The organism is Mycoplana sp. 10N416, from assembly GCF_056394765.1.
Window position 1 is genome coordinate 1 of sequence record NZ_JBFTIM010000002.1, and the last position, 112,093, is coordinate 112,093.

105 protein-coding genes, 2 tRNA genes and 4 pseudogenes (1 of these 111 cut by a window edge) are annotated in these 112,093 nt (G+C 62.3%); 57 read left to right on the top strand and 54 right to left on the bottom strand.

What is annotated here, in order from left to right:
- Positions 1-102: 102 nt before the first annotated feature.
- Both istB and AC1DDS_RS04290 read right to left on the bottom strand, forming a co-directional pair.
- Positions 103-798: pseudogene (gene istB / locus AC1DDS_RS04285) on the bottom strand (IS21-like element helper ATPase IstB); the annotation flags it as partial.
- 7 nt (positions 799-805) lie between these two features.
- Positions 806-916: pseudogene (locus AC1DDS_RS04290) on the bottom strand (winged helix-turn-helix transcriptional regulator); the annotation flags it as partial.
- A 387-nt stretch (positions 917-1,303) separates the two neighbouring features.
- Here AC1DDS_RS04290 and AC1DDS_RS04295 point away from each other — a divergent pair.
- Together AC1DDS_RS04295 and AC1DDS_RS04300 are read left to right on the top strand one after the other, a co-directional pair.
- Positions 1,304-1,617 (top strand): annotated as a pseudogene (locus AC1DDS_RS04295) (SOS response-associated peptidase family protein); the annotation flags it as partial.
- Positions 1,618-1,784: 167 nt separating this feature from the next.
- Entirely contained in the window at positions 1,785-2,246 is a 462-nt protein-coding gene (locus AC1DDS_RS04300; RefSeq protein WP_477477766.1) for a DUF1579 domain-containing protein, read from the top strand.
- 795 nt (positions 2,247-3,041) lie between these two features.
- Here the strand turns inward: AC1DDS_RS04300 and AC1DDS_RS04305 are convergent.
- From AC1DDS_RS04305 to AC1DDS_RS04325, 5 genes are all read right to left on the bottom strand, one after another.
- Positions 3,042-3,335, bottom strand: coding sequence for an HdeA/HdeB family chaperone (locus AC1DDS_RS04305; RefSeq protein ID WP_477477767.1), 294 nt, complete (start codon positions 3,333-3,335; stop codon positions 3,042-3,044).
- 591 nt (positions 3,336-3,926) lie between these two features.
- A complete protein-coding gene (locus AC1DDS_RS04310; protein ID WP_477477768.1) occupies positions 3,927-4,139 on the bottom strand; it encodes a hypothetical protein in 213 nt (70 codons plus the stop codon).
- Positions 4,136-5,239, bottom strand: a complete 1,104-nt coding sequence (locus AC1DDS_RS04315; protein WP_477477769.1) for a DUF2092 domain-containing protein — start codon at positions 5,237-5,239, stop codon at positions 4,136-4,138. The genes AC1DDS_RS04310 and AC1DDS_RS04315 overlap by 4 nt, the downstream gene beginning before the upstream one ends.
- Positions 5,240-5,839: 600 nt before the next feature.
- Positions 5,840-6,187 carry a hypothetical protein gene (locus AC1DDS_RS04320; RefSeq protein ID WP_477477770.1) on the bottom strand — a complete coding sequence of 116 codons (348 nt, stop codon included), beginning with the start codon at positions 6,185-6,187 and terminating at the stop codon, positions 5,840-5,842.
- Between the two features lie 201 nt (positions 6,188-6,388).
- Positions 6,389-6,991: a hypothetical protein gene (locus tag AC1DDS_RS04325; protein WP_477477771.1), complete on the bottom strand. Its 603-nt coding sequence runs from the start codon at positions 6,989-6,991 to the stop codon at positions 6,389-6,391.
- Between the two features lie 345 nt (positions 6,992-7,336).
- On the opposite strand from AC1DDS_RS04325, the gene AC1DDS_RS04330 reads away from it, so the two are divergent.
- Positions 7,337-8,103 (top strand): IS5 family transposase gene (locus tag AC1DDS_RS04330; RefSeq protein WP_477477772.1). Its coding sequence is split into 2 segments (ribosomal slippage): positions 7,337-7,661 and positions 7,661-8,103, totalling 768 coding nucleotides; the frame shifts between segments, so codons are not numbered across the junction.
- A 743-nt stretch (positions 8,104-8,846) separates the two neighbouring features.
- Here the strand turns inward: AC1DDS_RS04330 and AC1DDS_RS04335 are convergent.
- Positions 8,847-10,691, bottom strand: coding sequence for a B12-binding domain-containing radical SAM protein (locus AC1DDS_RS04335; protein ID WP_477477773.1), 1,845 nt, complete (start codon positions 10,689-10,691; stop codon positions 8,847-8,849).
- Positions 10,692-11,553: 862 nt separating this feature from the next.
- On the opposite strand from AC1DDS_RS04335, the gene AC1DDS_RS04340 reads away from it, so the two are divergent.
- From AC1DDS_RS04340 to AC1DDS_RS04360, 5 genes are all read left to right on the top strand, one after another.
- Positions 11,554-13,686, top strand: a complete 2,133-nt coding sequence (locus AC1DDS_RS04340; protein WP_477477774.1) for an adenylate/guanylate cyclase domain-containing protein — start codon at positions 11,554-11,556, stop codon at positions 13,684-13,686.
- 318 nt (positions 13,687-14,004) lie between these two features.
- Entirely contained in the window at positions 14,005-14,640 is a 636-nt protein-coding gene (locus AC1DDS_RS04345) for a hypothetical protein (RefSeq protein ID WP_477477775.1), read from the top strand.
- Between the two features lie 266 nt (positions 14,641-14,906).
- Positions 14,907-15,455, top strand: a complete 549-nt coding sequence (locus tag AC1DDS_RS04350) for a recombinase family protein (RefSeq protein ID WP_477477776.1) — start codon at positions 14,907-14,909, stop codon at positions 15,453-15,455.
- Between the two features lie 453 nt (positions 15,456-15,908).
- Positions 15,909-16,871 carry a hypothetical protein gene (locus AC1DDS_RS04355; protein ID WP_477477777.1) on the top strand — a complete coding sequence of 321 codons (963 nt, stop codon included), beginning with the start codon at positions 15,909-15,911 and terminating at the stop codon, positions 16,869-16,871.
- A 520-nt stretch (positions 16,872-17,391) separates the two neighbouring features.
- On the top strand, positions 17,392-17,964 hold the full coding sequence (locus AC1DDS_RS04360; RefSeq protein ID WP_477477778.1) for a hypothetical protein: 573 nt from the start codon (positions 17,392-17,394) through the stop codon (positions 17,962-17,964).
- Between the two features lie 67 nt (positions 17,965-18,031).
- Here the strand turns inward: AC1DDS_RS04360 and AC1DDS_RS04365 are convergent, their stop codons facing one another.
- From AC1DDS_RS04365 to AC1DDS_RS04380, 4 genes are all read right to left on the bottom strand, one after another.
- A complete protein-coding gene (locus AC1DDS_RS04365; RefSeq protein WP_477477779.1) occupies positions 18,032-18,796 on the bottom strand; it encodes a hypothetical protein in 765 nt (254 codons plus the stop codon).
- A 161-nt stretch (positions 18,797-18,957) separates the two neighbouring features.
- Complete coding sequence (locus AC1DDS_RS04370) at positions 18,958-20,619, bottom strand: hypothetical protein (protein WP_477477780.1); 1,662 nt, start codon at positions 20,617-20,619, stop codon at positions 18,958-18,960.
- Positions 20,616-20,954, bottom strand: a complete 339-nt coding sequence (locus AC1DDS_RS04375) for a hypothetical protein (protein ID WP_477477781.1) — start codon at positions 20,952-20,954, stop codon at positions 20,616-20,618. Before AC1DDS_RS04375 ends, AC1DDS_RS04370 begins: the two co-directional genes overlap by 4 nt.
- Before the next feature lie 92 nt (positions 20,955-21,046).
- The gene (locus AC1DDS_RS04380; protein ID WP_477477782.1) at positions 21,047-21,565 is read right to left on the bottom strand and encodes a DUF805 domain-containing protein; all 519 of its coding nucleotides are present in this window, start codon (positions 21,563-21,565) and stop codon (positions 21,047-21,049) included.
- 90 nt (positions 21,566-21,655) lie between these two features.
- On the opposite strand from AC1DDS_RS04380, the gene AC1DDS_RS04385 reads away from it, so the two are divergent.
- On the top strand, positions 21,656-21,925 hold the full coding sequence (locus tag AC1DDS_RS04385) for a helix-turn-helix domain-containing protein (RefSeq protein WP_477477783.1): 270 nt from the start codon (positions 21,656-21,658) through the stop codon (positions 21,923-21,925).
- A 56-nt stretch (positions 21,926-21,981) separates the two neighbouring features.
- On the opposite strand, the gene AC1DDS_RS04390 is transcribed toward AC1DDS_RS04385, so the two are convergent.
- Positions 21,982-22,359 carry a DUF3768 domain-containing protein gene (locus tag AC1DDS_RS04390; protein ID WP_477477784.1) on the bottom strand — a complete coding sequence of 126 codons (378 nt, stop codon included), beginning with the start codon at positions 22,357-22,359 and terminating at the stop codon, positions 21,982-21,984.
- Between the two features lie 13 nt (positions 22,360-22,372).
- Positions 22,373-23,110, bottom strand: coding sequence for a hypothetical protein (locus AC1DDS_RS04395; protein ID WP_477477785.1), 738 nt, complete (start codon positions 23,108-23,110; stop codon positions 22,373-22,375).
- A 621-nt stretch (positions 23,111-23,731) separates the two neighbouring features.
- Between AC1DDS_RS04395 and AC1DDS_RS04400 the strand changes: the two genes are divergently transcribed.
- Positions 23,732-24,265, top strand: coding sequence for a hypothetical protein (locus AC1DDS_RS04400; RefSeq protein WP_477477786.1), 534 nt, complete (start codon positions 23,732-23,734; stop codon positions 24,263-24,265).
- Between the two features lie 79 nt (positions 24,266-24,344).
- Here the strand turns inward: AC1DDS_RS04400 and AC1DDS_RS04405 are convergent, their stop codons facing one another.
- The 4 genes from AC1DDS_RS04405 to AC1DDS_RS04420 form a co-directional block, all read right to left on the bottom strand.
- Positions 24,345-25,073, bottom strand: coding sequence for a hypothetical protein (locus AC1DDS_RS04405; protein WP_477477787.1), 729 nt, complete (start codon positions 25,071-25,073; stop codon positions 24,345-24,347).
- An 83-nt stretch (positions 25,074-25,156) separates the two neighbouring features.
- Positions 25,157-25,378, bottom strand: coding sequence for a helix-turn-helix transcriptional regulator (locus AC1DDS_RS04410; RefSeq protein WP_477477788.1), 222 nt, complete (start codon positions 25,376-25,378; stop codon positions 25,157-25,159).
- Positions 25,379-25,489: 111 nt separating this feature from the next.
- The gene (locus tag AC1DDS_RS04415; protein WP_477477789.1) at positions 25,490-26,224 is read right to left on the bottom strand and encodes a hypothetical protein; all 735 of its coding nucleotides are present in this window, start codon (positions 26,222-26,224) and stop codon (positions 25,490-25,492) included.
- A gap of 165 nt (positions 26,225-26,389) precedes the next feature.
- A tRNA-Leu gene (locus tag AC1DDS_RS04420) sits at positions 26,390-26,474 on the bottom strand.
- A gap of 159 nt (positions 26,475-26,633) precedes the next feature.
- On the opposite strand from AC1DDS_RS04420, the gene AC1DDS_RS04425 reads away from it, so the two are divergent.
- Positions 26,634-27,221, top strand: a complete 588-nt coding sequence (locus tag AC1DDS_RS04425) for a YqaA family protein (protein ID WP_477477790.1) — start codon at positions 26,634-26,636, stop codon at positions 27,219-27,221.
- Between the two features lie 16 nt (positions 27,222-27,237).
- A complete protein-coding gene (locus tag AC1DDS_RS04430) occupies positions 27,238-27,753 on the top strand; it encodes a disulfide bond formation protein B (protein ID WP_477477791.1) in 516 nt (171 codons plus the stop codon).
- 48 nt (positions 27,754-27,801) lie between these two features.
- Here the strand turns inward: AC1DDS_RS04430 and AC1DDS_RS04435 are convergent, their stop codons facing one another.
- Both AC1DDS_RS04435 and AC1DDS_RS04440 read right to left on the bottom strand, forming a co-directional pair.
- The gene (locus AC1DDS_RS04435) at positions 27,802-28,359 is read right to left on the bottom strand and encodes an HNH endonuclease (RefSeq protein ID WP_192251134.1); all 558 of its coding nucleotides are present in this window, start codon (positions 28,357-28,359) and stop codon (positions 27,802-27,804) included.
- A gap of 123 nt (positions 28,360-28,482) precedes the next feature.
- Positions 28,483-29,127 carry a DNA-3-methyladenine glycosylase family protein gene (locus AC1DDS_RS04440; protein ID WP_477478239.1) on the bottom strand — a complete coding sequence of 215 codons (645 nt, stop codon included), beginning with the start codon at positions 29,125-29,127 and terminating at the stop codon, positions 28,483-28,485.
- Positions 29,128-29,213: 86 nt separating this feature from the next.
- Here AC1DDS_RS04440 and gluQRS point away from each other — a divergent pair, with 86 nt between their 5' ends.
- The gene (gene gluQRS, locus AC1DDS_RS04445; protein ID WP_477477792.1) at positions 29,214-30,137 is read left to right on the top strand and encodes a tRNA glutamyl-Q(34) synthetase GluQRS; all 924 of its coding nucleotides are present in this window, start codon (positions 29,214-29,216) and stop codon (positions 30,135-30,137) included.
- Here gluQRS and AC1DDS_RS04450 read toward each other — a convergent pair.
- Complete coding sequence (locus AC1DDS_RS04450) at positions 30,081-31,025, bottom strand: YihY/virulence factor BrkB family protein (RefSeq protein ID WP_477477793.1); 945 nt, start codon at positions 31,023-31,025, stop codon at positions 30,081-30,083. The two genes, gluQRS and AC1DDS_RS04450, sit on opposite strands and share 57 nt — an antisense overlap.
- A gap of 110 nt (positions 31,026-31,135) precedes the next feature.
- Between AC1DDS_RS04450 and AC1DDS_RS04455 the strand changes: the two genes are divergently transcribed.
- The 12 genes from AC1DDS_RS04455 to AC1DDS_RS04510 all read left to right on the top strand — a co-directional run bounded on the left by AC1DDS_RS04455 (position 31,136) and on the right by AC1DDS_RS04510 (position 42,143).
- The gene (locus AC1DDS_RS04455) at positions 31,136-31,981 is read left to right on the top strand and encodes an SDR family oxidoreductase (protein ID WP_477477794.1); all 846 of its coding nucleotides are present in this window, start codon (positions 31,136-31,138) and stop codon (positions 31,979-31,981) included.
- A gap of 172 nt (positions 31,982-32,153) precedes the next feature.
- Complete coding sequence (locus AC1DDS_RS04460; protein WP_310412792.1) at positions 32,154-32,357, top strand: twin transmembrane helix small protein; 204 nt, start codon at positions 32,154-32,156, stop codon at positions 32,355-32,357.
- Positions 32,358-32,370: 13 nt separating this feature from the next.
- Positions 32,371-32,949, top strand: a complete 579-nt coding sequence (locus tag AC1DDS_RS04465; RefSeq protein WP_477477795.1) for a cob(I)yrinic acid a,c-diamide adenosyltransferase — start codon at positions 32,371-32,373, stop codon at positions 32,947-32,949.
- Positions 32,950-32,977: 28 nt separating this feature from the next.
- Positions 32,978-33,763 (top strand): rhomboid family intramembrane serine protease, encoded by a 786-nt coding sequence (locus AC1DDS_RS04470; protein WP_477478240.1) that lies wholly within the window; start codon positions 32,978-32,980, stop codon positions 33,761-33,763.
- Positions 33,764-33,938: 175 nt separating this feature from the next.
- The gene (locus AC1DDS_RS04475) at positions 33,939-34,688 is read left to right on the top strand and encodes an electron transfer flavoprotein subunit beta/FixA family protein (protein WP_477477796.1); all 750 of its coding nucleotides are present in this window, start codon (positions 33,939-33,941) and stop codon (positions 34,686-34,688) included.
- A gap of 24 nt (positions 34,689-34,712) precedes the next feature.
- Positions 34,713-35,642, top strand: coding sequence for an electron transfer flavoprotein subunit alpha/FixB family protein (locus AC1DDS_RS04480; RefSeq protein ID WP_477477797.1), 930 nt, complete (start codon positions 34,713-34,715; stop codon positions 35,640-35,642).
- A gap of 153 nt (positions 35,643-35,795) precedes the next feature.
- Complete coding sequence (locus tag AC1DDS_RS04485) at positions 35,796-36,674, top strand: 3-hydroxybutyryl-CoA dehydrogenase (RefSeq protein WP_477477798.1); 879 nt, start codon at positions 35,796-35,798, stop codon at positions 36,672-36,674.
- 83 nt (positions 36,675-36,757) lie between these two features.
- Positions 36,758-38,236: a sulfatase-like hydrolase/transferase gene (locus AC1DDS_RS04490; protein WP_477477799.1), complete on the top strand. Its 1,479-nt coding sequence runs from the start codon at positions 36,758-36,760 to the stop codon at positions 38,234-38,236.
- A gap of 106 nt (positions 38,237-38,342) precedes the next feature.
- A complete protein-coding gene (gene cysP / locus AC1DDS_RS04495; RefSeq protein WP_477477800.1) occupies positions 38,343-39,326 on the top strand; it encodes a thiosulfate ABC transporter substrate-binding protein CysP in 984 nt (327 codons plus the stop codon).
- Between the two features lie 75 nt (positions 39,327-39,401).
- A complete protein-coding gene (gene cysT / locus AC1DDS_RS04500) occupies positions 39,402-40,223 on the top strand; it encodes a sulfate ABC transporter permease subunit CysT (protein ID WP_477477801.1) in 822 nt (273 codons plus the stop codon).
- Between the two features lie 4 nt (positions 40,224-40,227).
- On the top strand, positions 40,228-41,124 hold the full coding sequence (cysW, locus tag AC1DDS_RS04505; protein ID WP_477477802.1) for a sulfate ABC transporter permease subunit CysW: 897 nt from the start codon (positions 40,228-40,230) through the stop codon (positions 41,122-41,124).
- A complete protein-coding gene (locus tag AC1DDS_RS04510) occupies positions 41,121-42,143 on the top strand; it encodes a sulfate/molybdate ABC transporter ATP-binding protein (protein WP_477477803.1) in 1,023 nt (340 codons plus the stop codon). Before cysW ends, AC1DDS_RS04510 begins: the two co-directional genes overlap by 4 nt.
- Positions 42,144-42,387: 244 nt before the next feature.
- On the opposite strand, the gene tlpA is transcribed toward AC1DDS_RS04510, so the two are convergent.
- The gene (gene tlpA / locus AC1DDS_RS04515) at positions 42,388-43,068 is read right to left on the bottom strand and encodes a thiol:disulfide interchange protein TlpA (protein WP_477477804.1); all 681 of its coding nucleotides are present in this window, start codon (positions 43,066-43,068) and stop codon (positions 42,388-42,390) included.
- 25 nt (positions 43,069-43,093) lie between these two features.
- Between tlpA and argH the strand changes: the two genes are divergently transcribed.
- The 4 genes from argH to AC1DDS_RS04535 all read left to right on the top strand — a co-directional run bounded on the left by argH (position 43,094) and on the right by AC1DDS_RS04535 (position 48,844).
- Positions 43,094-44,497: an argininosuccinate lyase gene (gene argH / locus AC1DDS_RS04520; RefSeq protein ID WP_477477805.1), complete on the top strand. Its 1,404-nt coding sequence runs from the start codon at positions 43,094-43,096 to the stop codon at positions 44,495-44,497.
- A 116-nt stretch (positions 44,498-44,613) separates the two neighbouring features.
- Positions 44,614-44,802: an LPS translocon maturation chaperone LptM gene (lptM, locus tag AC1DDS_RS04525; RefSeq protein WP_310412827.1), complete on the top strand. Its 189-nt coding sequence runs from the start codon at positions 44,614-44,616 to the stop codon at positions 44,800-44,802.
- A gap of 13 nt (positions 44,803-44,815) precedes the next feature.
- On the top strand, positions 44,816-46,084 hold the full coding sequence (gene lysA, locus AC1DDS_RS04530; protein WP_477477806.1) for a diaminopimelate decarboxylase: 1,269 nt from the start codon (positions 44,816-44,818) through the stop codon (positions 46,082-46,084).
- A 144-nt stretch (positions 46,085-46,228) separates the two neighbouring features.
- Positions 46,229-48,844, top strand: coding sequence for a TIGR02302 family protein (locus tag AC1DDS_RS04535; RefSeq protein WP_477478241.1), 2,616 nt, complete (start codon positions 46,229-46,231; stop codon positions 48,842-48,844).
- 79 nt (positions 48,845-48,923) lie between these two features.
- Here AC1DDS_RS04535 and AC1DDS_RS04540 read toward each other — a convergent pair whose 3' ends face one another.
- The 3 genes from AC1DDS_RS04540 to AC1DDS_RS04550 all read right to left on the bottom strand — a co-directional run bounded on the left by AC1DDS_RS04540 (position 48,924) and on the right by AC1DDS_RS04550 (position 50,820).
- Positions 48,924-49,283 carry a response regulator gene (locus AC1DDS_RS04540; protein ID WP_310412836.1) on the bottom strand — a complete coding sequence of 120 codons (360 nt, stop codon included), beginning with the start codon at positions 49,281-49,283 and terminating at the stop codon, positions 48,924-48,926.
- 135 nt (positions 49,284-49,418) lie between these two features.
- Complete coding sequence (gene hpt / locus AC1DDS_RS04545) at positions 49,419-49,964, bottom strand: hypoxanthine phosphoribosyltransferase (RefSeq protein ID WP_477477807.1); 546 nt, start codon at positions 49,962-49,964, stop codon at positions 49,419-49,421.
- A gap of 166 nt (positions 49,965-50,130) precedes the next feature.
- Positions 50,131-50,820 (bottom strand): hypothetical protein, encoded by a 690-nt coding sequence (locus tag AC1DDS_RS04550; protein ID WP_477477808.1) that lies wholly within the window; start codon positions 50,818-50,820, stop codon positions 50,131-50,133.
- Between the two features lie 187 nt (positions 50,821-51,007).
- Between AC1DDS_RS04550 and ftsE the strand changes: the two genes are divergently transcribed.
- The 3 genes from ftsE to AC1DDS_RS04565 all read left to right on the top strand — a co-directional run bounded on the left by ftsE (position 51,008) and on the right by AC1DDS_RS04565 (position 53,554).
- The gene (gene ftsE / locus AC1DDS_RS04555; protein WP_310412844.1) at positions 51,008-51,667 is read left to right on the top strand and encodes a cell division ATP-binding protein FtsE; all 660 of its coding nucleotides are present in this window, start codon (positions 51,008-51,010) and stop codon (positions 51,665-51,667) included.
- Complete coding sequence (locus AC1DDS_RS04560; RefSeq protein WP_477477809.1) at positions 51,660-52,667, top strand: cell division protein FtsX; 1,008 nt, start codon at positions 51,660-51,662, stop codon at positions 52,665-52,667. The genes ftsE and AC1DDS_RS04560 overlap by 8 nt, the downstream gene beginning before the upstream one ends.
- Positions 52,668-52,849: 182 nt before the next feature.
- On the top strand, positions 52,850-53,554 hold the full coding sequence (locus AC1DDS_RS04565) for a YdcF family protein (protein WP_477478242.1): 705 nt from the start codon (positions 52,850-52,852) through the stop codon (positions 53,552-53,554).
- 67 nt (positions 53,555-53,621) lie between these two features.
- On the opposite strand, the gene AC1DDS_RS04570 is transcribed toward AC1DDS_RS04565, so the two are convergent.
- Positions 53,622-54,653 carry an Ldh family oxidoreductase gene (locus AC1DDS_RS04570; protein WP_477477810.1) on the bottom strand — a complete coding sequence of 344 codons (1,032 nt, stop codon included), beginning with the start codon at positions 54,651-54,653 and terminating at the stop codon, positions 53,622-53,624.
- 350 nt (positions 54,654-55,003) lie between these two features.
- Here AC1DDS_RS04570 and AC1DDS_RS04575 point away from each other — a divergent pair, with 350 nt between their 5' ends.
- Positions 55,004-55,795, top strand: a complete 792-nt coding sequence (locus AC1DDS_RS04575; RefSeq protein WP_310412856.1) for a lysophospholipid acyltransferase family protein — start codon at positions 55,004-55,006, stop codon at positions 55,793-55,795.
- A gap of 9 nt (positions 55,796-55,804) precedes the next feature.
- Here the strand turns inward: AC1DDS_RS04575 and AC1DDS_RS04580 are convergent, their stop codons facing one another.
- Complete coding sequence (locus AC1DDS_RS04580; protein WP_477478243.1) at positions 55,805-56,302, bottom strand: gamma-glutamylcyclotransferase; 498 nt, start codon at positions 56,300-56,302, stop codon at positions 55,805-55,807.
- A gap of 147 nt (positions 56,303-56,449) precedes the next feature.
- Here AC1DDS_RS04580 and AC1DDS_RS04585 point away from each other — a divergent pair, with 147 nt between their 5' ends.
- Positions 56,450-57,445, top strand: a complete 996-nt coding sequence (locus AC1DDS_RS04585; RefSeq protein ID WP_477477811.1) for a DUF2125 domain-containing protein — start codon at positions 56,450-56,452, stop codon at positions 57,443-57,445.
- A 21-nt stretch (positions 57,446-57,466) separates the two neighbouring features.
- Here the strand turns inward: AC1DDS_RS04585 and AC1DDS_RS04590 are convergent, their stop codons facing one another.
- Entirely contained in the window at positions 57,467-58,396 is a 930-nt protein-coding gene (locus tag AC1DDS_RS04590; protein WP_310412865.1) for a prephenate/arogenate dehydrogenase family protein, read from the bottom strand.
- A gap of 87 nt (positions 58,397-58,483) precedes the next feature.
- Positions 58,484-59,263: a class I SAM-dependent methyltransferase gene (locus AC1DDS_RS04595; RefSeq protein ID WP_477477812.1), complete on the bottom strand. Its 780-nt coding sequence runs from the start codon at positions 59,261-59,263 to the stop codon at positions 58,484-58,486.
- A gap of 91 nt (positions 59,264-59,354) precedes the next feature.
- Between AC1DDS_RS04595 and gloB the strand changes: the two genes are divergently transcribed.
- Together gloB and AC1DDS_RS04605 are read left to right on the top strand one after the other, a co-directional pair.
- Complete coding sequence (gene gloB / locus AC1DDS_RS04600; protein WP_477477813.1) at positions 59,355-60,125, top strand: hydroxyacylglutathione hydrolase; 771 nt, start codon at positions 59,355-59,357, stop codon at positions 60,123-60,125.
- Positions 60,125-60,577, top strand: a complete 453-nt coding sequence (locus tag AC1DDS_RS04605; RefSeq protein WP_477477814.1) for a cupin domain-containing protein — start codon at positions 60,125-60,127, stop codon at positions 60,575-60,577. The genes gloB and AC1DDS_RS04605 overlap by 1 nt, the downstream gene beginning before the upstream one ends.
- Here AC1DDS_RS04605 and yddG read toward each other — a convergent pair.
- Together yddG and AC1DDS_RS04615 are read right to left on the bottom strand one after the other, a co-directional pair.
- Entirely contained in the window at positions 60,574-61,470 is an 897-nt protein-coding gene (gene yddG, locus AC1DDS_RS04610; RefSeq protein WP_477477815.1) for an aromatic amino acid exporter YddG, read from the bottom strand. The two genes, AC1DDS_RS04605 and yddG, sit on opposite strands and share 4 nt — an antisense overlap.
- Positions 61,471-61,494: 24 nt before the next feature.
- Positions 61,495-62,274 carry a DUF3108 domain-containing protein gene (locus tag AC1DDS_RS04615; protein ID WP_477477816.1) on the bottom strand — a complete coding sequence of 260 codons (780 nt, stop codon included), beginning with the start codon at positions 62,272-62,274 and terminating at the stop codon, positions 61,495-61,497.
- Positions 62,275-62,553: 279 nt separating this feature from the next.
- Between AC1DDS_RS04615 and rpmB the strand changes: the two genes are divergently transcribed.
- From rpmB to AC1DDS_RS04630, 3 genes are all read left to right on the top strand, one after another.
- The gene (rpmB, locus tag AC1DDS_RS04620) at positions 62,554-62,838 is read left to right on the top strand and encodes a 50S ribosomal protein L28 (protein ID WP_310412884.1); all 285 of its coding nucleotides are present in this window, start codon (positions 62,554-62,556) and stop codon (positions 62,836-62,838) included.
- Between the two features lie 104 nt (positions 62,839-62,942).
- The gene (locus tag AC1DDS_RS04625; RefSeq protein WP_477477817.1) at positions 62,943-63,584 is read left to right on the top strand and encodes a queuosine precursor transporter; all 642 of its coding nucleotides are present in this window, start codon (positions 62,943-62,945) and stop codon (positions 63,582-63,584) included.
- Between the two features lie 185 nt (positions 63,585-63,769).
- The gene (locus AC1DDS_RS04630) at positions 63,770-65,443 is read left to right on the top strand and encodes a Na/Pi cotransporter family protein (protein WP_477477818.1); all 1,674 of its coding nucleotides are present in this window, start codon (positions 63,770-63,772) and stop codon (positions 65,441-65,443) included.
- Positions 65,444-65,601: 158 nt separating this feature from the next.
- Here AC1DDS_RS04630 and AC1DDS_RS04635 read toward each other — a convergent pair whose 3' ends face one another.
- The 6 genes from AC1DDS_RS04635 to AC1DDS_RS04660 all read right to left on the bottom strand — a co-directional run bounded on the left by AC1DDS_RS04635 (position 65,602) and on the right by AC1DDS_RS04660 (position 71,326).
- Positions 65,602-66,039: a c-type cytochrome gene (locus AC1DDS_RS04635; RefSeq protein ID WP_477477819.1), complete on the bottom strand. Its 438-nt coding sequence runs from the start codon at positions 66,037-66,039 to the stop codon at positions 65,602-65,604.
- A 145-nt stretch (positions 66,040-66,184) separates the two neighbouring features.
- Positions 66,185-66,487 (bottom strand): adenylate cyclase, encoded by a 303-nt coding sequence (locus AC1DDS_RS04640; RefSeq protein WP_477477820.1) that lies wholly within the window; start codon positions 66,485-66,487, stop codon positions 66,185-66,187.
- 173 nt (positions 66,488-66,660) lie between these two features.
- On the bottom strand, positions 66,661-67,674 hold the full coding sequence (locus tag AC1DDS_RS04645) for an esterase-like activity of phytase family protein (RefSeq protein ID WP_477477821.1): 1,014 nt from the start codon (positions 67,672-67,674) through the stop codon (positions 66,661-66,663).
- A gap of 48 nt (positions 67,675-67,722) precedes the next feature.
- Positions 67,723-69,624 (bottom strand): cobaltochelatase subunit CobT, encoded by a 1,902-nt coding sequence (gene cobT, locus AC1DDS_RS04650; protein WP_477477822.1) that lies wholly within the window; start codon positions 69,622-69,624, stop codon positions 67,723-67,725.
- Positions 69,625-69,642: 18 nt separating this feature from the next.
- Complete coding sequence (gene cobS, locus AC1DDS_RS04655) at positions 69,643-70,641, bottom strand: cobaltochelatase subunit CobS (protein ID WP_477477823.1); 999 nt, start codon at positions 70,639-70,641, stop codon at positions 69,643-69,645.
- A 61-nt stretch (positions 70,642-70,702) separates the two neighbouring features.
- A complete protein-coding gene (locus tag AC1DDS_RS04660) occupies positions 70,703-71,326 on the bottom strand; it encodes a J domain-containing protein (protein WP_477477824.1) in 624 nt (207 codons plus the stop codon).
- Between the two features lie 121 nt (positions 71,327-71,447).
- Here AC1DDS_RS04660 and AC1DDS_RS04665 point away from each other — a divergent pair, with 121 nt between their 5' ends.
- A complete protein-coding gene (locus AC1DDS_RS04665) occupies positions 71,448-71,729 on the top strand; it encodes a BolA family protein (RefSeq protein ID WP_477477825.1) in 282 nt (93 codons plus the stop codon).
- A 1-nt stretch (position 71,730) separates the two neighbouring features.
- Here AC1DDS_RS04665 and AC1DDS_RS04670 read toward each other — a convergent pair.
- The 3 genes and pseudogenes from AC1DDS_RS04670 to AC1DDS_RS04680 form a co-directional block, all read right to left on the bottom strand.
- Positions 71,731-72,570, bottom strand: a pseudogene (locus AC1DDS_RS04670) (transporter associated domain-containing protein); the annotation flags it as partial.
- A gap of 8 nt (positions 72,571-72,578) precedes the next feature.
- Positions 72,579-73,709, bottom strand: a complete 1,131-nt coding sequence (gene aroB / locus AC1DDS_RS04675) for a 3-dehydroquinate synthase (RefSeq protein ID WP_477477826.1) — start codon at positions 73,707-73,709, stop codon at positions 72,579-72,581.
- 5 nt (positions 73,710-73,714) lie between these two features.
- The gene (locus AC1DDS_RS04680; protein ID WP_310412913.1) at positions 73,715-74,296 is read right to left on the bottom strand and encodes a shikimate kinase; all 582 of its coding nucleotides are present in this window, start codon (positions 74,294-74,296) and stop codon (positions 73,715-73,717) included.
- Between the two features lie 131 nt (positions 74,297-74,427).
- On the opposite strand from AC1DDS_RS04680, the gene AC1DDS_RS04685 reads away from it, so the two are divergent.
- From AC1DDS_RS04685 to AC1DDS_RS04710, 6 genes are all read left to right on the top strand, one after another.
- On the top strand, positions 74,428-74,577 hold the full coding sequence (locus tag AC1DDS_RS04685) for a hypothetical protein (RefSeq protein WP_310412916.1): 150 nt from the start codon (positions 74,428-74,430) through the stop codon (positions 74,575-74,577).
- Entirely contained in the window at positions 74,574-75,527 is a 954-nt protein-coding gene (gene xerD, locus AC1DDS_RS04690; protein WP_477477827.1) for a site-specific tyrosine recombinase XerD, read from the top strand. The genes AC1DDS_RS04685 and xerD overlap by 4 nt, the downstream gene beginning before the upstream one ends.
- A gap of 75 nt (positions 75,528-75,602) precedes the next feature.
- Positions 75,603-76,556 carry an acetyl-CoA carboxylase carboxyltransferase subunit alpha gene (locus AC1DDS_RS04695; RefSeq protein WP_310412921.1) on the top strand — a complete coding sequence of 318 codons (954 nt, stop codon included), beginning with the start codon at positions 75,603-75,605 and terminating at the stop codon, positions 76,554-76,556.
- Positions 76,557-76,756: 200 nt separating this feature from the next.
- Positions 76,757-78,286: a L,D-transpeptidase family protein gene (locus tag AC1DDS_RS04700; protein WP_477477828.1), complete on the top strand. Its 1,530-nt coding sequence runs from the start codon at positions 76,757-76,759 to the stop codon at positions 78,284-78,286.
- Entirely contained in the window at positions 78,283-78,528 is a 246-nt protein-coding gene (locus AC1DDS_RS04705) for a sulfurtransferase TusA family protein (protein WP_477477829.1), read from the top strand. The genes AC1DDS_RS04700 and AC1DDS_RS04705 overlap by 4 nt, the downstream gene beginning before the upstream one ends.
- A gap of 171 nt (positions 78,529-78,699) precedes the next feature.
- Positions 78,700-79,152 carry a GNAT family N-acetyltransferase gene (locus AC1DDS_RS04710; protein ID WP_477477830.1) on the top strand — a complete coding sequence of 151 codons (453 nt, stop codon included), beginning with the start codon at positions 78,700-78,702 and terminating at the stop codon, positions 79,150-79,152.
- A 55-nt stretch (positions 79,153-79,207) separates the two neighbouring features.
- Here the strand turns inward: AC1DDS_RS04710 and AC1DDS_RS04715 are convergent, their stop codons facing one another.
- Together AC1DDS_RS04715 and AC1DDS_RS04720 are read right to left on the bottom strand one after the other, a co-directional pair.
- A complete protein-coding gene (locus tag AC1DDS_RS04715) occupies positions 79,208-80,371 on the bottom strand; it encodes a CobW family GTP-binding protein (protein ID WP_477477831.1) in 1,164 nt (387 codons plus the stop codon).
- 13 nt (positions 80,372-80,384) lie between these two features.
- A complete protein-coding gene (locus AC1DDS_RS04720) occupies positions 80,385-81,476 on the bottom strand; it encodes a D-alanyl-D-alanine carboxypeptidase family protein (protein WP_477478244.1) in 1,092 nt (363 codons plus the stop codon).
- A 150-nt stretch (positions 81,477-81,626) separates the two neighbouring features.
- Between AC1DDS_RS04720 and AC1DDS_RS04725 the strand changes: the two genes are divergently transcribed.
- The 3 genes from AC1DDS_RS04725 (at position 81,627) to AC1DDS_RS04735 (ending at position 84,816) form a co-directional block, all read left to right on the top strand.
- Positions 81,627-82,787, top strand: coding sequence for a M20 aminoacylase family protein (locus AC1DDS_RS04725; RefSeq protein WP_477477832.1), 1,161 nt, complete (start codon positions 81,627-81,629; stop codon positions 82,785-82,787).
- A gap of 130 nt (positions 82,788-82,917) precedes the next feature.
- Positions 82,918-82,994 (top strand) — tRNA-Arg (locus tag AC1DDS_RS04730).
- 199 nt (positions 82,995-83,193) lie between these two features.
- On the top strand, positions 83,194-84,816 hold the full coding sequence (locus AC1DDS_RS04735) for a DUF4435 domain-containing protein (protein WP_477477833.1): 1,623 nt from the start codon (positions 83,194-83,196) through the stop codon (positions 84,814-84,816).
- A gap of 116 nt (positions 84,817-84,932) precedes the next feature.
- On the opposite strand, the gene AC1DDS_RS04740 is transcribed toward AC1DDS_RS04735, so the two are convergent.
- On the bottom strand, positions 84,933-85,313 hold the full coding sequence (locus tag AC1DDS_RS04740; RefSeq protein ID WP_477477834.1) for a CAP-Gly domain protein: 381 nt from the start codon (positions 85,311-85,313) through the stop codon (positions 84,933-84,935).
- 55 nt (positions 85,314-85,368) lie between these two features.
- Positions 85,369-86,085 carry an META domain-containing protein gene (locus AC1DDS_RS04745; protein ID WP_310412946.1) on the bottom strand — a complete coding sequence of 239 codons (717 nt, stop codon included), beginning with the start codon at positions 86,083-86,085 and terminating at the stop codon, positions 85,369-85,371.
- 185 nt (positions 86,086-86,270) lie between these two features.
- Here AC1DDS_RS04745 and dxr point away from each other — a divergent pair, with 185 nt between their 5' ends.
- Positions 86,271-87,464: a 1-deoxy-D-xylulose-5-phosphate reductoisomerase gene (gene dxr / locus AC1DDS_RS04750; protein ID WP_477477835.1), complete on the top strand. Its 1,194-nt coding sequence runs from the start codon at positions 86,271-86,273 to the stop codon at positions 87,462-87,464.
- 40 nt (positions 87,465-87,504) lie between these two features.
- Here the strand turns inward: dxr and hemA are convergent, their stop codons facing one another.
- The 4 genes from hemA to AC1DDS_RS04770 form a co-directional block, all read right to left on the bottom strand.
- Complete coding sequence (gene hemA, locus AC1DDS_RS04755; protein ID WP_477477836.1) at positions 87,505-88,719, bottom strand: 5-aminolevulinate synthase; 1,215 nt, start codon at positions 88,717-88,719, stop codon at positions 87,505-87,507.
- 246 nt (positions 88,720-88,965) lie between these two features.
- The gene (locus tag AC1DDS_RS04760) at positions 88,966-89,760 is read right to left on the bottom strand and encodes an FAD binding domain-containing protein (protein WP_477477837.1); all 795 of its coding nucleotides are present in this window, start codon (positions 89,758-89,760) and stop codon (positions 88,966-88,968) included.
- A gap of 14 nt (positions 89,761-89,774) precedes the next feature.
- Positions 89,775-92,126 carry a xanthine dehydrogenase family protein molybdopterin-binding subunit gene (locus AC1DDS_RS04765; RefSeq protein ID WP_477477838.1) on the bottom strand — a complete coding sequence of 784 codons (2,352 nt, stop codon included), beginning with the start codon at positions 92,124-92,126 and terminating at the stop codon, positions 89,775-89,777.
- Between the two features lie 132 nt (positions 92,127-92,258).
- Positions 92,259-92,747, bottom strand: coding sequence for a (2Fe-2S)-binding protein (locus AC1DDS_RS04770; RefSeq protein ID WP_310412960.1), 489 nt, complete (start codon positions 92,745-92,747; stop codon positions 92,259-92,261).
- 432 nt (positions 92,748-93,179) lie between these two features.
- On the opposite strand from AC1DDS_RS04770, the gene AC1DDS_RS04775 reads away from it, so the two are divergent.
- The 3 genes from AC1DDS_RS04775 (at position 93,180) to AC1DDS_RS04785 (ending at position 101,464) form a co-directional block, all read left to right on the top strand.
- Positions 93,180-93,431: a glycine zipper domain-containing protein gene (locus AC1DDS_RS04775; protein WP_477477839.1), complete on the top strand. Its 252-nt coding sequence runs from the start codon at positions 93,180-93,182 to the stop codon at positions 93,429-93,431.
- 279 nt (positions 93,432-93,710) lie between these two features.
- The gene (locus tag AC1DDS_RS04780; protein ID WP_477477840.1) at positions 93,711-95,630 is read left to right on the top strand and encodes an autotransporter assembly complex protein TamA; all 1,920 of its coding nucleotides are present in this window, start codon (positions 93,711-93,713) and stop codon (positions 95,628-95,630) included.
- Between the two features lie 83 nt (positions 95,631-95,713).
- A complete protein-coding gene (locus AC1DDS_RS04785; protein ID WP_477477841.1) occupies positions 95,714-101,464 on the top strand; it encodes a translocation/assembly module TamB domain-containing protein in 5,751 nt (1,916 codons plus the stop codon).
- Between the two features lie 48 nt (positions 101,465-101,512).
- On the opposite strand, the gene AC1DDS_RS04790 is transcribed toward AC1DDS_RS04785, so the two are convergent.
- The gene (locus AC1DDS_RS04790; RefSeq protein WP_477477842.1) at positions 101,513-101,953 is read right to left on the bottom strand and encodes an Lrp/AsnC family transcriptional regulator; all 441 of its coding nucleotides are present in this window, start codon (positions 101,951-101,953) and stop codon (positions 101,513-101,515) included.
- A gap of 147 nt (positions 101,954-102,100) precedes the next feature.
- Here AC1DDS_RS04790 and rocF point away from each other — a divergent pair, with 147 nt between their 5' ends.
- The 3 genes from rocF (at position 102,101) to AC1DDS_RS04805 (ending at position 104,886) form a co-directional block, all read left to right on the top strand.
- Entirely contained in the window at positions 102,101-103,033 is a 933-nt protein-coding gene (rocF, locus tag AC1DDS_RS04795) for an arginase (RefSeq protein WP_477477843.1), read from the top strand.
- A gap of 16 nt (positions 103,034-103,049) precedes the next feature.
- Entirely contained in the window at positions 103,050-104,255 is a 1,206-nt protein-coding gene (rocD, locus tag AC1DDS_RS04800) for an ornithine--oxo-acid transaminase (RefSeq protein ID WP_477477844.1), read from the top strand.
- A gap of 154 nt (positions 104,256-104,409) precedes the next feature.
- Positions 104,410-104,886, top strand: coding sequence for a chemotaxis protein CheW (locus AC1DDS_RS04805; protein WP_310412979.1), 477 nt, complete (start codon positions 104,410-104,412; stop codon positions 104,884-104,886).
- A 142-nt stretch (positions 104,887-105,028) separates the two neighbouring features.
- Here AC1DDS_RS04805 and AC1DDS_RS04810 read toward each other — a convergent pair whose 3' ends face one another.
- The gene (locus tag AC1DDS_RS04810; protein ID WP_477477845.1) at positions 105,029-105,907 is read right to left on the bottom strand and encodes an alpha/beta fold hydrolase; all 879 of its coding nucleotides are present in this window, start codon (positions 105,905-105,907) and stop codon (positions 105,029-105,031) included.
- Between the two features lie 225 nt (positions 105,908-106,132).
- Here AC1DDS_RS04810 and AC1DDS_RS04815 point away from each other — a divergent pair, with 225 nt between their 5' ends.
- Positions 106,133-106,687: a methyltransferase family protein gene (locus tag AC1DDS_RS04815; RefSeq protein ID WP_310412984.1), complete on the top strand. Its 555-nt coding sequence runs from the start codon at positions 106,133-106,135 to the stop codon at positions 106,685-106,687.
- A gap of 17 nt (positions 106,688-106,704) precedes the next feature.
- Here AC1DDS_RS04815 and AC1DDS_RS04820 read toward each other — a convergent pair whose 3' ends face one another.
- The 4 genes in view from AC1DDS_RS04820 to AC1DDS_RS04835 are tightly spaced (at most 16 nt apart) and all read right to left on the bottom strand, a layout consistent with a single transcriptional unit that may run on beyond the window.
- Positions 106,705-106,959 (bottom strand): formate dehydrogenase subunit delta, encoded by a 255-nt coding sequence (locus tag AC1DDS_RS04820; RefSeq protein ID WP_477477846.1) that lies wholly within the window; start codon positions 106,957-106,959, stop codon positions 106,705-106,707.
- Positions 106,960-106,969: 10 nt separating this feature from the next.
- Positions 106,970-107,812 (bottom strand): formate dehydrogenase accessory sulfurtransferase FdhD, encoded by an 843-nt coding sequence (gene fdhD, locus AC1DDS_RS04825; protein ID WP_477477847.1) that lies wholly within the window; start codon positions 107,810-107,812, stop codon positions 106,970-106,972.
- Positions 107,813-107,827: 15 nt separating this feature from the next.
- Complete coding sequence (fdhF, locus tag AC1DDS_RS04830; RefSeq protein ID WP_477477848.1) at positions 107,828-110,707, bottom strand: formate dehydrogenase subunit alpha; 2,880 nt, start codon at positions 110,705-110,707, stop codon at positions 107,828-107,830.
- 16 nt (positions 110,708-110,723) lie between these two features.
- Positions 110,724-112,093, bottom strand: partial view of a formate dehydrogenase beta subunit gene (locus AC1DDS_RS04835; protein WP_477477849.1) — the 3' portion only. The gene runs 187 nt beyond the window's last position; 1,370 of the gene's 1,557 nt are visible here — the last part of the coding sequence; its start codon lies off the right edge, out of view; the stop codon is at positions 110,724-110,726.

Consider the following 112,093-nt stretch of genomic DNA (forward strand, 5'->3'; position numbering starts at 1 on the left):
CCGGAGCCGCGAATAAAGCGGCACAAAATTGCGTCGAATTAAAAACGGGCGCAAGCCAGCCGTGGTTTCGAAACGCAAAGGGGAGCGAAATGTCCAGATGCATTAGTCTCGCTTTCGCTGGCGCAACGGGTCTTGCCGCGATCCTAATGCCGGTGCCCGACGCCAGCTGTTCTTGAAGCGGAAGCTGTCGTTTCCGGTTTCGAGGATGTGGCAATGATGGGTAAGCCGGTCGAGCAACGCGGTGGTCATCTTGGCATCGCCGAAGACGCTGGCCCATTCGCTGAAGCTCAGGTTGGTGGTGATGATAACGCTGGTGCGCTCATACAGCTTACTGAGCATATTGAAGAGCAACGCACCGCCTGAAGCGCTGAACGGCAGGTATCCCAGCTCGTCGAGAATGACGAGATCGGAATGAACGAGCCGGTTGGCAATCTGCCCGGATCGTCCCTGTGCTTTCTCCTGCTCAAGAGCATTGACCAGTTCGACGGTGGAGAAGAAGCGGACGCGCTTGTGGTGATGCTCGATGGCCTGGACGCCTAGTGCAGTCGCGATATGCGTCTTGCCCGTGCCGGGGCCGCCGACCAGAACTATATTGTTGGCCTCATCGAGGAACTCGCAGCGATGAAGCTGCTGCACGAGCGCCTCGTTGATCTCGCTGCTGGTGAAGTCGAAGCCGTTCAGATCACGATAGGCGGGAAAGCGTGCGGTTTTGAGCTGATAGGCTGTCGATCTGACTTCCCGTTCGGCCGTCTCCGCTTTGAGAAGCTGTGACAGGATAGGGATTGCCGCCTCGAAGGCCGTTCAGGCGCAGATATTTGCGGATGGTATTCCGGGACAAGCCAGTTCTGCGGCAAATCTCTCGGATCGATAGATGCTCTCGAAAATGCCAGCGCCGGATCACGCTCAGTAACGCCATGTCGATCACTCCAGAGCCCCCGCTGAAAACATGCGAGGGACGGTTGAAACATGGGTCAATTTCTCAATGGAAATATCTGGCTGCGCCGGGTCAGCTCTCAGTGGAAATCAACACCTGCCGCCTTCGTCACGACGAACGTAACGCTTGTCCGTTCAGGTATCGATGAGTTCTCGCTTTGACATCACAGCCTCCATTTTTATGGTTGCCGGCACAAACGCGCAGAAAGGCGGAGAGTTACGAACTTCCGCCGACGTATCGACAGCAGTCTTCTTTTTCGAAGCGCTTCCCTATGAGAATGCCTCTTGGCCCTGCGGCAGAAGCAGTCCTCCGACGACGGCCTATCCGAGGATCATTTAAATCGCCTCGTGCCGCTCTATAGTCCTGACTATGTGTAACGACTACGAACAGCACATCTTGTACGCCGAATACTGCCAGATGATGCAAAAGCTTGCGCTCGAGATCCCGCCGCACCAAAGCGAACTCGATCTTCCCCGAGCCGACGATATCAAGGTTGGAGACACCGGGCCCGTGATGCGGGCAGCGTCGCCGGGAGTTGTCGAGCTGTCGCCAATGCGGTTCGGCTTTCCGCCGCCCACAGAAGAAAAGGCGGGCCTGTCTTCAATTTTCGCTCCGATGGACGGCACTTCGGAGACAGCAAGCGTTGTTTGATACCCGCAAGTGCATTTTTCGAATTCACCGGCAAGTGCGCAGATAACTTCTCAACTCCTTGCTATCCCGCCTCAGCAGACGTCGCGAGTTTCTTTCGGAGAAAGTCTCGAATCATGGCATCTTAAGAAATTGCGTGGCCGAATCCCGAAGTGGACAACCCCCCCCTCCAGGAAGGCTCTCTGGTTCAAAAGGAATTACTATGTCCGGCGCGAGCGACTTCGACTTTCTTCACCGCAATTGGAATGTTCAGCATCGTAAGCTGTCAACCAGGCTCGAGGGGGCAGATGATTGGATTGAGTTCGGCGGCACGAGTTCTACCAGACCGATAATGTCGGGGCATGGCAACATCGAGGATAATGTGATCAATGACCCTGGTGGCGCTTACCGCGCTGCGGCTTTGCGTGCCTTCGATGGTGCCAGCGGACTTTGGCGCATTTGGTGGCTCGATCTGCGCTCCCCCTCGACACTAGGCGTTCCTGTCGTAGGCAGGTTCGAGGGAGGCAAGGGTGAATTCATCGCCGACGACACCTGGATGGGGCGCCCGATAAAGGTTCGGTTTGTTTGGCTGAAGGATGCCGGCATTGGCCCGCGATGGGAGCAATCATTCTCGCCCGACGACGGGCAAACCTGGGAACTAAACTGGTCTATGCAGTTCAGCTAAGCCAACCTGACGGGTCATATCCAAGCCGAAGTCAAAGCGCTATCGACCCGGATACTCCCGCTTCTGATCCGCATCGCCGCGATCGCAACCGAACGACGTCGAACGGGAGCTTCGAGGCAGGACTGCGAACTATGCACGGAGTTTAAACGGTCTGGGGCAGCCCCCCAATCTGGCGATTGCCATCCTTGATCTCGGAAGGTTTTCCGCACCGTGAAACCTTTGGCGAGCTGCCCTCCAGGTCCTCATCTGACGAAGCGAACCAGAAATTTGCGACGGCCGCTTCGGGGGCCGATGGCCGACCGTCCGCTGGTAGTGAGCTCGCGCGGAGCAAAAATGCAAAGAACTCCTCGACGCTTATGCGGAGGAGCTTTCTGTAGAATGGCCCGGCTGGCAGATTTGCAAGTGCTTTGGTTGCGGCCGCCCCAAATTTTGACGTCGACTGTTACCCACAACCACCCCCAAGGACCGACCCTGGCATCGTGTCGTTACTGGCAGCGGGTGGTCGGGAAGGTCGGGGAAACTCGGCCTTTTTTGCCTAAAGGGCGTCTTCAAGATGTACAAAGGCCCCAATCCTTTGGTCCGGCGGACTCGCCGGGCTGGGGCCGCCCCTCATAAGTCCATCACACCCATCCTAGACGGTCATGCAAAAGGCGCCCGTTGCCGAGCGCCTTAAGGTTGCCTAGCAGCCGTGCCAAGTGGCAGGCGCCACATTCACTCTTACTGGTTTTTTTGCGTGCGCTAAGCTAAGTGAAGCCCAATCCACTGATATTAGCGTCACAGCCCCGTTGTCCATCTCTAAGACTTGGAGGCCGCCTCTATCGCGTCTGCCAATGTTGTACCGGGGTTGCTTTTGCAATACTCGACGACCTTCTCTGCATTGGCATGCGCCTTCTCCCCGTCAATCATGGGGTTGCCGGCCTTGCCGTGAACATAACCGTTCACCCACATGGCCACGCCAATCGTCCTGGCGGCAGGCATATCGCCGACCTCCTTGCACGAGAGTTTCGACATGTCCACTTCCGCGGCCAGTCCCTGGCCACACAGACCGATACCTGCAACTGCGAGTGCGATTGATAAAAGGCGCTTCATAGTCATCCTCCTCAAAAGAACTCGCCCCCGGTTGGAGCAAGTGGTTGCGCTGATTGGGATATGCTTTGAGATACACTCAAAGCTGATGTGACACGCCGCTCTTGCAGCAAGTCATTCAGTCTTGAGGCGAATAGTAATAACACGACAGTGGTGGATACGCTTATAAAAACTCGCGCGTTACAACAGATGTGAAGCGCCATGCTGCCGCCAACCCCTCATCCGTAACTTCCCAGAGGGACCTGCAGACGCGTGTAGGGCGGTGGCGAGTGTCCCGGGCGGCGGTCATGACCTTGCCTTTGGTGAGGGCCTGGGCAGAATTGCCATGCCGGGCTCTTTGCGGACTGGCATGGATCAACCTTGAGGGCACAGAAATGTGGCTTGAACTTCACGACAGCAGCGGAGCCCTACACGTCAACATGGACAATGTGGTCAACTTTCGGCGATACGATGGGGGGTGAATTCACTCAGGTTGCTACGCTCGCCGCATCTCGCGATGGCCTCACTACCTATCACGTGGATCGAGGCACCCCAGGAGATTGAGAACATGATCCTTGGCCTGACCGTTACTCCAAGGACCGACCCTGGCATCGCCTAGCAATTGTAGACACCGGCGGCACAACGCCGTGTCGTCCGTCGGGCGACACCGGCCACGCTGACCGGCGTCAGCGGTCGGCCGACTGCAGCAGCGGCAGGAGAGACGAAGCTGGGGATCGATATCCTTGGCGCGTCGCTCGCCAGCTCGCCGATGCAGAATACAGCCGCCAAAGCGAGCCAGATGATTCCCGTGCGTTTCCGGAAGGTCATTTTTCATCTCCCATTACGAAATTCCCCGGCAATTCACTCAGTTTCTGCCTGAGGTCGTTCCCATCGACCTTTTCGGCATTTGTCGCGTTGTTGAAGGCGAAATCACCCGGCATGACTGTGTCGCCGGACTTCCAGTCCCTGATCTGGACGGTGTACTCCGGAGAACCCTTGACCTCACTGGAAGTAATGGCCAAGCGGCAAGGGAATGGTTGGTCGCCGTGAGCGATCCAGATCTGGAAATCCACATCGTCCTTGCGGAAGGCAAGAGAATCGCACTCGTGACCGTTGATGACGCCGCTTCCCAGGTCCTTCGAATCGTAGACACCCTGCATCAGTTCGTCATATGCGTTGGTCATTAGCAAATCGGCGGCCGGCAAGGGCAAGCTATACTTGTCTTTCAACTCGTCTATCAGTTGATCGACCGTGCCGGGGATTTCGACTTGTGTATACTTGTTGAGGTTCTTTCCCAGAAGCGTGAGCGTCTTTCCGTCAAACAGGGCTTCGGATTCGACAAACCCGCCCGAACGTGTCGTGTGCACCTTGTCGGGCCGGCTGAGGATCACGGTGCCTGAACTTGCCAGCCCCAGCTTTTGTTCAGCCTTGGTGACGACCTGGAGATTGGCATCATAACTGAACGACAAAGCCTTCTGGGCTGCCAGATAGTCGGACATGGCCTTGAGCAGCTTCTTGGCTTCCGGCGAGTCGGTGACCCGCACGAGCTCGACGCGACGGTTGAGAGCCTTTCCTTCCTCTGTCTCATTGCTGGCGATTGGCCGGTTCTGCCCAGCGCCCGCTGCCATCAACTTGTCGGCGTCGATCCCTCGTTCAACCAGCGCCGCCTTGATCGTCTCGGCACGCTCGAGTGAAAGACGTTCGTTGGCTTCCGCACTGCCGCTGGCGTCCGTGTGGCCGACAATTCTCAGGCCCCAATCAGGGAAGTTTTTGAGCGTGGTCGCCATGTCATCGAGAAGCGGTTCTGCGCCCGGCTGCAATGTTGCCTTGCCGGTGTCGAAGTGCAGGCCATGGACATCATACTGCTCCCTGGTCTGCAGCGCCTGCTGCATGTCCTCCTTGCTGTATTGCGTGCTCGGGTCGTCCATGCCCTGGGCCCACGAGGGGGTACTTGCGACGGCAGAAAGGACAACCGCCGCGAATACTTCTCGAACGAGACGTCTACGAATTGATCTGTTTCTAGAAACCCTCCCGACGCTTATGACTTTTCCGTGCTCAGGCATGTTCATCAGTGCGCTTAACATCGCAACAATCCTTCTCAGTTTACTGAGGATCAAATTACAATGCAATTTCAATGCTACAATCAGCGCAAATATTACAATATAAAAATAGCACGCATGAAGACAAACGGCACTTTAATTTCGCGTTCATTTGGTATGGCCCGTACGGTTTCTGCCGTGTCGAGGAGCCGATCCTCCGCTTCGGATTGGCTGCCGAGCAGCCTACATGGAGGGATTCGCCGAGAGTGATGAATCCTGCTTGCTCGCCCCGGCGGCAGGAACGTGAAGATCTTTCCCGGTCTGAAGAACGTGAAAGCCCGCAGGCACCTCCCGGACTGCCGAGACTCCGAATGCTAGCGCCGGCGCAGCGACTTGTATCCCTGACAGGCGCAAGAATGCTTCAGGCTTCACCTGATATGGAGAGATGAATTGCCACTTGCTGGCTCCGACAAGTCGGGAAGCAGCAGGCTATGGTCGCGGCGGCGGCGTGGTTCCGGGAGCGCCGCCGCCCGTAGGCATCGCAGAACGAGCCTTTTCCAGCAGCGACGTGGTCAGGTCCACACAGTCTTTCATCGATTCCCGCGGGTCGCAACGGACTGCTACCGTCGCGTCGCCGCTGCGGAGCAGGAAGGCGGCGCCCCGCCGCGGGCCACCGCTCCCGCCGGAAACCTCGTCGGTGATGCTACGCAGCAGGTCTTCAATTTCGCGATCCTGCATCGAGCCCCGGTCGCGAGAGCCGGAGTCGGGCGCGCTCTGGCTCAGGGCGGGGAGCGGCATCAGCAGGAGGCCTGCCGTCATGAGAAGAAACTTGTTCATTTCACCTTCTCCTGGCTTCGTGCGCGGTTGGCGCGCAGGAATTCCCAAACCCGGCGTGGTGCATCCCGCCTGCGAGCAGGCACTGGAGCGCACAAACCCTTTCACTTGCGGGCGCCTTCGCCGGCGGGAACTGCTTCGTTACCCATCGCGAGTTTCGGAAAAAATCATGCGGTCATACGCATATCGAAACGGCACCATGGCCTAGTCCCGGCACACCCGCCTGCGAACGAAGGCCAGCCAGTCGCCGTTCTCGGCCCGCAAGCTGCGGGTAATAAAGACGCAGTTTTCGTCATTTCCACCGGCAAGACGCTCCAACAGGCGTTGCCGCAGGAGACCGCGGCCTCCACCCTGATCGTCGCGGTCTCCGATCAGATCCATGAGCTCATCCCGGCGGTCCCGCCGCGCGGAGATCAGGTCCATGAGCCGCTCGCGCCGGTCGCCGCGGTCGCCAATCAGTTCCATCAGGTCATCACGGCGGTCCCGCCGCGCGGCAAGGAGGTCCCGAAGCCGCTCGAGCCGGTCGCCGCGGTCTCCCATCGGATCGCCGCCGTCTCCGAGAAGATCCGAGAGCTCGTCACGACGGTCCTGTCGCTCGGCGACAAGGTCCCGGAGCAGATCGCGCCGATCGCTGCGGGCGCGAAGGGCATCCCGCAGGAAGTCGCGCACGTCGCTGGCGCTGATGTCGCCGCCGTCGTCCCCCGCACTCAACGATTGTGCGGAGGCCGGGGTTGTCGTTACACAGATCAAGGGGAACGAAGAGGCAAGCGCAAGCGCTGCCGCTGCCATGAGAGGTAGCCGTGCCATGGGATTCTCCCGTCAGCTTGTAAAAGACCCGATTGTCCGACTTATTTCGACGCGTGAAGGCACGCGGTCGCCGCTGGCTTCCGCCATCACGGCAGCTAGGCGACAGCCATCGATCGGAGAAGAACTCCGGCCGCCCTAAGCGTTACTCAACAGGAAGGAATAGCATCTATCCAATACTGCCGAAATACTGGTCTCTCTTTGGGGCGAATATATGGCGACCTCGCCATCGGGCAGCGGGGCAGCCTCAGTGCATAGTGAGCGGCGGTTTGCCCCTAGGGGCTGTACTCATAAACGGGATTCCCTTTGAGGGTCGTTCATGATTCAAACTCCGCAGGAGGAGTTTGAATGGCACGGTTCGACCTTAGTGAACAGGAATGGGCGCTGATTGCGCCGCTCCTTCCCAACAAGCCACGCGGCGTGGCCCGGGCGGATGATCGGCGCGTCCTGAACGCGATCTTCTACATCTTGCGAACTGGCTCGCCGTGGCGCGACCTCCCGGAGCGCTACGGCCCTTACACGACGGCCTACAACCGCTACAACCGGTGGGCCAAGGCGGGCGTGTGGCTACGGGTTTTCGAGGCGCTCGCCGCCGCTTCGTCCCAGTCGATGCAGTTGATAGATTCCTCTATTGTCCGCGCCCACCAGCACGCCGCCGGCGGTAAAAAGGGGGCCCGGATCACGCCATCGGCCGGTCTCGTGGAGGACTGACCAGCAAGATACATGTCGTGGTCGACGAACGGGGCTTGCCGGTTCGGCTCGCGCTCACGCCAGGGCAGGCGTCCGACAAGGCCGCAGCGCCCGGCCTGCTCGCGGGGCTTCCGTCAGCGTCTGTCGTCGTCGCCGACCGTGGCTACGACTGGCAGCACCTGATCGACTTGGTTCGACAGCGCGGCGGCGAAGCGCACATCCCGACCCAACGCGATCGCAAGGTCCAGAGATCAGTCGATCCAAGCCTCTACCGCCAGCGCAACCTCGTCGAGCGCTTCTTCTGCAAGCTCAAACATTTCAGGAGGGTTGCTACCCGCTACGACAAGCTGGCCACCAACTTCCTCGCTGCCGTCGCGCTCGCCTCCGCCAGACTGTGGATGCGGGCTTATGAGTCCACTACCTAGGGGAAGCGCGCGCAACAATTTTCTCTAGCGTGTCCGTGTCTCGCACGCCCTGACTATAGTAGATCAGGATTGAACGAGCGAGGGTTGGCTCCGTCGCTGCCTCGCGCCAACCCGTGTGCTCGTCGCAGAGTTTTTGAAAAATCCGCTGAATTTCCCCATATCCTCAGGAGGAAACACACCCGTTTCTTCGCGGCTGAGTACGCTTTTCATCGCCGCCATCTCCGCCCGATGCGATGCTGAACAGCCCGTTGCCGCAGCCGAACAGCACGGCGAACGCCACGGCTCCGAACGTGGACAGTGCTGTCGCTAATAGGACCACTGCGATCATCCTCGACAAGTGAGCACTGATCTAAGCGCATATTTCGGCCTCTTTGCGGCCGCATTCCAGGCGGCAACTGTCATCCCGGCCCAGTCGGAGACTGCTCTCGTCCTGCAGTTGACCTCAAGTATCCTGTCGTTCTGCTGATCGTTGTTGCCCGGGGGGATTGGTTTCTCGGGATGCTAATGATCTAGATTGGAGGCTATCCATTAGACCAGATATTATCGCTAACCGCCATTTCGAAAGCCGCAACTTTCGACGTCTGACTGACAATCGGTCAGGGACAGTTTCGGAGTCACTTCATGCATTGGTCAAAGGCCGGAACGCCCTTCGCCAACAGTTCGGCGATCAGCTCGCCCGCCCTGTCGCTCGACAGCATATTCGCCTTGGCGGACGTGCCGTAGCACCATTTTCGAGTTCGGCGTCACCGAGAGCCATCAGCAAGCCCCCGGGACCATGCCCGTGTTCGAGTGCCCGCCCGCGCCGTTTCCCGCCCAGGATTGGCGTGGGTGAGCGCCGCGACCTTCTTTACGTGCGCCACCGCTGCCGCACCGCCGGCAGTCTTGGTGAACAGATCGCGCGTTTCCTCGTCGTCGGCCGCGACCGGCATCAGCGCCTGGTCCATGTAGACTTTTGAAGCCGGATCACGGGAGATCCGGTAAGCGGTAGCGGTCAATCGGATGATGGTGCCCGCGAGCGCCACATGCTTGCGTAGCGTCTCCCATGCAAACTGCGGCCAAAAGATCAGCGGATGTACCTGCTCCAGGCCTGGCCGCCGCTCAGACGGCTGCTTCAGGCGCAGAAGTCCGCTCTGCAGTGGATGCACGTTTTCGAGCGGCACCATCGTTGCGAAGTAAACGAGCAGCTTAACGAGGCTTCCGATCGGCACGCCTGTCGCGGCCGCGCGGCGCAGCAGCGTCTGCATGTGCTCGGGCGAGTAATAGAGCTGCCATGCCTCGCGGTATATGCTCTCCCACGCTTCCCGGCTCATCTTCGGATGCGCCGTGCACACATGCTCGACATCATACACGTTGAGATCGGACCGCATCTCTACGCCGTTTTTCCAAAGCTTCTGGTGATCCTCCGAACCCGGCAATGGTGTGAGGGTGAAAAATTCGACGATGTCGATCGGCAGTTCGCGTTGAATGATAGCGATGTCGCGCCGGATGGTCTCGGGCGTATCGGCCGGAAATCCGAGGATATAGCCTGCAAGCGTAATGATGCCCTGCGCCTTCCAGGCAAGCAGCATCTTCCTATATTCGGTGATCTTGTTCTGGTTTTTCTTGGCCGAGGTGAGGTTGTCGGGGTTGACGTTTTCGAGGCCGATGAAAACGCGGGTCACGCCGGCACGCTTTGCCTTTTCGATGAAGTTAGGGATCTTGTGGCAGAGCGTATCGACCTGGATCATCAGGCCGAGCGGAATATCGTCCTGCTCTCGCAGGTCGATCAGCCGGTCAAAGATTGCCTCCCATTCCTTGTTGCGGGCGAAATTATCGTCGGTGATGAAGAATTTGTGGACGCCCTGCGCCCAATTCATCCGCACGAGCTTCTCGACGTCATCGGCCGAGCGGAAGCGAGACTTGCGCCCCTGCACGTTGATGATCGTGCAGAAGGAACACTGATAGGGACAGCCGCGCCCGGCATCGAAGCTCGTGCTCAGGCCAAGCGTGCGAGCGACATTTTCCTTCGGCAGGAACGGGACGGGCATTCCGCCAATGCCGGGCAGATCATCCATGAAGTTGTAGACCGGCTCCAACCTACCGCTGGCCGCATCGCGCAGCACCGTGTCAAGGCGACCCTCCGCCTCGCCCGCGAACATGGCAATGCCCATCTTCCGGCAGGCGTCGAGGTCCACCGCCGTGCCGTCAAGCATGGCAATGCAGCCCGACACGTGAAAGCCCCCCATGGCAACTGGGATGCCAGCCTCACGGAACGGCCGCGCAATATCGAGGGCACGCGGATACTGATTGGATTGGACGCCCACAAGCGCCACCAGGCCAAAATTGTCGTGTCCGCCAAGCCGGCGCAGAAGGGCCGGGAAATCGATGTGGGTATTCGTCTCGTCGATCGCCGTGATATCGATGGAAACGTCGGGGCCGAGCACCTTGCGCTCGGCGCAGTCAGCGGCAAGGCCATAGAGGGCGGCGAGTGAATTCGAAGGGATCATCGGCCGCCACCAGCGGATCACGTAGCCATCGTCATCATAGTGCGAGGGCTTGATCAGAATGAGTTGGAAGCGTCTCTCCTTGGCTTGCGAAACATGTGCCATGCTATCACTTTCGCGTTAGAGACGATGTCCGAGTTTAGCAGAGCCCCGTGGGCGTATCCAGACGTGCATTAGGCCGGAAACTGCCATGCCGTGGCTTACATTTTCAAGACCCGGCCTCTACCCTTGTCTTTCGTCGTCCTTCATCCCATCGTCGGGTCTTGCTGCACGTTGCGGCCTCAGCGCTGGCGTTTCGATATGTGCAGCAGCAGCGATGATAAGGCGACAGCGGCGAAGGGCGTCCGCTTTTGGGCGCTTAGCGGAAATGATTTCCGCTATGCGCTGCTGGCTGCCACTGAGGAGCCGTGGGCCGGCACTGGAGGCAAAGCAGACGTAGCAGGCGAGCGGACCTCGAGTGCTTCTTTGCACCCGCAGGGAAGTCAGGTTTTCAGCGTCGATCGACTGCAAGCTAAAACGCCATAGCGGTGCTGAGGTAGAGGGAGACAATGCGTCAGGCGCTGATCTCACCAGCGATGATAAGTTGTTCGAGTGCGCCGGCGGTGCATACGATGTCTGCTTTCGGGCAACGGCAAAGCTTGCTCCAACGACTGACTTAAGAGCGTTGCAGACGGAATGGGGCCGTCAGCGGCCCGGCGGCTTCTGGCATCGAACGAGCGATAGGCGACATTCCATTTGCGAGGCCCGCCGGATTGGTCGCTGCTGAGCAGTTGACCGATTTCTGCCTCGGACTGGCCGGAACTACCGTCTCGATGAATTGCGCTGCCCATCGGGCAGCTATCACAGTATCATCAATCGTCTCCGTTCCGGATTGAACGGTCTTCAACAGCAGCGGCTGGTCGTTATTCAGATCATTACCATCGGCGATATCTGCCCGGCACCCTGCATTACTGGTAAGAGTTTGCCCATGCCTTCTAGCGATGTGCCCGGCTCCTCTGAACCCGCGCGCTGGGGCTTAGCCGCAAAGCTGTTCACAACCCTCGTCCTGCTTGGCGCGATCGCGGTCCTGGTGACCGGCGTGCTCGGCTACTTCCGCGCCAGCGACGCCCTCGAAGAGGCAGTGTACGACCAGCTCACCGCCGCCCGTCAATCCAAGACGCGCCAGATCGAAGCCTACTTTCGCACGATCCAGGCCGAGCTGCGCCTGCTTGCCACCTCCAAGATGGTGGTCGATGCAACACGCGAGTTCCGGATCGCAGTCGACCAGCTCGACGGGGCAGGCGCGCCGCCTGAGCTGCAGCAGAAGGTCAGCGATTGGTACGCCGCGAACGTCATCCCCCAGATGACGCGCATCCTGGGCAGGAAACCAGCTCTGTCGGACTATCTGCCGGTCGGTGGCGGCCCCTACTATCTGCAGTATCGCTACATTGTGGAAAATCCGCACCCGGCGGAGCGGCGCAAGCTTCTCGATGACGCCGGCGACGGAAGCGACTACAGCAAGCTTCACGCCGTGTATCATCCCCTGATGCGCGCTGCGGCCACCACGGTCGGCTTTTTCGATTTCATGATTGCCGATCCCAAATCCGGCCGCCTGATCTACACTGTCCAGAAGGAGGTCGACTTCACCACGTCCCTCCAATTGGGTCCCTACCGCCGCTCCAACGTCGCCTCCGCCGTCGCCCGCTGCACGGAGACCGCCGACCGATCGGCCATCTGTCTCGAGGATTTCGCTGCTTATGCACCGTCGGGCGGCGCACCGATCGCCTTCATGGGAGCTCCGATCATTGACCATGGCGTGGTCATCGGCGTGCTGATTGCGCAATTGTCGAACGAGGAGATCGACAACGTCGTCACCGGTGGTCGCCGTTGGCGGCAGGAAGGGTTTGGCGGCACGGGCGAGGCCTATCTCGTAGGCCCCGATCATCTGGTGCGCTCCGCCCCACGGGCATTCTACGAAAACCAGGAGGTCTATTTCGCCGAACTCAAGTCCGTGGGCGCATCGGACGAGGAGATCAGCGACATTCAACGGTATGGCACTCCAGTTCTTCACCAGCGCATCGACACTCAGGCTACTCGGGCTGCGCTCGCCGGTGTCGAGGGTACGGGCGAGATCATTGGATACCGTGGCGTTCCGACACTCGCTTCGTGGGGACCGCTCGCGATTCCCGGCGTCAAGTGGGCCCTCGTCGCTAAAATCGACAGTGCCGAGGCCTTCGCTCCTGTCGCCCAGCTCCGCAGGGATCTGCTGGTCGTCGGGGGACTGGCGCTGCTGGTGGTAGCCGCCACCGCGGCCTGGCTGTCGCGCGCGCTGCTCGGACCGCTGCGCGAACTCACCGCAGGCGTGAAACGCTTCGCTGCCGGCGACTATCTCGTCAGCGTACCGGTCCGCACGCGCGACGAGATTGGCCAGCTCTGCTTGGCCTTCAACGGCATGGTCGAGGATCTGCACGAAAAGAATGTCGTGATCGAGAACAAGAACCGCGAGAACGAGGAACTGCTGCTCAACGTCCTGCCCGCACCGATCGCCAACCGGCTACGCGGCGGTGAGGAGGGGATCGCTGACGGCTTCGCGGAGGTCACCGTTGCCTTTGCCGACCTGGTCGGCTTCACGGCGCTGACATCGGAGATGCCGCCGCACGAAGTGGTGACGTTTCTCAACGGGCTGTTCACGCGATTCGATGTCGCTGCCAACGATCTCGGAATCGAGAAGATCAAGACGGTGGGCGACGCCTATATGGCGGTGTGCGGCTTGCCCGAGCCAATGGCCAACCACGCCGAGCGCATGGTGCGCATGGCCATCCGCATGGTCCACATCACCCGCGAACATGCCATGGAGCACAATGTTTCGATGAAGCTCAGGGTTGGCGTCAACAGCGGGCCGGTGGTGGCCGGCGTCATCGGCAAGAACAAGTACATCTATGACCTGTGGGGCGACACGGTGAACCTCGCGAGCCGGATGGAATCAGGCAGCATACCCGACGCAGTTCAGGTGACGCGCCCAGTCTACGAGCAGCTCAAGGGCCTGTTCGTCTTTGAGCCGCGCGGCGCCATTGAAGTCAAGGGCAAAGGCAAGGTAGAGGCTTGGCTCTTGAGATTATAGCGTTGTAGGCACCTTCTGATGGCTGCTGGAGCTACTCCGACTTATCCCTTTTTCCCCCGATGTCTCTTTCCAGGAAGCAGAACCGCCCGTCTCTATGGCCGACATCAGGCGCAAAGCTGTCGATCGATAGCAAAATGCGTCGGCCGACGCTCAATCAGATACTCGATCCTTTTTGAAATCTCCCCTCCGACATCAATGCGATCTCAGGCGCGACCGCGCCCGTAAAGGGTATTGCGGCAATCAAATCAGTGATGGCCGCAAACAGCTCAACCAAGTCCGCTGGAACGCCCGCGCGACTTCCTCCAAAAGGAGAGATCGATGAATGCATTTTCGTTACTGAAACCGCAACTCACGGCAAATCTTCTTGCCGAAATGATCAACGACAGGTTTGAGATGGACGAACTGGTCCACTTCGTTTCCATCGCGCCAAGTGACTTTGCCGAGACGATTACCGACGATGGAAAACGTCCGACCTTCAATCGCGATTTACTGGAAGACGTCCTATTGAATCTCGATGCGATCGGCGTCGTGGAACTGGCTGTGCATGCCGCCGACGACGGAAATCGCAGTGCCCATTTCACGTGGCATGGTGTCGTGCGCGGTCCGTTTGAGGAACTTGCTGCGAGGTGCAGTAGGACCTTTGCCTCAGGCGCTTGGCCGAGAACCTCCAAAAAGCGCGGCACCCAGAAACCGACTCTGCTCATCGAATGGCCTCCGCTGGACTTTAACTGGGAGGATTGGCTCTTCGGCTTCTTCCAAGCTTCTGCTGGATACTACAGCGAACCGCTTACAAAAACCGACATCAAGAAAGGATCATGGTCGAGATCGTCCATTCCGGGTGATTTGGCAGCATATGTCGGCCAAATCTTGGTTGAACGAACGGCGGACGAACTTGTCCTTGCGGGTAGCCGGGGCGAACGTATCCGCGAGATCATCTTGAAGACATATTGCTAGATCGCCAGCCGAGCCGAACTGGAAATATTTGAAACAAGCTGGTGCCGCCCTGAAAGGGCGGCACCAGGGCATCGAACCGAATTCGCAGAGGCCAAATTTGGGCTCGGCCAACTTGGGCTATCCCTGACCGCAATTTCTATTGATGGTCACTGCAGGGTATACCCTGCAGTGACACGACGTTGGGTTACCGCCGCCATGTAACATCTGGGTTGACAGTGGCTATTTGTGACAGGGTAGCCTCGGGCCTAAAGCTTGAGGTTACACATATGGCTCGCATTGGTTATGCACGCGTCAGCACGGCTGAACAGGATTTGCAGATACAGCTTGATCGCCTTGGCGCAGAGAAATGCGACATCATTCGATCCGAAAAGATATCGGGCGGCAGCCGTGAGGGACGCGTCGAACTTGCCACGGTGATCGAGTTCCTGCGCGCAGGCGACGAGCTCTTGGTGACGAGGCTGGACCGGCTGGGGCGCGACACGCGCGACGTACTCAATATCGTGCATGAATGCCAGCAGCGCGGCGCATTCGTAACCGTCCTTGACCCGCATGTTTCGACGCGGGGGGAGATGGGTCATATTGTTTTGACAGTGCTTGGGATGGTCGCCCAGATGGAGCGACGCTTCATTAAGGAGCGCCAGCGTGAAGGTATCGAGAAGGCGAAGGCTGCGGGCGTTTACAAGGGTGCAAAGGCTCGGCTCGACCATAAGCTTATCCGGCGACTTCACTCCGAGGGCGTCGGCCCGTCTGAAATCGCCAAAGCGGCCTGCTGCTCTCGAATGCAGGTCTATCGCGTTTTGAGATCGGCCGCGTAGCGATGCAATCGTTCAACGTCACAGGGTACGGACTTCTGCGCCCCGACCGCTTCTGGGCGCGAAGCGGACTCAGTAATTGACTGCGCCCGATGACGACGTGATTTGCAGTTGCACTTTCGAGGTAGACGCAACTATTGTTCGCTGAGCATGTGTCACTAAAAAATCTCAGATTGTATGATGCGCCGTTTGCTTCATTTCGCTACCTGTGCGCTCGCATTGGCCGTGACGCCTGCGACGTCCTGCGCGTCTGCAGAGTTGGTGGGATGCATCGGCAACAATTGGGGTGACCTTCTTAGTTCCTTGGAACCCCTGCAGGCAGGCCCACTGTCATTGTCAATGCTCCGCTGCCTACCGATTCCTCAGAGCTATGACAGGATAAAGCCTCCGGGCCTTTCCGGCGACGGAAGCAAGGTCTTCGCATTGGACTTAAACGAAGGCTTGTGGGTGGGAAGGGTGGACAAAAGTACACCTTCCTACAGGTTCGCAACCAATGTGTCCTCACTTCTGTGGATGTCAGGTATACCGTTTGTATGGCTGGATGATGCGTCGGCCGTCCTTGGCGTGAAGGAAGAGACTGCGCCGCGCGGACGCGTTAGCGGTACGCTCAGTCCGTTCCTTTTCCGGGCTGACGGCACTGAAAAGCAACTGCCGCCTCTCTCTCATCCGAACGGTTCACTTGATGAAATCTACTGGATTGGAACGGCCGGTCTGGGCTTGGCCGCGTTTGGGACCGGGGGTGCCGACTCACTGCCGGAACATAGAGATAATCGGCCGACGGTAGCGCTTGTGGACGCTCGCGCCGGTAAAATCCTGCAATCTGATGAGCTCGCGAGAGTGCCCGGACTATCAGGGAATGAACCGACTCAGGCAGTCGCCTCACGCGTAGCTAAAGACGGGCGTGTCCGCGTCCTCGTGTCATTGTCACATGACAAGTGGATGTACTGGGTTCAGGGAGAGATGCCACGGATTGTTCCGATCACCTTAAGAACCCTCCGCACACCGTTCGCGCTCTCGCCTGACGGGCTCAATGTGCTTTTGATGGGAAACCTGAGCGCCACCGGACTGATATGCGAGTTTGGCAACCCGTGCCCGGATCCAACACCGGTAACTGGTATGGTCGCTGAGCTGCGCGAGATCTCAACCGGTCGACTGATTTGGCAGATTATCGGAACGGCGCACGAGTTTCATGATAGTGCTTTGCCAGCGGTGAGCCCCGACGGTCGCTATGCGCTGATTTCGATGCCCGGGCTTAAATCAACTATTGCGCTTATCGAGATGGGGACGGGCAAGATCGTTCAGCAGGTAGGGACACTGCGCCATGCTGGTCCCGTAGGTCTAGGATTTTCGCCGGAAAGCAACAGAGCTTGGGTTATTGCTGGCACCCTCTTGACGACTTACAACTTCGCAGATCAATAAGATGTCCGCTTCTGGTAGCTCTGTGCTGCCCGTCGCCCCGCACGGCGTTCTCTTGCGAAATGCCTCTCCCTGTACAAAGCGCACGCGATTCATTCATCGTTGGTTCCGGTGTCATCAACGGTGAGCGCAGAGCAATCGATAGACGCACTACCTTTGAACAAGCCGCCGCTGATAGAGCACGACCCGAACGCTTCGCCTTTTCGCCGCGGCATATGATTGCTTCCGCACCATTGCAGCCATGATGAGTAGTCCTCGCACTCTACAGTCTGCTTTTTTCAACGGCATCCGCCTCCTGCCGAGATCGCCACGCATACGTGCATTTCCTTGCAGGAATGCAGAAGAGCGCGCCGGACACCGCTAGCTGTCAGTTCTACGTTGTCGTCAGTCGGTATTTTTCGAAATGTTAAGATTGCGCTGGATACCTCAATTGACAACCTAGAGTACAGGTTCAAGGTACATTGAGGCGAGATTGATCAATATGCGGCTCGGAATCCGCAGTGCGTGTGGGAACGTGAGATCGATGTTCAAGAACCGTCTCCTATGCGTATCTCTAGCTTTTCTGGCCAGCGTCGTCTTGGCGGTTGGAGCTTTGGATGCGTTTCTGCGCTCTTACGACGAGGCTTCGGATAAGGATCGCTCCCGCGGCATCCGAACGAGAGTCGGCGACTATACGAGCTTCCGGCATATCGGAATGCTGCCTCTTCCTCTTATCCTTGCACTGGAGAAATGGCCGAATCGCGCCGACTGCTTATCTGACGTCAATGGGAACATTTTTCGCTGGGAGGAGATCAGCAGCACAACGGAGATAGAGGTCTGCTTGAGCAGGGTGTTCGCCAACGTGGCGTCGGACGAAGAAATCGTGGCGATCTTGAACGCTAACGGCTTTTTTGGCGCCCAAGTCATGCCGGCAATCGGTCGTTTCAACAGTGCTAAGACCAATGTCCTCGGGAGTTGTGGCAAAGCCGACAGGCCGTGTGGCTATGCCTTGGCAAACTTCTGGTCGATTCCGTTCGAAGTCTACAGATTCTCCCTCGGCATATCCCGCGACGGCCGCACAACATTAGACATCAATGTCGGGAAATCTGTAAAGTGAGAAGATATGACAATATTTCTTGCATGAAATCTAATAACTTCAGTTAGTTTTCATGATCGCCTCCCTGCTAGGTTAGTTGGCGAAAACAACTCAACATCTTAATGCTTCGATCCCTGAAGGATCGCCACTGATCAAGCTTGTAGCGGGGATAGCTCACGCTAATACTCATATTTTCAAAACTGAATAAATGGCTGCAGCCTGGAGCTGGTACTCTCCCTACAAGGCTGCAGGAAATGACGTCAGTGACTTTGCCATCGGCCTTTCCGATAAAGACTTCGCGACCCATCGCCGGCTTGCTGGTTTGGCTGACAAGACCGTTTGGCAGGATCGGGCCGTTGAGGCTGGTGCCTGAGCTGTGGTGAAACCGCAGATATGAAAGGGCGATGTTGCCAAGTGCGGTGTCGACCTTGTCTGGCCCTACTATGTTAACGAGAACCGTTGAGCCGTCCCGCAAGCCCTCCTTGAACCGCTTCTTCTGCTCGGGCGTGTTTTCATCTGTTCGCGTGAACGGCTGGAAAGTGTCTCCGCGAACCTGAAACACAATACCCTCGCGTACGCCTCCATCCGTAAACCCAAGAGGCACGAGATATCGATACGGGAACCGCAGATGCGTTTCGGAGCCGGCATTTTGGATATGGGCAGAAACGAGTTTGCTGTCGAACGCTAGGCCAGCGCATTCAGCAATACTTTTCATCTCGTTTGAGGTTTGAGCAATGGCGCCTTGATTGCTCGGTTCATATGTTGGGGAGTGCCCGCCGATCCGCCCCAGAAGAATACCAGCAAACCCCAACATTCCGGCGACAATGAACGGCCATTTGACCCCAAAGAACATTTCGCGAGCACTCACCGTTCAGCATGCAGCACCTTCCATAGGTACTGGTATTTTGCGAAGGTAGAGTGTGTCACGCTCAATTGCTACCCGAAGCGTATAGCCCCATATCGCGCGCAGGCGTTTGCCAATTTGAAAATTGATGTGCAAATTTGTCACCCGCTTTAGTTTTTTAAGTGCTCGCAACTTTCAAGGTTCCCTTTTGCCACCAAGCACCTCAAATATTCCGTCTCCCGACGACTGCGCTCTTCCTCTTCATCGGCGAGTCGCATTTCCTCTCCGGCGCTACTTTTGGTAATCTTCGGGGGGAATTCCATGTCCACTTCGAAGAGGAATTCAAAGCGTTCACCATCGGTCGAAATGCCCTTGCAATGTACCGTCTTGACCTCTCGCGTTTCAGCATCGAGTGGAGCGTTCTCCACGCAATCGCCCTGCTCTACTTTGAAATAGTTGTGCGAATAGTTCGGTCGCCCAGGAACACCACGAGTGATATGAATGTCCACGATCGTGCTCCGCACGGAACCGTCTTCCTCACGAATATTGTCTAGAGAGAACTTAACCACGGAATGCGAAGCGCTCGACAAGGGCCTAAAACGATCCTTAATGCCGAATTCATACAAAAATTCGCGGCGGGCGGGACGAACAAAATTGTTAAATGCCCTCCTTATCTTTTTCCCTCCAACATCTGTAAAATCAACATCTTTCAGCTTAATATTCTTGAATACCCCGAAAGATTCAACATCTATATTTTCGTCACTGCCCCTATATTTATCATTTCTCTCAGGAATCGATCCGTTGCTTTCATCCATATACTGATCGTATTTTTCAGATCTGCTTTCGAGTTCGCTCATTTCTCCGACATTTTTCTCGTCAACGGGTTCAGCGGCGCTCTTCTGGGATGGATCATTTTCATCTTTCGTCAGTGCTGCGGTAACCTCTTGCTTGGCGTCTTCACCGATGTACGGCTGACTCGCCTTGTCAAAATCGAGCCGGTACTCCTCCCGCTGCCCATACCCAATACCGTAGCACAGAATGCTGCTCTCCCTCTCTACACAAGATCCTGCGAGTTCTTCATCGACCTCCGTCTCCACCTCTCCCGCCGTATTGCTGGTCAGGGTCGCCACGGCAACGAGACGGCCGACCTTTTCTGTGTCCAAGAAAAAGAACTTGTAGCCTTTCGTGACGACCTCACCATCGTCGGCAACCCCCACGAAATAGGCACTGAGACCTTTCTCGTAAACGTCCCTGCGAACGGCTGAGGCCACGCTCGTCTGCTTGTTGCCCAAAATCGCCAGATCATTATACGTGCCGGAGAGGAAAGAGAAACCGACGACACGATTGGCTTTTGTAGGGTTGGTAGACCCCGTCCAGCACTCCATGAATTTGTCGATAGCTGCGCTTGATCCATTCAATGGGAACGCATCGGCGTATTCATCGTTGACATAATACAACAGCCTCTTACCAGCCGAGAGAGCCGACAAGGTGCGGAGACCGATGGGCGTCATCGCTTGTTCTTCACCGATCTCGAAGTGGGCAGCCTGCATGCCATCCACTTCCCACGACACGGTATACCCCTTTGACAAGCCGCCGCGTGTGAACGCGACAATCGGCGTTCCGGGGCTTGCCTGTATGTGCAACACCTCAGAACTCGGGTTCGGGCGAGCTGATACCGACAGCGCGCAGATGGCAGCGTCGTTTTCCGCACCCTCAACGTATTCGAAGTTCCAATCGCCTCGAACGAATAGGCTTCTTTCGTCGGCATAGCTTTCAATAGGGGCCAGATTGGAAAGCGCTACGGCGAGGAGCGTCCAAGTAGAGGGTTTCATTGTGCCACCACCTTCTTCTTTCCCGAGCGCCAAGCGAAGAAGGCCATGACGGCCATGCCGAGCGATACGAAGCCCCAAATCTTCAGGTCGGGGAATTCGGTCGATCCGGCCAAGGCGATCAGTCCGGCAAGAACAAAGATGACAGTGGAGACGATCGGTAGGCCGAAGGCGAATGCTCCGCCGACGAACAGCAACAGGCCCGCGAGAATGCCGAGCATGCCAGCGTCTGTGGTCGCTGCATCACCGGTAAGATGAGAGGCGGTGCCAACCGTACAGGACTGCAGCAAGACGAGTATTCCGAGCATGATGGCAATGATGCCGAGGGCGATCTTCATGTTCTTCTTCCTATGATGTGTTGGTGACGACATGCGCACTGGGCCGACTGCGGCCGAACCGCAAAGGGAAATTGAGGGATTGTGAGAAGTGACTATGCGCGACCGCCAGCCATAGCTTCAGCCTTCATCTGCCGAAACTCGGTCTCGCTGATCGCCCCTGAGGCACGCAGAGCGGCGAGCCGTTCAATCTGATCGAGGCTCGGGGTGCCCGCCCCCGTGTTCGTCTGCTGGTGCGCCGGTACCGGCGCTTGCGCGCCCTTGCCGACAGGCCCCGAGCCAAAGCGGTTCGCGCCGGGTGTCGAGGGCTGGCAGTGAAACACCAGCAGGACGATCGCTCCCAAGGGGATCACGCCGATCAGCACCCACCAGCCGCTCCTGTCGATATCGTGCAGGCGGCGCACGCTGACCGCTAAAGAGGGAATGTAGTGGGGGATCACCCAAAGGGCGGTGAAGAGCATCACCCCCTTCTCGTCATTGCCGAGCGCGAGATCGATCGCCATGGCGATGACGCTGCCGCCAAAGGCGACCAGCATGAAATACCAGAACTCGGATCGGCTGGCCCGTCCCTTGAATTCGAAATAGCGGCACATGGCGCCAATGTAGGCGTTCATTCTGATTTGCTTTCTGTTCGTGTCATAGTTGCAATATGGGACTGACAGTCCGTCGATTGTCAAGCATCCGATGTGGCTCATGTGCCAGTCATGGACACGCGCAGCACCATCGGCTGGAACCTTCGTCGCCTTCGGGTCGCCAAGGGCCTTTCGCAGGAAAGGCTGGCGCTGGAGTCCGGCATTGACCGCGCCTATCTTGGTCGGGTCGAGCGCGGCTCGGAAAACGTGACGGTCTCCACCCTTGAAGCCTTTGCAAATGTACTGGGTGTCCGGGTCTCCGCCCTGTTTCGGGATGTCGAACCGAATGAGCCAGAACCAATGCCGCTCAAGGCAGGTCGGAAACCCAAGGCCCAAAATTGAAGAAGCCCGCGGCGGGGCGGGCTCTCTTCGTAGGGCGAATGTCGGGAAGATCGTCATCAGTACTCGTCCCCCCGCATGATCGTCATGACACGAACGGTGAACGCCGGGTCGGTCGGATCGGGTGAGGCATAGCGAAGATCGAGGTCGTAGTAGTCTATCTTCCAGAAGTACCGCACGTCCTTGAAAGCAAGCGCGCCGAAGTCGTGCTCGCCATATGAGTCGTTCTCGGGGGTGAAACTGTCGTACGCCCGCACTGCCTTAAACAAGCCACATAGGTCGTCGGGTGCGAGAGCCATGACGCCGCGCGTGGCGACAACATGGCCGCTCACGAAGCTGCGGCGGAACGCATCGTTGAGATGGCGCAACCGGTCAGCCCGGTTGAGCCCGTCGCGGCCAGTCTCCAGCGCAAGGGTGATGATATCCGCAAAGGCCATGACGCCCCCTGCCTCAGTAGGTCTTGCACTGAGGGTGAACGAGCGCGAGTTCGCTCAAGTGCTTGGAGGTTGGCAACTCATCGGGGAAGTCGCGCCAGCGCAGGCGAAACCGATCGCCGTCGAGCACTCCAAGGATCTCACAGGCCCACCAACCATCAAGGGGATCTTCCGTCGCGAGCACCAAATCGCCGACCGCAAGCGTCGACCAGTCTTCTGGCAGGTGTAGCGGCACCTCGCCCTTGCTTGCCTTGGCATAGCTTTCGGCAGCGGCGGCTTTCGCGGCTTCGATGCGAACGGCAGCCGAGGCGATGTACTCCTCGTCGAGATAGGCGGCCAGCCGGTCGTAGGTCTCGCGCTTGGTGAACGGCACGAACGCTTTGCCACTCTCGAAAAGCTTGCCCTTCGGCAGCAGGCCGGCGAGGGCAATCAGCTCAGCGCCATCGACGGCGATGGACGCCATGTCCATCATGTCGGCGGCAAGGGTGGCAGCATCGACCTGTTCTTCGGGGAACCACGCGGCATGGGGCTTCCCCTGATCGTCAAGGCCAACAAGAATGAGTTTGGCAATGGTGGCGGCATCGAGCTGCGGCTTGACCTTGTCGGCCTTCTTGGCAGCCGCCACCGGGCGCGGCCCGTTCAGGATCGAAACATGGGGCAGCGACACCTTCCTAATGGCAGGGGTAGCGGGTTCAAACGGCAGGCTAGGCATATGCTTCTCCTCAAATGAAAAGAGCGCCGAAATGGCGCTCAAGGGGACAGGGCATTGATGAAATCGGGGGGCGACAATCGCCGAACAATCAGTTGCATGACACCCCTTTGCCATCATCGAACACCTTTAGCTTATCAAAATAAAGAATAAAAATCAATATGATAGCTATTTTGCCTGATTGACTACGGCCAGAGAATGAATACCCTGGAAGGCTAAAACGCGGTTGGAAGAGTAACCGTGATCGTGATTTCAGAACGTGCCGGCCTGCTCGGCAACTGACGGCGGAGCTTAGCCGGAACCCCGATAGGTCACCCTCGCTTCGCTATCTACAGAGCGTTCCCCGCTTCTGATCAGCACTGCAAGGCGTCGGTAAACAACCTACGCAAACGCCAATTCACATCAGCGAATGCCGTGATCGGGGAATTGCCCCGCCCACGTTGCCGATCCTTCGGGAGAGTAATGTCCTGCGTGAAACGCACTATGCGAACCATGCAGGCATATGGCCCTGCACGCCTATAGGAGCCCAAATGCCTGCAACACCCCAGTCACACAACAACACTCATGAGGTTAAGAGCAATGCGATCAAGGCTATTGCTGGATGCAGTCAACGAATTCATCGAGCCGCGCCTACTCAGAGGCGATGAACCCTACATGCTAACTTTGATGTTCAAGACCCTTAAGGGCAGTGAGAGGTCGATAGCACGTCAGATGGATCGGGTTGCCGAGAACCTCTACGCCCGGCTGCTCACACGCTTGATCAAGAACCCGAAAAACACTCCTATCCTGCAGATGCCCCTCTGGCTGAGCTGTCACGACTGGCCAGTCCAGAAAGTCGATGGAATGACCTCACCGGACATTTTGACGAACGGTGGTCGCCATCTGCATGCCATGATGTTCGTGCCGCCAGTGGTAAGAACGGGTGTTCGCCTTAACGAGATTGTCGAGAAGAACCCGACGCAGTTCCTAGTGGGACAATATCTGACCGGGCTGCATGTGATGCCAGTCGAGAGGACCGTAGCGAAAGCGACCGGATACGCCCTAAAGTCTGTTGAGAGAGGGCGGGTTGGTTGGGGAGACGTGTTGGTGCTTCCCAAGAGTCACACCGAGATGGGGCGCACGACACCCCCAATAGCGCGACCCTTGCGCACTGAGGCCGAGTTCCTCGCTCGCGTCAAAGCATGGAGCGAAGGGGGCTAGGTGGGTCGAACGTGAAGAAATGAAAATGGGGCAAGGCTATAAAGCCTCGCCCCATTTTTTGTCCGTCGGCCGCGGCTTGCTACTCGGAAGCCGCCTCCTTGCGCCGCTTAACATCAGTCACAGACAATATCATCCTAGGGCCTAGCTCTGTAATTTGCCCTTTGATCGTGATCGGCAGTCCCACCGGCATGCCTAAGAGCATCTTCTGCTCTTTTGCGCCCAGAACAAGTGTGCAATCGGCTTGCGTGCGCATTTCCTTCCCGGAAGACCGCGGAAGTTCGCTCACCGCGTCAACTACTGTCTTCTTGGGCATTCCAAGTGTGGGCCTGCGTGCCTTCATCTCATGTTCACGCTCAGGTTTTGAAGCCGCTATCTTTTTGGTCTCAGCGTGCTCGTCAGCCAGAGTTTTCAATGACTTTACCTTCAGAAGGCGCTTGAGCTCATCTGGCTGTACGTCCTCTTCGGCGAACTTCCTGATGGCGCGATAGTAGAAGCTGGCGTCCTTTTGGGCAGCCTCGCCTGCACCGACCATGAACTTGAGGGCGAACCGGACGGCGTCGTCACGCTGCTCCGCCTTCGGTGGTCCACCACTAATTCCCGTCCAATTCTTGTTCTGACAAAACAAGAACCACTGCGGCTTGACCACTTTTAGGCGCAAGCCCAGTTCATAGGCTTCGCAGATGCGTGCGCGGACCCGTTTCCGGTGAGCCTTCTCCTCCGTCGTGTAGGCGTCCCGAAGTTGTATCATGGCTTCCACAACAGACAGTTCGCCATGGTCGGATTTCGGATTATCCGATTTCTTAGCCATCGTTTTGCCCCCCAAAGCGGACAAGTCCGACAGTTCCTGCGAAATGGGGGGATGTACGCTCTCTGTGGAGATTCGAGTTCAGCCTAAACATCGCCACCTGCCTTGCCTTCAAGGCTGTTGATCAGGTTCACGATTTCCGACGATTTCCAGACACGGGTGCGTGCGCCAAGGCGGATGCCGGGCGATACGATCCCTCTGCGGATGAGGTTATAAAATGAAGAACGACAGATCGGAAGGACGCCGTCCGGTTTGACGATTTGTCGCATTCGCAGGAGACGGAGAGTTTCGTTAATTTCAAGCGTCATAGTCTGGTCCCTTGGTTACCACTATTGGGACGTCCTATTGACAGCAAAAACTGGGCTGCCGCCACAGCATCTGAATCCGGAAAAAAACGCCGCGGCAGAGGGGTTTTTTCACTAACATTTTGTTGGCACCCGGCCCAAAGCTTGCTTGATGTGTCCGACGGTAACGTCCGTCTCAACGGTAGTTACAAGTAGGTGAATCAGTTTAGCGTCGGGATTCACGAACTCAGGCGCACTGCCATGTGGATTCTTTTGATACCCTCTCATCGTCGGAGAAATATCGAAATTGCGGGCAATCTCTCGTTTAAAGCACCATTCAAGGGATTCAAAAAGCTCGAGAGCGAGCAAAGAGGCTCCGCTGGGCTTGACGCCGCGTAGTTCCCAAAATTTTCTCTCTTCACGAGAGACCGCGATAGCGTGTGCTAGTGATTCTTGAACCTGCCACGTGACGTGCCGCCACGCGATTTCCCCAGCTTCTGTTTTGACGCTGATGATGCTCGATCTTGGAGCTTTTAGGATTATTTTTTCAGCCGATCGGAGTAATTTTATGGTTTCTCCCCATTTTGAATTTGATTCTTTGTCTATTTTTCTGGTGTGCCCGATTTCATATTCAATATACGAGGTGAGACTCATGGAGATGGCCCCGCGCATTCTTCTAATGAATTCGCTCCTGTCTCTTGAGAGCTTTTCAATTTCTCGAGGATAATACCTTTTGTTTTTTCTTATGAAGACGATAAATCGCGCAAGCATTGTCCGCTGTATTTTGTATAGATCCCGTCCGCTTTTGGCTTCCCACTGCTTTATTCTCTCCGCCCTAATTTCAGTTTTGCTTTTTTTCCCAGTCAGCACGGCGAACGATCCTGTTAATCTACAATACGCATCCGAAATGTTTCACGGAGTAAACCCGCATTTTAAACGTCACGCAACGACGAGGCTGAAGGTGGATTAAAAAGGGGATCGAACGGTCGGATCCGGCACCAACTCGTTGATTTTATTTTGTAATTTAAGGATAAATGGTGCCCCATGCCGGAATCGAACCAGCACTCCTTTCGGAACTCGATTTTGAGTCGAGCGCGTCTACCAGTTCCGCCAATGGGGCACGGGACCTGCGACAACAGTCATCGCCGTTTACACGAATGATTTTGGGTGGGTCAACCGGCAAATACTGTTGCCTCGATGCAATCACGAATCCGTGCAGCGATTTACAAAGACAAGGGGGCTGGTAAAAAGCGGCTGATCTTTCAATCGGGACGCATCCATGCTTCGACGCCTCTATGACTGGACCATGTCGCTTGCGGCGCGCAAGTCGGCGGAGACCTGGCTCGCCATCATCGCCTTCGTCGAGAGCTCGGTCTTTCTCATCCCCGCCGACGTGCTGTTCCTGCCGATGGGCCTTGCCCGCCCGGAGCGGCTATGGCGCTACGCATTCGTGGCGACCGTGGCATCGGTGCTGGGGGGAATCGCCGGCTGGTATCTCGGCCATTATGCCTTCGAGGCGATCGCCAAGCCGGTCCTTGCTTTCTATGGCAAGCTTCACGTGTTCGAGGAGATGCGCGCCTCGGTCGGCTATGAAACCCTCCTTCTGCTGCTGGTGACCTCCGGATTGGCGCACCTGCCGCCGATCAAGGTGGTGACCATTCTCTCCGGCGCCGCCAACATCAATCTCGGCCTTTTCATCGTCTCGGCGATCCTGGCGCGCGGCGCCCGCTTTTTCTTCCTTGCCTGGCTGCTTCGCCGCTACGGCGAGCCGATCCGGCACTTTATCGAGAAGAAGTTGGGGCTCATTGCCGGCATTGGCGCGGCCCTGCTGATTGCCGTCTATGCCGCCTATCGTTACATCGCCTGAAAGGGAAAGCGCGCCCATGTCGACCAACCTGCAGAACCGCAAAGCCGCCCTCCCCCACGCTCTGCTGCTGACCTTCGGCCTTGCCGCGACGGTCGGCAGCGCGCTCGGCTTCGAGCACATCGGCGGCTACATTCCTTGCGCGCTCTGCCTCCTGGAGCGGCTGCCCTATTATTACGGTATTCCGGTCGCGGGCCTGGCAGTCGTATCGGCGGCACTTGGCGGCCCCGCCTGGCTGACACGCGGACTGCTCCTGATCGTCGGCATCATGATGCTGGTCGGCGCCGGGATGGGCGTTTATCACGCCGGCGCAGAGTGGGGCTTCTGGGAAGGGCCTTCGACCTGCGCGACCTCGGCCCAGGCCGTGACCCAGAATGCCGGCGACCTGCTGGGCGATCTCGATGCCAAGAAGCCACCGTCCTGCACCGAAGCCTCGCTGCGCGTCCTCGGGCTGTCCTTTGCCGGCTGGAACGTGATTGCAAGCCTTCTCTTCGCGGCGATCGCGTTTGCCGGCGTGCGGGCAAGGAAGGTCTGAGGTAAACGAGACGCGGGAGCAGCAGCGGCGAACCGTGTCCGTCGTCGGTCAGGGCTGCAGTTCGACGTCCCAGTAAAGGTAGTCCATCCAGCTTTCGTGCAGGTAGTTCGGCGGGAAGAGCCGGCCGTTGTTGTGCAGATCCTGCACCGTCGGCTGGTAGGGATTCTGGCTCGGGAACATGCCGGCCTGTTTCGGCAGCTTGCTGCCCTTCCGCAGGTTGCACGGCGAGCAAGCCGCAACGACGTTGCACCAGGTCGTCTCGCCGCCATGGGCACGCGGGACAACATGATCAAAGGTGAGGTCGTCGGACGTGCCGCAATACTGACATTCGAACTTGTCGCGCAGAAAGACGTTGAAGCGGGTGAAGGCCGGATAGCGCGACGGCTGGACATAAGTCTTGAGGCAGACGACGCTCGGCAGGCGCATGGTGAAGCTCGGTGAGGAAACCGAGTGCTCGTATTCAGCGATGATGTTCACGCGGTCAAGAAAGACGGCCTTGATCGCGTCCTGCCAGGACCACAGCGACAAGGGATAGTAGCTCAGCGGCCGATAGTCAGCGTTCAAGACGAGCGCTGGCAGGGCCTGTGGTGAAACTGAAATCGTCAAGTGATTCTCCTGATCGATTCGGCATCTGCCCCTCTATATTAGGACCGTTGTTACAGCATTGTGAAGCCGGAAAGGAAATGTCGGAGCACGGTTTCGCCGCTTTGCAACCCCGTCGCGCAAGTGTCAGGCAAGCGGTGCACCTTCGCGGCGCATTGCACGGGCGTAGTAGGCCCAGAACAGTCGGGCAGAGACGCCTCGCCAGGGCGACCAGGTCGCTGCGATCTCGTCGAGTTCCGCTTGCGAGGGCCGCACAGACAACCCCAGCCCATGAGCCACCGCATTTTGCAAGGCGACGTCCCCCGAGGGGAAGATGTCGGGGTGTCCGGCACAAAAGAGCAGGTAGACTTCCGCCGTCCAGCGCCCGATCCCCTTGATCGCCGTCAGCGCCTGGATCGCCGCACCCGCTTCCATGTGACAGATCGCATCGAGATCGACCGAGCCGCGATCCACGGCCTCGGCAACGCGACGCAGCGTTTCCGCCTTTGCACGGGAAAGGCCGACCGCGCGGCAGTCGGCATCGGTGAGGTTGAGAACGTGATGCGGCGTCACTTCGCCGGCGACCCCTTCAAGCCGCCGCCAGATGGCATCAGCGCTGGCACGCGACACCATTTGCGAGACGATAATGCCGGCCATGCCGCGGTAGCCGGGATCGTGAAGGCGCAGCGGCACCGGGCCGGCCTTGTCGATCACGGCGAAGAGGCGGGCATCGAGCAGGGCCAGGTCGACTAGACCGGCGGCGACATCCGCCTGCGTTCTGATCATGTGCAATTGCATAAATGTTCCCATGGCCCGGCGCGGCCTTCCGGGATTTCGGCGGCCGTGGCCACCGCGCCGGTTTCGTGTAAGAAAACCGGATGGATTCGCCCTTGTCAAAGCCAGCCGTCTTTCGCTTCGCCCCGAGCCCCAACGGGCTCCTGCACCTTGGACATGCCTATTCGGCGATGCTCAACCACAATCTCGCCATGGCGGCGGGCGGGCGCTTCCTGCTAAGGATCGAGGACATTGATACGGTCCGTTGCCGGCCGGAGTATGAAGAGGCGATCTATCGCGACCTCCATTGGCTCGGCATCGAGTGGGAACGCCCGGTGCGACGGCAGTCGGAGCATTTTCCGTTCTACCAGCGGGCGCTCGACGAACTGATTGCCCGCGGCCTTGCCTACCCCGCCTTTCTCAGCCGTGCAGAGGTACGCGACCGGGTGGCAACGCTTGAGGCGTCCGGCGGAACATGGTCGCGTGACCCCGATGGCGCACCCTGCTACCCGACGGATGAGCGCGATCTGGACCGCGGCCTTGCGGGCGGCTGGATTGCCGAGGGACGCCAGCATGCCTGGCGGCTCGACATGGATAAGGCACTCGAAGCTGCCAACGAGAAATTGGCCGGCCGCAGCCTCGATTGGAGCGAAACGGGTATGGGGCCGGACGGCGAGACGGGCCTGGTGTCGGCGCAGCCGGAACACTGGGGCGACGTCATCCTCTCACGTCCGGACGCGCCGTCGAGTTACCATCTCTCGGTGACGCTCGATGACGCTGCGCAGGGCGTGACCCATGTCGTGCGCGGAAGGGACCTGTTTCACGCCACCTCCGTTCATCGGTTGCTGCAGGTCTTGTTGGACTTGCCCCAACCGCAATATCGCCACCACGGGCTGGTGCTCAGCGCCGACGGGCGCAAGTTGTCGAAGAGCAACCAGGATACGGGGATTTTGGCCTATCGGGAAAAAGGACTATCCCCGGCGGACCTCCGCGCCCTGTTCGCGCGCGATGGCCTCGTCCTCGATTGAGGCGGGCACCTCCGGCAAGGGCTTGCTCCCGCGCAGACGCTCCAGGATCAGTCGCTTGACGCGAAACTTCATCATCGCCGCGTTGATTTCCGCGCCGAGAATGAAGATCACGCCGATGATATAGAGAAAGACCAGCGCGATCATGATCGAGGCCAGTCCGGCATAGGTCTTAACATAGGTAGAGAAGGCGGCGAGGTAGGACGCAAACAGATAGGCGCCGACACTCCAGGCCACCAGCGTCAGCACGATGCCCGGCAGCACGTCGGCGATGCGCCGGTGGCCGGCGGGAAGCCAAAGGTGGGCGATCAGCAGTCCGAGGAACAGTACGATCAGCGTGCCGAGGATGCCCCAATCAAGAACCAGTGAGTAGACATAGCCGAGCCAGGGCATCCACTGATCGGTGGCGCGCACCGCCAGCGGAGCTGCGACAAGCACGATACTGATGGCGGCAAGCGCGACCACGCCGAGAATGACGAAGCCGAGGCTGGTCAGCCGGGTGACATACCACCAGCGCGTTTCGGCAACACGATAGGCACGGTTGAGGGACGCCCGCAGCGCCTCGACGCCGTTGGAGGCGAAATAGGCGGCGGCGAGCACGGAGATCGTCGCAAGCCCGCCGCGCGGGATTGTCAGCACCGCCACCACCTCGCGCGAGATCGGCGCGGCGATGGATTCCGGCCAGGTGTCGAAAATCAGATGGACGGCGGTATCGGCGAACTGGTCGGCACCGAGGAAAGAGCCAAGCGCGGTACCGAAGATGAGGAACGGGAAGACCGCAAGCAAGGTCGAGAGTGCCACGTGACTTGCCATCGCCCAGCCGTCATCCAGGGTGAAGTGCAAGATCGCGTCGTAAACGACCTTGTAGAGGAGGCGTAGAGCGGTCGGCATATCCGTGTCCCGTTCGTGGGCAACCTCGTCTGCGAGGCGTCTGGTTCTGGCGCGATTGTCAGCGCCCGGTGAATATGGGAAACCAAACTGTATTTGTACAGGAAATGCGCATGCCTGCTCCCCTTTCCCCTGGAAGAACGATCATCGTCACCGGTTGCTCCTCCGGCATCGGCGCCTATTGCGCCAGGGCCTTGAAAATGGACGGCTGGCGCGTGTTTGCCACCGTCCGAAAGGAGGCCGACATGGCCCCGCTGGAAGCGGACGGTATCGAGGCGCTGTTGATGGATTACACGGAGCCAGAGACGATCGCCGCCCTTGCGGAGAGCGTCCTGTCGCGTACCGGAGGCCGGATCGATGCGCTGTTCAACAACGGCGCCTATGGCCAGGCAGGAGCGGTCGAAGACCTGCCCGTCGAGGCGCTGCGGCAGCAGTTCGAGACCAATGTTTTCGGCTGGCACGACCTGACCTGCCGGCTCATCCCGGCCATGCGGCGGCAGGGCCACGGTCGGATCGTGCAGTGCTCCTCCATCCTCGGCATCGTTCCCTATCGCTGGCGCGGGGCCTACAACGCTTCGAAGTTTGCGCTCGAGGGTCTGTCTCTGACGCTGCGCATGGAACTTGCCGGCTCCGGCATCCACGTCAGCCTGATCGAACCTGGGCCGATCGCGTCACGTTTTATGGCCAACGCCATCCCGCACCTCGAAAGGCACATCGACCTGGAGCATTCGGTGCACGCGGAAGAATACCGCAGGCAGATGCGACGGCTGCGCGGCGAAAGCAGGCCCGCGCCCGGAAAGCTCGGGCCGGATGCGGTCTATCATGTGCTCAAGCATGCGCTGAATGCCGCCGCGCCCCGGCCGCACTATGTCGTCACCTCGCCGGCGAAAAAGGGCGCACTTCTGAAGAAGCTTCTGCCGGCAGATCTCTTTTATCGTATTATCGGCCGCTTCGGATGATGCCGCCTAGGGCTGAGGGTGACCGGCCCGGCCGCACTTGCAGGCACGCCCAAGAGACTTGCCGACTAACACTTTGAAACTATGGATTATCCGCCCCGAATTGAGTTCCGCTTCACGAGCAAATGCGTTAGTGTAATACACTCAGGAACGAACCGAACAACGGATTGCGAACATGTCCACCATCCTCACTTACGTCTCGCTCGTCGTCATGGGTCTTGTCGCAATTGTATTGATCCGCGGCCTGATCAACATGGCCAAGGGCGGCAGCGGCAACAAGTCCAACCAGTTGATGCAGATGCGTATCGTCTTGCAGGCGGCTGCGATTGTCCTCATCATGCTGACGCTTTGGTTCGCCGGCGGCGGACGGCCTGCATGAGAACGAAAGAACGATGGTCAAGCTGAACAAGATCTATACCCGCACCGGCGATGGCGGCACGACCGGTCTCGTCGCCGGTCCGCGCCGCATGAAACACGATGCGCGTGTCGCAGCCTATGGCGATGTCGACGAGACCAATTCCCTGGTCGGACTGGCGCGCCAGCATACGGCGACGCTTCCCCCCCTCGATCAGATGTTGATGCGGATCCAGAACGACCTGTTCGATCTCGGCGCCGACCTTGCGACACCCGAGACAGGCGAAAAGCCGCAATACGAACCCTTGCGCATCGTCCAGGCACAGGTGGCGCGGCTGGAAGCGGAGATCGACACGCTGAATGCCGAACTTTCCCCGTTGCGATCCTTCGTCCTGCCGGGCGGAACGGCGGCGGCAGCGGCACTCCATGTCGCCCGCGCTGTCGCGCGCCGGGCCGAGAGACGCATCGTCGAGCTCGCCGCGCTCGAGGGAGAAACCGTGTCGACGGAGGCGGCCGCCTTTATCAACCGGTTGTCCGATTTTCTCTTCGTTGCGGCCCGGTGGGCGAATGACAAGGGGGCTTTGGACGTTCTCTGGGTTCCAGGGCAGAACAGGTAATCGCACCGCAACCGGGGAACGAATGTTCATGTTCATACCGCTGCACGATGCGAATTCCCTGAAGTATATCAAGGCCCAGTACGTCACGATCGGCATCATCGTCGTTAATATCGCCGTCTGGCTCGTAGCCGGAATGCTGGCGAGCCAGACCTTTTCCGACGAGACCGTGGTCGGCCTCGGATATATCCCGTCAGTCGTGTTCGATTTCGCCGAACTCGAGCCCGGCCTCGTTCTCGTTCCGGCGGACGCGACCTACATCACCTATGCCTTCATCCACACCGACTTTCTGCACCTTGCGACAAACATGCTGTTCCTCTGGGTGTTCGGTGACAACGTGGAAGATGCGCTTGGGCACGTGCGCTTTCTCATCTTCTATCTCGCCTGTGCCGCGGCAGGCGCCTTCGTCCACGGTATCGTTCAGCCGGCTTCGGAAGCGCCTCTGATCGGCGCATCCGGCGCAATCTCCGGCGTCGTTGCCGCCTATTTGCTGCTGCATCCGAAAGTGCGCGTATGGGTACTCGTGTTCTTTCGCATCCCGCTGCCCTTGCCGGCCGTTGTTCCGCTGGTCCTCTGGGTGGCCCAGCAGTTTTACATGCTGGCTTTGGAACCCGACGGGAGCGTCTCCTGGGGCGCGCATGTGGGCGGCATACTCGCCGGGGCGGCCCTGGTGCTCGTCTTGCGGCGGCGCGACGCGCCGCTGTTCGACCGCACCATCACGACACCTGTGGCGGTGCGACATAAGGAAGCGACGCCGGACGATCAGACTGACAGCGCCAAAGCGCCCCCGGCTTCGCCCATCCGTTGGGGGCGGTAATCGCTCCGGATCGGCATACGTCGACGTTCACGTCATCTGAGTGGCGATAGTTTTCGCACGCAACGGCCGACCGATCATTGAAATTGGAAAAAAAACGCGTATCGATGTCGCCAACCGACAATCGGGCTGCGCTTGGATGGCGCATTTTCCCACGCGGGCATTGGAAGGAGAACCCATGAAGATCTTGGTCCCCGTCAAGCGGGTCGTCGACTACAACGTGAAGATCCGGGTAAAGCCGGACGGCACGGGGGTCGAGCTTGCGAACGTCAAGATGTCGATGAACCCGTTCGACGAGATTTCCGTCGAAGAGGCGTTGCGGCTGAAGGAGGCTGGCAAGGCCGAGGAAGTGGTGGTCGTGTCGATCGGACCGGCGAAGGCCGAAGAGACGCTGCGCACCGCACTCGCCATGGGCGCCGACCGGGCGATTCTGGTGGAAACCGACGACGCGGCCGAGCCGCTCGCCGTGGCCAAGATCCTGAAGGGTGTGGCCGAGGCCGAGGCCCCCGGCCTGATCATCGTCGGCAAGCAGGCGATCGACGACGACTCCAACCAGACCGGCCAGATGCTGTCGGCGCTGTTGGGCTGGGCCCAGGGCACCTTTGCCTCGAAGGTCGAGATCGGTGACGGCAAGGCAACGGTGACGCGCGAGGTCGACGGCGGCCTGCAGACGATCGAGATCAAGCTGCCGGCGGTGGTCACCACCGACCTGCGCCTCAATGAGCCGCGCTATGCCTCGCTGCCGAACATCATGAAGGCGAAGAAGAAGCCGCTCGACAAGAAGAGCCCGGCCGACTTCGGCGTCTCGACCGCCGCACGCCTGAAGGTGCTGAACACCGAGGAACCGTCCGGCCGCAAGGCGGGCGTCAAGGTCAAGTCGGTCGCCGAACTGGTCGAAAAGCTCAAGACCGAAGCCGGCGTGCTCTAAGGAACTGGAAAGGGAGATATCATCATGGCCATACTTCTTCTGGCTGACCACGACAAGAACCACCTTTCCGACCAGACCGCCAAGGCGTTGACGGCGGCGCAAAAGATCGGCTCCGACGTGCACGTGCTCGTCGCCGGCTTGAACGCCAAGGCCGTCGCCGAGCAGGCGGCGAAGCTATCCGGCGTCTCCAAGGTGCTGGTCGCCGACGACGCCGCGCTCGCCAACAACCTGGCCGAACCCTTGGCGGCGACGATCGTCTCGCTCGCCGGCAACTACGACACGATCATCGCCGCGGCGACCTCGGTCGGCAAGAACGTCATGCCGCGCGTCGCAGCCCTGCTCGACGTCGCCCAGGTCTCGGAGATCATCGAGGTCGTCTCGGCCGACACCTTCAAGCGGCCGATCTATGCCGGCAATGCCATCCAGACGGTGCAGGCGACCGACGCCAAGAAGGTGATCACCGTGCGCACGGCCTCGTTCGCCGCAGCGGCGGAAGGCGGCAACGCGCCGGTCGAGGCGGTTTCCGCCGGCACCAACCCGGGCGTCTCCTCCTTCGTCGCCGACGCGCTGTCGTCGTCCGACCGGCCCGAACTGACCTCGGCCAAGATCATCATCTCCGGTGGCCGCGCGCTCGGTTCGGCGGAGAAGTTCCAGGAGGTGATCCTGCCGGTCGCCGACAAGCTCGGCGCCGCCGTCGGCGCATCGCGTGCCGCCGTCGATGCCGGTTACGCGCCGAACGACTGGCAGGTCGGCCAGACCGGCAAGGTCGTCGCCCCGCAGCTCTATATCGCCTGCGGCATCTCCGGCGCGATCCAGCACCTCGCTGGCATGAAGGATAGCAAGGTCATCGTCGCCATCAACAAGGACGAGGAGGCGCCGATCTTCCAGGTTGCCGACTATGGCCTCGTCGCCGACCTCTTCGACGTCCTGCCGGAACTCGAAAAGGCCCTCTGAGGGCGATTGGGGCGGCACCGGCGCGACGATTAATCGCTGGAAAAAATTGCCGCACCGCATTATCACTTCACCGGGCTGGAATTTTCCGGCCCGGTTTCTTTTTTGACTTGCGGCCGGTTGCGTCCGCAGTGTCGCCATTCAGTGGGCAAGGCAATGAGCACGATCAGAAATGTCGGTATCGTCGGAGCAGGTCAGATGGGCTGCGGCATTGCGCATGTTTGCGCCGTCGCCGGCTACAAGGTCCAGATCTACGATCTGTCAGCCGAGAGGATCGAGGCCGGGCTGGCCACGATCCACGGCAATCTGGCGCGCCAGGTCGCGTCCGGCAAGATGTCCGACGACGAGCGCAAGAACGCGCTGGCGCGGATCAAGGGATCGAACGACGTCAACGACCTGTCCCAGGCTGACCTGGTGATCGAAGCAGCGACCGAGGATGAGACGGTCAAGCGCAAGATCTATGGGCAAGTCTGCCCGGTGCTGAAACCCGACGCGATTCTGGCGACCAACACCTCGTCGCTTTCGATCACACGGCTGGCCTCGGCCACGGACCGCGCCGAACGCTTCATGGGCATACATTTCATGAATCCGGTGCCAGTGATGAAGCTGGTGGAACTGGTGCGCGGCATCGCCACCGAGGAAGACACCTTCGCCACGGCCAAGCAGTTCTGCGCCACCCTCGACAAGACGGTAACGGTCGCCGAGGATTTCCCGGCCTTCATCGTCAACCGCATCCTGTTGCCGATGATCAACGAGGCGATCTATACGCTCTATGAGGGTGTCGGCACGGTCGACGCGATCGACACGGCGATGAAGCTCGGCGCCAACCACCCGATGGGACCGCTGCAGCTTGCCGACTTTATCGGCCTCGACACCTGCCTGTCGATCATGCAGGTGCTCTATGAAGGTCTGGCGGATTCGAAGTATCGCCCTTGCCCGCTGCTGGTCAAATACGTCGAGGCCGGCTGGCTCGGGCGCAAATCCGGCCGTGGGTTCTACGACTACCGCGGCGAGATCCCTGTTCCCACCCGCTGACGGTCGAGCGGGGCGCGCATTAAGCTCTTCTGAAAGATTCCGCGATATCAAAACATATCGCGGAATCATTTCACGGCGGGCACATGAGCGCGTTTTCGCTGGAATCGAAGATACCCTTCTTGAAATCGCGGCTTTTTGACCGGGCGGCCTTGCGGTTGATGCTGATCGCCGGACTGGTACCGAACGGCATCTTTCTGATCGCGATGCCGTTCTTCATTGCCCAACGGCTGATCACACCCCTGCTCTATCTGCTCGCGACGGCCGCGGCATTGTTTCTCCCGCCGTTCTGCGCCTACATCCTGTTCCTCCTGGTCGCCGCAATCGATCTCGGCCTGATCATATCCATCGCCTTCCACCTGCCTCTCCACACCGCGCTGGACTCCATCAGGTTCCTGAGCACGATCGATGTCACCGCATCGGCCTTCTATGTGACCACCGTCACCCTCACCTTCGCCATGCCCCTGCTGGCCGCGTGGCTCTTGAATCGCCACCGTGAAGAGATCCGCCTCGCCTCGCCCGTCCCCGCCGCGCTTCTCGCCTTTGTCCTTGTTGGCGCTGACCTGTGCTTCAATCTGCCATATGCCACCAAGGGGGAGTCCGAATTCGACAGCGCAATGACACAGAACGGACTGACGGCTGACGCAGTAGCAGCGCGCGGCAACAATCTGCTCGTGGTATTGGTCGAAGGACTCGGCGCGATCGCAGACGCAAACGACAAAGCCCTGCTCTCGGCAGAACTTGAGCGGGCGGCTGCGAGCGGAAACTACACGCTTACCCGCGGAACGACGCGCTACTCCGGGTCGACAACGGCGGCCGAATCGCGGGAATTGTGCGGTCGCTGGGGCGATCACCTCGACTATATCCATGAAAACGGTCCATTCGATTGTCTCCCGCGACAGTTGGCCGAGCACGGATATGCGACCTCGGCATACCATGGCTACAGTTCGGCGATGTTTGCGCGGAACATCTGGTATCCGAAGATTGGCTTCGAGGACCTCCATTTCGCTGACGAACTGGTCAGGGATGTTCCGATGCTCGTTCCAAACCGATGCGGCAGCGTCTTCGAAGGTCTTTGTGACACCGAAGTGGCGAATGCCGTGCGCGCCGAGCTGCTGACATCGGACAAGCGCCCCAAGCTTGTCTACTGGCTGACGTTGAATTCCCACGTCCCCTTCGTTGCCAAGCCGAACGGCCAACTTCGCTGCGGCACGGAGGAAGCGGCGATCACCAACCGGACGACTTGCGAACTGACCGAACTGTGGGGCGATGTGTTTAAGTCCGTGGCGTCCATCGCTGCCGATCCGGACTTGCCGCCGACCGACATATTGGTGGTCGGCGACCACCACACCCCGCTTTGGGAGCGCGACGCGAAAAAGCGTTTCATCCTTGGAGCGGTCGACTGGTATTTTTTGCGTAGCAGCGGAAGGATGCGTGAACAGCAGCTTGCCGCACGATGGAAAGATATTCCCCTTCGCAGCGGTGAAATCCGTACGAACGGGATCGCGCACCCAAGCATAACCATTTCCACAAATTTTCTGCAGAACTCCGCCAAGCAGGACTAATTTTTTCCTGAGCAGTCTGGGATTGGTCCGACGTGCCTCGGATTGAGCTCGGCCGGCCATTATGGTCCGGGCAGACAACGCACTTGCTTCCAGGAGACACATAACCATGAAGCGCCTTCTTCTGATCGGTGCCGCCATCGCGGCGCTGGCGTCCCCCCTTTCGGCCAACGCCGCCGACAAACTCCTGAACGCGTCCTATGACGTCGCCCGCGAGCTTTTCGCCGCCGAGAACGAAGCCTTCGTCAAGGCCCATCCCGGCGTCACCGTCGACCAGTCGCATGGCGGCACCTCCAAGCAGGCGCGCGCCATCGTCGAGGGTCTTGAAGCCGACGTGGTGACCTTCAACCAGGTGACCGACATCGATTTCCTCGTCAAGAACGGCTTCGTTGCCGAAGACTGGCAGACGAAGTTCGCGAACAACGCCTCGCCCTTCTACTCCTTCCCCTCGTTCCTGGTGCGCGCCGGCAACCCGAAGGGCGTCAAGGACTGGGACGACCTTGCCCGTGACGACGTCAAGGTGATCTTCCCGAACCCGAAGACCTCCGGCAACGCCCGCTACACCTATCTCGCCGCGACGGCTTACGCGAAGGAGAAGTTCGAGGGCGACGAGGCGAAGGTGAAGGAGTTCGTCACCAAGATCTTCGACAACGTGCCGGTCTTCGACACCGGCGGCCGCGCCGCCACCACCACCTTCGTCGAGCGCGAGATCGGCGACGTCATCATCACCTTCGAGGCCGAGACCAAGGCGATCGCCAAGCAGTACGGCACCGACAAGTTCGAGCAGGTCGTGCCCTCCGTCAGCCTGCTGGCGGAATTCCCGGTCGCCGTCGTTGACAAGGTCGCCGAGAAGCAGGGCAGCCAGGAACTGGCGAAGAGCTATCTCGACTTCCTCTACGCACCGGAGGGCCAAAAGATCGCCGCCGAGTTCGGCCACCGCGTCCATGACGAGACGGTCGCCGCCGAGTACAAGGACCAGTTCCCTGACATTCGCCTGGTAAAGGTCGAAGACGTCTTCGGCGGCTGGGGCCAGGTCGCCACGGAGCACTTCGCCGAAGGCGGCGTCCTCGATACGATCTACGGCAGCCGGTAACGCCTGACGAAATCCGCATCGGACCGGCGGGAGAAAGCCTCGCCGGTCCTTCTGTTGCAGAAAAGGACGAGAATTTTGAAACGGCGCGTTTTGCCGGGCCTGCCCCTCTCCCTCGGGATCACGCTGGTCTATGCAGCGATCATCATTGTACTGCCGCTGGCAGCGCTCGTGTTCAAGGCGGCAAGCCTCGGGCCGGCCGACTACTGGCGCATCGTTTCGTCCGACCGCGCCGTCGCCAGCTACGTCGTCACCGTCTCCTGCGCGCTGGCCGCGACGGTCTTCAACCTGCTATTCGGGCTGGCGCTCGCCTGGGTGCTGGTGCGCTATCGCTTTCCCGGCCGCCGCATCATCGACGCGCTCGTCGACCTGCCTTTTGCGCTGCCGACCGCGGTTGCCGGCATTTCACTGACGACGCTGTTTGCGACGAACGGATGGTTCGGCGCGCCGCTGTCCGAACTCGGCATCAAGGTCGCCTACACGCCGCTCGGCATCATGATCGCCATGGCCTTCACCAGCCTGCCCTTCGTCGTGCGCACGGTGCAACCGGTGCTCGAGGAACTCGACCCGGCGCTGGAAGAGGCGGCGCAGACGCTCGGCGGCAGCGACCTCTCGATCTTCCGGCGCGTCGTCCTGCCGCTGCTGACGCCGGCGTTGCTCGCCGGCCTGTCGCTGTCCTTCGCCCGCAGCCTCGGCGAATTCGGCGCGATCATCTTCATCGCCGGCAACCAGCCCTTCTCGACGGAGATCACCGCGCTGCTCGCCTTCATCCGCCTCGAGGAATACGACTACCCGGCCTCCGCCGCGATCGCTTCCGTCATGCTGATCACCGCCTTCGTCATGCTCGCGGTCACCAACCTCATGCAGGCGCGCGCGCTTCGCTACACCGTGAGAAACTGAGCCGATGAAACCGCATCATTCCGGCCGCCGGCCGCCCCGCATCGGCGACGCCCCGCTGTTCCGACGCACCCTGCTCGGCGTCGTGCTGTTCTTCGTCGCCGTCATCATCGTCGCCCCTCTGGCGGTCATCGGCGTCCACGCCTTTTCCAAGGGCCTTCCCTACTTCGCGGCCTCCATCGCCGAACCGGATACCCTGCACGCGATCATGCTCACCGTGCTGACGGCGCTGATTGCCGTGCCGGTCAACACCGCCTTCGGCGTCGCCGCCGCCTGGGCGATCACCAAGCACGATTTCATCGGCAAGCGGCTGCTGACAATCCTCATCGAAATCCCCTTCTCCGTCTCGCCGATCGTCGCGGGCGTCGCATACCTGTTCGTTTATGGCCTGCAGGGCCTGTTCGGGCCGGCGCTGGAGAGCGCCGAGATCAAGATCATGTTCGCGCTGCCGGGCATCGTGCTGGCCAGCATGTTCGTCACCGCCCCCTTCGTGGCGCGCGAACTGATCCCGCTGATGCAGGCGCAGGGGCGCGACCTGGAGGAGGCGGCGACCTCGCTCGGCGCCAGTGCCTGGCGCACCTTCTTCTCGGTGACGCTGCCCAACATCAAATGGGCGCTGCTCTATGGCGTGGTGCTCTGCAATTCGCGCGTGATGGGCGAATTCGGGGCGGTCTCGGTCGTTTCCGGCAACATCCGCGGCCAAACCAACACGCTGCCGCTGCACATTGAACTGCTCTACCACGACTACGATGCTGTCGGCTCCTTTGCCGCCGCCTCGATCCTCGCCACGCTGGCGCTGGTCACACTGGTCGTCAAGGTGGCGCTGGAGCGCCAGGGCGCCGGCCGTCGTAACCGTCCGGCGACACTCGCCGGCAACGATACAATCTCGGAGGTCAAGCCTTGAAAATCCGCCTCAACGATGTCGTCAAGACCTTCGACACCTTCCGCGCCGTGCACGGCGTGTCGCTGGAGATCCAGAGCGGCGAACTGGTGGCGCTGCTCGGCCCCTCCGGCTCCGGCAAGACGACGATCCTGCGCATGGTCGCCGGTCTCGAATACGCCGACTACGGGCACATCTATTTCGGCGACGAGGACGCCACCGACATCCCGGTGCGTGACCGCGGTGTCGGCTTCGTCTTCCAGCACTACGCGCTGTTCCCGCATATGACCGTGGCGGAAAACATCGCCTTCGGCATGAAGGTGTCGAAGGTGAAGCGCTCGCCCGAGACGATCCGCGACCGGGTCGAGGAACTCTTGGCACTGGTGCAGCTTTCCGGCCTCGGCGAACGCTTCCCGGGGCAGATCTCCGGCGGCCAGCGGCAGCGCGTGGCACTTGCCCGCGCGCTCGCCGTCGATCCGCGTGTGCTGCTGCTTGACGAACCATTCGGCGCCCTCGACGCGAATGTGCGGCGCGACCTGCGCCGCTGGCTGCGCAAGATCCACGACGAACTCGGCATAACCACCCTCTTCGTTACCCACGACCAGGAGGAGGCGCTCGACCTCGCCGACCGCGTCGTCATCCTCGACAAGGGCAATATCGTGCAGGAGGGGACGCCGGAGGAGGTCTGCCGCAGCCCGGAAAACGCCTTTGTGATGAAATTCCTCGGCGACGCCAACGCGCTGCCGGCGACGGTGCGCGACGGCAAGGCCTATGTGCAGGACGTCGCCTTCGACGCCCCGGATCTGAAGGACGGTCCGGCCGACCTGCTGTTCCGCCCGGCCGATGTTTCCTGGCGCGACAGCGGCGACGGCGTGCCGGCCCAGATCCTGCGCGTGCTCGACCGGCCGGATTCGCGCCGCGTGCTGGCAAGGACCACCGGCGGCCAGTCGATCGAGTTCGACACTGCGCCGGAGTTTCCGCACAAGAAGGGCGAGCAGGGTTTTCTCGACATCCGCCGGCCGCGCGTCTACGCGACGACGTGAGGGCAAAGGCGCGTCGAACCGCCTGATACACCAAATGAACGTGAACGCTGCACTCTGCCCCTCACCCGTACCCTCTCCCCGCAAGCGGGGAGAGGGTACGTGCCTCTCTTCCGGAACTGTGGGGCGGAGACGTAGCCGTAAGCGACCTTCTCCCCGCCTGCGGGGAGAAGGTGCCGGCAGGCGGATGAGGGGCAATTGTGCGCTTACGGGCGGTTCCCGCTTCAGGGAGAAAAGGTTCTGCCGGCTACGCCCCCGGGGCGCCCGGAATGGCGGCCTTGATCAGCGCCTTCGCATCGTCGCTGTCCCAGACGGCCGGGCCATTCATGGCACCGATGAGGCAGCCCTTGTCGTCCATCAAAAGCGTTACCGGCAGGCCGAAGGCGAGGCCTTCCTTCTTCAGCGCGTTGAAGACGCCCATCGAACTGTCGCGGTAGTAGGCGAGGTCGTGCACGCCGGTCTCGTCGAGAAAGGCCCTGGGCTTTTCGTCGGTACCCGTGTCGATGTTGATCGCCACCACCTCGAAGCGATCGCTGCCAAGTTCCTTCTGCAGCGCATTCAGCGCCGGCATCTCCTCCCGGCAGGGGAAGCACCAGGTTGCCCACAGGTTGACGAGCAGGGTCTTGCCGGAGAAGTCGGCGGCCGTAAGCGGCTTCCCGTCCGGCCCGCTGAAGGCGAGCGCCGGCAGCGGGCGCGGCTGGTCCGCAGCCTGCATGGCGGCGACCTGCCCCGTCAGGAACGGTGTCAGCGACGCCGCCTTTTCCTTTGCCGCTTCGCACTGGCCGCCTGACGCCGCCACGGCACCGCCGCCATTGCCAGACCGGCTCTCCATCACGTATACCCCTGCCGCACCGGCAAGGATGCCGGCAAGCGCGGCCACTGCAAGCAGCTTGGCGGCCGGGCGGCCCGGCTTCTTCTCGACTGTCATTTCATTCTCCAGGATAGGCAATCCCATGGCTGACGCAAAATCTGAGACCCAGTCCTCGAACCAGATGTGGGGCGGCCGCTTCGCTTCGGGTCCGGATGCTATCATGGAGGAGATAAATGCCTCCATCGACTTCGACAAGAAGCTCTACGCCCAGGACATCCGCGGCTCGATCGCGCACGCGACCATGCTCGCCCATCAAGGCATCATTTCCGCCGAAGACAAGGACAAGATTGTCGCAGGCCTGGAAACGGTCTTGAAGGAAATCGAAAGCGGTGCCTTTGAATTCTCCCGCGAGCTCGAGGACATCCACATGAACGTGGAGGCCCGGCTTGCGAACCTGATCGGTCCGGCCGCCGGCCGACTGCACACCGCGCGCTCGCGCAACGACCAGGTCGCGCTCGATTTCCGCCTCTGGGTCAAGGAAGAGCTGCAGAAAACTGAGCAAATGCTCACCGCGCTGATCGCCGCCTTCCTCGATCGCGCCGAAGAACATGCCGACACCGTGATGCCGGGCTTCACCCATCTGCAGACGGCCCAGCCCGTCACCTTTGGCCATCATTGCATGGCCTATGTCGAAATGTTCGGTCGCGACCGCCAGCGCGTCCGCCACGCCATCGAGCATCTGGACGAAAGTCCGATCGGCGCCGCCGCGCTGGCCGGCACCGGCTTCCCGATCGATCGCCACATGACGGCGAAGGCACTCGGCTTCCGCGAACCGACCCGCAACTCGATCGATACGGTCTCGGACCGCGACTTCGCGCTGGAGTTCCTGTCGATCGCGGCGATCGCTGCCACGCACCTGTCGCGCCTCGCCGAAGAGATCGTCATCTGGTCGACGCCGCAGTTCGGCTTCATCCGGCTGTCGGATGCATTTTCGACCGGCTCCTCGATCATGCCGCAGAAGAAGAACCCGGACGCCGCCGAACTGGTGCGTGCCAAGACCGGCCGCATCAATGGCTCGCTGATCGCGCTTCTTACGGTGATGAAGGGCCTGCCGCTCGCCTATTCCAAGGACATGCAGGAGGACAAGGAGCAGGTCTTCGACGCCGCCGAGAGCCTGGAACTGGCGATTGCCGCGATGACCGGCATGGTGCGCGACATGACGATCCGCACCGACCGCATGAAAGCGGCCGCCGGTTCCGGCTATTCGACCGCGACCGACCTCGCCGACTGGCTGGTGCGCGAGGCCGGCCTGCCCTTCCGTGACGCCCATCACGTCACCGGTCGCGCCGTGGCGCTCGCCGAGCAGAAAGGGTGCGAACTGGCGGAACTGCCGCTCGCCGACCTGCAGGCGATCAACCCGGCCATCACCGACAAGGTCTACGGCGTGCTGACGGTCGAGGCCTCCGTCGCAAGCCGCACCTCGTTTGGCGGAACGGCGCCGTCGGGTGTGCGTCAGCAGATCGCCTGGTGGCGTACCCGCAATTGACAGGCGACCGATCAATCGCCTTGCATGAAGCATCAGAAGAATCGGGGTGCACAAGACGCACCCGCTTCTGCTAAGTGTTTTACAACCATCGATCGCTTTCGGAGCCGCGAACCCGCATGACACTGAAGACCACTGCCAGGCTGGCCCTCATTCTTGTTCTTTCGGCGACGGTGATGGCGGCTTGCGGCCGCAAGGGCGACCTCGATCCGCCGGGCCCGGCGACGACGACAAAGGCGATCGTCGGCCCGGATGCAAAGAAACAGGCCGTCGAGGACAAGCCATTCATTCTCGACGCCCTCCTCTGACGGACAAGACACTGTGAACCACTTCGAATATCGCGACGGCGTTCTCTTTGCCGAGGATGTGCCCGTTCCCGAGATCGCCAAGGCGGTCGGCACGCCATTCTACTGCTACTCGACGGCAACGCTCGAACGTCACTACAAGGTCTTTTCCAAAGCCTTCGACGGCATCGACGCGCTCGTCTGTTATGCGATGAAGGCGAATTCGAACCAGGCGGTGCTGAAGACGCTCGCGCGGCTCGGCGCGGGTGTCGACGTGGTCTCCGAAGGCGAACTGCGGCGTGCGCTTGCCGCCGGCGTCCCGGCTTCGCGCATCATGTTCTCCGGCGTCGGCAAGACAGCCCGCGAGATGGATCTCGGCATCGAGGCCGGCATCTACTGCTTCAACGTCGAATCCGAACCGGAGCTCGAAGTTCTGAACGCGCGCGCGGTGAAGGCCGGCAAGCAGGCGCACGTCTCCTTCCGCATCAACCCGGACGTCGACGCCCGCACGCACGCGAAGATCTCGACCGGCAAGAAGGAGAACAAGTTCGGCATCTCTTGGGAGCGCGCCCGCACCGTCTACGCCCATGCCGCCAAGCTGCCGGGCATCAAGGTGACCGGCATCGACATGCATATCGGCAGCCAGATCACCGAGTTGCAGCCGTTCGAGGACGCCTTCCGGCTCCTGCGCGAACTGGTGCACACGCTGCGCGCCGACGGCCACACGATCGACCACGTCGACGTCGGCGGTGGCCTCGGCATCCCCTACAAGAGTGACAATTCCCCGCCGCCCCTGCCCGACGCCTACGCCGAGATCGTCAAGAACGAGTTGAAGGACCTCGACTGCAAGATCATTACCGAGCCGGGTCGGCTGATCGTCGGCAACGCCGGCATTCTCGTCACCGAAGTCATTTATGTGAAGGACGGCGGCGAGAAGACCTTCGTCATCGTCGATGCGGCGATGAACGACCTGATCCGCCCGACGCTCTACGAAGCCTGGCACGAGGTCAGCCCCGTGGTGATCTCGGCCGCCAACGCGCCGCGCATCCGCGCCGACGTCGTCGGCCCGGTCTGCGAAACCGGCGACTATCTGGCACTGGACCGCGAGATGGCGATGCCGAAACCAGGTGACCTGATTGCGGTCGGTTCGGCGGGCGCCTATGGCGCGGTCCAGGCCGGTACCTACAATTCGCGCCTGCTGGTGCCGGAGGTCCTGGTCAACGGCGGCCAATTCCACGTGGTGCGGCCCCGCCCGACCTACGAGGACCTGATGGGTCTCGACTCCGTGCCCGACTGGCTCGCCTGAGCGGCAGCCGGCTTGCCCTAACCTGGGAAAAGTCGAAAGCTGGAAAACGATCACGTTTTCGAGCGCGCCCTCGCCTTGGCCACAAAGAATGTTATCCTTGCGGCAGGTGGGCGTCGCGAGGGGCCTGCAGGCATGCGAGGACTGATGCACGAAGACGCGAAAAACGCCTCCGGCAAGGGACAGGGCAATGATCTCTCGGCGCGGCTGAATCGCAAGCGCGCGCTGGCACGCGCGGTTCTCTTTGCCGAAGGCATTCTACCAAAGCTGCTTCCGCTGATCCTCATCGCCGCGAGTCTGCTCGCACTGACCTGGTTCGGCTATTTCCGCCATGTCCCCGCCTGGCTGCATGTGGCCACGCTTGCCGCCTTCGGGCTCGGTTTCCTGCTTCTCGCCGTGCGCTTGAGGCACGCGGTCTGGCCGCAGGTCGACCGGGCCGATCGCATGCTGGAAGAACGCAACGATCTCGTACATCAAGCGATCCAGGTGCAGGCGGACCGACCCGTCCGCGGTGGGCCGGTGGCAGACGCGCTCTGGCGCGAGCACCAGGCGCGCATGGCCCGCATGATCGGCGCCCTTCAGACTGGGTTTCCGCGCCCTGACATCGCGCGCCACGACCGCCATGGCCTGCGCGCCGTCCCGCTGCTGCTCCTGGCCGTTGCCTTCGCCTTTTCCTACTCCAATCGGGCGGGACTGCTGTCCGATGTCGTCACGGTCCGCCAGCTGACCGAGGACAAGCCGGACATCCGCATCGACGCCTGGGTAACCCCGCCCGCCCACACCGGCCGGGCTCCGGTCTTCCTGACCGGAACAGAGGAGCCGATCGAGGGGACGCTGCGCGTGCCGCAGTTCAGCGAACTGACGGTACGCATCACCGGTGGCGTTGCCGACGATGCCGACGGTGCGGTTTCCTACACCCCGACCGGGGAGAAAGCGACGGCGATCCGGCCAGACGAACCGAAGCAGGGCGCCGACACGGCGGAGCCAGGCGCCAGACAGGACACACCATCCGCCACGCCCGTCCCCAGGACGCTGCACTACAAGATCGTCAAGAGCGGCTCCCTGTCGCTCGATAGCCAGCAATGGGCCTTCGACATCATCCCCGACCGCGTTCCGGAAATTGCCTTTGACGGCGTGCCGCGCAAGACCGCCGCTTCGGCCCTGGAAGTCCGCTTCGTCGCCAAGGATGACTACGGCATACAGGAGGCGCATGCGGAAATCGTGCCGGTCGAACCGCCGGCGAAGGACGCACGGCCACTCTATCCGCCGCCGGAATACCGATTGGATCTGCCGCGGCGCAACGCCCGTGACGCGAAGGGCACGACGAGCCGCAATCTCACCGAACATCCGCTTGCAGGAAAGAGGGTGCGCATAACGCTGGTCGCCCGCGATGCCGCCGGGCAGGAGGGGCGCAGCCAGCCGCAGGAAATGATCCTGCCGGCCAAGGCGTTCTTCGAACCGCTTGCTGCGGCGGTTGCCGAACAGCGACAGACTTTTGCGCTGGATGCCAATCAGTTGCCGCGCGCGATCACGCTCAGCGAGGCGCTGATGGTGCGGCCGGAGGAGACCATTCCCAATCCCACCCATTTCCTGCTGATCAGGTCGGCACAGGAGCGCATGAAACTTGCGCGCAATGACGCCCAGTTGCGCGAGACGGCCGACTACCTGTGGGAAATCGCCCTTGGGATCGAGGACGGCAATCTCTCGCTCGCCGATCGTCGCCTGCGCGAGGCACAGCAGGCGCTGTCGGATGCGCTCGAACGCAACGCGCCCGACGAGGAAATCGCCAAGCTGATGCAGGAACTGCGCCAGGCCATGCAAGCCTACATGCAGGAACTGGCGCGCCAGGCCGAGAAGAACGGCCAGATGCAACAGAATGCCCAGCAACAAGGCCAGATCCTGCGCCAGCAGGATCTGGAGCGAATGATGGACCAGATCGAGAACCTGGCTCGTTCCGGCGCGAAAGATCAGGCTCGCCAGCTTCTTGCCGAGATGCAGCGCATGCTGAACAACCTGCAGGCCGGGCGCCCGCAGCAGCAGCAGGGCCAGCAATCGGACGCGATGCGCCAGCAAATGGACAAGCTCGGCAAGCTGCTGCAGGATCAGCAGAAGCTGATGGACAAGACCTTCAACTACGACCAGGCACTGCAGGATCGTCTGCAGAGCGGTGACCCCCTGCCCGGTGAGGACGAGTTGTTCGGTCAACCTGGCGATCAGGGCAACGAACAACAGCCGGGCAACTCGCCAACCGACAAGATGACTGCCGACGAACTGCGGCAGGCGCTGAAGGACCTGAAGGCCCAGCAGGATGCTCTCGGCAAACAGCTCGGCGAACTGCAGAAGAGCCTGAAGGAAATGGGCATCGAACCCGGCAAGGGCTTCGGCGAGGCCGGCCGCGAGATGAAGGGGGCCTCTGATTCGCTAGGCAAGGGCGAAGGTGAGCCTGCAGTCGGCAGCCAGGGCCGGGCGCTGGAGGCGCTGCGCCAGGGTGCGCAGGACATGATGAGCCAGATGCAGGCCATGGGCCCGGGCGGGCCGGGCGAGGGCCAGCCGCAAATGGAGCGGACGGGCCGCGACCCGCTTGGTCGGGAGCGTCCGGACACCGCGCAGGGCCCTGACTATGACGGCCGCACCCGGGTGCCGGAAGAAATCGATATCCAGCGGGCCCGCGAGATCCTCGACGAGATCCGCCGCCGGCTTGGCACCGGCAATGCGCCGGTCATGGAGCGCAACTATCTCGAGCGGCTGCTCGGCATCGAGTAATATCCGTTCGCTCTTTCCGAGCGGAGCCAAAGATCATCGCCGCCGCCTGGCAAGGCAGTCTATCCGGGCTTTACTTCCCTTATGCCGCCAGCGCCCGCGCAACCGCAGTGCGGATGTCGGGCAGGCTGAACGGCTTGGCGACCACGTCGATGATTTTCTCGGCGAGGTCGTCTGCGCGTTCGCGTTGTTCGGCATAGCCGGTCATCAGCAGGATCTTCAGGTTCGGATGGGCGTCGGCGGCCCTGTGCGCGAGCTCGATTCCATCCATCACCGGCATGCGGATATCGGACAGGAGCAGGTCGAATTCCCCCTCGGAGAGGGTTTCGAGCCCCTGCGCCCCATCGGCGGCTTCGACCGTTTCATGCCCGTCGAGCCGAAGCGCCCGCGCCACGAAGATGCGGAGTGAATCTTCGTCTTCGGTGATCAGAATTCTCGCCATGATGTCCTCTTCAAGCCGCCAACCGACTTTGTCCGGCGGCGTCGTAGCGCCACCGGGTGCCGTTGTTGCGTTTCAGACATGACCAGAGTTTCGTTTGCGATCGGTAAACGGCAGAGAGGCAAAAGCGGATTTCGCCTACTCGGCGTCGCCCGTGACGACGCCGACGAAGGGCAGTTCGCGGAATGCGTAAGCCGCATCCATCCCGTAACCGACGACGAAGTGATCGGGGCACTCGAAGCCGACATAATCGGCCTCCAGATCGGTTTCCCGCTTGACGCTCTTGTCGAGCAGCACCGCGACCGTGACGTGGCGCGCGCCGCGCTCAAGCAACAGGTCCTTGGCGAAACGGAGGGTGCGACCCGATTCGAGAATATCGTCGATCAGGAGGATGTCGCGCCCATGGACGTCGCTGTCGATGTCCTTGACGATCTTCACGCCCTGCGACTTGGTGCCCTTGCCGTAGCTGGAGAGGGTCACGAACTCCACCTCAGGCGCAAGGCCGGTGGCATGCATAGCGCGAATCAGGTCGGCCGCGAAGATGAAGGAGCCCTTCAGGATCGAGATGACCAGAAGATCACGGGTCGGACCAGCCTTGATCTCGGCTGCCATCTCGGCATTGCGCCTGGCAATCTGCTCGGCGCTGTAGAGGGTCTCGATCTTCTTTCCGCGCACTACCTGCATTGCGATGTGGCTCCATATGGCGTGGGCTCGACGGCGCTGCGCCTCCGATCGGACGCGCAAGGGACGCACTACGTTGTGGTTCGCACACGGGTCTTCCAAGAATCCGTTCCGGTCCTGAAGGCCATGTACGCGCGGGGCTGTACCGCACCCCAGCCGCATAGCACACTCAATGCAAGGGCGCACCCGCCGGTTCAAGCGAAACCGCAATTTTCGGCAGGGTTGCCCCGCCGTGGGGCAGCTTCAGCGAGAATGCATCCGTAGCACCGGGCGGCAGGCTATCCGCCCCGGGTTCTAGCCGATGACGCGCGATCGACTTCCCGCCCACGATGACATCCACGACGATCGCCGGCACCGCACGCGTGTCTTGGGAGTGGTTTTCAACCGTACCGTAGACCGACAGCACCTTCATGCCGTCGCGGTCGTCGAGCGAAGATGAGACACGCGCAATCCCTACTCCGTCGCGCGGCCCGGCGCTGGTGAAAACCGTTGCCAATGCCGAAAGGCCGCCGGCAAAGAAGAACATGGCGACAACGCAACCCGCAACCACGGCGCCAAAGGCGCGTTGCGGCAGAAGCTGGAGAAGGCGCTCGGCACAGCGCGTCGCCCAGACAAGAGCCAGGAAAGCAAGACGGACCGCCCGCGAGGCGATGACGGTGCTCGGCGATCGGGAATGCGACCGGTTGTCGTTGCAGACCGATGTGCGTGCCGCCGGTGTACCAGCCGGAAGGACAATGAAGTGGGCATCGACGGCGGCCTCGTGCCGGGCCCTTGGCGCAACGCGCTTGCGGATGCCGGGCTCCGGCGGCAGGAGATCGATCGAAGCGCTTCGTTCGCGCCGTGCGCCGAATGCACTCATGACGGTTCTCCTTGTCGTTGCTTCGCGCAATAGGCCTCACCCGCAAAAAAGTCGGGCATTGAACCAAATCCTTACGAAACGTAAACCATACTGGTTAATGCTTCGGAAACCGGCCTTGGATGGGCCTTGATTTCATGCGATTCGCGAGAGAAGCGCGCGTCGCGCCAGACGGAACCGGATAGCCCCTTTGATACATTTCGAGAATGTTGGTCTGCGATATGGGATGGGGCCGGAAATCCTCCGCGACCTGACCTTCGACATTCCGCACCGGTCCTTCCAGTTCCTCACCGGTCCCTCCGGGGCCGGCAAGTCGACGCTGTTGCGCCTGTTGTTCCTCTCCCTGCAGCCGACCCGCGGCCTCGTGCGTACATTCGACCGCGACATCGCCACCATCCCGCGTGACGAGCTGCCGATGCTCCGGCGCCGCATTGGCATCGTCTTCCAGGATTTCCGCCTGCTCGACCACCTGACGACCTTTGAGAACGTCGCCCTGCCGCTGCGGGTGCGCGGCAAGGAGGAGTCCTCCTATCGCGCCGACGTGCTGGAACTCTTGAAATGGGTGGGGCTCGGAGAGCGGATCAACGTGCTTCCGCCGGTCCTGTCTGGTGGCGAGAAGCAGCGCGCGGCGATCGCGCGCGCCCTCATCGACCAACCGGAGTTGCTGCTGGCGGACGAACCGACCGGCAACGTCGATCCGCCGATGGCACGACGCCTGCTCAGCCTGTTCCTCGAACTGAACCGCCTGGGCACGGCGGTCGTGATCGCCACGCACGACCTGTCGTTGATGGATCAGGTCGAGGCGCGGCGCATGATCCTCTCGCAAGGTCGGCTCGATATCTATGAATGAGACCGTCGAACGCAATGCGCAGGACCGCGCCCCGCAGAAGCGACCGGAGATGCAGGTCCGGCCAACCGCACCGATCGTGCCGCCCGCGAACGTTTCCGGCAACGCGCTGATGTGCGTCATCGCCATCATGGCGTTTCTGGCCTGTCTGACCTACGGCGCGGTGAGCATGGTGCGGGCGACGGCGGCCAGTTGGCAGAGCCAGATCTCGCGCGAGATCACCATCCAGATCAAACCGGATGACAAGCTCGACATGGAGGCGGCCTTGCGCGATGCGCGCGATCTCGCCCTTACCTTTTCCGGCACCAAGGACGGCCAGATCGTCGATCGCGCGGCAACAGCGAGACTGCTGGAGCCCTGGCTTGGCGAAGGGCTCGACCTCGACGAACTGCCGGTTCCGCGGCTGGTCATCATCACGATCGACGAGCGCAACCCGCCCGATTTCGCCGCCATGCGACAGGCCCTGACCGAAACGATCCCGCAGGCTTTCCTCGACGATCACCGCACCTGGGTGAACCGGCTGGTGGCCATGGCGGAAACAACCGCCTGGATCGGCACCGCCGTTCTCGTTCTCGTCTTCACCGCGATGGTGCTGACGGTGATCTTCGCGACACGCGGCGCGCTCTCCGGCAATCGTCACATCATCGAGGTGCTGCATTTCGTCGGCGCCGAGGCGGGCTTCGTGGCAAGCGAGTTCCAGAAGCATTTCCTCAAGATCAGCCTGAAGGGTTCGTTTGCCGGCGGCGCGCTGGCCGCCCTCGTCTTCGCCATCGCTGGCTACTGGCAGAGCAGGTCGCTCGCCACGCCGGAGAGCGACCAGGCAACGGCGTTGTTCGGCACCTTCTCCGTCGGTCTCAGCGGTTACCTCGGCATCGCCGCGACGATGCTCATCATCGCCCTTTTGACGACGCTGACGGCACGTTTCACCGTGATGCGCACGATTTTCGAGATCGATCGCATCCGCTCCGACCCGGCGCGAACCGACGGTGTGCCAAGTAGCTGAAGCAAGCATGGCCGCCGAAACCTGGAGCCGCCTTCGGAGAAGCGCATGCGAAAACAAAAATCTGAGATGCAGCAAGCGCGCCTGAAGGACCGCTCTGCGCTTCGGGCGAAAGCCGCGCCAATCTGACGCAACCGACTCGTGCTTGCCGCAATCGCCAGCTATGAGAGAGAATCATGGCCGCAATGGACGAGTCGAAAAACGCGATTGTGGAGGGCCGGCAGCCACCAGCACGACGCTGGCGGATCCGCCCGATACGTCGTTTTGTGCGTCTTTTTCTCGTGCTGATGCTGTTGGTCTGCGGCGTTCTGCTTGCTGGTTTCCTGTATTTCGCCGAAACCGTGGCGTCCCTGGAAACACCACAGCACCCGAAAGCGGACGCGATCGTCGTCCTGACAGGCGGCTTTCAGCGCATCGACCAGGCCCTCGAACTGCTCAGGCAGGGCGCGGGAGAACGCCTTCTGATTTCGGGCGTCAATCCGACGACGAGCGGCAATCAGATCCGCAGATTCACGCAAAGCTCATCGAGTCTGTTCGAGTGCTGTGTCGACATCGGCCACGACGCGATGGACACGATCGGGAACGCCAACGAGACGGCGCGATGGATCAGCGACCACGGCTACCGAACCGTGCTCGTCGTCACCAACAACTACCACATGCCGCGCAGCCTGTTCGAGCTGCGCCGCAGCGACGCGAAAACCGAATTTCTTTCCTATCCGGTCATCAACTCCGACCTGAAGAACGGCAACTGGCTCGGCCAGCCGATGGTCGTGAAAACGATCCTTTCGGAATACGTGAAATACTCCGTGGCCCTGCTTCGCGATGTGGTCGGCGCCGGAACCGCAAGCGGCCTGCGCCGTGACGAGCCGGTGCAGGCCTCATTGATGTAGCCGAGCGTCACGTCGCACGGCAGGCTTCCAGACTGCTGCGCATTTTCGCGTGATACGACTAGGGTGATCACTCGTTGGCGAGCAAGACGATGCGATCGTAGAGCTCCCGCGAGACTTTAATGCCCTCGCTTTCGCTTCGCTGCCGCGCGCGATATCGCCTCTCGGACGGCAGCCTTGCCCCTTGGCCTGCGATCGCGGCGAAAAGCGCCTCCGCGGCCTCATGATTGCTTTCGATGCTTTCGCCTCCCAGCAGGGCGGGATCGAAGGCGATGACAAGCTCGGCATGGCAGGGCGCTGCCTTGGCATCCGCATCGAATGCCATCGACTGCATGCTTGTCATTCCCCCGATCAGCGGGCCCGCCAGCAATTCCACCATGGTGGCGAGCGCTGACCCCTTGTGGCCTCCAAACGTCAGCATCGCACCGGACAGCACGGCGGCCGGATCGGTGGTCGGCCTGCCCTCGGAATCGACCCCCCACCCCATCGGTATCGGCTGGCTTTCCTTGCGATGGCGAGCGATTTCGGCCCGTGCGGCCGCGCTCGTGGCGAAATCGAACACGTAAGGCGGATGATCCTTGCGCGGCCAGCCGAATGCGATCGGGTTGGTCCCAAGCACCGGGGCGGAGCCGCCCGCGGGAGCAACCCAGCTATGGCTGGGGTTCATGATCAGGGCTGCAAGACCATGCGCGGTAATGGCTTCGACTTCCGGCCACAGGGCGGTTGAATGAAAGCAGTTGTTGATTGCCAGGATGGAAACGCCCATCGCCTTGGCCTTCGGGACCAGGATTTCCAGTCCACGCTCGAATGCGAGCAGGGAGTAGCCGAAGTCGGCGTCGATCCTCGTGACCGCCGCGGAGACCTCCTCAGGTTTCGGATCCGCATTCCTGTTGAACCTCGGATGACTTATGGTGTCCAAACAGCCCGGCAGCCGCTGCAGTCCGTGCGACCGGCAATCGTCCCGCTCGGCCAAAGCCATTGCGCGCGCCAGCGGTTGCGCCTGGGCATGGGAGAGCCCATTCAGCGTCAACACCTTCATGGAGAGGTCAATCACCTCCTCCAGCGTGAGGACAACCTCGTCGCGCTCGTCCTGCAAGTTCAAATCGACGTCTCCTGTACCGGTTGATATCCGCTCAATGCAGCTAATGCATTGATAATATGGCGTATACATACAGTATACACGTCTTGGCGTAACTTTGCCAGCCGACCTTGCCGGCCACCATGGCCCGATGGCATCTCGACCGGGCTGACGCGGTCGATTGAACCAAGGGCGCTGACACCGGACCCTTCAGGCTCGCAAGAAGTGGCTCCGGTGGAGCTATTTCGTCCTAACAGGAGGCGGCTCGACGGCTAGCCGGTTTCCGCCGCCCGAATTATCGTGTAGGCAGGCACACCTTTTGCTCATTGCTGTGCGGCGCGTCAGATCGGACGCGCAAGGAGACCTTCCGGCTGATGATCGTCCTGCGTTCCATTCTGTTCAACCTGGCCTTCTACATCAATCTGATCGGGCAGATGGTCCTGCTGTCGCCAGCCTACTTCCTGCTGCCGCGCAAGAAGGCCATGATGGTGCCCAAGAACTGGGCCCGCAGCAATCATTGGCTGTTCGACAAGATCGTCGGCACCACTTTCGAAATCGAGGGCCTGGAGAACATTCCCAAGGGACAAGGCTACATCCTCGCGCCGAAGCATCAGTCGCTCTGGGACACCTATGCGCTGCTGCCCTGGCAGGACGATCCATTTTTTATCCTCAAGCGCGAGCTGACCTGGATCCCGCTTTTCGGTTGGTACATCCTGAAACAGCGAATGGTGCCGGTTGACCGCGGCGCGCGTGGCAGGGTCATGGCCGCGGTGATGGAGCGGGCGAAGGCCGAAATGAAGTCCGGCCGCCAGTTGATCATCTATCCCGAGGGTACCCGACGGCCGCCCGGCGCACCGCCGGAGTACAAATACGGCATCGCCCGCCTCTATCGCGATCTGCAGGTGCCGGTGCTGCCTGTCGTCATGCACCCTGGCCTGTTCTGGCCGCGTCGCAAGTTCCTTCGCTACCCCGGTCATTTCAAGGTCCGCATCCTGCCGCCGATCCCCGCCGGTCTGGAACCGGACGATTTCCTCGCCCATCTGGTCGACGTGATGGAGACGGCAAGCGACAAGTTGCTGCTGGAAACGGTCGAGGCCAATCCGCATGTGCCGCTTCCGCCCACCGCCGCGAAGCGGGTCGCCGAACTGCATGGACGCGGCAATTGATGCGGATCGTCAGCGGCCGTTTGTGAAGCGCTCGACCGTGCGGCCGACCTCTTCGAGCCAGTGATCGCGTATGCCCATCTCCCGCAGGTGAGCGAGCGTGTTGGCCACGTATTCGGTGTTCGGCCCAGACTTTCCCTGTGCCGTGCTGACGGTGGCAGCGGCCTCCTCTACCGAAAGCGCGCCGGCATATTGATGGTGGGCGCGGTCGATCACGTAGGCGAGCGCCGGGGTGCGGATGCCGTCCTGAAGAGTGACGGGCAGCGTGCGCTCCTTGTAGACGTGGGTGACGAGTTCGCGCTCCCGCAAGTAATCAAGCACGGCGTTCCGGCGCTCAGGCGCAACACGAAACGCCATGCCCCAGCAGGATCCGCCACGGTCGAGGCCGAGGACAAGGCCCGGATGGTCCGGCGTGCCCCGATGCACCCAGGAACGAACGCAGAGCGCCCGGCGAAAGCCATGCAGGCGCGCGGGCCGGCTCTCCTCGACCTCGAAACCAGGATTCCACATCAGCGAACCGTAGCCGAAGACCCAAAATTCATCCCTGTCCACTGCGCGATACCATATCCACCTGAAAGCCGCCGCAATTGATGGCTCTTTGCCGGCGTCAGCACAAGCTATGCAAATCAATTTTCTTCCGTCACAACGGAGAGCATGATGACATCGACAAACGGCGCGACGCGCCGCGGCACCAGCCGCAAATTCTGGCTTCTTGGCCTCGGCATCATCGTGTTCGTGGCGCTCTATAGCGGAGCGTGGTTTTTCGGCGCCGACCGGCTAAGGAACCTCGTCCGTGATCGGCTTTCCGATTCGTCCGTATCGGTGGCCTGTACCGGCCTCGACGTGAGGGGCTACCCCTTCCGCATCGGGGTCTATTGCGACGCCATCGGAATCGACGACGACCGCACGGGGACATCGGCGAGCTTCGGCGCGCTGCGATCGGCAGCTCAGGTGTACAACCCCGGCCATGCCATTGTTGAGCTCGACGGGCCCGCCGTCGTCCGCGTTTCGCCCGACATCGTGTTGACGGCCGACTGGAACCTCCTGCATGCCAGCGGCGTTGCAGGCATCAGCGGACTGGATCGCGCATCGGTTGCCTATGATGCCCTGAAGGGAACCTTCGTCGCAGGCATGCGCGACGTAAAAGTCGGCTTTGCCGCCAGCCATGGCGAGATCCATACCCGCACGAACGGGACGGCTCTCGATGCTGCCCTGTCGATGGACGGGCTCGAACTCACGGTGACCGAGACCCGTGTTCCGAAAGTAAACGTCACGGCCGACGTGACGGTCGCCGACGCAGCCAACTGGCTGAAAGATGGCGTGCCGGCCAACGCGCCGCGCGGAACGCGAGGCGATCTGCGCAAACTTGGCCTCGACTTCGGCAACGGAAATGCTGCCGCGCTCTCCGGTTCCTATGAAATCAATGCCGAGGGGCTTCTCTCCGGCAAGTTCGAGCTGGAGATCAACGGCATCGATACCGTCCGCGATATTGTCGCGGAGGCATTCCCGGAAATCGCCGACACGGCGACAAGCGTTGCCGACACGATCCGGGGTCTCTCGGGTGGCCGCGAGGATGCCCGCGTGAAACTGCGAGCCAAGAACGGCGTCGTCTATCTCGGCATCATCCCGATCGCATCCATCGGGCCTCTCTGAGGCCGCCGGAAAGAGCGAAGACTAGTTTGGCGGCGTCGCGCCGGGACGGCCGAAGTTCGCCGCCGCCGTATCCTGACCGGCATCGATGATCGAGCGGCGAATCGTGCGGGTGCGCGTGAAGAGGTCGAACAATTTTTCGCCATCGCCCCAGCGGATCGCGCGTTGCAGATAGGCGAGATCCTCCGAGAAACGCGACAGCATCTCGAGGATCGCGTCCTTGTTGTGCAGGCAGACATCGCGCCACATGGTCGGATCGGAAGCCGCGAGGCGGGTGAAATCGCGAAAACCCGAAGCGGAATATTTGATGACCTCGGACTCGGTCACCGTCTCCAGATCGTCGGCCGTGCCGACGATGTTGTAGGCGATGATGTGCGGCAGGTGGGAGACGATGGCCAGCACCTTGTCGTGGTGCTCGGTGTCCATTTCATCGACCTTCGAGCCGAGCGTCTCCCAGAAGGTCGCAAGACGCTTCTTGGCCACCTTGTCGGTGCCGTGAACCGGGGTCAGGATGCACCAGCGTCCGCGAAACAACTCCGCAAAGCCGGCGTCCGGACCGGAATGCTCCGTACCGGCGAGCGGATGGCCGGGGATGAAATGGACCCCTTTCGGGATGTGCGGCAGCATCTGCGCGACGACGGACCCCTTGGTGGAGCCGACATCGGTGACGATCGCGCCCTGTTTGAGGTTCGGTGCGATCTCCTGGGCCACGCTGCCGGAAGCGCCGACGGGAACGGAGACGATGACGAGATCGGCGTCGCGCACGGCCTCGGCGGTGTCGAGATAATAGTCGGTGCCGAGGTCCAGTTCGCGCGCCCGCTGCAGCGTCTCCGCGCTTCGGGTTGCGATCGCCACCGAGCCCGCAAGCCCCTTCTCCTTGACCGCGCGCGCAATCGACGAGCCGATGAGCCCGATACCGATCAGCGTGATCTTGTCAAACTGCTGCTCCGACATGCTGCCGCCTCTTTGCACAGGGGCGCATGCGCGCCCGATACCCCTCCACCGCCCAGGCGTCTTCGGCCGGAATGGCTGCGCCAGCCATTACCGGCGTGACGGACGATTGTCGAGGGGGCGATAGTTGAGCCCGCCGCGCGTGCTCGGCACACCGGAGGGCGCAAGCACCGGCACGAAGACGCGACGCGACGCGCGGACGGCCACCGGCAACCCCTGATAAAGGCGCTTCTGCGCCTCCACGACAAGCACGCCGGAGAACATCGGCCACAGCCAACGCCCAAGTCGCTCGAAGGCGCCGTGAAGTTTCAGGACGCTTCTGTGCTTCGACGGCGGGAAGAACAGCGTTTCGGCACTGGCGCCGGGGGTAAAGTTGGTTTCGCGCAACAGATGGGTGAGCTGGCCGCGCGAATAGGGGCGCCCGGAGCCGAACGGGGTGTGCTCCATGCGCGCCCAGACACCGCGCCGGTTCGGCACGACGATGACGAGCCGTCCGCCCGGTGCAAGCACGCGCCAGAGTTCCTTCATCGTCTCGCGCGGGTTCTCGGCGAATTCGAGCGAATGCACCATCAGGACGCGGTCGACGGACGAATCGGGCAGCGGCAACTCCTCGTCGAACACCAGGGCCGTCGCCGAGGATTCGCCAACCGGCCAGTTCACAGCCCCCTGCCCCGCCGGCATGAAGGCGAAGGTGCGCTCGGTATCCGCCCGGAAGCGCTCGAGGTACGGAACGGCGTATCCGAGACCCACGAGCCGCTCCTCGGGCAGTCGCGCCCAGATCGAGGCAAGCGCCATGGTGATCGAATGCTCCGCGAGGTGGCCGAGGGGGGAGTGGTAGAATTCGCGGAGGTCGACGATATCTGCGTGCATGGGCAAGATGTTAGCGACCGCGTGATGGACTTCAAGGCCCACGTGCCTACATTCGGGCGTGCGCGCGAAATGCCACGGGAAAGGACCAACAATGAAGCCGCTCGATATCGAACTCTTTGGCTGCCGGAGTGACAATTTCGGGGTGCTCCTGCACGACCCGGCGAGCGGAGCGACCGCCAGCGTCGACGCTCCGGAGGAGAAACCGATCCTGGAGGCGCTGGCGCGCCGCGGCTGGCAGTTGACCCACATCCTCACCACCCACCACCATGGCGATCACGTGGAAGCGAACCTGGCGCTGAAATCGCGCTTCGGCGCAACGATCATCGGCCCCGCGCGGGAGGCCGATCGCATTCCCGGCATCGACCAGACCGTGGACGAAGGCGACCGGTTCGACTTCGCCGGCCACCCCGTTGAGGTCATCTGGACTCCCGGCCACACGGCCGGCCACATCTGCTACCGCCTGCCCGACAACGGCCTGCTCTTTGCCGCCGACACGCTCTTCGCGCTCGGCTGCGGCAGGCTGTTCGAAGGGACCGCCGCGCAAATGTGGCAATCGCTATCGAAGCTTGCCGCACTGCCCGAGGAGACCTCCGTATATTTCGGCCATGAGTACACGCTCTCCAACGCCCGGTTTGCGCTCACCGTCGATCCGGACAATGCCGCCCTGAGGGAGCGGGCCGCAGAGATCGAGCGCATGCGCGCTGCAGGGCGATTCACGGCACCGACGACCATCGGGCTGGAAAAGACGACCAACCCGTTCCTGCGCGCCGCCGACCCTGGCATCCGCAAGGTGCTCGGCATGCCCAACGCAACCGATGCCGAGGTCTTCGCCGAGATCCGGGCCCGCAAGGATCGCTTCTGATGACACCGCAGGAGATCATTGCGACGCTGGGCATGGAGCGCCACCCCGAGGGCGGCTGGTACGTCCAGACGTTTCGCGATCCGGAGGGTGGTGCTCGCGGGCATTCCACCTGCATCTACTATCTGCTCGAACGGGGAGAGCGATCGCATTGGCACCGGGTCCGGGATGCTACGGAGATCTGGCACTTTTATGCCGGCGGTCCGATCGCGCTCTCGCTGTCGAACGACGGTGTCGCCAGCCAGGCCCATGTGCTCGGCCCTGATTTGGCAGGGGGTGAGCGGCCACAGGTGCTCGTGCCTGCCAACTGGTGGCAATCGGCCGAACCGCTCGGAGAATGGACCCTCGTCGGCTGCACGGTCGCGCCGGGCTTTTCCTTCGACGCTTTCGAGCTGGCCCCGCCTGGCTGGCAGCCGGGAGGATCGATGGAGGTCAGCCCAGGGGCCGGACGTTAAGCCTTGGCCCCTTCGGCGACTGCGAGTCGTTTGCCACGGAAGATCATGTCCTTCGCCGCCAGCACCGCCCCGCCGGTGACGAGCGCGCACGCCAGGGCGATGCGCCAAGACGGTTCGGCGAATCCGGTGACAACCAGCATCAGCGTCGAGAGAACCGGCGCGGCATAGCTTGCGGCACCGAGAATCTGGATGTCCCCATTCTTGACGCCATGGTCCCAGGCATAAAAGGCGGCACCGACCGGCAGGAGCCCGAGGCCAAGAACGGCAAACCATTCGAAGCCGGTCGCTGGCCACACGGTCGTCTCCAGCGCCAGATGGCAGAGGAAGGATAGAAACGACGTGGCGAGGCAAAAGCCGGTCACGACGTCCGTCGAGACCGCGTCGAAGCGCCGGGTCAGCAGCGAATAGCCTGACCAGGTGAAGGCGCAGAGGAAGGCGGCGCCGTAGCCCAGCGTGTAGGCGCCGTCAAAAGCAACGCCGTTGCGGGCGACGATCAGCACCGTTCCTGCAAGCCCCGCAAAGGCACCCGCGACATGATACCAGCGCAACCGTTCGCCGGGCAGCATCGCCGAGCCGACGACGATCAGCAGCGGCCACAGGTAGGCAATCAGGCCTGCCTCGACGGCCGGCGCATTCCGCAGCGCCGTGAAATAGAGGAAATGGTAGCCGAAGAGGCCGGCGATGCCGACGATCCAGACCTTCGCCGGCTGGCGCAGCAGCTTGAGCCGTTCGGGCCTCGCCACCAGCACGGCAATGCCTGGCAGGCTGCCGATCAGGAAGCAGATCGCGGAGAGCTGGAACGGGGGCATCTGGCCGGAAGCAGCGGTAAACAGGGCCAGCAGCGACCACATCAGGATCGCCGAAAAACCAATAAGCGTCGCCTTCAAATTCACTGCCCTTGCCGTTGAATGTTGCCCTCAGCCACCGAAACGGGTTGCCGAGACCGTAACCGGACCGAGCGCGGTCGGAATCCGGACGAATACGGGGGCATACATATCGACTGCTTCGGCTTTGGCAAACCAGATTTCCATCGACGCGAGCTTGCGCAGATACTCGACGTCCCTGCGCCCCTTGCGATAACCCGCGCGCGGCACGAAACGCACGCCGCAGACCTTCACCTCCCCCTCGAAGCCTCTCGTCGAGAACGACCGGGTGCCTTTGTCGGAGAGCTCTATGTCCATGCGCGACTCACCATCGAAGATCGGCAATGTCTTGGAGCAGACATTCGTGGTGGCCGGTATGATCAGCCCCGAGATCGGATCGAGGACGGAACGCATGTCGCTCGCCTTGACCGGCACCCAGTTTTTCGGCGGACGCTTGCGTTCCGGCCGGATGGATGCCCGGATCACGTCGCCGTTGCGGAACGCGACGTCGATCGCCCGCGCCTTCTTGCCGCTGCGGTAGGACATCGAATAGTTGGTCGCCCTCAGCTTGCCGTCCGTCAGGGTGCCGGACACCGAGGTCGTGCCATGCGTGCTGGATAGAATTTCGGCCAGACCGGCGGAATCCATCCGGCCGGAGATCGTGTATCTGCGCCCATCAAAGTCAGAACGGAAACTCGCGGTCGCGACCGGAAAACCGGACAAGCGAATGCTGTAGTCGGTAATGTGACTGATATTGGCAGCCGGAGCGGCAGCGGGGGACCCCACCAACGCCGCCGGAACGGCCGCTGCTGCAAACCAAGCCCGCCAGCTCATTTTCCTGCGCTCCTTGACCCATATCGACTATAAAATGCTTTGCGGCAATTCTACGCCGCTGCTATCCCTTGAGACGATGGAATGAGCGGAACCAGTCCGGCTATTGGCCGCAAACCGCGGCGATTTGCAACCGTTTTCCCCGAATGCGGCAAGGTTTGGCTTGACGCCATCGCTGCGGGTGACTATAGAACCGCGACTTTCCAATAAGGCCAGACGGACTGCGGCCGGACACGGCGCCGGAATCGTATTGTCCGAACCCAAAGAAGAATAGGTGCATCCATGTCCCGTAGTTGCGAATTGACCGGCAAGGGCGTCCAGTCGGGCCACAATGTGAGCCACGCCAACAACAAGACCAAGCGCAAGTTCCTGCCGAACCTGTGCAACGTCACGCTGATCTCCGACAGCCTTGGCCAGCGCTTCCGCCTGCGCGTTTCCGCAGCGGCGCTCCGCTCGGTCGAGCACCGCGGCGGCCTCGACGCCTTCCTGCTGAAGTCGGATGAGAACGAGCTGTCGATGCGCGCCCGCCTGCTGCGCCGCCAGATCGCCAAGAAGACCGCCGCCTGATCCGGCGCAGTCCTTTCTGATTGCTTCGAGGCTTGGCCGGGCATCCGGGCAGGCCTCGTTTCGTTGAATCGTCTCCAACTGGTGGCATCACCCAGGATAAAAAAATGCAAGCGAACCGCACGACCCTGATCTACGTCCTGATGATGACGCTCGTCGTCGTCGCCTCCAACATCCTCGTTCAGTACCCGCTGCCTTGGACCCTCTTCGGGATCAGCCTCGGCGACATCCTGACCTTCGGCGCCTTCAGCTATCCGGTGGCCTTCCTTGTCACCGACCTGACCAACCGCCAGTTCGGTCCCAAGACCGCACGAAAGGTCGTGGTCGCCGGCTTTGCCGTCGCGGTCCTGTTCTCCTTCGCCGTCGCCTCGCCGCGCATTGCCATCGCCTCGGGCTCCGCCTTTCTCCTCGGCCAGTTGCTCGACATCTCGGTGTTCAACACGCTGCGGCGCCAGGCCTGGTGGCGAGCACCGCTGGTCGGCTCGCTGATCGGCTCGGCACTCGACACCCTGATCTTCTTCTCCGTCGCCTTCGCTCCGGTCTTCGTCGTCTTCGGTCCGAACGAACCGTTCGCGATCGAAAACGCGCCGATCCTTGGCGTTTTTGCCGCCGAGGCGCAGCGCTGGGTTTCCTGGGCGCTCACCGATTTCGGCGTGAAGGTGCTGATGGGGCTGGTGATGCTGCTTCCCTACGGCGCGCTGATGAGCACGCTCAGGCCGATGCCGGGCGTCGAGAAGGCCGCAGCCTGACCGCCCGCCTCAAGGCTCCAGCCTAGAACGCCGGACGGCAGCCGCCTCGTTGATCCGGGTACGAGCGGCTAGGAGGTCTCGCCGTTCGAACCTGAGGCGTCGGTGCGGCAGGCTATCGGCATCGGCCCCTGCTGATGCTATGACTGCAACGACCTCAAGGCCAACGCGGGCGGGACGAGGCGTGCATGTCGACAGCGATTGCCATTCTCGGCGGCGTCGGGCTGTTTTTGCTCGGCATGACCGTCATGACCGGCGGCCTGAAGGCGCTGGCGGGATCCGCCCTGCGCATCGTCCTTGGCAAGGCGGCGGCGACGCCCCTCTCCGGTGCCTTCTGGGGCGCGATCGTCACGCTGCTCGTACAGTCGTCGAGCGCGGTGACGATGACGACGATCGGGCTCGTCAGCGCCGGCCTCCTGACCTTTCCGCAAGGGCTCGGCCTCGTGTTCGGCGCCAATGTCGGCACAACGGGTACGGGCTGGCTCATCGCACTGATCGGTGTGCGCGTCTCGCTTTCGGCCTACGCACTGCCGATGATCTTCGTTGGCGCCCTGGCCAAGCTGCTCGGCAGCCCGCGGATCGCGGCGGCGGGCGGCGCGCTCGCCGGCTTCGCGCTAGTTCTCTATGGGCTGACGACCCTCCAGCAGGGCATGGGAGGCCTTGCGGAGACCCTGCATCCGTCCGACCTGCCCGCGGTTCTGGGCGCGCCGGGAATTGGCTGGATCGCGGGGTCGGTCGGTCTCATGACTCTGATCGTCGCCGGCCTGGCGATGACCGCAGTCATGCAGTCCTCGACGGCCGCCATCGCCGTCACCATTTCCGCCTACTACGCCGGGGCGATCGGCCTGGAGCAAGGCGCGGCACTGATCATCGGCCAGAATATCGGCACGGCGACGAGCTCCGCACTCGCGGCGATCGGCGCCAGCGCGACGGCCAAGCGCCTCGCCCTCGCCTATGTGCTGTTCAAGCTCATAGCCGCGCTCTTTGCGATCGTCGCCTTTCCGCTCACGGCCGCGCTGATGAAGACCCTGTCCGCGTCTGTCGACGGGATGACGCTGCTGGCCGCCTACCACACGGCCTATAACGTCGTCGGCGTGGCGGTGCTGCTTCCGGCGACGCAGTGGTTCACCCGTATCGTCGAGCGGCTCCTGCCCTCCAAGGAGACGCCGCTCCAGCGCGCGCTCGATCCGAGCGCGCTTGCCAGTCCGGTGCTCGCGGTCGAGGCCGCCCGGCGGGTCGTGGCGGACATCCTCACCAAGACCGCCGTCTCGGTTTCCGCAGCGCTTTCGGGCGTGGCTGCCCCCCCGTCGCAGGGAGCCGCGGCTGCCGCCGCGCTCGACGAGGTGCGTGATTTTCTGTCCGAACTGAAGGAGCCGCCCGAGACCGAGGCCGAGCGGCTCCGCTTGACGAGCACCCTCCACGCACTCGATCACGCCGCTCGTCTCGTGGAGGCAGTGGCGGAGGGCAACGTCCCTGGACCGCCGGCCGCAGCCTCCCATGACCTCCGCGTCGCTGAACTCTGCAAGGAGGCCATGCGCGCCGCACAGGTGGTTGGCGGCTCGATAACCTCGGAATCCGCCCTCAGCCCACAGGCTGCCCCCATCGGCTGGAGCGCTTCGCCCGAGGTTGCCGAGGCTCTCACTAAAGTGGAGGACGCTGCAAAGAGGCTCGCCGCCCTGCAGCGCGGCCATCGGGCCACGACCCTCGCTTCGGTCGCACCGGGAAAGCTGACCGCCGCGGATGCCTTCGCGCGGATCGACGCCGCCCGGCGACTCGACCGGATCGTCCATCACGCCTGGCGTTCGGCGGCACACCTCCTCGGCCGCGGCACCCACGAGGACCTAAGTACCGGTGAGCAATGAAGCGACGAAGACGCCGGTTGATTGGGTCGTGGTTCGCCAATTTCGGTTCTACGAATCCACCTGCGCATTGGCCCTTGTGGCCAAAGCGGCAGAGCGGACGTTGTCATCCTGGATGACATCCGACAGGCGACTTGAGCAGGCGCGTATATTTGTCGCTGCTACTGTTTCTTCATCCGAAACTTCTCGTGGCATCCGCCGCAATTGGCGGTTACCGCATTGAACTGAACCTTCAATGCATCGAGATCCTGCGGATTCGCAGCTACGGCAGCGGCCGTATCCACTCGGAATTTCTCGGTGGCCGCCTTGAACGCGGGCATGTCTTGCCAAACTGCCGGCAAGGCAGCCGTATCTCCGGTGTCACTACCAGCGGGAAACAATACGTCCACGTTGACGCTTTGCGCATTCTCGCTGAGGCCATTGAGGGCGGTCATGGCAACGGCAGCGTCAAACGGCTTTTCCCCCTTGACCATGGGAGCGAGGGTACCGGCCAGCTTACCGCGCTCCTTCATGATAGCCTTGCGATCTGCAATTGGGTCAGCCAAGGCGGCGGAGGTAGTAAGCGCGAATGCGGCGATGGCCAGAATGAGCGTTCTCATGAGCACCTCTCTCTATTGCGGTTTGGACTGATCACTCGTCGGAAGAAGCTCCAACAATTGGCAGCGACATACTGTTTGATGACCGCTCTTGGTCCAAAGCGGGCGCGATCACTGCGGACAGTTCCGCTCTGTGCAATTCCGTGACCTAATGATTATGGGACTGCTGGAAGCCAGCCACATCGTACTGAGATACGCTCTTCGGGTTCTTGGAGTTCTGCGGCTGCTCGCCCGCGTAGTGTGTTCCCGCGTTCCCATCTGGGTTGAAGGCTGAACCCGGGGCAGTGCTGGCGTGGCCCGGCGTGGCAATCCCCGTCTGAGAGGTGCCAATCGTCTGGTTGGGCTGACCAGTCGTCCCTGTTACCGCGTGAACATTGCCGGCCAAAACCAAGCCAGTGGAGGCTAGGAGAAAGGATGCGCCTAGCAATATCGGCGTGACGAGATGTTTCATGGTGTGCGCTCCCAAAGCGTCTACGCTGCGAGGAGGAGACACCCGAGGCCTGCGGTTTATTCCCCGGCACTTTCATTCTTTCACCCGGCACCCCGGCTCTTGGCTCGCGTCCGCCCGCGCAGCCATGTCCGCGATTGCGCAAAACTGGCCGCAAGACCGTGACGGCCTGTTCGTCAGGAGGGTCGCAGGCCGCCGGTCAAGCGGAATTCGAGCATCAGGTTGCGCTGCAGGATCGAGTGGTTGTCGTCGGAGACAATGATGATGCGGATGTCGCCGTCCGGCATCTGCACCACGTCGAGGCCTTCCATGTTGTCGATCTGGTGGCTCATGTCGGCGTCGATCAGCACCTCGCCATCGACGACGGCACCCGGCCTGATGTCGGCGCCCTTGATGCGGCGGATGCGCATGCCGACACCGTCGGACAGGCGGAAGCGGCGCTCGAGCAGCAGGAGGTCGCCGTTCGGCAGGAAGGCGCCGTCGGTGGCGTCATACGGATCGTTGCGCACAACGGAGAAGGTGCCTTTCATAGGCCCGTCGAGGATGGCCGCAAGCAGGTTTCCCTGTTCGTCCAGGCTGCGCTCGGCGATGATCACCGGCGCACCGGCAAGCGGTCCGTCCGCGGGCGCGACGACCAGGGTCTCGAAACCTCGATTGCCGCGGAGTTCCCAGCGAGGAAACGGGATCGGGTAGCTGCCGGACGGGCGGGAGGTCTCAAAGCCGGGATCTGGATAGATGTCGACGCGATGGCGCTGCTCGAAGCTGACGATTGCGGCGCCCGGGGCCAGTGCCAGACCCTCCGCATCCATCTTTGCCTTGGCGTTCTCGCTCTCGCCGTCCGAATTCAGCATCGAGGTTATGTGGAGATCGGAGAGGCCCGAAAGCGCCCCTTCTCCATCGCGCTGGATCCGCCCGGTCAACCAGTGGCCGGTATCGAGCACGGCGACGAAATGCGCCTGATCGGGTCGAAACCGGATGGAGGAAACGGCTCCGAGCAATTTGTTGGGCGAGGAATAGGTGATGCCGCCGACGAATTCGAGCTTGCCGAAGGCGCGTTCGCTGGAGCCGATGCCGAAATGTGAGATGATCCGACTGCTGGCCTCCATCGCGACGCTGGTGGCCGCGCTCGGGGCGGCCACGGCGGCGGCCGTGGCAAGAGCTAGGGCAAACAGGGCGGACAATCGCGTCATCGGCTACTCATGCCAAGCGAACGCAGCCGCCCGGGTTTCAGTTGATGTTCAGCCGGCGCGGCGCAGGCCGCCCGGCCGTCTGCGGCCTGTCGTTTCATCAGCGAAGAGCGAAGCGAGCTGCTCGGTCATGGCCCCTGCCAGCTCGTCCGCATCGACGATCGTCACCGCGCGGCGATAGTAGCGCGTCACGTCATGGCCGATGCCGATCGCCAGCAGCTCGACCGGCGAGCGTGTCTCGATCTGCTCGATCACCGCGCGCAGGTGCCGCTCCAGATAGTTGCCGGGATTGACCGACAGCGTGGAATCGTCGACCGGTGCGCCATCGGAGATCATCATCAGAATGCGGCGCTGTTCGGGCCGGCCGAGCAGCCGGTTGTGCGCCCAGATCAGCGCCTCGCCGTCGATGTTTTCTTTCAGGAGGCCCTCGCGCATCATCAGGCCAAGATTGCGGCGGGCGCGCCGCCACGGCGCATCCGCCGACTTGTAAATGATGTGGCGCAGGTCGTTGAGGCGGCCCGGTGCCTGCGGCTTGCCGCTGCCGAGCCATTTTTCGCGCGACTGCCCGCCCTTCCAGGCCTTGGTGGTGAAGCCGAGAATCTCGACCTTGACGCCGCAGCGCTCCAGCGTGCGGGCCAGGATGTCGGCGCAGGTGGCCGCAACCGTGATCGGCCGGCCGCGCATCGAGCCGGAATTGTCGATCAGCAACGTGACGACCGTATCACGGAAGTTCGTGTCCTTCTCGCGCTTGAAGGAGAGCGGCTGCATCGGATCGATGATGATGCGCTGCAGGCGAGCCGAGTCGAGATAGCCCTCCTCCAGGTCGAACTCCCAGGACCGGTTCTGCTGCGCCATGAGGCGGCGCTGCAGGCGGTTGGCGAGACGACCGACGGCGCCTTGCAGGTGGGCGAGTTGCTTGTCGAGGAACGCCCGCAGCCGGTCGAGCTCCGCCTCGTCGCACAGCTCCTCGGCCGCGATGGTCTCGTCGAACTCCTCGGTGAAGACAGAATAGTCGACCTTCTCGTTGAAGTCGCCGAAGATGCCGGGGTGGCGGACCTCGCCGGGCGTCTCGCTGTCCTCGTTTTCCTCGTCGGCGAGGTCGTCGTCGGAAATCTCCGCGCCGTCCATCTCGCCTTCATCCATCTGCTCCTCGGCAGACTGGTTCTCGTCGGCGGGAGCCGCCTCGTCGCCGGCCTCTTCCTGCGAGTCGCTTTCGTCCTGCTCGTTGCTGCGCGGCTGGTCCTCGTCGGTCTCGCTATCCTGATCGTCCGTCTCGGTGTCCTCCTCGCTGATGTCCTCGGCGACATTCATCGAGGCCAGCATATGGCGCACCACCTTGGCGAAAGCCTGCTGGTCGTTCATCGCGGCCGTAAGATCCCCAAGATCGCCGCCAGCCTTGTCCTCGATGAAGCCACGCCAGAGATCGAGCACCTTGCCGGCGGACTCGGGCGACTTCTGCCCTGTCAGCCTTTCGCGAACCAGCAGCGCGACCGCCTCTTCGAACGGAGCGTCGGCCTGGCGGGTGATCGCGCCGAAATTGGCCCGGGCGTATTTTTCCGACAGCATGGAATTGATGTTGGCCGCCATGCCCGGCATCCGGTTGGTGCCGATCGCCTCGACGCGGGCCTGCTCCACCGCATCGAAGACGGCGCGCGCATCGGCGCCAGGCGGCGACATGGTCGCGTGAATGCGCGCGTCGTGGCACGCCTTGCGCAACGCCATGGAGTCGCCGAGCCCGCGGGTAACGGCCAGTTCGTCGCGCGTCGGGCGCTTGGACAGTTCCGGCAGGCGAATGCGCTCGCCGGCGATGCCGGGCCGCTCGTTGGCGAAAACCACCTCGACTTCGGCATCGCCGGCAACCGAGCGGATGCAGCCGGTCAGCGCCCTGCGGAAGGGCTCGACGTCGACCGGGGCGCCGGGTCTCGGCCTGGAATTGTCACCGCGAGCAGCCATGTCTCACCTGTCCAGCCGTCAGGCCGTCGCCTCGAGGACGATATTGGCGGCGCTCTCCTTGAGCTCGACGCCGAAGGCGCGCTGGTAGTGTTCGGCCACCAGCGGCCGTTCCAGCTCGTCGCACTTGTTGAGGAAGGTCACCCGGAAGGCAAAGGCGATGTCGCCAAAGATCTCCGCGTTCTCTGCCCAAGTGATGACGGTGCGCGGGCTCATGACGGTGGAAAGATCGCCGTTGATGAAGGCGGCGCGTGTCAGGTCGGCGACGCGCACCATGCGCGAAATGGTCTCGCGGCCATCCTTCTTGCCCGACAGCGTCTTCACCTTGGCGGCAACGATGTCGACTTCGTTGTCGTGCGGCAGGTAGTTCAACGTCGTGACGATCGACCAGCGGTCCATCTGCGCCTGGTTGATCTGCTGGGTGCCATGATAGAGGCCGGTCGTGTCGCCGAGGCCGACGGTGTTGGCGGTGGCAAACAGGCGGAAGGCGGGGTGGGGACGGATGACGCGGCTCTGGTCGAGCAGGGTCAGGCGGCCGGAGGATTCCAGGACGCGCTGGATCACGAACATTACGTCCGGGCGGCCGGCGTCGTATTCGTCGAACACGAGTGCGACATTGTGCTGGTAGGCCCACGGCAGGATGCCGTCCTTGAATTCTGTGACCTGCATGCCGTCCTTGACGACGATCGCATCCTTGCCGACGAGATCGATGCGGCTGACGTGACTGTCGAGGTTGACGCGGACGCAGGGCCAGTTGAGGCGGGCGGCGACCTGCTCGATATGGGTGGACTTGCCGGTGCCGTGATAGCCGGAGACCATGACGCGGCGGTTATGGGCAAAGCCGGCCAGGATGGCGAGCGTGGTCTGGCGATCGAACAGGTAGTCGGGGTCGAGATCCGGCACATAGGCGTCCGCCTTCGAATAGGCCGGGACGCGAATATCCGTATCAATGCCGAAAACCTCCCGTACAGAAACCGTGGTATCCGGGAGGTTGGAAATATCGAGATCCATCTTGCTCATAATGTCTCCGCAGCAGACGCCGCTCGCATCCGCCCTAATGTCCTGTTGCTGCCGGCATGCTCTAGCAGAAGCCGGCCTGCTTTAACAATTGATATGCTTGGATGACCGCCCGAAAACGCTCTTCCGATCCCCTATCTCCGCCATTTGCATCCGGATGGTGCTTTTTGACAAGCGCTTTGTAGGCCGTCTTGATGTCCCCGGAGGTGGCATTGGCATGCAGGCCAAGCGTGTCGAAGGCCTTCGCCTCAAGCGTCTTCAGTTTTCTGGTGCGCGGCTCCATCCGCGGTCCACGACCGCGCCCCTCGTTGACGAATCCGAACGGGTCGCGGATGCGTTGCTGGGCGCCTGCTGTGCCCGATCGGACGTTTCCATGCGCAGGACTGCCCTTTGCCGTCTTGTTGACGCCCATTGTCCAGGTCGGGCGATGACCGGTGATCGCCTCCTTCTGGTAGCGCGCGATCTCCGAATCGGAGAGGCCGGAGAAGTAATTGTAGCCCTTGTTGTAATCCTTCACGTGCTCGAAGCAAAAAAGGAAGAACTGGCCTTCGGCGTTGCGGCCGACCGGCGCGCGATGGAGGCCGGGCTTGTCGCAACCGTCCCATTGGCAGGTCGGCGCAACCGGTTCCGGGCGCTCCACGCGCCGGCGCGTCCGGATCCGGTCGAAGTATTTGGAATCGAGTTTCATGGGCCCAATTATGGGACTCGCGGCGAGTCACAACAAGAATTGACAAAGCGGATTGTTGCTGGCTTTTTGGGGCCATTTGGCGCCGTGCGCCAGGGGCTTTGCATCAGCTACAGGACATCGCATGTCAGTGACATCCCGGATTGAATCTAGGTTGACCGAGGCTCTTTCGCCAGAGCGGCTCGAAGTGATCAACGAAAGCCACATGCATGCCGGCCACCAGCCCGGATTCACCGGCGCGGGCGAGACGCACCTGCGCATCCGCATCGTCTCGGCGCAGTTTGCCGGTGCAAGCCGCGTCGCCCGGCACCGGATGGTCAACGATCTGGTCAAGGACGAGTTCGACGCGGGCCTGCACGCGCTGGCGATCGAGACGGCGGCACCCGGAGAGCCGGTGCGCTGGTAGGTTACCCCTGCGCCGTTGCCCCGTTGGCGGGGCGGATGCGCAGCTTGGTGATGCGATTCTTGACCCGCTTCATCACGATGAAGCGCTTGCCATGGAACGTGAAGGCCTGACGCTCCTCCGGGATTGATTTCGTTTCGTGAATGACAAGGCCGGCGATCGTCGTCGCCTCCTCGTCCGGCAGCGACCAGTCGAGGGCGCGGTTCAGGTCACGAATCGGCACACTGCCGTCCACGACGATGGACCCGTCCGCCTCCTGCCTGACGCCCTGGATGTCGATGTCGTGCTCGTCAGAAATATCACCGACGACCTCTTCGAGGATGTCCTCAAGCGTCACGAGTCCCTGGACCTCGCCATATTCGTCGACAACGATGGCCATGTGCGTCTTGCGGCGCAGGAAGGCGTTCAACTGATCCTTGAGGCCGGTCGTATCGGGAACGAACCAGGGTTTGTCGGCGACCTTGGCGATCTCGACCGTCGACGGCTCGCACCCCGGCTCGGCAAGCGCGCGAAACAGCTCCTTGGCGTGAACGATACCGATAATATTGTCCGTCGAGCCACGCCAGATCGGCATCCGCGTGAAAGGACTGTCGAGGACGGACCGGACGATCGCCTCCGGCGCCTCGTCCGCATTGAGGCCGCGCATCGCCGTCCGATGCACCATAACATCGGACACCTCGAGTTCGCTGAATTCGAGCATGCCGCCCGACCGGTCGGGCCGCGTCGCGACCTCGCGCGCGGTAAGTTCTGCGGCAACGCGACCCTCGCCCGGTGACGGCAGAAGTGTGACATCCCGAACAGGCGTCAGGCCCAAAAGCCCGAGAAGCCGGCGCAGCATGTCATTGCCCGTGCTCATCGCGGATGTTTCTCCTGCAGGAAGGCGAGAACTTCGGAGGCAGGCACGTCGTCGGCAACGAAGGACTGGCCGATGCCGTGAGTAAGAATGAAGGTCAGCTTGCCCGCCTTGACCTTCTTGTCCTGCGCGATTGCATCCATCAGCACCTCCGCCGGCGGCAGGCCGCCGGGAATGGCATCCATGGAGATCGGCAGGCCCACATCCTTCAGATGCGCCTCGACCCGGCGCGCGTCGTCGGGGCTGGCCAGGTTCATCCGGGCGGAGAACTGGTGCGCCAGCACCATGCCGATGGCGACACCTTCGCCGTGAACGAGACGGGCGCTGTCATATTCGGTCGCCGCCTCCAGCGCGTGGCCGAAGGTGTGGCCGAGGTTGAGGAGCGCGCGCAGGCCGTTCTCACGCTCGTCAGCGGCCACCACGTCCGCCTTGGCCTGGCAACTGGTCGCAATCGCCTCGATGCGGGCAGGACCACCGGAAAAGATGTCGTTCCAGTTCTTCTCCAGCCAGGCGAAGAAATCGGGCTTGTCGATCAGCCCGTACTTGGCAACCTCGGCATAACCGGCACGGAACTCACGCGGCGAAAGCGTGTCGAGCACGTTGGTGTCCGCCAGGACGAGATCCGGCTGGTGAAACACGCCGATCAAGTTCTTGCCATGGCGCGAATTGATGCCGGTCTTGCCGCCGACCGAAGAGTCGACCTGCGCCAGCAGCGACGTCGGCACCTGGATGAAACGCGAACCGCGCCGCACGATGCCGGCCGCGAACCCGGTGAGATCGCCGATGACGCCGCCGCCGAGCGCAACAACCGCATCGTTGCGCTCGATACGCGCGCCAAGCACGCCGTCGCACACCGTCATCAGGTGCTCGAAGCTCTTCGTCTTCTCACCGGCCGGCAGGATCTGCGACACCGCTTCGATACCGCTCTGCGCCAGCGAACGCATGAAGGGGTCGAGGTAAATCGGCGCCACATGTTCGTCCGTCACCACGGCAACCCGACGCCCCTTGAGGCGCGAGCTGATCTCTGCGCCGGCAGCGGCAATCAAGCCCGGCCCGATGAGGATGTCGTAGGAGCGGTCGCCGAGATCGACACGGACGGTGCGTCGGATTACGGATTGAGAGTTGTACATGCGGATCACTTCTTGATTGGCCAGGCGGCGATGGCGGCAAGCACGTCCTCGACCACCATTTCTTTCTTCACGTCGCGCGAGTGGACCGTAAGATCCGCCTCCGCATAGATGGGATAGCGCGCGTTCATCAGGTTTTCGAGCGTCTGCTTCGGATTCTCGGTCTTCAGCAGCGGCCGGGAGTCGCGCTTGTTGACCCGCTCCCAGAGCACGTCGAGATCGGCCTTCAGCCAGACGGTGAGGCCGCCACGCTTGATATGCCTGCGGGTGCGTTCATTGATGAAGGCGCCACCGCCGGTGGATACGACCCTCGGCCCGGTCTTGAGCAAACGCTTCATGACCCGCGCTTCCAAGGCCCGGAATTCCTCCTCGCCGTAAGCAGCGAAAAGATCCGAGATCGACATGCGTGACACCCGCTCGATCTCATGATCCGAATCGATGAAGGGCACCGACAGCGCCTGGGCCACCAGCCGCCCGATCGCCGACTTGCCAGCCCCCATCAGCCCGACCAGAACGAGGTTGCGCTTGCCGAGCGCCATCCGTGCTTTTTGCACGAGTTCCGGGGAGGACGTTTCCATCAGGCCGATCATCAGCGAGTTCCGGTTGTTGTTGATTTCGGTATCTGCAAAAGCATCGGAAGCGTCAAGTGTTTGAGCCCGGCGACGTCTTGCGCTCGCCTCCCCTCGGAGCGATATAGGACCTCAGTCCCACGGAGCGCGCAATGCCTACACTCTTCCGTTTCCTGTTCTTCTGCGCGGTGGTCGCCGGCATGATCTACGGGACGATGGTCGCGCTCGTCACCTTCGTCGAGCCGCGCGAGCGGGAGGTGACCATCCGCATCCCCTCGGATCGGGTGAACCCGCAGCCATGACCAACCGTTCGGCGATCCAGATCGAGGCGTTTCTGGAAATGATGAGTGCCGAGCGGGGCGCTGCCGCCAACACGCTTTCCTCCTACGAGCGCGACCTGGAGGATGCGCGATCCTTTCTCATGGAGCGGCAGGTTCAGATGACCGAGGCCAACCCGGACGATCTTCGCGCTTACCTCGGTTACTTGGCGCGCCAGGGGTTCAAGGCGTCCTCGCAGGCGCGTCGGCTTTCCGCGCTTCGCCAGTTCTACAAGTTCCTCTATGCCGAAGGCCTGCGCGGCGACGATCCAACCGGAATCCTCGACGCGCCGCGCAAGGAGCGGACACTGCCGAAGACGCTCTCGGTGGACGACATCACGCGCCTTATCGGCCTTGCGGAGGAGGAAGCCAGGGCGCCGGGCGCGAACCACCTGAACCGGCTGCGCATGCATGCGCTGATCGAACTTCTGTATGCGACCGGCATGCGGGTGAGTGAACTTGTCTCATTGCCGGCGACGGTGCTGGCTCAGAACGGCAGGTTTCTGATCGTCAAGGGCAAGGGCAACAAGGAAAGACTGGTTCCGCTGTCGCGCTCTGCCATTGCGGCGCTGCAGGCTTATGGTGCGGTTCTTGCCGACGAGCAGGCGAGCCAGGAGAACGCAAGGGAAAGCCTTTATCTCTTTCCCTCCGCGGGTAAGGAAGGCTTTCTGCCGCGGCAGGTCTTCGCACGCGACCTCAAGGGGCTGGCGTCGCGCGCCGGTATCCGCGCATCGACGCTTTCGCCGCACGTGCTCCGCCACGCCTTCGCCAGTCATCTCCTGCAGAACGGCGCCGACCTGCGCGCGGTCCAGGAACTGCTCGGTCACTCGGACATTTCGACCACACAGATCTACACCCATGTGTTAGAAGAGCGCCTGCATCGGCTGGTGCAGGACCATCACCCCCTTGCCAAACAGGCAAAAAAGCCGGAATAGAGCCCCCATTCCGTCGCCAGGCCTCCAAAGGCAGGTCGACGGGACAGTTGGAGCAAACGATCGGAAACGCATCTCATGCACAATTACCTCGACTTCGAAAAACCCATCTCGGACCTCGAAGGCAAGATTCACGAGTTGCGCAAGCTCGCCGAAGAGGACCAGAGCATCGACACGTCTGACGAGGTGAGTCGGCTTGAGGGGCGTGCCCGTGAGGCTATGGTCGACATCTATGCGAAGCTCACGCCGTGGCAGAAGACGCAGGTTGCCCGCCACCCGCAGCGACCGCATTTTCTCGACTACGCGGCAAAGCTGTTCGAAGAATTCACGCCGCTTGCCGGCGACCGCAAGTTCGCTGAGGACGAGGCGATCCAGGCCGGTCTCGGCCGGTTCCGCGGTCAGTCCGTGGCCATCATCGGCCAGGAAAAGGGCAACGACACCAAGTCGCGCCTGAAGCACAACTTCGGCAGCGCCCGGCCGGAAGGATACCGCAAGGCGATCCGCGTCATGGAAATGGCCGACCGCTTCGGCCTGCCGATCATCACGCTGATCGACACCGCCGGCGCCTATCCGGGGATTGGCGCGGAAGAACGCGGCCAGGCCGAGGCGATCGCACGCTCGACCGAGATGTGCCTCAATGTGCGCGTCCCGATCGTTTCCGTCGTTCTCGGTGAAGGCGGCTCCGGCGGCGCGATCGCAATCGCGACCGGCGACCGGGTCTACATGCTGCAGCACGCGATCTATAGCGTGATCTCGCCGGAAGGTGCTGCCTCCATTCTCTGGCGGGATGCCACCCGCGCGAAGGAGGCCGCGAGCAACATGAAGATTACCGCCGACGACCTGAAGGCGCTGGGAATCATCGACGGCATCATTTCCGAGCCCCTCGGCGGCGCTCACCGCGACCCGGAGGCCGTCATCACGGCGACCGGCAACGTCGTGGCCGATGCACTGCGCGATCTTGCCGCCAAGCCGGGCGACCAGTTGCGCCGTGACCGGCGTCAGCGCTATCTCAACATCGGCCGGCAACTCTGAGCGGAAACGCTGCGCGAACCCACCGATTTCACACCGCTGACGGGAATATGGCCAAACCTTGGACATATTCCCGTGTTTTCAGCGTATCCACAGATCGAGCGAAGGATTCCCGGCTAACACTTGATTAAGTATAAACACCTATGATTCCGTGTCCGGCGTGCCGGTATGGATGAAGTAGACAGATTTTTTGGAACTGACGCATGCGCCTTAAGGTACTCGCCGCCGTTTCCTTGCTCGCCGTCGCCACCGTCGGCTGCACCAACGAGACGCTCGACAGCGTCGGCGTTGACGTCAGAAAAGTTTCCAACAAGACGCAGTACCAGCTCTCCGGCCAAGTCGTCTCCAAGATGGCCTCGCTGAACATCGACCGCAACGCGCCGTTGATGATCCGCATCTTCAAGGAAGAGGGAACGCTGGAAGTCTGGAAGGCCGACCGATCCAACCGCTTCCAGATGATCAAGACCTATAATATCTGCGCCTGGTCCGGCAAGCTCGGCCCGAAGCAGAAGGAAGGCGACCGCCAGGCGCCTGAAGGATTTTATCCGCTCGGCCCGCAGCACATGAACCCGAATTCGCAGTATTATCTTGCGATCAACACCGGTTTCCCCAACCGATACGACCAGGCGAACGGCTTCTTCGGCACCAACCTGATGATCCACGGCGCCTGCTCGTCCTCCGGTTGCTATTCGATGACCGACGAACAGATGGTCGAGATCTTCGCGTTCGCCCGCGATTCCTTCAACGGCGGGCAGAAGGCGATCCAGCTTCAGGCCTTCCCGTTCCGCATGACCGCGGAGAACATGGCGCGTCACCGCGACAATCCCAACATCGAGTTCTGGAAGATGCTGAAGGTCGGCTACGACCATTTCCATGTCACCAAGCGCCCGCCGGAGATCGGCGTCTGCGACAAGAAGTATGTGTTCAATCAGCAGGCTGCGGACGGCGCCCTTAGCGCCAGCGCGCAATGCCCGGCTACGTCGACGCCGGCCTCGCTTCAGGTGGCCCTCACCGCCTACGACAAGACCTATGCCGCCGACTATGCCAAGGCGATGAAGAAATACGACGGCACCGTCTGGCTCGAGCCGTCGGAAGCCCAGCGCAAGGCGATCGTTGCCGACAAGCGCAAGGGGCGCGAGCTCGCCTATGCGCCGACCGGCAACTCGATCGACGCCGGCAAGCTGATGAGCGTGCGGCAGATCGAGGCCGACAAGAAGAAGGCCGAGGAAGAAGCCCAGCGCAAGGTCGAAATGGCGGAGAAAGCCAAGCAGGAGGAGGAAGCCCGCAAGGCAGCCGAACTGCAGAAGCTCGCCGACGACGTTGCCGCGCAGAAGGCTGCCCAGACGGCAGGCACCGGCGTGGCCGTACCTCAGAGCAATCCCGGCCCTGCTTCCGCTCAGGCCGATGCCGATGCCTCGAAGAAGCCGTTCTGGAAGCTCTGGTCGAGCCCGACCACTGCGACGTCCGGAGCAGCAGGAAGCGCTGCCACCACGGCAGTCCCTGCCGCCCCGCAACAGCCGGCGCAACCCGCCACAGCGGCAGCCGAGGCGAATATTGCCGCCGCCAATGGAGCCGCGGCCACGCAGCAGCAGCCGACAGAGCAGGCTCAGCCTCCCCAGAAAACCGGCGCCGTGGGTGACGGCACGTCGTTGACGGCCCCCGCCGTGGAGGCGACCGCTGATGCAAGCTCCACCCAGAAGGCACCGTTCTGGAAGTTCTGGAAGAAACAATGACCAGCGCCGCCGCCAGCGCGACCGAGATCTATGACCTCAGGGGGTTGAAATGCCCGCTGCCGGTCCTGAAGACGAAGAAGCGGCTGGAACAGCTTCCCGCCGGGGCCATGCTCTGGATCGAGACGACCGACCCGCTCGCCGTCATAGACATACCGCATTTTTGCAGCGAGCAGGGCCATGCGCTCGAGGCCAACGAAAAGACCGAGGGCGGCCACCGCTTCCTGATCCGGAAGAAGTCCTGAGCATCGACAGCCACCGTAACGGTTCTTGCCTCCCATCTCCGCAGCGCCTATAGGGTCGGCATCGGTAGAAGGAGATTGATGCGCAGAAGCCCGAATTGAGAGCCGCTTTTGACGCGGTGGCGCATGGCGTCCCGTGGGCGCCATTCTGTGTACTCTATTCTACGGAAAATCATGAAACACGTGGATCTTTTCATCCGCGCCTATGAAGAGGCGTCGGATCTCCAAAAACTGTCGGCCATCTGGTTCGATGCATCTGTTCGCGCACATTCGTTCATCGGTGAGAAGCGCTTGAAGGAGCAACGGGTCGCCGTCGAGACGATCTATCTCCCCAAAGCCGAGACCTGGGTCGCCTGCCATCGGGGCGAGCCGGTCGGATTCATCAGCCTCCTGGACTCGTTCATCGGCGCATTGTTCGTCGCTCCCGAACGGCAGGGGCTCGGAGCGGGCCGGGTGTTGGTGTCCCATGCGCTGAGTCTGAAGGGGGAACTATGCCTTGAGGTCTATACCGCCAATACGCAAGCGCTCGGCTTCTACAAAAGCCTCGGCTTTGAAGAGCTCTCGCGGCGCGCGCAGGACGACGAAGGCCTGCCGTTCGAGAACGCCTGCATGCGACTGATGGCCTGACGACTCGGCAGGGCGGTCCAAGCCGCCCTGTCCGAACTTGGACCGAGTTTCGATGTCAGAGCCTGAGGCCCGGCACAGCCAGCGGATTGTCCTCCAGCGCCGCGCGATCCGGGCGATCGATGCGGGGCTTGCCGACAAAGGCATCGAAGAGATCGCGCACGAACTCTTCCGGAAGATCCTTCGTGATCAGCACCATGCGCGTGCGGCGATCGGACGGATCCGGCCAGTTGGAAAGCCGCTCCGGCGGATGGAACACGGCCTGCACGCCGTGCAGGATCAGCGGGCGCTCCGGATTGTCGGACAAGGCGACGATCGCCTTCATCCGCAACAGCCTCTCGCCATGGGCGGAACGCAGGAGATCGATGAACATGTCGAGCGCCATCGGGTCGATCGGGCGGTCGTGCACGATCGAGTAGGACCGGATGGACGCGCTATGACGGGTCACGTCATGGGCATGCTGGTGGCCATGCAGGCCTTCACCGTGGGCATCATGATGGTCGTGATCATGCGCGTGATGATGGTGATGGCCGTGCGCATCGTGATGCGCCTCGTCGCTCAACCAGCGCCCCACGTCGGCGATCTTGGAGTCCGGATCGTAGAGGCCGCAGGCCAACACGGACGGCGCGATCCCGGCAGGATCGTCCCCATTAAAGATCGCAGCCCTCGGATTGAGTTCAGCCAGCGCCGGCGTCAACCGGTCCACCGCCCCGGCCCCTGCCAGCGCCGCCTTCGTCAGGACGAGGCGGTCCGCCACGGCGACCTGCTTCACCGATTCGGGGTGTTGTGCAAGCGTCGACAGACCGTTCACCGCATCGACCAGGGTAACGACCCCATCGAGCCGGAAGGAGTGCGCGATGACCGGATGGCCGATGACAGCCTGGATCACCGGCGCGGGATCCGCCAATCCGGTGGTTTCGACAACGACGCGTTTCAGCGGTCGAATGCGCCCCGTCTGCATCCGATCCATCAGATCGGCGAGTGTGTCGACCAGTTCGCCGCGGATCGTGCAGCACAGGCACCCATCGGAGAGCTCGATGATACCGTCGCCGGAGCGTTCGACCAGCAGGTGGTCGATCCCGACCTCGCCGAACTCGTTGATGATGACGGCCGTGTCGGTGAGGTCCGGATGCTTGAGCAGCCGGTTCAGCAAGGTCGTCTTGCCGGCACCGAGGAAGCCGGTCAGGATGGTGACCGGCACGGTGCGATCAGCGGCTGACATGTGCGCTTTCCTGTCAGAAGGTCGGCCGGGGGACCGGGATGGGGACGTTCGCGGCGTCGCCGACGTCGCCGACCGATGCTTGCTCGTTTGTGCCGGCCTTCGCCGTGCTGCCGGAGATCAGGCCGGCAAAAACGAACCGCGGCGGCCGGTTCATTTCGCGAATATAGGGCGACAGCAGCTTTTGCCGGCCCGCTTCGTCGCGCCCTTCGCTGCGTACCTTCGCGGCGTGCTGGCTGCAGATTTCCTTGGAGATGTCGGCGACCTCACCGGTATTGCCGTAGGGGGCAAGCCCGCCGAGCGTCGGCCCGCCGCCGCGTTCCGTCAATCCTTTCTGCAGCATGCGCGCCGATTCGTCGGCGCGCGCACCAAGGCTCTCCTCGCCGAGGACGACCGAGACGACGCTGCGACCGTTACGCGTGGCCGAGGAAACCTGGTTGAACCCCGACGCGCAGATGAAGCCGGTCTTCATGCCGTCGGCGCCGTCAAACCGGCCGATCAGCATGTTGAAGTTCGGGTATTGCTTCTTGCCCGTGGTGAAGCCTTCGAGCGCGAAGTAGGGAGCGTGCTGCGGAAACTCGCGCTTCAACGTCACGGCGAGTACGGCGAGATCGCGGGCCGTTGTATATTGGCCTTTGCCGGGCAGGCCGTTCGGATTGATGAAATGTGATGAGCTCATGCCGATGCGCGCTGCTTCGGCGTTCATTCGGTCGACGAAGCCCTGCTCGGAGCCACCGACGGCTTCCGCGATCGCGACGGACACGTCGTTCGCCGACTTGACCATCATGATCTTGATCGCACTGTCGAGCGTCAGCGACTGGCCGGGCTTGAAGTACATCTTGCTCGGCGGCTCGGCGGCGGCGTTCTTCGTCATCACCACCGGCGTCTCAAGCGTGATCTCGCCGGCCTTGATGGCCCGGAAGACCGTATAGGCGGTCATCAGCTTGGTCAGCGAAGCCGGGTACCATTTGCGGAAGGCATCGCGATGCTCGATCACCTTGAGCGTGTTGACGTCGACAAGCAGACGTGGCCCCGTGTCTGCCAACGCTGCGCTCGCCAGCAAGGTGGCGGCAAGCGTTGCTCCAATGCACGCCATCCTGCGGCGCATGAACCGTTCAGCAATCTGCAAGTGCCAGTCCTCGGAAAATCGGGAGTTGTCTCGAATGCTCCGCCTATTTAGCCTATATGGCAGGCTCATGGCAAAGCCCTCGATTAAAGAAAGGCCGATTTTCGGCCGCAACGGTGACAGGAACAGCGTATGCCCATTTTGAACCGTGCCGCAGAACTGCAGGACGAAATCGCCGGCTGGCGCCGCCAGATCCATCAGCATCCGGAAACGATGTTCGCCGTCGAGAAGACCGCCGCCTTCGTCGCCGACAGGCTGAAAGAATTCGGCGTGGACGAGATCGTGACGGGTATCGGGCGCACCGGCGTTGTCGGCCTGATCAAGGGCAAGGGACCGGGCCGGACCATCGGGCTGCGCGCCGACATGGACGCCCTGCCGATCACCGAGACGACCGGCAAGCCCTGGGCCTCGACGGTGCCGGGCAAGATGCACGCCTGCGGTCACGACGGTCACACGGCGATGTTGCTCGGGGCTGCGAAGTATCTCGCCGAGACGCGCAATTTCGTGGGCAACGTCGCCGTCATTTTCCAGCCGGCCGAAGAGGGCGGCGGCGGCGGCAACGAGATGGTCAAGGACGGAATGATGGAGCGGTTCCGCATCGACGAGGTCTACGGCATGCACAACATGCCGGGCATGCCGGTCGGCCAGTTCGGCACCCGCGCCGGGCCGATCATGGCCGCAACCGACGAGTTCGACATCACGGTCAAGGGACGCGGCGGTCATGCCGCACAGCCCCACAGGACGATCGATCCGATCGTCATCGGCGCGCAGCTCGTTACGACGCTGCAGACGCTCGTCTCGCGCAACACCGACCCCATCGCCTCGCTGGTCGTCTCGGTGACGAAGTTCAATGCCGGCTTCGCCCACAACGTCATTCCCGAGGAGGCGCGGCTGGGCGGAACGGTGCGCACGCTCAGCCCCGCGCTGCGCGAGGAGGCCGAAGCCCGCATCCGCCAGGTCTGCGCCGGACTTGCGAGCGCGAACGGGGCCGAAATCAGCGTCACCTACCAGCGCAACTATCCGGTGGTGGTCAATCACGAGGGCGAGACCGGACACGCATTGGCCGTGGCGAGCGAGATCGCGGGAGGCAGCAATGTCAACGCTGCGCTCGACCCGATGATGGGCGGCGAGGATTTTGCCTACATGCTGCTTGCTCGCCCGGGCGCCTTCGTCTTCGTCGGCAATGGTGATACGGCCGGCCTCCACCATCCGGCCTATGACTTCAACGACGATGCAATCCCCTATGGCGTAAGCTATTGGATCAAGCTCGCAGAAACGCGCTTGGCGGCGTAGGATCGCCGTGCCGGACGGGCGATCCTGTCGTCCGTTCGTACGTCGCCGGGGCTCGGCTGCCGATTTGCCGGCCGCGCCGGGTCAAAAACACTTGGCTTGAAGCCCGGGCTTTTGTATGGGTGCTATCAGTGGTCCCGTAGCTCAGCAGGATAGAGCACCAGATTCCTAATCTGGGGGTCCCGCGTTCGAATCGCGGCGGGATCACCATTTTTTCCTAACAGTAAGTTAATGGGCAAATCGTCGGGACTTGCGTGTTTAGCGTCAGCCTCATAAACCTGCAGTATAGCAGCCCATTGAATATTGAGCGCGGTTGAGGCGTTGATCATGGAAGCCACGAACCAGTCCACTTTCGTGGCTTCCGAATGCATCGCTTCCGCATACAGCAGTACAAATTTCAAAGGTTAACATGTCGCTGGCCGCCATTCTTTCAGTCCCTTCGCTTTCTGGTCCTCTCGACATCCAGCTCAAGAACGGTGGCAGTGTCGTCTTTATTGGTGCAAACGGTGCCGGGAAAACTCGGCTGGGTGTGTTCATCGACCGTTCGCTATCGTCAATGGTTGAAGTGCACCGAATAGCGGCTCATCGCTCGCTAATGCTCAACCCAAATGTGGTACCTCCGAGTCTCGAAGTCGCCACTAGGCGTCTGCGCTTCGGCTACGACGAAGGCGACTACCGTCACAAGGACGGCCACCGCTGGCAGAGCAAGCCTGAAACAGCGTTACTGAACGACTTCGACCATCTTCTTTCAGCGCTCTACGCAGAAAACAACGATGTGTCCGTTAAGTACAGGCAGAATCAAATAAGCGCCCCAAGTACGGAGCAGCCGCCAAGAGCGAAGATCGACAAGCTGAAAGAGATCTGGGAAATGATCTTGCCTCATCGCGAGCTTGTGGTGCTGGCCGGAAACATCAAGACCAGAGCGCCGGGCGATCAACCGCAAGAATACGCCGCGTCCGATATGAGTGACGGAGAGCGGGTTATCTTTTATTTAATCGGTCAGTCACTTTTGGCGCAGCCCAACACCCTCCTCATCTTTGACGAGCCAGAATTACACATCAACAAGTCGGTGTTGAGCCGGCTATGGGATGAAATCGAGTCCGCGCGCCCCGACTGCTCTTTCATCTACATCACGCATGATGTGGAGTTTGCAAGCTCGCGGCATGCTGCCACAAAGTATGCGGTTCGAGCTTATCAGAAGGTACCGAATGAGGCTTGGGACATCGAAGCTGTTCCGGAAGACGCGAACATTCCTGACGATGTGGTCGCCACCATCATTGGTAGCCGCAGGCCTGTCCTTTTTGTTGAAGGTGACGGTGGCAGTCTCGACTCTTCACTCTATCGGCGGGTTTACAGCCGTTTCACAGTGATCCCTGTTGGCTCGTGCGACCAGGTCATTCACACCGTTGCCAGCTTTGCTGCCAGACCCGAGTTGCATCGTGTCGGATGCGCGGGGCTTGTCGACGCTGACGGGCGTACAGACCAAGAGGCGGCTTATCTTGAAAGAAGGGGCGTGTATCGCCTCCCGGTTTCCGAGGTTGAAAACCTCCTACTCTTGCCAAACGTGTTCCTCGCGTTGGCGAACGCGCTGAAGTTTGGCGACGCAGATGCCCACGCAAAGCTAGGCGCGCTGCGGACCTATGTCTTTAGTCAGGCCAATCAGCAGATTGACCAAATCTGTCTGCGCTACACCAGGCGCAGGATCGATGCAGAAATGAAAAAGATTGGTCTTTCAGGCACGGATATTGCCGCTCTCGATGTCGAATTCAAAACTGCGGCCTCGAAAATTGACGTGTCCGCGATCTTCAACCAAACAAAAGCTGAATTGTCGGCGGCAATAGTGGGTCAGGATTATGAGAAAGTACTCCTCTACTACGACAACAAAGGCCTTCTATCTGAAGCAGCAAAGCAACTTGGGTACCAGCAAAAAGGGCTGGAGGAGTTCATTGGACGAGCGCTAAGATCGGATGAAAGCTCAGAGCTGCACACAGCGTTAGCAGCCTACCTACCCGCCGTAACCGCTCGCCCCTAACTGCGCCTGCTTACGGTCTCTCAAGCGCTCTACAATTCATCTTCATGCAGCGTCAGATGCGTAAGAGGATGCCCGCATCCGCCCCGAAAAGCCGCGCACACCGCGGCTCGCCACCATCACACCTTTTCCTCTTCCTTCTCCGGCGTCTCAACGCGCGGCTTCGGCTTTACCGACGGCACCATCGACGGTCGTGCCTCGACCTTCGGGCTTGGGGCCTTGATGCCCAGCATGCTCTTGATGCGGTCGGAAACCAGCGGACGGAAACGGCTGGCGCGGAAGGGCATGTCCACGGCGCCATAGCCCTCCGGGCCATCGTCGTTGCCGCGATAGAGTTCCATCAGTTTGATGCCGTAGAAATCGCCGTCGACGTAGTGCCGGTATTGGCCCACCCAGCGGACCGTGTAGATCTGTCCCTTGCGAATCCCCTGGTCGATCGAGACGTTCTTGAAGGTGTCGTTGATGCAGACGACCTTCTGTCCGACGCGGAAATGAGCCATGGGTGTCTCCGTGGAAGGGCACGGAAGCGATCCGCTTCCGCGATTGCTCGTGGTATCAGGGGGCCCTGTGGCAGGCGATGCCGGGCGCTTCGGCGCCCTTGGTGAGATCCTTCAGCGTGCCTTCGTCGCCCTTCGTCCACCACTCGAACTGCCCGCCCGCGTAGCGCGCGCCGGAACCGGAGAGCACGTTGCTGGCAATCACGAAATTGTCACCGAAAGAGAGGATTGCCAGCGAGACGGACTCCGCATTGATGTAGTCCGCCCTCACCTTGAGATCGCCGTCACAATCATAGGCAACGGTCTGCCGATCGACCGTTATGGTGTTCGGGACCTGCAGGACAATGTCGGTCGTGTTCCTCAGCATCGCCAATCGCATCGCATGGCCGCCGTCCTTGTCGGCGAGGTGCAGCAGCCCGTTTTCGAGCTTCCACGACTTGACGGTGCCGAGCGCATCGAAGAACTTCTGCTCCTGGTCCATGACCGCCGGAGCACACATCTTGCGGGTCGCTGCGGCCGGCGCAAAGGTTACCTCACCTTCATTGCCGAACTTCAGGTTGCCACGATAGGTGTTGCAGCCGCCATTGCCGCCATACGACCCATCGGTACGGATTTCCAGCGTCGTCTGGAGGTCGTCAATAACCCCCTTGCCGTTGAGGTCTTCGACCACCCAGGTTGCGCTCAGTCCCGGCGGCAGCGTATCCGCGGCGAAGCCATTCGACGCGGAGCCGAGAGACAGCAGCAGAGCCGCGAGCGCATTTACCGAGAACCGCACAAACAACCTCCAAAATCACCTGGGCGAACCATTGCTCGCCAGTGGCGACGTTATGGCGGCTCCATTGAAAACGTCAAGCCTGTGCACACCGACGTGTCCAGGAACGCGCGCATCAACAGCTTGTTGCGCGCGGCAATCGGCTGTAGAGCCTCAACAAGACAATAAAATGATCGCGGAAGACAATTATGGCACCCAGCGAGGCGAACAAGCGCCGCGTCACCATTCTCGGTTCGACCGGCTCGATCGGCACGAACACATTGGACGTGATCGAACAGCTTGGCGGACGTGACGCCTTCGAGGTGGTCGCCGTCACCGGAAGCGCCAATATCGAACTGCTGGCAAGGCAGGCAAAGGCCGTCGGCGCCGGTCTGGCCGTTACCGCCGACGAGCGCCGCTACGACGAACTCAAAAGCGCGCTGTCCGGCACCGGCATTGCCGTGGGCGCCGGCCGCAGCGCGCTCCTGGAGGCTGCGACCGCACCCTCGGACTGGGTCATGGCGGCCATCGTCGGTACCGCTGGCCTTGCGCCGACGCTGGCCGCCGCCGAGCGCGGTGCGGACATTGCGCTTGCCAACAAGGAATGCCTGGTCACCGCTGGAAATCTGTTCGTCGAAGCGGTCGCCGCCGGCGGCGGGCGGCTGATCCCGGTCGACAGCGAGCACAGCGCCGTGTTCCAGACGCTCGAGGACGACCAGCGCCACGCGGTCGAGCGCATCGTGCTGACGGCATCCGGCGGTCCGTTCCGCACCTGGTCGCGCGAACAGATGGCCGGGGTCACGGCAGCCGTTGCCGGTGCCCATCCGAACTGGTCGATGGGCCTGAAGATTTCGATCGGTAGCGCCTCGATGTTCAACAAGGCCCTGGAGATGATCGAGGCCAAGCATCTGTTCGACGTCCGGCCCGATCAGATCGAGGTGGTCGTGCATCCGCAGTCGGTGATCCACTCGATGGTCGGCTACAGCGATGGATCGGTGCTGGCGCAGCTCGGCTGCCCCGACATGCGAACAGCGATCGGTTATGCTCTGAGCTATCCGAGGCGGCCGGCACTCAATGTCGAGCGGCTGGACTTCGCCAAGCTCTCGCGGCTGGACTTTGAGGCTCCCGACGAGGAGCGTTTCCCCGCGCTTAGGCTCGCACGCACGGCGCTGAAGCGCGGCGGGCTCCAGGGCGCGGTGATGAATGCCGCCGAAGAGGTCGCGTTCCAAGCCTTCGTCGGTGCGCGCATCGGCTTTCTTCAAATGGCCGATGTCGCCGAAGTGGTCATGGATGCGATGGTGGACTGGGGTGCTGCTTCGTCGATGGCGGACGTCTTTGCGGTCGATGAGGAAGCACGCCGACGCGCCGACGAGGTGATCGCCAATATAGAAATGGCCGCGTAAGCCGCGGCCATTGGAGTTTCCTGTCGATCAGGCGCCTTTGTCAGGCGACGGCACGAGCCAGCGCACAACGCGACCATAGTGCATGCAGCGCGCCCACCAGATGGTCGATATCCGCGTCCGAGTGCAACGGCGTCGGCGTGATGCGCAGGCGCTCGGTCTTCTTCGGGACGGTCGGATAGTTGATCGGCTGGACGTAGATGCCGTAATTGTCCAGCAGCAGGTCGGAGATCCACTTGCACTTGGCGGCGTCGCCGACCATCACCGGAACGATATGGCTCGGGTTCGGCATGTGCGGGATGCCGTTCTTGTCGAGCAGCGAACGCAGCCGGCGCACCCGCTCCTGATGGGCGAAGCGTTCGACCTGGCTTTCCTTGAGATGACGGATCGCGGCGCAGGCGCCGGCGGCGAGCGTCGGCGGCAGCGCGGTCGTGAAGATGAAGCCGGAAGCAAACGAGCGGATGAAGTCGCAAAGTGCAGCAGAGGCGGCAATATAGCCGCCCATGACGCCGAACGCCTTGCCGAGCGTGGCTTCGATCACCGTCAGACGGTGCATCAGCCCTTCGCGCTCGGCAACGCCGCCGCCGCGTGGGCCGTACATGCCGACGGCATGGACCTCGTCGAGATAGGTCATGGCGCCGTACTTGTCGGCGAGGTCGCAGATTTCCTTGATGGGGGCGATGTCGCCATCCATCGAATAGACCGATTCGAAGGCGATCAGCTTCGGCGCCTTCGGGTCTGCGGCGGCGAGCTTCGCCTCCAGGTCCTTCAGGTCATTGTGCTTCCAGATCACGCGTTCGCACTTGGAATGGCGGATGCCCTCGATCATCGAGGCGTGATTGCCGGCATCGGAGAAACAGATCATGCCGGGGATCTTCGAACAGAGCGTGCCGAGCGCTGCCCAGTTGGAGACGTAGCCGGAAGTGAAAAGAAGGGCTGCCTCCTTGCCGTGCAGATCGGCGAGCTCGCGCTCCAGCAGGACGTGATAGTGGTTGGTGCCGGAGATGTTGCGGGTGCCGCCAGCACCGGCGCCACACTGGTCGATGGCGAGCTTCATCGCCTCGGTGACGGTCGGATGCTGCCCCATGCCGAGATAGTCGTTGGAGCACCAGACTGTGACTTCCTGCACGCCCGAATCCGTATGGCGTGTCGCCTTAGGGAAACTGCCTTTCTGGCGTTCCAGCTCAGCGAAGACGCGATAGCGGCCTTCCTGATGCAGCCCGCTGAGTTCGTTTTTGAAGAAAGCCTCAAAGTCCATCACTGTCTCCAGACCGGTTTCCCGGCACATCCGGGCGGAGTATGCCACCCACTTCGCCGCCTCCGCCTATACCTCGGGCGGGCCACTCGCAACGCAAAGGCGCTGCGGCAAATCCGCACCGACCTTTGAAACATTGCAAGTTAGGCTACAAGGTCAAAAACCATCCCAACTTGATGCATGTCAAGCAAGAACGATTGCGGGGCGGCGCGCGCCGCCCCGCAAGGCCTTGTCAGGTGCAAGCAGCGATCAGGCCGCCGCGACGGCACGCTTTGCCATCACGTTGACGAGGTTTGCCCGGTACTCGGCACTGCCGTGGATGTCCGAGAGGAGGTCAGACGGGTCCGTCGTAACGTTGGCGAGCGCGCCGGACGAGAAGTTGGCAGACAGGGCCTTCTCCATCGCCGCGTGGCGGAACACCCCGTTGGAACCTGCGCCGGTGACCCCGACACGCACGCCGCCTGCCCCCTTCGCCACGAAAACGCCGGCCATGGCATAGCGCGACGCCGGGTTCGGGAACTTGCAATAGGCGGCCTTCTCCGGCTTGGAAAAACTGACGGCGACGATGATTTCACCCTCCTCCAGGGCCGTTTCGAACAGGCCGGTGAAGAAGTCGTCGGCCGAAATCTTCCGCTTGTCGGTCTCGATGGTCGCGCCCAGCGCCAGCATGGCGGACGGGTAATCCGCGGCCGGATCGTTGTTGGCGATCGAACCGCCGATCGTACCCATGTGTCGCACATGCGGGTCACCGATCAGGGATGCGAGGTGGGCCAGCGCCGGGCATGCGGCTTTCAGGTCGGCGGAGGTGGCGACCTCGGCGTGGGTGGTGCCTGCGCCGATGCGAACCGTGTCGCCGGAGACGCTGATCCCCTTCATCTCCGGCACATGCCTGAGATCGATGAGATCGGTGGGCGCTGCGAGGCGCTGCTTCATGGTCGGAATCAGCGTCATCCCTCCGGAGACATATTTGCCGTCGTCCGATGCCCCCTTCAGCCGGACAGCGTCAGCGACCGAGGATGCGCGATGATAGATAGTTGCATACATATCCTGTCACTCCCTCAATGGGCCGCATGAGCCGCCACCCAGACTTTCTGGGGCGTGGCGGGCATGGTGAGATCGTTGTTGCCGATCGCGTCGGTGATCGCATTCATCAGCGCCGGCGGCGAGCCGATCGCCCCGGCTTCGCCGCAGCCCTTGATGCCGAGCGGATTGTTCGGGCAGGGGGTGTTCTGGTGCGAGACCTGGAAGGACGGCAGGTCGTCGGCGCGCGGCATGGCATAGTCCATGTAGCTCGCTGTTAAGAGTTGCCCGGTCTGCGGGTCGTAGTGGACGCCCTCGAGCAACGCCTGGCCGATCCCTTGCGCGATCCCGCCATGCACCTGACCCTCGACGATCATCGGATTGATGATGTTGCCAAAATCGTCGGCGGCGACGAACTGGATGATCTCGGTCTTGCCGGTGTCGGGATCGACCTCGACCTCACAGATGTAGCAGCCGGCCGGGAAGGTGAAGTTGGACGGGTCGTAGAAGGCGCCCTCCTTCAGCCCCGGCTCCAACCCGGCGGGCAGGTTGTGGGCGGTATAGGCGGCGAGCGCCACCTGGAACCACGGCACCGACTTGTCCGTGCCCGCCACCTTCAGCTCGCCGTTTTCGATGACGATATCGCTCTCATCGGCTTCCATCAGGTGGGCGGCGATCTTCTTCGCCTTGGCCTCGACCTTGTCGAGGGCCTTGACGACCGCCGACATGCCGACCGCGCCGGAACGCGAGCCATAGGTACCCATGCCCATCTGCACCTTGTCGGTGTCGCCATGGACGATCGAGACGTTGTCGATCGGCACGCCGAACCGGTCCGAGACGAGCTGGGCGAAGGTCGTTTCATGCCCCTGGCCGTGGCTGTGGGAGCCGGTCAGCACCTCGATCGTGCCGACGGCGTTCACCCGCACCTCGGCCGATTCCCACAGGCCCACGCCGGCACCGAGAGAGCCGACCGCAGCCGACGGGGCAATGCCGCAGGCCTCGATGTAGCAGCTCATGCCGATGCCGCGCTTCTTGCCGCGCTTGTCGGCCTCGGCCTTGCGCCCGGCAAAACCGGCCCAGTCGGCCTGCTTCATCGCCGCCTCGAGCGAAGCCTCGTAGTCACCGGCGTCATAATTCATGATGACCGGCGTCTGGTGGGGGAAGGAGCGAATGAAGTTCGTCCGTCGCAACTCCGCCGGCGAGACACCGAGCTCGCGTGCCGCTGTTTCCATCGTACGCTCGATAAGATAGGTGGCCTCCGGCCGCCCCGCCCCACGATAGGCATCGACCGGCGATGTATTGGTGTAGACCGCCCGGACATTGGCGTGAATCGCCGGAATGTCGTACTGGCCGGAAAGCAGCGTCGCATAGAGATAGGTCGGCACCGCCGAGGAAAAGAGCGACATGTAGGCGCCGAAATTGGCGATCGTATCGACCTTCAGGGCGGTGATCCGGTTGTCCTTGTCGAAGGCCATCTTCACGGTCGAGACATGGTCACGGCCATGTGCATCGGTGAGGAAGGCTTCGGTGCGGTCGGCCGCCCACTTGACCGGCACGCCGGTTTTCTTGGACGCCCAGAGGCAGACGATCTCTTCCGGATAGATGAAGATCTTCGAGCCGAAGCCACCGCCGACATCAGGCGCAATCACCCGCAGCTTGTTTTCCGGTGCGACGTTGTAAAACGCGCTCATCACCAGGCGCGCGACATGCGGGTTCTGGCTGGTGGTGTAGCAGGTGTAGTGGTCCTCGGCGCTGTCGTAGATGCCAAGGGCCGCGCGCGGCTCCATGGGGTTCGGCGCCAGACGATTGTTGAAGATCTTCATCTCGGTGACATGGGCCGCAGCGGCGATCGCCGCATCCGTCTCGGCTTCGCTGGTGCCGATCGCCCAGTCGTAGATGAGGTTGCCCGCCGCTTCCGGATGGAGTTGCGGCTGGCCGCTCTTCAATGCCGTCACGGCATCGGTCACCGCCGGCAATTCCTCGTATTCGACGACGACCTGCTCGGCGGCGTCGCGCGCCTCGCCGACGCTGTCGGCGACGACGATGGCGACGGCGTCGCCAACATAACGTACCGTTTCATGCGCTAGCGGCCGCCAGGCGCCCATTTTCATCGGGCTGCCGTCCTTGGAATGGATCATCCAGCCGCAGATGAGATTGCCGATGCCATCGGCCAGAAGCTGCTGGCCGTTGAGGATGCCGATGACGCCCGGCATGTCCTCCGCGGCCGAGGTGTCTATGCTCTTGATCTTCGCGTGCGCATGCGGCGAACGCACGAACACGGCATGCTTCATGCCCGGAACGACCATGTCGTCCGTGTAGCGGCCCTTGCCCGTCAAGAACCGTTTGTCTTCCTTGCGCGCCACCCGCGCACCGATACCATCAACACCCATCAGTCATCTCCTCCCGAGATACATCGAGCCGACAGGAAGCAGCCGGGGATTCCGTGAACAGAGCGTCCTTTTCCGGCCACCAACACCATCGGACTTGCCATCTGGTTATTGGCTAATCCCTACCCACCGGGCCTATTCGGCCGCCTGGCGGCCGGCGCTCATCTCCTCGGCGGCGGCGAGGATCGCCTTGACGATGTTGTGGTAGCCCGTGCAACGACAGATGTTGCCTTCCAGGTTCTCACGCACCGTCTTCTCGTCGAGCTTGCCGCCGTAGCGATTGATCATGTCGACCGCGGTCATCACCATGCCCGGCGTGCAGAAGCCGCATTGCAGGCCATGGTTGGCCTTGAAGGCCGCCTGCACCGGGTGCAGCTCGCCGTTCTGGGCGAGGCCTTCGATCGTGGTGATGGAGGCGCCGGCGGCCTGGACCGCCAAGGTGGAACAGCTCTTGATCGACTTGCCGTCCATGTGCACGACGCAAGCACCGCATTGCGACGTATCGCAGCCGACATGCGTCCCGGTCAGGCCCAGCTTGTCGCGGATGAAGTGGACCAGCAGCGTACGGTCCTCCACGTCACCGCTGACCTGCCGGCCGTTGACCGTCATCGTAACCTTCGTCATTCGTTCCTCCCTCGTGGTTCACGCCCGCGAGGCATTCCGGATCCGAAGTCGGCTTAGGCGGCGAATTCGAAAAACCGAAACACCTGCAAATTCCGCGCTGCAACCGGAGACCGTTATCGGTCCGCCCGACGGTCTGTGACGCCCCCTCGCCATCCGACCCCTGCAGCCACCGCATCATTCGTCCTTTTCAATCTGTGATCAACCGCTTCTTTGCCGGCGAATCGAATTTTTTGCGCCGAAATGAACGGGAACGGCGAGCGTCGGGCGTTTATTCAGAAGTCAAAAAAATACTTTCCGCCCATAGACTTCCCCGTTTTCGGCCGTATTGTTCGCGTTTGTGACATTGCCTAAACACGAATCGGCCATGCCGATTTGGGGACATTCGAGAAACTGGCGCCCTGTCTGCGCCGGTTCAACCTTGGAGAGATTTGCATGAAGAAAGCCATTGCGCTTGTGCTGATCGGCTTGGCCGCCGCTAGCTGCACGAAAACGGAAAAGGGCGCCGGCATCGGCGCTGCCACCGGCGCGATCATCGGTGGCGCGATCACCGGTGACGTTCGCGGTGCAGCCGTCGGTGCTGCCATCGGCGGCGTCAGCGGCGCGGTGATCGGCCATGTCGCCGATCAGCCCGGCCAGTGCTACTACCGCGACCGCTACGGTCGTCGCTACATCGACAATTGCTGATCCAAAGCGGAACACAGCGACGAGCTTCGCGAGACCCCGGCATCGCCCGGGGTTTTTTGCATCGATGCAACGGTCGCGGCGGAAATCCGCTCCAGACTGCGAATTTTCTTCCAAACCGGCTGGAACCGCCGTTAATCTTAGGGAAATGCTAACGGGCTAGGCTCAAAGCGAGCCTGCGTGGCCTGACAGACCGTCGTTCGGACTGCGAGTGCCGCACAATCTGAGGAGAGACGGGCAGAAGCCGGTCCATCGTCGGAACGGGAAAGGCAACAACAGCGGATGCGGCAGCGTATCGACCGGCCGAGATTTAGTATTGCGTTCTTGCGAGCTGGCACGAGCCTAGCGATCGCGACCGCACTCGTGATTCTGCCTGCCGCCACGCCCGCCTTTGCCTTCAAGATCTTCGGCATGCGCTTCTTCGAGCGCGACGCGGAGGAAGCAGAGGTCATCGATCCGGTCAACTACACGCTGACCTTCGATACCGGCACCGATGACGACGAACTCAAGAAGGCGATCGAGGCAAGCACCCTGTTGAAGCAGGACGAAGGAAAGCCGGTCTCCGGCGATCTCGGCCTCGTCATCAAGGCGCGCGACGATCGCGACCGAATCCTGGCCACCCTCTACGAAAAGGCCCGCTACGGCGGCGTGGTCGAGATCCGCATCAACGGCACGCCGCTCGATTCGTTGCCGCCCCTTCCCGATTTTCCGTCCGGCAAAGTGCCCGTTGCGGTGACGGTGCGCCCCGGCCCCGCCTTCACCTTCGGAACCGTGACGCTTTCCGGGGACGCCGCCGGGCGCTCGCCTGCGGACTATGGGCTGCTTCACGGCGCCCGAGCGGATTCGACCATCATCATCAAGGCCGGTGAAAAGGTGGTGGCGGACCTCAAGGCGGAGGGGCGGCCGCTGGCCAAACTCACCGACCGCAAGGCGATTGCCGACCACAAGACCAACACCGTCGATGTCGTCATCGGTGCCGAGGGCGGACCGGTCGCCAGTGTCGGCGATGTGACCGTGGTCGGGACCAAGGGTGTCGATCCCGGGTTCGTCAAATACTATTCGCGCATCAATGCCGGCCAGCCCTACTCGCCGGAACGGTTGACCAAGGCGGCCGATCGCCTGCGCCAACTCGGCGTGTTCTCCAGCGTCACCATCCGCGAAGCCGAGATGCTCGCCCCCGACGGCACGCTGCCGATGACGATCGAAGTGTCGGAAGGCAAGCAGCGCTACTTCGGCGCTGGCGCGCAGTTCTCGACCATTGATGGTTTCGGTCTCCAGGGTTACTGGGGCCACCGCAACCTGTTCGGCCGCGCCGAGTCGCTGCGGATCGAGGGGACGGTAAACGGCATCGGCGAGGGCAGCGGTTTCGACGACATCGGCTATTCGGCCGGGTTCCTGTTCGCCAAACCCGGCGCCTTTGGCCCGGCATCGACCTTCACTGCGAGCCTGAAGGCCGCAATTGCCGACACGGACGCATACTATGCGAAGAGCCTGACATTGGCGGTCGGCGCAACCTTCGAGCTGACGGACCGCGATACGGTTTCCATCGGCGGCGAAGGCGCCTGGATGGGTGTGAACGACCCATTCGGCGACAACACCTACCTGACGGCCGCCGTTCCGATCGAATACGTTCGTGACACGCGCGACGACAAGCTCAACCCGACGACCGGCTATCGGGCGATGATCAACGCCAAGCCGACCTATGAATTCGACCACAGCACGTTCTTCTCGAGCTTCGAGACCTCCGGATCGGTCTACCAGGCGCTCGGCGCCGAAGAACGCGTGGTGCTGGCGGGCCGCCTTGGCGCGGGCACGATCGTCGGCGCGCCGACGCTGCCCGACATCCCGGCTCCCCGCCGCTTCTACCTCGGCGGCGGCGGCACGGTCCGCGGATACGGCTTCCAGGATATCTCGCCACGAAACAGCGACGGCGACCCGATCGGTGGCCGCTCCTACGTTCTCGCCTCGGCGGAGGTCCGGGTCAACGTCACGGAAAAAATCGGCATCGTGCCGTTCATCGATGTGGGCACTGTTTCACGCGACGAGATCCCCGATTTCAGCGACATCCGCGCCGGCGCCGGCATCGGCCTGCGCTACGCCACGCCCTTCGGGCCGATCCGGCTCGATGTCGCAGTTCCTCTGAACCCCTACGCCAACGGCGACTCTTTCGGGATCTACGCCGGCGTGGGACAGGCCTTTTAATTGACGCCGCGAGCACATTTTGAATCAGCGTGCTTTCCGTTCGGGGATTCCGGTTTTCGGGGTTATACTTTAGGACTTGAATCATGAGCCGGTTCTTCACAATCCTGCAGCAGGCGCTTCGCTACGTCGGCTACGTTGCCGCCCTCCTCGTTCTGGTCCTCCTGAGCGTGATCGGTTTTGTCGGCTTCACCGACGCCGGCGCCCGGCTCGCCGCCTCTTTCATTGAAGATGCAACCGCCAATTCCGACACCCGGATTGCGATTACCGAACCGTCCGGTCTGTTGACGGGCCGCTTCCGCGCCGGCGCGATCACGCTTAGCGATCGGGAAGGCAGCTATGCGGAAATCCGCGACGTTGCTGTCGACTGGTCGCCACTCGATCTGCTGTTCTTGCAGTTCAACGCCCAGCGCCTCACCGCAAACGATATGCTCATGTCGCGCCGGCCGGTTCGGGGAAGCGAAACCAGCACCGCACCCGGCGGCAAGGCGTTCTCCCTGCCCGTCACCGTGCAGGTCGACAGCATCGAGGTTCCGAACATCAACTTGGCCGCAGATGTGGCCGGCATTGAACAGCGCCTGCGCCTTTCCGGTAGCGGTGGCTTCGACCGCAAGAGCATTGCGCTGAACCTTGCCCTGACGGCGAAGAACCAGCCCGGCATCTCCGCACTGGTGGACCTGGTGTTCGACCCCGCCGAGGACAAGCTCCTGCTGAAGGCGGACATCACCGAGCCGCCGGGTGGCATGCTCGCCCGCGCGCTGCTCATTCCCGGCGAACCCGCTGTGGCCGTGCGCCTGACCGGCGATGGACCGCTGTCGGCATGGGCCGGGCGGCTGACGGCGGCGCTCGATGGAAGCGAAGTGCTCGCTCTCGACGCGCGCCACGACCAGTCCACCAGCGGCCTTCACACCGTCGCCCTCAAGGGCGGCGGCACGTTCGAGGCGTTGCTGCCCCCGCACCTGCGGCCGCTCTTCGCCGGCGCGACGGCAATCGACGTGGCCGCCGCCACCAACGGCCGTCGCATCCTGCGCATCGAGCGCGGCCTCGTGACGACGGGCGCGCTGTCGCTGAACGCGGCCGGCTCGCTGCAGACCACGGGGGAAAACAACCTCAACATCCGACTGACGGGTGCCGACAGCGCGACGCCCATCCCGATCCGCTGGCCGCTCGCGAATGGCGAGTTCGCAGCTGATGTCTACGGACTTCAGCTGGTCGCCTCGGGTCCCGCCGAAGCGACCGCCGTCAACCTGAACGTCAATCTTGCCTCCGCGGCAACGCCGCAGGGAAAGCTGGAGAGCATCCTTCTGACGGCCAGCAGCGCCGATACGAACGTCTCGACGAAAACAGGACATGCGAACGTGACGCTGATCGCCGAACGATCGGCCATGTCCGACCCCAGTCTCGAACGGCTCGTCGGCACGCCACTGAAGGTCAACGCGGCCGTTGCCTTCTCGCCCGAGCAACTCAGCTTCGACCCTGTCGCCATCGAAAGCAGCAGCATCGGCGGCCAGATCACGGGCAGCTATCAACTGGCACCATCGACGGGAACGGCCACCTTCAATTTGTTCGCGCTGCCGGACATCCTGCCAGAGGCGATGGCTTCGCGGGTGGAGGGAACGATTGCGCTCAAGGGAGAGGCAGCGCTCGGTGCGGGTGGTGCCTTGTCGCTCTCGAACCTTCAGCTCAAGTCGAACGCGGCGGAAGCGACGGGAGAAGCGAGCCTTGGCAAGGGCAGCCTGCAGGCAAAGCTTGTCGGCCGGCTGATCGATGCCGGCGCCTTCATCTCCGGCGGCAGCGGCGAGATCGCCTTCGACGCAACCGCGAGCGGCCCGATAATCGAGCCCAGCGTAAAGGCGAAGATCACGTCTGCCCAATTGGGGCTTGCAGGCCGGACACTCGACAACATTGCCATCGACCTCAACGGCAAGGCATCCGCGACAGCGCCCGCCGGCGACTTCACCTTGACCGCCTCCATGAACGGCCAGCCGATCAACATGCGGTCCAGCGTCGTCTCCAACGCCGGCCAAATTTCGGTGCCGACGCTCGAGGCGATTGTGGGCAACAACAAGCTGAACGGCGCGCTGACGCTTGGCGAAGGTCTTTTTCCGGACGGCACGATCCGCTTCGATTTCCCTGATCTGTCGACGCTGGCAACGCTCGCCGGCCAGAGCGCAACCGGCGACCTCGCCGGCACGCTGACCTTTGCCAACGCGAACGGCAAGGGATCCCTGGTGGTCGCCGCGACCGGAACCGAGATCCGCCGCGACACCGCGGCAATCTTCAAACCGGTTCTCGACGCCACCATCGAGGACCTGAGGTCTACGGCCGTCTCCGGCACGCTCCGCGCCGATCTTGCCCGCGTCGGCGAAAACGACCTGGAAGCCCCGATTGTCACCTTCACGCATTCGGGAAGCATCACCGGCTTCGACATCGCCGGCCGCTACGAGAACGCGCCGCTGGCGCTTAAGGGCGACGTCGCCCGGCAGGATGCGGCGACCGTCATTGCGCTCAGGACCCTGGATGCAGCGGTCGCCGGCATGCCGCTGTCGCTGAAGGAAGCGGCCTCGATCTCCATTCTCGACGGCAACATCTCCTTCGACAATTTCGCGATCAATGCCGGTGATGGCGTCATCGCCATTTCCGGTTCCGCCAACCCGGCCGGCAAAAGCAGCCTTGCGATCAACCTGAGCGGAGCCAACGGGGGCCCCGCGGAGTACCGGGTTCCCACCGAGGACGGCGAAGCGGTCGCTCGCATCGAGACGGCGCAGCTGACGCTTTCCGGTGAGTTGAAAGCAGCGGCGATATCGCTTGCGGCAACGGTTGCATCGGCACAGGCGCCGCAGGGGTCGGTGTCGGGCGCCGACGTCGTCGTCACAAGCGATGCTTTCGACCTGATCAACCGCCGAGGCAACCTCAAAGCGGGCATCTCGGCCGCGGTGGTCGACCTTTCGAACGCTGACGCCAACCGGCTGCTCCAGGCGCCGCTGAACGCAACGGCATCTCTCTCGGTCACCCCGCAGCGCATCGACTTCAACGACGTTGCCATCGACGGCACCGGCCTGAACGTCAAAGCCGATGGCCACTTCGTCACGGAAGACGCTTCGGCTGCGGCAAAGGTCGAGGCAAGCGTCGCGGCAACGGCGCTGCCGCCTGCGCTGTCCGCCCGCTTCGACACGCCTCTCCAATTCACGGCGGATATCGTCCGCGGGGCGGATGGAGCAATCAACGTCCAGTCCTTCGACCTTGCCTCCGGCACGATCATGGCGAACGGAACGGCGAAGCTTGCCGGAGAGACCCTTGAAGCCAGCCTGTCCGGCACGCTGCCCAATCTCTCAAAGCTGCTCGCCGACGCCAAGGGCAAGGCAACCTTTGAGGCGACGGCGACTGGGCCACTTGCAGCACTCGGCGTGAAGGCCGAACTGCAGGCAAGCGGCGCGGAACTCGCCGGCCGCACGCTGAGCGACCTCGTCGTCACGCTCGACGGCACGGCCGACCGGGCAAGGCCGTCCGGCAACCTGACCGCGACGGGCGCGATCGGTGGCCAGGCGATCAACGTCAAGTCCAGCGTCGTTTCCGAGAACGGCAGGATATCCATTCCGTCGATCGACGCGCGCATCGGCGACAACGTGCTGACCGGCGCCCTGAAACTGGATGCGAACTTACTGCCGGACGGCACCGTCAAGTTTGATTTCCCCGACATCGGACTGCTGGCGGCGCTGGCCGGCCAACAGGCAAGGGGCGACCTTGCCGGATCGGCCAGCATCGCCGCGGTGGACGGCAAGACGGCAATCTCGGTCCAGGCGTCCGGCTCCGGCATCACACGGGACCAGTTCCGAATCGTCCAGCCGCGGATCGACCTGAAAACCGGCGATCTTCGCTCGCTCGCCATCTCCGGCAGCGTTCGTGCCGAGACGGTTGCCTCCGGCACCAACCGAGTGGACGCGCTGGCACTGAATTTCTCTCAGCAGGGCGCCAAGACCCTGTTCAATCTCGACGCCCGCTACGATGGCGCGCCGCTTGCGGTCAAAGGCTCGGTGGAGCAACAGCAGAGCGGCATGGCGATCGGGCTCGATGCCTTCCAGGCCACCCCGCGCGGCATTGCCGTTCGGCTCGACCGGCCCGCAGTCCTGACAGTCCGGGGCAATGCGGTCGCGATGAACGACTTCACGATCCGGACCGGCAGCGGCAGCATCGCCGTCAGCGGCACCGCGGGTGAAAACCTCAGCCTCGCCGTCAGGGTCAATGCCGTGCCGGCCAGCCTGGCCAACACCTTCTCTGCCGGCCTCGGGGCGGAGGGCTCGATCGGCGGCACGGTGAACGTCAAGGGTACGGCTGCGGCACCACAGGTGAGTTACGCCCTGACCTGGAGCAATGCGGCGACAACCCAGACCCGCTCTGCCGGCGTTGGCCCGCTGACCATCGGCGCCGATGGGCAGTTCGCCAACAACGTCGTGCAGGTTCAAACGAGGCTCACCGGTCCGAACGGACTCGCTTTCAGGGGCGGCGGTACCGCGGGTGTCACGGGCAATATGACCCTCGACCTGACCGTCTCCGGCACCTTGCCCTTCGCACTCCTGCAGGGGCCACTCGCCCAGCAGGGCTTCATGCTGACCGGCAATGCCACGGTCGACCTCGCCGTCAGGGGGCCTGCGAGAAGCCCTTCTATCACCGGCACGATTACGACCTCCGGCAGCCAACTGGTCGATGTGAGGCGCAATGTCTCGATCGAAAACCTGACGGCCCGCGTGGTGCTGGACGGCCGGCAGGCGGTGATCCAGCAGTTGACCGGCCGCGTCGCCACCGGCGGCCAGATCTCCGCGACCGGTTCCATCGGCATCGTCCCGGGGTCCAATTTCCCGGCCGATCTGTCGATCAGGCTGAACGACGTCACCTATGTCGACGGCCGGCTGGTGACGGCCAACCTCACCGGTGAGCTGACGGTCAGAGGACCGTTGCTCGCCAGCCCGGTTCTCGGCGGCCGCATCGACATCCGGCGAGCCAACATTACCATCCCGCAGCAACTGCCGGGGTCGCTTGCCGAGATCGACATCAAGCATCGCAACGCGCCGGCCGACGTCAAGGCGATGGCGGCAGCGCTCCGCGGTGATCAGGGTGGCGGCTCCGGCGAGGTGCGCGGTATCGGGCTGGACCTGCGGATCGATGCGCCGAGCCGGATTTTCGTGCGCGGCCGCGGCATCAACGCAGAACTCGGCGGCAGCCTGACCCTGCGCGGCACCTCACTCAGTCCCATCGTTTCCGGCGGCTTCGATCTGCTGCGCGGGCGGTTGGAAATCCTTGCCAAGCGGCTCGATTTCACGAGCGGCCACATCGGCTTCACCGGCGGCCTCGTCCCGACGATCAATTTCGTCGCGACCTCCAGCGTCAGCGCCACGACGATCAACATCAACATCGCCGGGCCGGCCAACAATCCATCCGTCACCTTCACCTCGTCGCCGGCCCTTCCACAGGACGAGATCCTGGCACGCCTGATCTTTGGCCGCTCGATGAACAACCTCTCCGCCTTCCAGATTGCCCAGCTCGCGGCAGCGGTCGCCGATCTCGCCGGCGGCGGCGGTGGCGGTTCGCTGCTCAACGGACTTCGCAGCAGGCTCGGCATCGATGACCTCGACATCACCACCGACGCCCAGGGCCGGGCCCAGGTTTCGGCCGGCAAATACCTGAACGACCGCACCTATCTGGAGCTGAAGCAGGATCCGGAGACCGGCGGCGGCAAGGCGGCGATCAACCTGGACATCGGCAAGGGCGTAAAGCTGCGCGGCGAAGCCGGCAGCAACGGCGCCGGCGCCGCCGGGATATTCTATGAGAAGGAGTATTGAAGGCGCACCTTCGTCTAGCGAGCAGTTGGCCCTCCGTTATCGGGGCCGCTACGCGAGCACGTTCTTGGTCGTCTTCAAGAGAATGTTCGTCTCCGTCGAGTTGATGCCGTCGATCAGGCGGATGCGCCGCAGCGTCTCGTCGAAGGTGCCAAGGTCTTTGTCCTCCAACTCGGCGATGAAATCCCAGCGACCATTGGTCGAATGAAGAGCGCGGACCTGCGGTAGCCCGCGCAGCTGCGCCGCCACGCGGTCGGCCATTTTCCCCAGTACCTCGATCATCACGATCGCGCGAACGCCGCTGCCACTGAGTTCCGCGCCGGTGCGGATCGTGAACGCCGCGATCGTGCCCGACTGCACCAGGCGGTCGATCCGCGCCGACACCGTCGCCCGCGACGCACCGGTCATTGCCGCCAGCGACGAGACCGGCATGCGCGCATTGTGACGAAGCGCGCTGATGAGGGCGTGATCGAGATCGTCCAGACTTATCATTCTGCTCTCACCTGCTTTCCATTATGCAGTTTTCGGCCTTCTATTTGTCAGTTTATCCCCTTTTTGCCAACGCGGTGAAGGGCAATAATCGCGCCAAATCCGGCGGACCGGAAAGAACGAACGCACGCTCTGCGGGGACTTGACATGATGGCACAGAAGCAAACCATCGCGCTGATCGGCGCGCCACTCGAGGAAGGCTCCGGCCGCCGCGGCGCCGCCATGGGACCGACAGCACTGAGGATCGCCGGCATCGATACCACGTTGGGCGAGCTCGGCCACGCCATCGTCGACGAGGGCGACCTGCAGCCACTGCCGGCCCGCGACCTCGCCAGTCACCCGCGCGCCAACAATCTGCAAACGGTGGCGGCCTTTACACGCGCGCTCGATGCGGCGGTGCACGAGGCCGCGCGCGCGGGGCGGTTTCCGCTGATCCTCGGCGGTGATCACGCGCTCTCGATGGGCAGCGTCTCCGGCATGGCGCGCCATGCCAAGGACGTCGGAAAGCCGCTGTTCGTGTTGTGGCTCGATGCGCATGCCGATTTCAACTCGCCCGAGACCTCGCCGTCCGGCAACATGCATGGCATGCCGGTCGCCTTTTTCTGCGGCGAGGCCGAGTTCGCGCCGATCCTTGCCGCCGGCCGGCCGCTGGTGGACCCGAAGAACGTCTTCCAGGTCGGTATCCGCTCCGTCGATGAGCGCGAGCGCGAGGAGATCGCCGAGCACGGCGTCAATGTCTACGACATGCGCGCCGTCGACGAGACCGGCATGGCCGGCATCATGCACGAGATCATCGACACCGTTCGCCGCGCCGACGGGCTCTTGCACGTGAGCCTCGACGTCGATTTTCTCGACCCCGAGATCGCGCCGGGCGTCGGCACCACCGTTCCGGGCGGCGCCACCTTCCGCGAGGCGCACCTGATCATGGAGATGCTCTGCGACAGCGGCCTCGTCGCCTCGCTCGATCTCGTCGAGTTGAACCCTTTCCTCGACGACCGCGGCAAGAGCGCCCGCATCCTTGTCGAACTGACCGCAAGCCTTTTTGGTCGCCGTGTGCTCGATCGACCGACACGCAGCGCCTGACAATCCGGAGGAACCGATGACACCCACGACCGCAAGCCTGATCGAAACCGAGCACCGGCTCGGCGCCCACAACTACAAGCCGCTCGACGTCGTGCTTTCCCGCGGCGAAGGCGTCCATGTCTGGGACGTGGACGGCAACCGATATCTCGACTGCCTCTCGGCCTATTCTGCGGTCAACCAGGGCCATTGCCACCCGAAGATTCTCGCGGCGATGGTCGAGCAGGCGAAGAAGCTGACGCTCACCTCGCGCGCCTTCCGCAACGAACAGCTCGCCCCCTTCTACGAGGAGATCGCAGCGCTCACCGGCTCGCACAAGGTGCTGCCGATGAACTCGGGCGCCGAGGCCGTGGAAACGGCGATCAAGGCCGTCCGCAAATGGGGCTACGAGGTCAAGGGCGTTGCCCGGGACAAAGCCGAGATCATCGTCTGCAACGACAACTTCCATGGCCGCACCATGGGGATCGTTGGCTTCTCGACCGATCCGGATGCACGCGAAGGCTTCGGCCCGTTCGCCCCCGGCTTCAAGCACGTGCCCTTCGGCGATATCGACGCGTTCCGGGCGGCGATCACCGAAAACACCGTTGCCTTCCTGGTCGAACCGATCCAGGGCGAGGCCGGCGTGCTCATCCCGCCGGCGGGCTATTTCGCCGCCGTGCGCGAGCTCTGCACCAGGCATGGCATCACGCTGATCCTCGACGAGATCCAGACCGGCCTCGGCCGCACCGGCAAACTGCTTGCCGAGGAGCACGAGAAGATCGAGGCCGACGTGACGCTGGTCGGCAAGGCGCTGTCAGGCGGTTTCTATCCGGTCTCGGCGGTGCTCTCTAACAGCGAGGTGCTCGGCGTGCTCAAGCCCGGCCAGCACGGCTCGACCTTCGGCGGCAACCCGCTCGCCTGCGCCATCGCCCGCGCTGCGCTGCGCGTGTTGACCGAGGAGGACATGATCGGCAACGCCGCCCGCATGGGCGAGCGCTTCCAGAAGGGCCTCACCGAGATTCGCTCCAACATCATCAAGGAGGTGCGCGGGCGCGGCCTGATGCTCGCGGTCGAACTCGACCCGGCCGCCGGCGGTGCGCGCAAGTACTGCGAGGCGCTGAAGGAGCGCGGCATCCTCGCCAAGGATACCCATGGCGATACGATCCGCATCGCCCCGCCGCTCGTCATTAACGCCGACCAGGTCGACTGGGCCGTCGAGCAGTTCGCAGCCGTGCTGCGCGACTGACTGTGGCATCGGGACTCCGCCAGATCCCCCGCCGCCACGACGCCGGCCCGCCCCGTGCGGGTCGGCGTGCCGGTTGAGCAATCCTTAACCTCGCCGCGGTTATCCTCATCGCCTGCAAGCCATACAGCGCGGTTAGATGAGGCACGACTCTCCCATGACGACCTTCAACACGGCCGGCTTCGCCGGCGAAACCCTCGAGATCATCGCCTTCCGGCTGCATGATCAGGAATTCTGCGTCAAGACGACCACGATCCGCGAGATCCGCGGTTGGGCACCATCGACGCCGATTCCGCATTCGCCCCCCGACGTCATCGGCGTCATGAACCTGCGTGGCACCGTCATTCCGATCATCGACCTTGCCCACAAGCTCGGCATGAAGAGCACCGAGGCCAACGAGCGCAGCGCCATCGTCGTCGCCGAGGTGCACAACATGGTGGTCGGCCTCGTCGTCGATCGCGTGTCGGACATCCTCACCATTCGTGCCGACCAGATCCAGCCCGTTCCGGAAGTCACGACCTCCTTCGACAAGGTCTATGCCGAAGGCATCATCGCCCACGAAAACGGCATGATCTGCTTCCTCAATCTGGCGCGCATGTTCAAGGAGCGCGACGTCGAGGAAATGGCGGCCTGAGCCTGAAAGCACAACCTGATCTGCCGAAGCCGCCCGATTGAAAGATCAGGCGGCTTTTGACGTTTTGGACGGGCTCCGGGCACTCGATTTTCGGGGCGCACGCCGACCTCGTTCGTCCTCGTCGAAACGCTGGCTAGGAATGCTATCCCCTTGCGCGCGCCGTCACGCGGCGGACGTGCGCCTGCCAGGCAGCCGCCGTATCGGCGGCGACGGTGTCGAGGAAACGGTCGAGGATGGGATTGAAGACGTCCGGCCGCTCCCAGAAGGGCGCATGTCCGGCACCGTCGATGACGATAGTCTCGTCGGAAAAGTGGCCCGGAAGGTGAATCCCGGAAAGATAGCCAAGCTTTACGAAAGGATCGTCGGCCCCGGCCACGATGGCGATAGGAATCGACGCTGTCTCGACAGCGCGTCGCTGGTCGGCGCCCTCCCCGCGCGCAAGGCTTTGTGCAAAGACCGATCGGACCAGGCCGTCCGCTCGCAGGACGAGATCCTGGTAAGGGGCGGATTCGACCGAACCGAAGCATAGGGAGGAAAAGCGCGCGGCATCACGCTCGCTGAAGGTCTGCTTCGAGGTCAGAAGAAGATCCCGCGACGGATGGAAGGCCCGGAACATTCCGATCAAACCCCGTGGCATCGGCGGCGCGCCGCAAAGCATCAGCCCGCGAATGCGCGTGCTGCGGTTCATCCACTCTATTGCGGCATGGCCACCGAGCGACCAGCCGAAAATGGCAAGCCGCTTCAGATCAAGGGCTTCGGCAATTTCCTCCAGGCAGTCAGCGAAGCCGGTGACCGTGTAGGCGGACCTCGGATCGCGTGCGTCCTCCGAATCGCCGTGCCCCGGCAGATCAACGGCGATCAGCCGCCAGCGCCCGGCGAGCCCGCTGTCGAACTGCTTCTCGAACACCCGCCGGGAGAAGCTGGAGCCATGGATCAGCAGGATCGGGAATCCGGACCCACCCGTGTCGCTGTAGCGCACGGCTCCGTGACGGGTCACGATCGTCCGAATGTTGAACACCATCATCCAAGTCCCGATGAGAACGCCGCGCGCCGCGCGGAATCGCTCCCGGAGGATACACGTCGATCATGAACGAGACGCTAAGGCTGGCGGCGCGGCGGTGCCGCCAAACGCGAGGTGCGGCGACGATTACGCGGTACGGATATCTTCGAGCCGCATTGCGGCAGCGTCCGAGCGCGGATATGGTTCGATACCGTACAAGAGGGGGTCGGCAGCGCCGACAGGGGAATGGAAACAGCACTGGATATCGCAGTTACCTGCGTGAGCGTCATCGTTGTCGGCTTCTACACCTGGTCGTTGCGCGGACATTTTTCGTCGCCGCGCATGCCGGCCGGCATGAAGGTCGTGTCGGCCGCGGTGACGTTGACGACACTCTGTTTTCTTTATCTCCTCTGGAGCCGGCAGCAGCCGGTTGCCGCGCAACTGGTCGGCCTTGGTCTCGAAGTTGCGGCCACAGTGCTCTTCTGGTGGGCGATTTCGGCCTCCCGCAAGGCCCGCCTGCGCTTTGCCTTCGACCCCGATAAGCCGGACAGCCTCGTCACGATCGGGCCGTATCGTCTCGTACGGCACCCGTTCTACACGTCCTACATCATCTTCTGGACCGGGTGGGCGATTGCGACCTGGACCCTGTGGGCAGCCCTTCCGGTGCTCGCCTTCGTGGTCATCTACGTTGTCGCGGCGAAAGGCGAGGAAAGCAAATTCGCCGCCACGCCGCTGGCGATCGAGTACGAGGCCTATCGCCGCCGGACCGGTTTCCTGATCCCGAAACTGGTCCGGGCATAGACCGGAAGGAACGGACGTCAGCCGCTGGAGGCGTTGCTGCCCACTGAGGGCGGCGGAGGGCGGCGAATCAGCGGCACGGCGTCGAGCACCATCTGATCCAGCCCTTCGCCACGGTGATTTTCCACGATCGCAAAGAACTGGCGGCGCATGCGCGGCTCCCAGAACTTGTTGATATGGGTGGCGACCCCCTTCGGCCCGTCCTCTCCTGGCTGGGAATGGAAGAAGGTGGCGATCTGATTGGCCATGCGGACCAGCTTTGCTTCGTTCGACATGAACTGTTTCCTACCTGTTGACGACCCGGCGTCCGGCATCGCCCGAAGACGACACCACGCGCTCGGCGCCTGTAAAAATTTCGAACTCGTCACCGCGCACCAGCGCGATCAGCGTCATACCGGCCTCTTCGGCCGTGCGGATGGCAAGCGCGGTGGGCGCCGAGATCGCAATGATGAAGGGACTGCCGACGACGGCCGTCTTCTGCACCATTTCGACGGAGACTCGGCTGGTAACGACGACCGCCCCCGCGCTGCCGCGATAGCCGGCGCGGGCAGCCGCACCGGCAAGCTTGTCCAGGGCATTGTGCCGGCCAACGTCCTCGCGCACGCCAATCAGCCCCTTACCCGGAACGAAGAAGGCAGCACCATGGACGGCGTGCGTCTCCATGTGCAGAGGCTGTTGGCCGTTCAGAAGGCGCACGGCTTCGACGACCTCGCTCTCCGTCAGCACCAGCGCCGACGTCCGCACCGACGGCGTCACCCGAACGGCCTGCTCGATCGATTCGATGCCGCACAGCCCGCAGCCGACCGGCCCCGCCATATGGCGACGCCGGGCGGTCAGCGCCGTGCTTTGTGCGTCGGCGAGGCGGATCTGCAGGTCGATGCCCTTCTCTTCCGCGACGACTTCGACCAACTCGATCTCGTCGGCACCAGCGATGATGCCCTCCGTCAGGCTGAAGCCGACCGCGAAGTCCTCGAGATCCCCCGGTGTTGCCATCATCACCGCATGGGTCGAGCCATGATAGGTGAAGGCGACCGGAACCTCTTCAGGAACAGTGCGCGCCCGCTCCTCAAGCCGCCCGGCGCGCCGGGCCAGCTCGGGAACCCTGGTGGTCGTGCTGAATTGCGTCATCGACACATCCCGACCCTACTCCGCCGCCTCCAGCTTGCCGGCGATCCGCCGCGACTGGCGGGCCTGCTCGCCGTACTCGACCTGCCATTCGGACGGGCCGTTGGAGGGCGAGACCTGCACCGCGGTCACCTTGTACTCCGGGCAGTTCGTCGCCCAGTCGGAGAAGTCGGTGGTGATGACGTTCGCCTGCGTGTCCGGATGATGGAAGGTCGTATAGACCACTCCGGTCGCCACGCGATCGGTGATCAGCGCGCGCAGCGTCGTTTCACCGGCGCGGCTGGCGAGCCGCACCCAGTCGCCGTCGCGGAGGCCGCGGTTCTCGGCGTCGTGCGGATGAATCTCCAGCCGGTCCTCGTCGTGCCAGACGACGTTTTCCGTACGCCGCGTCTGCGCGCCGACATTGTACTGGCTGAGGATACGGCCGGTGGTCAGAAGCAGCGGGAAGCGCGGCCCTGTCTTTTCGTCCGTCGCCACATATTCGGTGCGGATGAACTTGCCCTTGCCGCGCACGAAACCGTCCACGTGCATGATCGGCGAACCTAGCGGATGCTTCTCGTTGCAGGGCCACTGCACCGAGCCCATCTTTTCGAGATAGTCGTAGGACACCAGCGCGAAGCTCGGCGTCGTCGCGGCAATCTCGTCCATGATCTCGGAGGGGTGCTTGTAGTTCCAGGCAAGACCCATCGCCTGGGCGAGCCTCTGGGTGACTTCCCAGTCGGCATAGCCATTGCGCGGCGTCATGACCCGGCGCACCCGATTGATACGGCGTTCGGCGTTGGTGAAGGTGCCGTCCTTCTCAAGGAAGGTCGAGCCGGGCAGGAAGACATGCGCATAGTTCGCCGTCTCGTTCAGGAACAGGTCCTGCACGACGACGCATTCCATCGCTGCGAGACCGGCCGAGACGTGCTTGGTATCGGGATCGGACTGCAGGATGTCCTCGCCCTGGATGTAGATGCCCTTGAACGTGCCTTCCACGGCGGCGTCGAGCATGTTCGGGATGCGCAGGCCCGGCTCTTCGTTGAGCTTCACGCCCCAGAGTTTTTCGAAGATCTCGCGCGTCGCATCGTCGGAGATGTGGCGGTAGCCCGGCAACTCGTGCGGGAACGAGCCCATGTCGCAGGAGCCCTGCACGTTGTTCTGGCCGCGCAAGGGGTTCACGCCGACGCCCGGACGGCCGATGTTGCCGGTCGCCATGGCGAGGTTGGCGATGGCCATGACGGTGGTCGAGCCCTGGCTGTGCTCGGTGACGCCGAGGCCGTAATAGATCGAGCCGTTGCCGCCGGTGGCAAACAGTCGGGCCGCGCCGCGGACCAGCTCGGCCGAAACGCCGGTGAGCGCCTCGACGGCCTCCGGGCTGTGCCGTTCCTCCGAAACGAAGGAAGCCCAGTCCTCGAATTCGGACCAGTCACAACGCTCGCGGATGAACTGCTCGTCAAAAAGCCCTTCGGTGACGATGACATGGGCAAGGGCGGTGACGACGGCGACGTTGGTGCCGGGCTTCAGCGGCAGATGGTAGCTTGCCTCGACGTGCGGACCCTTGACGAGATCGATGCGGCGCGGATCGATGACGATCAGCTTCGCACCCTGGCGCAACCGCTTCTTCAGGCGGGAGCCGAAGACCGGGTGACCGTCTGTCGGGTTGGCGCCGATGACGATGACGACGTCGGTCTCCTCGACTGAATCGAAATTCTGCGTGCCGGCCGAAGTGCCGAAGGTCTGGCCGAGGCCGTAGCCCGTCGGCGAGTGGCAGACGCGGGCGCAGGTGTCGACGTTGTTGTTGCCGAAGCCGGCGCGGATCAGCTTCTGCACGAGGAAGGTTTCCTCGTTCGTGCAGCGCGACGAGGTGATGCCGCCGATGGAATCGCGGCCATACTGGTACTGGATGCGGCGGAACTCGCTCGCCACGTGCGACAGGGCCTCTTCCCAGCTCACTTCGCGCCAGGGATCGGTGATCTTCTCGCGGACCATCGGGTTGAGGATGCGGTCCTTGTGGGTCGAGTAGCCGTAGGCGAAACGGCCCTTGACGCAGGAATGGCCGCGGTTCGCCTGACCGTCCTTCCACGGCACCATGCGCACGAGTTCCTCGCCGCGCATCTCCGCCTTGAACGAGCAGCCGACGCCGCAATAGGCGCAGGTGGTGACCACCGAGTGCTCCGGCTGGCCGATCTCGATGACGGACTTTTCCGTCAGGGTCGCCGTCGGGCAGGCCTGCACGCAGGCGCCGCAGGAGACGCATTCGGAGGAGACGAAATCCTCATGCATACCGGCGGAAACCCGGCTGTCGAAGCCCCGGCCTTCGATCGTCAGCGCGAAGGTGCCCTGGACTTCCTCGCAGGCTCGCACGCAGCGCGAACAGACGATGCACTTGGCCGGATCGAAGGTGAAATACGGGTTCGATTCGTCCTTCGGCTGCCACTTGATGTTGATGGCGCCGTCGGTGCGGGCCTTGACGTGGTTCTCGCCGTCATAGCCGTAGCGGACGTCGCGCAGGCCGACGGCGCCCGCCATGTCCTGCAACTCGCAGTCGCCGTTGGCGGCACAGGTGAGACAGTCGAGCGGGTGGTCGGAGATATAGAGTTCCATCACGCCGCGACGGACATCCTTCAGCCGCGATGTCTGGGTCGAGACGACGAGCCCCGGTGCGACCGGCGTGGTACAGGAGGCCGGCATGCCGGCACGGCCCTGGATCTCCACGAGGCAGAGCCGGCAGGAGCCGAAGGCGTCGACCATGTCGGTGGCGCAGAGCTTCGGGATCTCGATCCCGGCATCCATCGAGGCGCGCATGATCGAGGTGCCCTCCGGCACGGTGACCTCGCGCCCGTCGATCGTCAGCGTCACCATCTTTTCCGACTTGGAGGCGGGCGTGCCGAAGTCGATTTCCTTGATAAGGGTCATTGGCTTTTCTCCTCCCTCACTCGGCCGCCTGCACGGCAGGTGCGGGTGAAAAATCTTCCGGGAAATGGGTCATGGCGCTCATCACCGGGTAGGGCGTGAAGCCGCCGAGCGCGCAGAGCGAACCGAACTTCATGGTGTTGCAGAGGTCGGTCAGCAGTTCGCGGTTCTTCTCCGGTTCGATGCCACGGGCGATGTTGTCGGCCACCTCGACGCCGCGAGTCGAGCCGATGCGGCAGGGCGTGCACTTGCCGCAGCTTTCGATGGCGCAGAATTCCATGGCGAAACGGGCCTGGTGCAGCATGTCGGCGGTGTCATCGAAGACGACGATGCCGGCGTGACCGATCAGGCCGTCCTTGGCGGCAAAAGCTTCGTAGTCGAAGGGCGTGTCGAACAGCGCGCGCGGGAAGTAGGCGCCGAGCGGCCCGCCGACCTGCACTGCCTTGACCGGCCGCCCCGACGCGGTACCGCCAGCGATGTGATCGACGATCTCCCCGAGCGACAGGCCGAAGGCGGTCTCGTAGAGGCCGCCGTGCTTGACGTTGCCGGCGATCTGGATCGGGATCGTGCCGCGCGACCGGCCCATGCCGAAGTCGCGATAGTACGCCGCGCCCTGGTCGAGGATGACCGGCACGGAAGCGAGCGAGATGACGTTGTTAATCACCGTCGGACAATCGAACAGGCCCTTGTGGGCCGGCAACGGCGGCTTGGCGCGAACGACGCCGCGCTTGCCCTCGAGGCTGTTCAGCAGCGAGGTTTCCTCGCCGCAGACATAGGCGCCGGCACCGACACGCACCTCCATGTCGAAGGCGCGCCCCGAACCGAGCACCGACGGACCGAGGACGCCGGCCTTGCGGGCGATCTCGATTGCCTCGCTCATGATGGCGATGGCATGCGGATATTCGGAGCGGGTGTAGATGTAGCCCTTGGTGGCGCCGGTCGCGAGCCCGGCGATCGCCATGCCCTCGATCAGCACAAAGGGATCGCCCTCCATGATCATGCGGTCGGCGAAGGTACCGCTGTCGCCCTCGTCGGCGTTGCAGACGATGTATTTGCGATCGCCGGCGGCGTCGAGAACCGTCTTCCACTTGATGCCGGTCGGGAAGCCGGCGCCGCCGCGGCCGCGCAGGCCGCTGTCGGTGACTTCCTTGACGACATCGGCCGGCGCCATGGCGACCGCCTTCTCCAGGCCCGTCAGGCCGCGGAACCGGCGATAGTCATCGAGCGAGAGCGGATCGGTAATGCCGCAGCGCGAGAAGGTGAGGCGCGTCTGCTGCTTCAGGAAAGGAATGTCCTTCGTCGAGCCATGGCACAGCGGATGCGCCGCACCGGAGACAAAACCCGCATCGAACAGGGAGGGCACATCCGAGGGCTTTACCGGACCATAGG

What these genes read in the sequence shown, in the direction of transcription:
- AC1DDS_RS04595 (WP_477477812.1), bottom strand. Translation starts at nt 59,263, where the DNA reads ATGCACGCAGATATCGTCGACCTCCGCGAATTCTACCACTCCCCCCTC.
- rpmB (WP_310412884.1), top strand. Translation starts at nt 62,554, where the DNA reads ATGTCCCGTAGTTGCGAATTGACCGGCAAGGGCGTCCAGTCGGGCCAC.
- AC1DDS_RS04460 (WP_310412792.1), top strand. Translation starts at nt 32,154, where the DNA reads ATGTCCACCATCCTCACTTACGTCTCGCTCGTCGTCATGGGTCTTGTC.
- AC1DDS_RS04470 (WP_477478240.1), top strand. Translation starts at nt 32,978, where the DNA reads ATGTTCATACCGCTGCACGATGCGAATTCCCTGAAGTATATCAAGGCC.
- AC1DDS_RS04740 (WP_477477834.1), bottom strand. Translation starts at nt 85,313, where the DNA reads ATGGCTCATTTCCGCGTCGGACAGAAGGTCGTCTGCATCAACGACACC.
- dxr (WP_477477835.1), top strand. Translation starts at nt 86,271, where the DNA reads ATGGCACCCAGCGAGGCGAACAAGCGCCGCGTCACCATTCTCGGTTCG.
- AC1DDS_RS04765 (WP_477477838.1), bottom strand. Translation starts at nt 92,126, where the DNA reads ATGGGTGTTGATGGTATCGGTGCGCGGGTGGCGCGCAAGGAAGACAAA.
- lptM (WP_310412827.1), top strand. Translation starts at nt 44,614, where the DNA reads ATGACACTGAAGACCACTGCCAGGCTGGCCCTCATTCTTGTTCTTTCG.
- AC1DDS_RS04735 (WP_477477833.1), top strand. Translation starts at nt 83,194, where the DNA reads ATGTCGCTGGCCGCCATTCTTTCAGTCCCTTCGCTTTCTGGTCCTCTC.
- AC1DDS_RS04590 (WP_310412865.1), bottom strand. Translation starts at nt 58,396, where the DNA reads ATGTCGGAGCAGCAGTTTGACAAGATCACGCTGATCGGTATCGGGCTC.
- AC1DDS_RS04365 (WP_477477779.1), bottom strand. Translation starts at nt 18,796, where the DNA reads ATGTTCTTTGGGGTCAAATGGCCGTTCATTGTCGCCGGAATGTTGGGG.
- AC1DDS_RS04465 (WP_477477795.1), top strand. Translation starts at nt 32,371, where the DNA reads ATGGTCAAGCTGAACAAGATCTATACCCGCACCGGCGATGGCGGCACG.
- AC1DDS_RS04340 (WP_477477774.1), top strand. Translation starts at nt 11,554, where the DNA reads ATGCCTTCTAGCGATGTGCCCGGCTCCTCTGAACCCGCGCGCTGGGGC.
- AC1DDS_RS04720 (WP_477478244.1), bottom strand. Translation starts at nt 81,476, where the DNA reads ATGCGCCGCAGGATGGCGTGCATTGGAGCAACGCTTGCCGCCACCTTG.
- gluQRS (WP_477477792.1), top strand. Translation starts at nt 29,214, where the DNA reads ATGGATTCGCCCTTGTCAAAGCCAGCCGTCTTTCGCTTCGCCCCGAGC.
- AC1DDS_RS04385 (WP_477477783.1), top strand. Translation starts at nt 21,656, where the DNA reads ATGGACACGCGCAGCACCATCGGCTGGAACCTTCGTCGCCTTCGGGTC.
- cobT (WP_477477822.1), bottom strand. Translation starts at nt 69,624, where the DNA reads ATGGCTGCTCGCGGTGACAATTCCAGGCCGAGACCCGGCGCCCCGGTC.
- AC1DDS_RS04475 (WP_477477796.1), top strand. Translation starts at nt 33,939, where the DNA reads ATGAAGATCTTGGTCCCCGTCAAGCGGGTCGTCGACTACAACGTGAAG.
- AC1DDS_RS04680 (WP_310412913.1), bottom strand. Translation starts at nt 74,296, where the DNA reads ATGATCGGCCTGATGGAAACGTCCTCCCCGGAACTCGTGCAAAAAGCA.
- AC1DDS_RS04325 (WP_477477771.1), bottom strand. Translation starts at nt 6,991, where the DNA reads ATGGCACGGCTACCTCTCATGGCAGCGGCAGCGCTTGCGCTTGCCTCT.
- AC1DDS_RS04455 (WP_477477794.1), top strand. Translation starts at nt 31,136, where the DNA reads ATGCCTGCTCCCCTTTCCCCTGGAAGAACGATCATCGTCACCGGTTGC.
- xerD (WP_477477827.1), top strand. Translation starts at nt 74,574, where the DNA reads ATGACCAACCGTTCGGCGATCCAGATCGAGGCGTTTCTGGAAATGATG.
- AC1DDS_RS04430 (WP_477477791.1), top strand. Translation starts at nt 27,238, where the DNA reads ATGTCGACCAACCTGCAGAACCGCAAAGCCGCCCTCCCCCACGCTCTG.
- AC1DDS_RS04310 (WP_477477768.1), bottom strand. Translation starts at nt 4,139, where the DNA reads ATGACCTTCCGGAAACGCACGGGAATCATCTGGCTCGCTTTGGCGGCT.
- AC1DDS_RS04405 (WP_477477787.1), bottom strand. Translation starts at nt 25,073, where the DNA reads ATGGCTAAGAAATCGGATAATCCGAAATCCGACCATGGCGAACTGTCT.
- AC1DDS_RS04425 (WP_477477790.1), top strand. Translation starts at nt 26,634, where the DNA reads ATGCTTCGACGCCTCTATGACTGGACCATGTCGCTTGCGGCGCGCAAG.
- AC1DDS_RS04345 (WP_477477775.1), top strand. Translation starts at nt 14,005, where the DNA reads ATGAATGCATTTTCGTTACTGAAACCGCAACTCACGGCAAATCTTCTT.
- AC1DDS_RS04390 (WP_477477784.1), bottom strand. Translation starts at nt 22,359, where the DNA reads ATGGCCTTTGCGGATATCATCACCCTTGCGCTGGAGACTGGCCGCGAC.
- AC1DDS_RS04410 (WP_477477788.1), bottom strand. Translation starts at nt 25,378, where the DNA reads ATGACGCTTGAAATTAACGAAACTCTCCGTCTCCTGCGAATGCGACAA.
- AC1DDS_RS04640 (WP_477477820.1), bottom strand. Translation starts at nt 66,487, where the DNA reads ATGAAACATCTCGTCACGCCGATATTGCTAGGCGCATCCTTTCTCCTA.
- AC1DDS_RS04480 (WP_477477797.1), top strand. Translation starts at nt 34,713, where the DNA reads ATGGCCATACTTCTTCTGGCTGACCACGACAAGAACCACCTTTCCGAC.
- AC1DDS_RS04550 (WP_477477808.1), bottom strand. Translation starts at nt 50,820, where the DNA reads ATGAGTGCATTCGGCGCACGGCGCGAACGAAGCGCTTCGATCGATCTC.
- AC1DDS_RS04645 (WP_477477821.1), bottom strand. Translation starts at nt 67,674, where the DNA reads ATGACGCGATTGTCCGCCCTGTTTGCCCTAGCTCTTGCCACGGCCGCC.
- hemA (WP_477477836.1), bottom strand. Translation starts at nt 88,719, where the DNA reads ATGGACTTTGAGGCTTTCTTCAAAAACGAACTCAGCGGGCTGCATCAG.
- aroB (WP_477477826.1), bottom strand. Translation starts at nt 73,709, where the DNA reads ATGTACAACTCTCAATCCGTAATCCGACGCACCGTCCGTGTCGATCTC.
- AC1DDS_RS04810 (WP_477477845.1), bottom strand. Translation starts at nt 105,907, where the DNA reads ATGGTGTTCAACATTCGGACGATCGTGACCCGTCACGGAGCCGTGCGC.
- AC1DDS_RS04400 (WP_477477786.1), top strand. Translation starts at nt 23,732, where the DNA reads ATGTTCAAGACCCTTAAGGGCAGTGAGAGGTCGATAGCACGTCAGATG.
- AC1DDS_RS04450 (WP_477477793.1), bottom strand. Translation starts at nt 31,025, where the DNA reads ATGCCGACCGCTCTACGCCTCCTCTACAAGGTCGTTTACGACGCGATC.
- AC1DDS_RS04565 (WP_477478242.1), top strand. Translation starts at nt 52,850, where the DNA reads ATGGACGAGTCGAAAAACGCGATTGTGGAGGGCCGGCAGCCACCAGCA.
- AC1DDS_RS04635 (WP_477477819.1), bottom strand. Translation starts at nt 66,039, where the DNA reads ATGAGAACGCTCATTCTGGCCATCGCCGCATTCGCGCTTACTACCTCC.
- AC1DDS_RS04725 (WP_477477832.1), top strand. Translation starts at nt 81,627, where the DNA reads ATGCCCATTTTGAACCGTGCCGCAGAACTGCAGGACGAAATCGCCGGC.
- AC1DDS_RS04615 (WP_477477816.1), bottom strand. Translation starts at nt 62,274, where the DNA reads ATGAGCTGGCGGGCTTGGTTTGCAGCAGCGGCCGTTCCGGCGGCGTTG.
- AC1DDS_RS04305 (WP_477477767.1), bottom strand. Translation starts at nt 3,335, where the DNA reads ATGAAGCGCCTTTTATCAATCGCACTCGCAGTTGCAGGTATCGGTCTG.
- AC1DDS_RS04370 (WP_477477780.1), bottom strand. Translation starts at nt 20,619, where the DNA reads ATGAAACCCTCTACTTGGACGCTCCTCGCCGTAGCGCTTTCCAATCTG.
- hpt (WP_477477807.1), bottom strand. Translation starts at nt 49,964, where the DNA reads ATGCAGGTAGTGCGCGGAAAGAAGATCGAGACCCTCTACAGCGCCGAG.
- AC1DDS_RS04770 (WP_310412960.1), bottom strand. Translation starts at nt 92,747, where the DNA reads ATGACGAAGGTTACGATGACGGTCAACGGCCGGCAGGTCAGCGGTGAC.
- AC1DDS_RS04665 (WP_477477825.1), top strand. Translation starts at nt 71,448, where the DNA reads ATGTCAGTGACATCCCGGATTGAATCTAGGTTGACCGAGGCTCTTTCG.
- AC1DDS_RS04775 (WP_477477839.1), top strand. Translation starts at nt 93,180, where the DNA reads ATGAAGAAAGCCATTGCGCTTGTGCTGATCGGCTTGGCCGCCGCTAGC.
- AC1DDS_RS04715 (WP_477477831.1), bottom strand. Translation starts at nt 80,371, where the DNA reads ATGTCAGCCGCTGATCGCACCGTGCCGGTCACCATCCTGACCGGCTTC.
- AC1DDS_RS04360 (WP_477477778.1), top strand. Translation starts at nt 17,392, where the DNA reads ATGTTCAAGAACCGTCTCCTATGCGTATCTCTAGCTTTTCTGGCCAGC.
- AC1DDS_RS04815 (WP_310412984.1), top strand. Translation starts at nt 106,133, where the DNA reads ATGGAAACAGCACTGGATATCGCAGTTACCTGCGTGAGCGTCATCGTT.
- AC1DDS_RS04490 (WP_477477799.1), top strand. Translation starts at nt 36,758, where the DNA reads ATGAGCGCGTTTTCGCTGGAATCGAAGATACCCTTCTTGAAATCGCGG.
- fdhD (WP_477477847.1), bottom strand. Translation starts at nt 107,812, where the DNA reads ATGACGCAATTCAGCACGACCACCAGGGTTCCCGAGCTGGCCCGGCGC.
- fdhF (WP_477477848.1), bottom strand. Translation starts at nt 110,707, where the DNA reads ATGACCCTTATCAAGGAAATCGACTTCGGCACGCCCGCCTCCAAGTCG.
- AC1DDS_RS04785 (WP_477477841.1), top strand. Translation starts at nt 95,714, where the DNA reads ATGAGCCGGTTCTTCACAATCCTGCAGCAGGCGCTTCGCTACGTCGGC.
- tlpA (WP_477477804.1), bottom strand. Translation starts at nt 43,068, where the DNA reads ATGACAGTCGAGAAGAAGCCGGGCCGCCCGGCCGCCAAGCTGCTTGCA.
- AC1DDS_RS04485 (WP_477477798.1), top strand. Translation starts at nt 35,796, where the DNA reads ATGAGCACGATCAGAAATGTCGGTATCGTCGGAGCAGGTCAGATGGGC.
- AC1DDS_RS04580 (WP_477478243.1), bottom strand. Translation starts at nt 56,302, where the DNA reads ATGTGGAATCCTGGTTTCGAGGTCGAGGAGAGCCGGCCCGCGCGCCTG.
- AC1DDS_RS04625 (WP_477477817.1), top strand. Translation starts at nt 62,943, where the DNA reads ATGCAAGCGAACCGCACGACCCTGATCTACGTCCTGATGATGACGCTC.
- AC1DDS_RS04350 (WP_477477776.1), top strand. Translation starts at nt 14,907, where the DNA reads ATGGCTCGCATTGGTTATGCACGCGTCAGCACGGCTGAACAGGATTTG.
- AC1DDS_RS04780 (WP_477477840.1), top strand. Translation starts at nt 93,711, where the DNA reads ATGCGGCAGCGTATCGACCGGCCGAGATTTAGTATTGCGTTCTTGCGA.
- AC1DDS_RS04710 (WP_477477830.1), top strand. Translation starts at nt 78,700, where the DNA reads ATGAAACACGTGGATCTTTTCATCCGCGCCTATGAAGAGGCGTCGGAT.
- AC1DDS_RS04660 (WP_477477824.1), bottom strand. Translation starts at nt 71,326, where the DNA reads ATGAAACTCGATTCCAAATACTTCGACCGGATCCGGACGCGCCGGCGC.
- cysP (WP_477477800.1), top strand. Translation starts at nt 38,343, where the DNA reads ATGAAGCGCCTTCTTCTGATCGGTGCCGCCATCGCGGCGCTGGCGTCC.
- AC1DDS_RS04560 (WP_477477809.1), top strand. Translation starts at nt 51,660, where the DNA reads ATGAATGAGACCGTCGAACGCAATGCGCAGGACCGCGCCCCGCAGAAG.
- AC1DDS_RS04375 (WP_477477781.1), bottom strand. Translation starts at nt 20,954, where the DNA reads ATGAAGATCGCCCTCGGCATCATTGCCATCATGCTCGGAATACTCGTC.
- AC1DDS_RS04760 (WP_477477837.1), bottom strand. Translation starts at nt 89,760, where the DNA reads ATGTATGCAACTATCTATCATCGCGCATCCTCGGTCGCTGACGCTGTC.
- AC1DDS_RS04315 (WP_477477769.1), bottom strand. Translation starts at nt 5,239, where the DNA reads ATGGACGACCCGAGCACGCAATACAGCAAGGAGGACATGCAGCAGGCG.
- AC1DDS_RS04630 (WP_477477818.1), top strand. Translation starts at nt 63,770, where the DNA reads ATGTCGACAGCGATTGCCATTCTCGGCGGCGTCGGGCTGTTTTTGCTC.
- AC1DDS_RS04540 (WP_310412836.1), bottom strand. Translation starts at nt 49,283, where the DNA reads ATGGCGAGAATTCTGATCACCGAAGACGAAGATTCACTCCGCATCTTC.
- AC1DDS_RS04380 (WP_477477782.1), bottom strand. Translation starts at nt 21,565, where the DNA reads ATGAACGCCTACATTGGCGCCATGTGCCGCTATTTCGAATTCAAGGGA.
- AC1DDS_RS04790 (WP_477477842.1), bottom strand. Translation starts at nt 101,953, where the DNA reads ATGATAAGTCTGGACGATCTCGATCACGCCCTCATCAGCGCGCTTCGT.
- AC1DDS_RS04695 (WP_310412921.1), top strand. Translation starts at nt 75,603, where the DNA reads ATGCACAATTACCTCGACTTCGAAAAACCCATCTCGGACCTCGAAGGC.
- AC1DDS_RS04575 (WP_310412856.1), top strand. Translation starts at nt 55,004, where the DNA reads ATGATCGTCCTGCGTTCCATTCTGTTCAACCTGGCCTTCTACATCAAT.
- cobS (WP_477477823.1), bottom strand. Translation starts at nt 70,641, where the DNA reads ATGAGCAAGATGGATCTCGATATTTCCAACCTCCCGGATACCACGGTT.
- AC1DDS_RS04300 (WP_477477766.1), top strand. Translation starts at nt 1,785, where the DNA reads ATGTCCGGCGCGAGCGACTTCGACTTTCTTCACCGCAATTGGAATGTT.
- AC1DDS_RS04685 (WP_310412916.1), top strand. Translation starts at nt 74,428, where the DNA reads ATGCCTACACTCTTCCGTTTCCTGTTCTTCTGCGCGGTGGTCGCCGGC.
- cysW (WP_477477802.1), top strand. Translation starts at nt 40,228, where the DNA reads ATGAAACCGCATCATTCCGGCCGCCGGCCGCCCCGCATCGGCGACGCC.
- AC1DDS_RS04705 (WP_477477829.1), top strand. Translation starts at nt 78,283, where the DNA reads ATGACCAGCGCCGCCGCCAGCGCGACCGAGATCTATGACCTCAGGGGG.
- gloB (WP_477477813.1), top strand. Translation starts at nt 59,355, where the DNA reads ATGAAGCCGCTCGATATCGAACTCTTTGGCTGCCGGAGTGACAATTTC.
- argH (WP_477477805.1), top strand. Translation starts at nt 43,094, where the DNA reads ATGGCTGACGCAAAATCTGAGACCCAGTCCTCGAACCAGATGTGGGGC.
- AC1DDS_RS04820 (WP_477477846.1), bottom strand. Translation starts at nt 106,959, where the DNA reads ATGTCGAACGAAGCAAAGCTGGTCCGCATGGCCAATCAGATCGCCACC.
- AC1DDS_RS04805 (WP_310412979.1), top strand. Translation starts at nt 104,410, where the DNA reads ATGACGACCTTCAACACGGCCGGCTTCGCCGGCGAAACCCTCGAGATC.
- AC1DDS_RS04535 (WP_477478241.1), top strand. Translation starts at nt 46,229, where the DNA reads ATGCACGAAGACGCGAAAAACGCCTCCGGCAAGGGACAGGGCAATGAT.
- AC1DDS_RS04700 (WP_477477828.1), top strand. Translation starts at nt 76,757, where the DNA reads ATGCGCCTTAAGGTACTCGCCGCCGTTTCCTTGCTCGCCGTCGCCACC.
- AC1DDS_RS04605 (WP_477477814.1), top strand. Translation starts at nt 60,125, where the DNA reads ATGACACCGCAGGAGATCATTGCGACGCTGGGCATGGAGCGCCACCCC.
- rocF (WP_477477843.1), top strand. Translation starts at nt 102,101, where the DNA reads ATGGCACAGAAGCAAACCATCGCGCTGATCGGCGCGCCACTCGAGGAA.
- AC1DDS_RS04320 (WP_477477770.1), bottom strand. Translation starts at nt 6,187, where the DNA reads ATGAACAAGTTTCTTCTCATGACGGCAGGCCTCCTGCTGATGCCGCTC.
- rocD (WP_477477844.1), top strand. Translation starts at nt 103,050, where the DNA reads ATGACACCCACGACCGCAAGCCTGATCGAAACCGAGCACCGGCTCGGC.
- AC1DDS_RS04335 (WP_477477773.1), bottom strand. Translation starts at nt 10,691, where the DNA reads ATGGCACATGTTTCGCAAGCCAAGGAGAGACGCTTCCAACTCATTCTG.
- AC1DDS_RS04585 (WP_477477811.1), top strand. Translation starts at nt 56,450, where the DNA reads ATGACATCGACAAACGGCGCGACGCGCCGCGGCACCAGCCGCAAATTC.